Below are 112,021 nucleotides of genomic sequence, written 5' to 3'. Positions count from 1 at the left end.
CCTCGCGCTCCAGCGCGAAGCGCAGCTGGCTTTCAATCGCCAGGATTTCGCGGGCGCGGGCGTTGAGGTCGGCGGTGTAGAACTTGTAGCTGTTGCGGCCCGAGGATTTGGCGTGATACATCGCCGCGTCGGCGTTGCGCACCAGGGTCTCGTAGTCGCGGCCGTCGTCCGGGTAGACGCTGATGCCGATGGACGGCGTGATGGTGATCACATGATTGTGCAACTCTATCGACGCAGTGAAGGCGTCGCGGATGCGCTCCGCCGCCATCGCCGCCTCGCCCGGATCGGAAATCACCGGCAGCAGCACGATGAATTCGTCGCCGCCCTGGCGCGCCAGCATCTCTCCCGGCCCCAGCACGCCCTTGATCCGGTCCGCCGCCACCTGCAGCAGGGTGTCGCCGGCGGTGTGGCCCAGCGATTCGTTGACGGTCTTGAAGCGGTCCAGGTCCAGCAGCAGCAAGGCCAGCCGCTCGTTGTCGCGGCCGGCGTTGTGGATAGCCAGCTCCACCCGGTCCTGCATGTGCACGCGGTTGGGCAAGCTGGTCAGCACGTCGAAATGGGCGAGGAACTGGATGCGCTCGTCGGCCGCCTTACGCTCGGTCAGATCGCTGAAGATGGCCACGTAATGGGTGATTTCGCCCAGGCTGTTGCGCACCGCGTTGATCGCCAGCCATTCCGGGAACACCTCGCCGTTCTTGCGGCGGTTCCACAACTCGCCCTGCCAGGAGCCGTGGTCGGCGATGGACTGCCACATCTGTTCGTAGAAGGGCTGGTCGTGGCGGCCGGAGGACAGCACGCTGGTCTTCTGGCCCAGCACCTCGTGCTGGGTGTAGCCGGTGATCTCGGTGAAAGCGCGGTTGACGCTGCGGATGCGTTTGTCCGCGTCGGTGATCATGATGCCTTCCACGGTGTTCTCGAACACCTTGGCGGCCAGTTGCACCCTCTCCTCCGCCGCGCGTTTCTCGGAGATGTCGCGCACCATGCGCCATACCGCGTTGATGCGTCCGAAGGCGTCGCGCATCGCCACGGTCTTGACGCTGACCGGCACCGGATTGCCGAAACGGTTGATATAGGTGGCCTCGAACTCGTCGCAGTAGCCGAAGCGCAATACCTTGTTGTCCAGATTGAAGCGCTCCAACGCCTCGCTCTCCGGCCCCACCAGTGTCCAGAAATTCTGTAGCTTGAGCTGATCCAGGCTGTAGCACATCAGGTTGAGGAAGGCGGGGTTGGCGTCTATCACCTGGCCGTCCAGCGAGCTGATCACAATGCCGTCGAGGTTGGACCAGAACAGTTCGCGGTATTTGTTCTCGGAGCGGCGCAGCGCGTCCTCCACCTCGCGGCGGCGGGAAATGTCCGCTTCCAGCGCCAGCGTCTTGGCGCGCAACTCGTCCAGCAAGCGCTTGAGTTCCGCGCGGGTCCATTCCAGGTGTTTGCCCAGATGGCCGATCTCGTCGCGGCGCTGCCATTCGAACGGCCGGTCCAGCTTGAGTTCGGCCAGCAAGCGCGCCTGTTCGGTCAGGGCCTTCATCGGGCTGAGGAAGCGCGAGTGCAGAATGCTCATGATCAGCAGAATGGACAACACCAGCTGCGCCGCCAGAATCATCAGAATATTCTTGATCTGGTTGTTGAGCGCGATGGCGAGGTGTTCATTGTCGAATTCCAGCGTCACCTGGCCGATTTCCTCCCCGCGGTAGATCACCGGTTTTTCCACGAAGGAGACGCTGCCGATGCGGCGCTCCGCGCGCACCGAAGACAGAAAGATCTGATTGGACTGGGTGTCGGTGACGCGGATGGAAACCACCCTCGCGTCTTCCATCACCGAAGCGATCAACGGGTTGCCGGCCTGGCGGCTCAGATTCCACAAGGGCTCCTGCATGCCCAGAGCGACGATGTCCAGCAGGCGTTTTTGATCGGTTTCCAACTGGGCGGTTAACGCGTCCCGTTGAATATTGAAACTCAGATAACTGATGATGGACGCGGGAATCAGCAAGCCCAGCACCACGGCGATGAGAAAGACAGCCCTGAGGGAAAGGCCGGTACTGGCTGTGGATTTATCGTCAGCGTGGTGTGCCATGTTTGCGTTTATTATCGCTCGCCATTAGCCGCAGGCAATTGAGCCCATGCGTCAGTTGTTCATATTTTCAAAAGTATACACCGGATAATCGCGGCAAAATGCTGGAATATTCACTAGTCATCGCCTTGTCAAGCCCGGATCCGGCAAGCCTTGCGCCGGCCTGCTTCGCCGCCGCTTCCCGCGCTCCGTCATTGCCTTGCATTTAGCCTCGGCCTACAATCCACGTCACTTCAAAATCGCGCCAGGATTGCCCCATGTCCCAGTCCCGTTATGACAAAATTATCACCGCCCGCTGGATCATTACCGTCGAGGAAGACGGCGAAATCCTGGAAAACCACGCCATTGCTCTGAAGGATGGCAGGATTGCCGCGATTATTCCAGCCGACCAAGCCGGCGCGCTGGAGGCGGATCAACGCGTGGAATTGCCCAACCACGTGCTGATGCCGGGCCTGATCAATCTGCACGGCCACTCCGCGATGACGCTCTTGCGCGGCCTCGCCGACGACAAGGCGCTGATGGACTGGCTGACCAATCATATCTGGCCGGCCGAGGGCAAACACGTGCGCGACGATTTCGTGTTCGACGGCGCGCTGCTGGCGATGGGGGAGATGATCCGCGGCGGCACCACCACCATCAACGACATGTATTTCTATCACGGCGCGATGGCCCGCGCCGGCCTGGCCTCCGGCATGCGCACTTTTGTCGGCTGTTCCATCCTGGAGTTCCCCACCAATTACGCCAGCAACGCCGACGACTACATCAGCAAGTCCCTGGCCGAGCGCCGCCAGTTCCTGGGCGAAGAACTGATCACCTTCACCCTGGCCCCGCACGCGCCCTACACGGTGTCGGACGACACCTTCGCCAAGGTTGTGACGCTGGCGGAACAGGAAGACATGCTGATCCACTGCCATATCCACGAAACCGCGGACGAGGTCAGCAACAGCGTCAAGGAGCGGCACCAGCGCCCGCTGGCCCGCCTGCAACAGCTGGGCCTGCTGTCGCCGCGCCTGATCGCCGCCCACATGGTGCATCTGAACGACGAGGAAATCGAACTGGCGGCCAAGCACGGCGTGTCGGTGGCGCACAATCCCTCGTCCAATATGAAGCTGGCTTCCGGCATCGCCCCCATTCCCAAGATGCTGCAGGCCGGCATCGCGGTGGGCATAGGCACCGACGGCGCCGCCTCCAACAACAAGTTGGACATGCTGGCGGAAACCCGGCTGGCGGCGCTGCTGGCCAAAGTGGGCACGCTGGACCCCACCTCGGTGCCCGCCGCCGCCGCCATCCGCATGGCTACGCTCAACGGCGCGCGCGCGCTGGGCATCGCCGACAAAGTCGGCTCGATCAAGACCGGCAAGCAGGCCGACCTGATCGCCATCGATCTGTCCGCCATCGAAACCGCGCCGGCCTTCGACCCGATCTCCCACGTGGTCTACGCGGCCGGCCGCGAACAAGTCAGCCATGTCTGGGTCAAAGGTCAGGCTCTATTGGAACAACGCCAACTCAAAACTCTGGACGAAGCCGCGCTCAAGGCGCGCGCGGAAGATTGGCGTCATCGCATTCTGGCGAAATAATCATGATTAATGTAGACGAAACCGAAATCGACAAATTCAGCCAGCTGGCGCACAAATGGTGGGATATGAGCGGCGAATTCAAGCCGCTGCATGAAATCAATCCGCTGCGCCTGGACTTCATCGACGCGCGCGCGGCCATCGCCGGCAAGCAAGTGCTGGACGTGGGCTGCGGCGGCGGCATCCTGGCGGAAAGCATGGCCGCGCGCGGCGCCGGCGTCACCGGCATCGACCTGGCCAAGAAATCGCTGAAAGTGGCTCAGCTGCACAGCCTGGAGTCCGGCGTGGCGGTGGATTACCGCTGCGTGGCAGTGGAAGAACTGGCGGAGGAAGCGCCGGCCAGCTTCGACGTGGTCACCTGCATGGAAATGCTGGAACACGTGCCGGACCCGCAAAGCGTGGTGCGCAGCTGCGCCAGCCTGGTCAAACCCGGCGGCTGGGTGTTTTTCTCCACGCTCAACCGCAACGCCAAGTCCTATCTGCTGGCGGTGATCGGCGCCGAATACGTGCTGAACATGCTGCCGCGCGGCACCCATGAATACGCGCGCTTCCTCAAACCTTCGGAATTGTCGCGCATGGCCCGCAACGCCGGTCTGGAGCTGGATGTCGTCCGCGGCATGAGTTACAACCCGCTGACGCGCATCTACGCGCTGGGCGACGACACCGCCGTCAATTATCTGATGGCCTGCCGTCGTCCCGAATAAGCGGCAAGAAAAAAGGCCTTCGCCATGGGCGAAGGCCTGAATCACACTCCCGGTTCCACACCGGACACAACCCGCTAAAGTTCGCAAACGCCGCGCCGGCTTCGACGCCCTCGCGGGACGGCCCGCTTACGGCGGCGTTCGGCTTGCGCCGCTCGTCGCCTGCGAGGCTGCTGTTCCCGCTCGGGCCGGCCGCCGGCCGGGTCCGCAAGACGGCGGAAATGCCTCTCCGCCGCCTCTCGCCTATTTTGATAGCCCCTCTCGTGTCAGCCATTTCAAACAAGCGTTTTAATCGTATGATTGATATGATGAATGCGCAAGTAAAACCTTCGCAACGCTTGTCTAGTGCGGCAAGTTGACAACAGTCGACGCCAAAACCGCTGATAATGTTTTGATAACAACAATCTGTCGGACAAACTACTGCCAGACAAACGTTGCAGTTTGATTGCCGGCGCATATCAAACATAGGAAAATAATAATATTCTATTCCGGAGAGCAAGATGACGTTCAAAGCGAACGACTCACTGACCGAACAAATTGCCCAATACCTGGGCAAACAAATCATACAAGGCACGATGCAAGCCGGAGAGCGCATCCAGGAATTGCGCATTGCGTCGGAACTGGAAGTCAGCCGCGGGTCCGTACGCGAAGCTTTATTGATTTTGCAACGCCGCCATCTGGTGGAGATTTTCCCGCGTCGCGGCGCGGTGGTGTCCAGCATCACCGGTCAGGATGTGCGCCATTTCTTCGAACTGTGGTTCCTGCTGCTGGATCAAGCGGTCTGTAACCTCGCCACCTCCTGGCAAAACGACGACCTGGCCCACTTCTTCGAAGTCACCACCCAGTTGGCCGAATGCAACCGCAAAGACGATTTGCACGGCTTTTACGACCACGGCGTCGATTTTCTCGACACCCTGTACCGCTACGCCGGCAACCGCTATCTGGAACACACGCTGAAGGACTTACTGCCGCTGACTCAGCGCTGCCTGTTCGCCATTCTGCGCGCCGGCAAGAGCCAGATGGACCAGACCCAGCTCTTCCTGGAAAACCTGCTCAAGACCATCATCGCCCGCGACACCGCCAGATTGCGCCAGATGGTGGCCGAGTTCGGCCAGCAATACAGCCAACTGGCGCAAAGCGCCGCCGAATCGCTAGCCGGACGCCATTGAGGCCCACCGCCCGGCCAAAGCCCGGGCGGCGTCCAGCACCAGCTCCTTCCCCGCATCCCTGCGCTTGCCGGCGCGCCAGGCCATGGTGACCTCCCACTGCCAGGCCGGCAGGTCGGCAATGCTCAGCCGTCGCAAAACGCCGTCGGCCAGATCGGACTGAATCGACAGCTCCGGCATGAAACACAGAAAACCGTGACGCAAGGCCAACTCCCTGGCCGCCGACGCCGGCTGGATCGCATGGATGGGCTGGGCCACGGTGCGCGCCAGCCGCAGCCGGCGTATCAACTCATCGCACTCCACGCCCCAGTACTGGGGCGCGATCCGGTAGGACGCCACCTCCTCCAAACTCAGCGGCTGCTCCCGCTCCGCCAACGGATGCCCGGCCGCCGCCACCGCCACGATGGGAGAGCGCCACAGCGTTTCCATCTGAATGCCCGCCATCGCAGGACACCGCAACACGAAGCCGACCTGCACCAGGCCGGACAACAGGTTCTGCATGATCAGCGGCGAGTGATCGGTGTCGCAGCGGATTTCCAGCGGCGCCTCGGCCAAGTCCAGCAATAAAGGACCGAAAACCGCCGAAGTCAGCGACGGCAGACAAGACAGCCGCAGGCAGGGCAAGGCCGGCGTGCCCTGCAGGATCTCCCTCCCCTGCTCCAAGGCCGACACCGCCTGCTGCGCCGATGGCAAAAAGGCCAGGCAGGCCGCTGTGGGCTCCGCGCCACGACGGTGGCGATGAAACAGGCAAGTCCCCAGCTCCTGCTCCAGCAATTGCACTCGCTGACTGACCTGGGGCTGCGACCAGCCGCGCTTGGCGGCGGCCTGGCTGAAACTGCCCAGCTCGGCGATATCCAGCAATAGGCGCAAATCGGAGAGCGCGATAGACATAAGAAAATCCAATATTAACTATTACGGATTAGTCAGTTTCAGAATATCAGGAGCCTTCATAGAATGACATGAAAATAAGGAGATTTCATGGCGCTGCTAAAGCGGGCCCGGACCTTGGGCAAAGGCTTCATCCTGCTGGACAATCTGATCGTGGTATTTGGTTTCTTCATGGTCTTTCCGCTGATCAGCCTGCATTTCGTCGATCAACTGGGCTGGACCGCGGCCGCGGTGGGCTTTGGGCTGGGTTTGCGCCAGTTCACCCAGCAAGGGCTGGGCTTGTTCGGCGGCTCCCTGGCCGACCGTTTCGGCGCCAAACCGCTGATCGTGGCCGGCATGCTGCTGCGAGCCGCCGGCTTTGCCGCCATGGCGCTGGCGAACGCGCCGTGGCAGCTCTGGCTGTCCTGCCTGCTCTCCGGCCTGGGCGGCACGCTGTTCGATCCGCCGCGCTCCGCGCTGGTGGCCAAATTGACGCGGCCGCGCGAACGCAACCGCTTCTACTCGCTGCTGATGATGCAGGACAGCGCCGGCGCGGTGGGCGGCGCCTTGTTCGGCTCCTGGCTGCTGCAATTCGACTTCCACTGGGTATGCCTGGGCGGCGCCGTCGCGTTTTTGGCGGCGGCGGCGGCAAACGCCTGCCTGCTGCCGGACTACCGCGTCGCCGCCCGGCGGGCGCCCGCGCTGGCCTCCATCCGCATCGTGCTGAACGATCATCGTTTCCTGAAGCTGGTGCTCACGCTCAGCGGTTATTACCTGCTCAGCGTGCAGATCATGCTGTTGCTGCCCATCGCCATCAAGCAATTGACCGGCACCGCCCAGGCCGTGGGCTGGATGTACGGCCTGGAAACCGCCTTGTCGCTGAGCCTGCTCTATCCTTTGGCGCGGCTGGGCGAACGCCATTTCCGCCTGGAAACCCGAGTACTGGCCGGCATCGCGTTGATGAGCCTCAGCCTCGCCTGCATGGCCGTGGCGCGGCAACCGCTGACCGCCTTCCTCATCCTGGCCGCCTTCTTTCTCGGCACCCTCATCACCGAACCGGCGCGGGAAACCCTGGTGGCCAGCCTGGCCCGTCCGGAAGCCAGAGCCAGCTATATGGGCGCCAGCCGGCTGGGCCTGGCCCTGGGCGGCGGCGGCGGCTTTCTCGCCGGCGGCTGGCTCTACGACTTTGCCCAAAGCCGGCATCAAGCCGGCCTGCCCTGGCTGCTGCTGGCCGCCGCGGGCGCGCTCACCTTCATCGCGCTGGCGCGCCAGTTTGGTCCCGCCGCGCCGCGGACGCTCAAACAAGCGGCCTGACAACAACAAAAGCCCGCCGGATGGCGGGCTTTTCATCAATCAGCTGGGCTGTTTGCCTTGCGACAAACAGACAGTAAAACCGGTGTTACGCGTTCTGAATATTGGACGCTTGCTTGCCCTTCGGACCGGACACCACTTCAAAGCTTACACGTTGCCCTTCTTTCAGGGTTTTGAAGCCTTGCATGTTGATGGCCGAGAAGTGAGCGAACAAATCCTCGCCGCCTTCATCCGGAGTAATGAAGCCAAAGCCTTTAGCGTCATTGAACCACTTAACGGTACCTAATGCCATTCTTACTTCCTTGCAAAAAAAGGCTGGTGAAGCCGACCAACTTAGAGCTTAATAAGAGTTGTCTGGCTTGCCTAGCGCAAAAAAATGCCAAACAGTTAAGCCAAGCACCAGCTGCATTTCTACGCAACCCGCCGCTCATCGTCAAGTCGTAGAGGAAAAGTGCCAGTCCCCTTGAAAAAAACTCTCGGGGAACCCAAATTGAAGTAAGACGCAGATTCCACGAAAGCCGACATGTCTACGCAGTTCAAGGACGATGCCATACAAGAGGCGTCCCGGGTTAGGGAAAACCCACCCCCGATGTATAAGGTCTTGTTATTGAACGATGATTTTACCCCGATGGATTTTGTGATCCAGGTCCTCCAGCAGTTCTTCTACATGAACCGCGAAAAGGCCACTCACATCATGCTGCAAGTCCACACGCAAGGTCACGGCGTGTGTGGCGTTTATACCAAAGACGTGGCTGCAACAAAGGTCGAGCAGGTGTTGCAATATGCGAAAGCGCACCAGCATCCGCTCCAGTGCGTTATGGAGGAAAACTGATGATTGCCCAGGAGCTTGAAGTAAGCCTGCACATGGCGTTCATGGACGCAAGGCGCAAGCGCCACGAGTTCATCAGCGTGGAGCATCTGTTACTCGCGATGACCGACAACCCGTCGGCCGCCGAAGTACTGCGCGCATGTGGAGCCAACATCGACCAGCTGAAAAAACAGCTGGGCGATTTCATCGATGAGCACACCCCCACCGTGCCCGGGGAGGCGGAGGTGGAAACTCAACCCACTCTCGGCTTCCAGCGCGTGATACAGCGCGCGATCCTGCACGTGCAGTCTTCCGGCAAAAAAGAGGTGACCGGGGCTAACATCCTGGTGGCCATCTTCGGCGAGAAGGACTCCCACGCGGTGTACTATCTGCACCAGCAAGGCATTTCGCGGCTGGACGTGGTGAATTTCATTTCTCACGGAATCACCAAGCAGCGCTCGCAGCAGCAGCCGCAGGAGCCGCGCGACAGCAGCGGCGAAGCGGAGAGCGAGGAGCAGGCCACCGGTCCGGGCGGCGCGCTGGAAAACTACACGCTGAACCTCAACCAGCAGGCGCGCGACGGCAGGATAGATCCGCTGATCGGCCGCGAGCCCGAGTTGGAGCGCACCGTGCAGATTCTGTGCCGTCGCCGCAAGAACAACCCCTTGCTGGTGGGCGAGGCCGGCGTGGGCAAGACCGCCATCGCCGAAGGCCTGGCGCGCCGCATCGTCAACGGCGAAGTGCCGGAGATTCTGGGCAAGTCCACCGTCTACGCGCTGGACATGGGAGCGCTGCTGGCCGGCACCAAATACCGCGGCGATTTCGAACAGCGGCTGAAGGCGGTGATCAAGCAATTGACCGAGGACAGCAACGCCATTCTGTTCATCGACGAGATTCACACGCTGATCGGCGCCGGAGCGGCCTCGGGCGGCACGCTGGACGCGTCCAACCTGCTGAAGCCGGCCTTGTCCAACGGCAGCCTGCGCTGTATCGGGGCGACCACCTACAACGAATACCGCAGCATCTTCGAGAAGGACAACGCGCTGTCGCGCCGTTTCCAGAAGATCGACGTCAACGAGCCGACGGTGGAGCAGACCGTGGAAATCCTCAAGGGGCTGAAATCCCGCTTCGAGGCCCACCACGGCGTCAAGTACACCCAGTCGGCGCTGTCCACCGCGGCGGAGCTATCGGCGCGCTTCATCAACGACCGCCATCTGCCGGACAAGGCCATCGACGTGATCGACGAGGCCGGCGCCGCGCAGAAGATTCTGCCCAAGTCCAAGCAGAAGAAGGTCATCAACAAGACCGAGATCGAGGACATCGTCGCCAAGATCGCGCGCATTCCGCCCAAGACCGTGTCGTCCGACGACAAGAACGTGCTGAAGAATCTGGAGCGCGATCTGAAAAACGTGGTCTTTGGTCAGGAAAAAGCCATCGAAGGGCTGGCCAGCGCCATCAAGATGACGCGTTCCGGCCTGGGCAATCCGCAAAAGCCGATCGGTTCCTTCCTGTTCTCCGGTCCCACCGGCGTCGGCAAGACCGAAGTGGCGCGGCAACTGGCCTATATCCTGGGCGTGGAGCTGATCCGCTTCGACATGTCCGAGTACATGGAACGGCACGCGGTGTCTCGGCTGATCGGCGCGCCTCCGGGCTATGTCGGCTTCGAACAGGGCGGCCAGCTGACCGAGGCGGTCAACAAGCATCCGTACGCGGTGGTCTTGCTGGATGAGATCGAAAAAGCGCATCCGGACATCTACAACGTGCTGTTGCAGGTGATGGACCACGGCACCCTGACCGACAACAACGGCCGCAAGGCAGACTTCCGCAACGTGGTGATCATCATGACCACCAACGCGGGCGCGGAGTCCCTGTCCAAGCCGACGCTGGGCTTCACCCAGACCAAGGCGGCCGGCGACGAAATGGGCGACATCAAGAAACAGTTCAGTCCGGAATTCCGCAACCGCCTGGACGCCATCATCCCGTTCAAGATGCTGGACGAGCAGATCATCCTGCAAGTGGTGGACAAGTTCCTGATGCAGCTGGAGCAGCAGTTGGCGGAGAAGCGGGTGGACATCCACTTCACCGACGAGCTGCGGCGCTACCTGGCGAAGAACGGCTTCGATCCGCTGATGGGCGCCCGCCCGATGGCGCGTCTGATCCAGGACACGCTGCGCAAGGCGCTGGCCGACGAGTTGCTGTTCGGCCGTCTGGTCACCGGCGGCGAAGTCACCGTCACCGTGCTGGACGACAAGGTGGAGCTGCAGTTCGACCACCAGGCCTTAGCGCCCGAACCGGCCTGATCTTGATACGGCAATACGCAACGCCCGCTGACGCGGGCGTTTTTCTTTTCATCTCAACCGCGAGGATGATGTTTGGCGTGCAGCTGTTTCAAGCGCTCGCGCGCCACATAGGTATAGATCTGCGTGGTGGAAATGTCAGAATGCCCCAGCAGCAGCTGCACCACGCGCAAATCCGCGCCGTGGTTGACCAGATGAGTGGCGAAGGCATGACGCAACACGTGCGGGCTCACCGCCGGCAAGCCCTGGCGCTTGGCGTACTGCGAGATCAGATGCCAGGCCATCTGTCGCGTCATGCCCGCCTTGCGCTGGGTCACGAACACCGTGTCGCAGACCGCGCCCGCCAGCAAAACCGGCCTCGCCTCGGCCAGATAACGCTGCAGCCACTCCTGGGCCAGCTCGCCCAAGGGCACCAGTCTCTCCTTATTGCCCTTGCCCATGGTCTTGACCAGGCCGTCCAGCAAATTCACTTGTTGCAGAGTCAAGCCCACCAGCTCCGACACGCGCAAGCCGCTGGCGTAAAGCAGCTCCAGCATCGCGCGGTCGCGCAGGCCCAGCGGCGTGCCCACGTCCGGCGCTTCCAGCAAGGCTTCCACATGCCGCTCGGACAGGGATTTGGGCAAGCGCGGCCCCTGTTTGGGCGCGCGCAAGCGTGCGCATGGGTCGTCGTCGCGCAAACCCGCCTGCGCCAGATATTGATAAAAGCGCTTCATCGCCGACACCATCCGCGCCCGGGTCGCCGGCTTCTCTCGGTCCACGCCCAGCAAAAGCGCCTGCTCCAGGTGCCCAGAAGCGGCCTCCGTCAGGCTAACGCCCTCGTCTCCCAGTCTCGCTGCCAGCTTGCCCAGATCGCGCCGATACGCGGCCAGGGTGTTCTTGGACAGGCCGTCGCTCAACCATAGCTGGTCCAGAAACGCGTCGATGGCCTCCTCGGCCGCCTTCATTGCTTCGCTGCTCGCATCCATTATTGTCGTCGTCCGCCGATATGCGCGTCAGGCCGCCACCCGCGCGAAACATCCATACTGAATAATCCTCAGTCTTTGTCCGCCTCGCGGGCAAAACATTCCCCTGCTCCCCTTAAAGGCGAGCCCGGGCCTCGCGCAATGACCTCGACTCGCGCCTCAACAGAGGCAAAGCGGCGCCTTGCGCGCCCCCCTCCGCTCAACAACCGAACTCATGCGCCAGCAGCCACTGCTTGATGTCCACGGTTTCCCGGCCCAAGGAGCGATTGAAGCCGCCCAGGCTGTTGCGGGCCACCACGCGGTGGCAAGGCACGATGATGGGTACCGGATTGCGCCCGCAGGCATTGCCCACCGCCCGCGCCGACGAGCCCAGCGCCGTGGCGATATCCTGATAGCGCGCCATCTGCCCGCAGGGAATCCGTTCTATCTCGCGCCAGACGCGCTGCTGGTGCTCGCTGCCCCGCAAACGATAAGGCAGGCTGAAGCCAAAGCGCGGATCGACGAAATAAGCGCGCAGCTGTTCCGCCACCTCCTGCTCCAGACTGCGCGGCTCCGGCGGCCTGAGGGCTTGCCGCTCGGCCAGGAATTCCAGATTCACCAGCGCGCCGTCGAGACATACCATGCCCAGCTGCCCGAACGGCGCGTCGATCACCGCGCTGTATTCCATGTGTCCGCCTCCGGATAATAAAAAAGCGCAAGGCATCGCCTTGCGCTTTGAACTGTCATCAAGCCTAAGCCTGACTCGACAAGGCTTAGCCTTGCTTGCGAGCCGGCAGTTTTTCCTTGATGCGTGCGGATTTGCCGGTACGGCCGCGCAGGTAGTACAGCTTGGCGCGACGCACGTCACCACGGCGCTTCACTTCAACGGAAGCCACCAGCGGGGAGTAGGTTTGGAAAGTACGCTCTACGCCTTCGCCGGCGGACATCTTGCGCACGGTGAAAGCGCTGTTCAGGCCAGCGTTTTTCTTGGCGATAACCACGCCTTCGTAAGCCTGCAGACGTTCGCGGTTGCCTTCCTTAACCTTCACCTGAACGACGATGGTGTCGCCCGGGGCGAATTCCGGCAGGGTTTTGCCCAGGCGGGCGATTTCTTCTTGCTCGAGTTTCTGGATCAGATCCATGATTCACTCCTGGTTTTTCTGGAGATCTTGTTCCTGCTGGTACTCCGCCAGCAGCCGAGATTCCTGTTTTGTCAAAATACGGCCTTGCAGCAAATCCGGGCGACGTTGCATCGTCCTGCCCAGAGCCTGTTTCAGCCGCCATTTAGCGATCAGCGCATGATTACCGGACAACAGCACATCCGGCACCCGCATGCCCTGATAGTCTTCGGGTCGGGTATAGTGCGGACAATCAAGAAGCCCGTCCACAAATGAATCTTCGTAAGCCGATTGCGCGTCGTTCAGGACGCCGGGCAGCAAACGCACCACCGCGTCCATCAGCACCATGGCCGGCAGCTCGCCGCCGGACAGCACGTAGTCGCCGATGGAAATCTCCTCGTCGACCTCGCGCTGGATCAACCTCTCGTCCACGCCCTCGTAGCGGCCGCACAGCAGGATCAGGCCCGCTCTTTGCGACAGCTCCGCCGCCTTCGCATGCGTCAGCGGACGGCCTTGCGGCGAAAGATAAATCACATGGCTGCGCTCGGCTCCGGCTTGCGCCTGCCTCGCCCTGGCCGCCGCGATGGACTGCGCCAGGGGCTCGATCTGCATCACCATGCCGGGGCCGCCGCCATAAGGCCGGTCGTCTACCCGGCGGTAGTTGTCATGCGTGAAATCGCGAGGATTCCAGGCCTGAAAACCCCAAATGCCCAAATCAAGCGCCCGCTGGCTAACGCCAAAGCGGGCGATGGAATCGAACATCTCCGGAAACAGCGTTACCGCGTCGATCTGCATCAGTAGTCCAGACCCCAGTCCACCTGGATCTTGCCTGCGGCAAGCTGAACTTCCAGCACATACTGATCCACGAAGGGAATCATGCGCTGGCCGTCCGTGCCTTGCACCACCAACACATCGTGCGCGCCGGTTTCCATCAATTCGCTGACTTTGCCCAGCACTTCGCCTTGCTGATTGACGACTTCCAGACCGATCAGATCGGCCCAGTAGTATTCGCCTTCCTCGGCGGCCGGCAACTCTTCGCGCGGCACGGCGATTTGCATGCCGCGCAGGGCTTCGGCCGCGTCGCGGTCTTCCACGCCTTCCAGCTTGGCGGCAAGCGCCTTGGGCTGGAGAGCGCCGTTTTCAAATGTGTACGGCTTCCAGTCGTTCTCCTTGCCCAGCCACCAGACCGGGTAGTCGAACAGACCGTCAGCGTATTCGGTGTCGGCCTGGACTTTCACCCAGCCCTTGACACCAAAGGCGCCACGCACAAACCCCATCACTACGAGATCTTCGTTGCGCATGCGCCTAGTCCGTCAGTTGATGTGTCAACGAACGCTTAGGCAGCGGCCTTCTGCTCTTTCAGCAGCTTGGCAACGGCGTCGGAAACTTGAGCGCCAACGCCAACCCAGTGGTTCAGGCGGTCCATGGTGAAACGGACGCGCTCTTGCTTCTCGTTGGCAACCGGGTTGTAGAAGCCAACGCGCTCGATGAAGCGACCGTCACGACGGTTACGGGAATCGGTCACCACGATGTTGTAGAACGGACGGTTCTTGGCGCCGCCACGTGCCAGACGAATCACTACCATTGTCGATTGTCCTTGAATAAAAACGGTATGAGAAAAGCCCACGATTTTAGGTCAGTTTTCCCTTATCTTGCAAGCGCTTAATGCAAGACGCCTGTCAAGCCCGCCGTTACAAGCTCTTGGACACCATGGTCAGGGCCCGGTCTTCCGGGTGCGGCTCCACGGAAAAGCCCAGCTTGTGCATCAGTTTCAACATGCCCTTATTGCCGGCCAACACCTCGCCGCGCATCACTTTCAGGCCCTGCTCCCGCGCCGCGTCGAACAAGGCGCTCATCAGAAGATAGCCTATGCCCTTGCCTTGCCAGCGGTCGGCCACCTCCAGCGCGAACTCGCAGCCCTCATTGTCCGGATCGGTGATGAAACGCGCCACCGCCAGCATTTCCTCGCCGTCTTTTTGTTCGCGCGTCATCGCCAGCGCCATCTCGCGGTCGTAATCCAGCTGGGTGAATCGCACCAACATGCTTTGCGACAATTGCTTGATGCTGGACAGGTAGCGGTTGTAGCGGCTCTCCTCGGACAGATTGCGCACGAACTCCTGTTGCATATCCGCATCTTCCGGACGCACCGGCCGCACCATCACATTGGTGCCGTCCTTCAATTTGGCGCACACCACCATATGGCTGGGATAAGGCATGATGGCCATATGGGCGTAGCGCTTCAAATCCGGCCGCCGCGGCCGGACGATGATGCGGGCGTCCAACGCGATCACGCCCTGCTCGTCGGCCACCAGCGGATTGATATCCATCTCGCGCAGCTCGGGCAGCTCGCACACCATTTCCGACACATGCAGCAGCACATCCTCCAGCTCGTCCTGATCCACCGCCGGCAGGTTCTTGAACGCGCCCAGCAATTGGCCGATGCGGGTATGGCGGATCATGCTGGCCACCAGATAGCCGTTGAGCGGCGGCAGGGATAGCGCGCGGTCGTGCATCACCTCCACCGCGATGCCCCCGGCGCCGAAAGTGATCACTGGCCCGAAGGCTTCGTCGTGGGTGACGCCCACCATCACTTCGCGGGCGAAGCGGCGCTTGCGCATGGGCTGCACCGACACCCCGTCGATGCGCGCCTCCGGCCGCGCCTGGCGCGTGCGGCCGATGATGGCGTCGAACGCTTCGCGCAGCGTCGCCTCATTGCTGATGTTCAGCTCCACGCCGCCAACGTCCGACTTATAAATGATGTCCGGCGAATCGATCTTCAGCACCACCGGGTAGCCGATCTTGTCGGCCTGCTTGACCGCCTCGTTGGCGGTGCGCGCCAGCCGGGTGGGATTGACCGGAATCTGGAAGGCGGCCAGCACCTCCTTGGATTCGCGCTCGGACAGAATGTCGCGGCCGTCCTTCAACGCCGAGGCGATCACCTTGCGCGCCTTGGCCACGTCCGGGTCGGCGCGCTTGCCCTCCAGCGGCCCCGGCGTCTGCAACAGCAACTGCTGGTTGCGCTGATAAGCCGCCAGATTGCGGAACACTTCGATGCCGTACTCCGGCGCGCGGAAGTGAGCGCACTTGGCCTTGGAAAACAGTTCGCGGCTTTCCGACACCTTGGCGTCGCCCAGCCAGGACAGGAACAGCGGCTTGGCGGATTCGCGCTGCAAGCCGATCATCAACTGCGCCGTGGTCAGGTGGTCGGTGCCGGCCTGCGGGGTGAACACCACCATCACGCCATCCACATTAGGGTCGTCCAGACAGGCCTTCACCGCGGTGCGAAAACGCGAGGGACTGGCGTCGCCTATGATGTCCAGCGGGTTGCCGTGCGACCAATTGCGCGGCAAGACCCCATTGAGCAGTTCCACGGTGGAATCGGACAGCTTGGCCAGCTCCACCCGGTTGGAATAGGCGCTGTCGGCGGCCAGCACGCCGGGGCCGATGCCGTTGGTGACGATGGCCAGCCGCTTGCCGCCCACCCGGTAGTTGGCCGCCAGCACCTTGGCCGCCGTGAACAGCTGGGCGATGGTGTCGACCCGCAGCACGCCGGCGCGCGCCAGCGCGGCGTCGAACACATCGCCGCTCTCCACCAGATTGCTGGAATGCGTGACCCCGGTCACCGCGTCCTCATAGCGGCCGGACTTGATCACCACCACCGGCTTGGTGCGCGCCGCGGCGCGCAGCGCCGACATGAAGCGGCGCGCGTCGTGAATGTGGTGGACATGCAACAGAATGCCCTGGGTGAAGTTGTCCGCCACCAGGTAATCCAGAATTTCGCCGAAGCCGACGTCCAGCGCGTTGCCCACGGAAATCACGCTGGAAAAACCGATGCCCTTGCTGTCCGCCCAATCCAGCATCGCCGTGCACAGCGCCGACGACTGCGACACCAGCGCCAGATTGCCCGGCCTCACCTTGCTGGTGTAGTTGCTGGCGTTGAAGCCGGCCACCGGCCGCATCAGGCCCAGCACGTTCGGCCCCAGGATGCGGATGCCGAAATGGCGGCTGATGGACAGCGTCTCGTTGATGATCTCCCGCTCCAGCTGTTCGCTGTCGGCGAACTCCTTGGCCAGCAGCACCGCCTTGATGCCCTTCTTGCCGCAGTCTTTCATGATCGCAGGCAGGGTGCGGGTGGCGGTCACCACCACCGCCAGATCCACGGGCTCGCTGATCTGACGCACCGAAGCCACCGCGGGCACCCCTGCCACCACCTTGTGGTTGAGGTTGACCGGAAACAGCTTGCCCTGGAAGTTGCCCGCCAGCAGATTGGCGAACACCGCCTGCCCGATCGAGCCCGGCGTGTCGCTGGCGCCGATCACGGCGACGCTGCGCGGCGAAAACAACGGTGTCAGGTAATGCGGCCTCATTGATGCTTATCCTCGGAAATAATGGTAACCGGCACGGTTTTCCCCGCCGGCGGCGGCAATGGCCACTCCGGCTGCAAAGTCACATGATCGATGCCGTACTCGCGCGACAGCATGCGCTGGCAAGCCGCCAGAATGCGCGGCCAATCCTGCGGCGCGGCCACTTGCAAATGCGCGGACAAGGCCACGCGGTCCGCGGCCATGGTCCAAACGTGCAGATCGTGCACCGATCTCACCCCGGCGATGCCGCCCAGGGCACGGCCGATGCGGTTAAAATCCAGCTCCGCCGGCACCTCCTCCATCAACACCGCCAGCGACTTGCGCAGCAGCCGCCAGGTAGACGACAGAATCAGACAGGCCACCAGCATGGACAAGATCGGATCCGCCGGCGTCCAGCCGGTCCAGTACACGATGGCCCCGGAAGCGATCGCCGCCAGCGAGCCCAGCAAATCCCCCATCACGTGCAGCAGCGCCGCCTTGCTGTTAAGGCTGTGCGCGCCGCGGCTCAGAATCCACACGGCCAGCACATTCACCAGCAGGCCGGCCACGGCGATGCCCATCACCCCCAGGCCGTTGACCGTGTGCGGCTCCAGCAAGCGCCGCACCGCCTCCACCGCGATGAAAACGATGACGCCGAACATGAACAGGCTGTTCAGAAACGCGCCTATCACCTCCGCGCGGCCATGGCCGAAAGAATGCGACTCGTCCGCCGGGCGGCGGCCGATATGCGCCACCCACAAGGCCAGCAACAGCGAAATGGAATCGGTCAGCATATGGCCGGCGTCCGACAACAAGGCCAGCGATCCCGTCGCCCAGCCGCCCACCGCCTCCACGCAGGCGAAGCCTATCGTCAGCAGCGCCACCCAGCGCAAGGCGCGCATGCTGGCGGCGCGCGCCGCCGCGCCCGTCACCCCGCCGTGGGGATGGCGATGCGGGTGATTGTAATCGTGCTCGTCGTCATGCTCACCGCCCGCCGAGCCATCATCATGCAGACTGAACCTTGACGTCATCTTGACCTCCGGCAAGCCGAATCCATCGCGCCCCGCTTCGCCGCAAGGGCCTAACAAGAATGGACTGGCGCGGACACTACAATATTGTTAATCTTTGCTGTTTAGCAATAGCTCTTTACTGCACCGCACAAAGTCGCCACGCGCCCCTTGCTCCAACAAGGCCGGATGGCGGCGGGAGTCGATCCATCATGACGAAACGCGTCGTCACGCTTGCCCATTACTATACCCAGCCTGAAATCCAGAAAATGGCCGACAAGGTTGGCGACAGCCTGGAACTTTCTTTGTACGCCAAGGAAGCCAATGCCGACATCATCGTTTTTGCCGGCGTGCGCTTCATGGCGGAAACCGCGAAAATCCTCAATCCCCAGGCGGAAGTAATTCTGCCCGACGCCGGTTCCACCTGTTCGCTGGTGACACAGACCGACGTCGCCGCGCTGGCCAAATGGCGCAAGCAGCACCCGGACCACGTGCACGTTTCCTATATCAACTCCAGCGCCGAGCACAAAGCGCTGTCCGACTGGATCGTCACCAGCCGCAATGTGGACGACATCATTGCCCACCTGTACGCCGAAGGCAAAAAAGTGATCTTCTCGCCGGACCGCAATATGGGCGGCTACCTCAACTATCAGTACGGCTACGACATGCCGCTGTGGTCGGCAGTGTGCGAGGTGCACGACAAATTCAACGAAGCGGCGCTGGACGAGGCCTTCGCGGTCGCCGGCGCGGAGAAATACCTGATCGCCCATCCGGAAAGCCCGCTGCCGGTGCTGAAGAAGGCCGATTACGTCGGCTCCACCTCCGGCATGCTCAACTGGGTCAAGCAATTCTCCGGCAGCCCGGACGCGGTGATCTTCGTCGCCACCGAAGACGGCATCCTCTACAACATGGGACTGGCCCGTCCGGATCTGGACCTGCGTCAGGCGCCGATCTACGCCGGCTGCCAATGCAACTCCTGTCCGTACATGAAGATGAACACCATAGAAGCGGTCAAGCGCGCCCAGCAGGGCGTGGGCTTGCGCATCGACTACCTCAGCCGGGAACAGATGGACGCGGCGCGGCTGCCGATCGAGCGCATGCTGGAATTCAGCCAGCGTTACTACGCCTGAGCCGCTTTCCCCAACCCGCCCACCGGCGGGTTTTGTTTGTCCGTCTCCCACGCCGGACTTTTCCGCGTCATCGTTGGAGCGATACAATCAGCCGGGCCACCTTTGCCGGCAAGAACAATAGAAAGACAGCATGAAGTTTCTCATCAGCAACGACGACGGTTATTTCGCTCCGGGACTGGCCATGCTGGCGCAAACCCTGTCCCGCCACGGCGAAGTCGTCGTTGTCGCGCCGGAGCGGGACCGCAGCGGCGCCAGCAACTCCCTGACCCTGGATCGCCCCTTGACCGTGCGCAAGGCCGCCAACGGCTTTCACTACGTCAACGGCACCCCCACCGACTGCGTGCACCTCGCCGTGACCGGCATGCTGGACTTCAAGCCGGACATGGTGTTCAGCGGCATCAACCACGGCCCCAATATGGGCGACGACACCCTGTACTCCGGCACCGTGGCCGCTGCCACAGAAGGCTTCATGCTGGGCATTCCCTCCATCGCGGTGTCGCTGGCCGGCTATAGCGGCCAGCACTTCGCCAGCGCCGGCCTGGTCGTCGATCAACTGGTGGAACGCTGCAAGCGCAACCCCTTCCGCGAGCCGGTGCTGCTCAACGTCAACGTGCCCGATATCGCTCCGGAAGCGCTGGGCCAATTGACCGTCACCCGCCTGGGCCGCCGCCACTGCGCGCAGCCGGTGATCAAGTCTCAGAATCCTCGCGGCGAGACGATATACTGGGTAGGACCGGTCGGCAATGTGCAGGACGCCGGCGCGGGCACGGACTTCGGCGCGCTGGCCAACAACGATATTTCAGTGACGCCGCTAATGCTGGATTTAACCGCCTATGGCCAACTAGACGGAATCAAAACATGGCTACACCACAGCTGACGCCGGGCCAGCCGGCTTACGGCATGCTTTCCGACCGCACCCGACGCCGCATGGTCGAGCGCCTGCGCCAGAACGGCGTGGCCGACGAACGCGTGCTCACCGCGATGTCGGACGTGCCGCGTCACCTGTTTGTAGACCAGGCGCTGGCCACCCGCGCCTACGACGACGTGTCGCTGCCCATAGGCCACGGCCAGACCATCTCCCAGCCTTTCACCGTGGCGCGGATGACGGAAATCCTGTTGAATGGCAAGAAACCGGGCAAAGTATTGGAGATAGGCACCGGCTGCGGCTATCAGACCGCGGTGCTACTGAAGACCGGCGCCGAGGTCTACTCCATTGAACGCTTGGGCGTCATTCTTGACAAAGCCAGACGCAATTTGCGCGCCGCCAAGCTGGTGCACGCCCGCCTGGTCCACGGCGACGGCCATTTCGGCCTGGCCGAGGCCGCGCCCTTCGACGGCATCATCATGACCGCCGCCGCGCGCAACATCCCCCAGGCCCTGGTCGAACAACTCAACGACGGCGGCCGCATGATCATGCCGATAGGCGAAGAGGAACAGTACTTGTGGCTGATAGAGAAAACCGCGCAAGGCCTGCAGAAAAGCCGGCTGGACCCGGTGAAATTCGTACCCTTGCTTGCCGGACGCAGTTAAAACTGCAAAAACACAACAGTTTCTTTGTCCGACAATTTATCAAATCACTTAAACAGACTATAAAAAACAAAAGTATGCTAAAAATGCATTGCAGCTATGCATATATATTCACGGCTTCGATCGGCATCGCCCTGAGCGGATGCAGCAGCATCGCCCAGCAACCGGCCCCCGTGGAAAGCGCAACGCCGGCCGTCGCGCGCAGCGCGCCGCCTTCGGCGCCCGTCGCGACAGGCGGCAACAGTGCGGCGGTGACGACGCCGTACCAGGATAACGGAGGAGTGTCCGCCACGCCGATAGGCTCCGCCTCGGCGGCGGGCGCAACAACAAAAGAAAAGACCCATGTGGTTCAGCCGGGGGAAAACCTGTTCCGCATCTCTCTGAACAACGGCCTGAAATACAAGGACGTCGCGGCCTGGAACAACCTGCCGGACAACAACATCAAAGTAGGACAAGTACTGCGCTTGACCCCGCCCGGCGGCGATGCCCCTCCTGCGGCCAACGCCGGCCAGCCGACGGCCGGCGCCGCGCCGGTTCAGCCCAGCGCGCCGGTGGAAAGCGCAACTGTCCAAGCAGGCGGTGTCAAGGCCTACCCCAAAGCCCTGAAACTGCCATACAGCGCAGAAGCAGCAAAAACCCTGTCCGCCCAGAGCGAGGGAGGACCGGGCAACAACAAGAACGCTCAAGCCCCGATCAGCGCCGCCGGCTCGCCGGCGACGGCAAGCGCTCCGGCCAAGACCGAAGCGCCGGCGGCAACGCCGTCCAGCAAGCCCGAGGCCAGCAAGCCCGCGGCGAAAACGGACGAAGACGCGGTGCCGTGGCTGTGGCCGACCGAAGGCAAGATGATCCGGGGATATTCCGATAGCAGCAAGGGCATAGACATCAGCGGCCGCAGCGGCCAGCCGGTGTTGGCGGCGGGAGACGGCAAAGTGGTGTACAGCGGCACCGGCCTGCGTGGCTACGGCAAGCTGATCATCATCAAGCACAATAAATCCTTCCTGTCGGCCTACGCCCACAATAGCCAGTTGCTCGTAAAGGAGGGCCAGTCTGTCAAGCGAGGGCAGAAGATTGCCGAAATGGGCAATTCCGACGCCGACCAAGTGAAACTGCACTTTGAAATCCGCCGCCTCGGCAAGCCGGTGGATCCGATGCAGTACCTTGACCATAAGTCCTGACGGGCGGCCGGGGCCCCCGTCCAGGATCAGAAAGAGACGGGGGTAGAACATGAGTAGCGAACTCGACATTCTCGAAGAGCAAGAAATTCTCGACGAGGAAAGCAATGAGGAAGCCGTTGCCGAAGTGGAGGCAGAGGAAGTCGGCGAAGCGCAGCCGGTATACGAAGAAGTTGCCGACGTCACCCAAATCTACCTCAACGATATCGGCAACAACGCCCTGTTGACGCCGCAGGAAGAACTGGCTCTGGCCCGCCGCGTGGTGGCCGGAGAGTTCGAAGCGCGGCAGAAGATGATCGAACACAATCTGCGGCTGGTGGTGAACATCGCCAAGCATTACATCAACCGCGGCCTGGCGCTGTTGGATCTGATCGAGGAAGGCAATATCGGTCTGATGCACGCGCTGGAGAAGTTCGACCCCGAGCGCGGCTTCCGCTTCTCCACCTATGCCACCTGGTGGATACGCCAGAGCATAGAGCGCGCCATCATGAACCAATCTCGCACCATCCGCCTGCCGGTGCACGTGATCAAGGAGCTCAACGTTTATCTGCGCGCTTCGCGCCACTTGGAAAGCCAGATCGGCCGCGAGCCGACGCTGGACGAAATCGCCCACCTGGTGGGCAAGCCGGTGGACGATGTGCGCAAGGTGATGAACCTCAACGAGCGCATGGCCTCGCTGGACGCGCCGCTGGACATCGATCCGATGCTGTCTATCGGCGAGTCCATCCCGGACGAGCAGCACGACGAGCCGGAAATCCAGTTGCACAACAGCCAGCTGGAGCACTTCGTCCATGAATGGCTGGGCCAGTTGAACGAGAAGCAGAAACTGGTGATCGAACGCCGTTACGGTCTGAACGGCTACGAGATCTGCACGCTGGAGGAATTGGCCGCCGCGCTGAGCCTGACCCGCGAACGCGTGCGCCAGATCCAGATCGAAGGCCTGGAACAGCTGCGCCGCATCCTGCGCCGCAAGGGCATCTCCAAGGACTTCCTGCTGTAGCGCGCGCCAGCGTCGACCGCAGCCAGCAGCCCCCGGCCCCCCGGGGGCTTCGTCATTTCCGCGCCAGACGGAAACGACGGCTACGACGCAGCCAGTCCCGCTGCCGGGCGGCGTCCGCGGCGCGCGAACGATAACGCAAGGCCACGTATTCGCTCACCAGGGTTTTCAACTGCGCGTATTCCGCAGCCGCCAGGTCGGGCTTGGCGCGACGCAACAGCTCCAAGGGCCCGTCGCAAGGACCGGCCTCTATCCGCCGCCGGCGCAATTGCGCCAATAACAGCCGCCAGCCCCTCGCCATCGGCTCCTCGCGTCCGCGCCCCCTTCGCCACCACCAGGCCAGCGGCAAACCCGCCAGCAAGACGCCGACGAACAGGGCCTGCAACACGCTGCTCGCGCTCACGCTCTCGCCCAGGCCCAAGCGTTGAAACACATTGCGCTGCCGCGCGGCGTCGTAGCCCACCACCCATTGCTGCCAGGCGAAACCCGCGGCCTGCCAGTTCTGGCGCAGATTGCGCAACCAGGCCGGCGGCAAACCCGCCATCCCGCGCTCCCTCAAGGCCGGCACGCTCTGCTCCGCGCCATCCGCCAGGCGCAGCGGTGCCACCGCGCTGGTGGGATCGACGCGCAGCCATTGCCGGCTTTCCGCCAGCCAAATCTCCACCCAGGCGTGCGCGTCGGACGACTTCACCTGCCAGAAACGCCCCACCGGATTGTATTCTCCGCCCTGATAACCGACGACAATCCGCGCCGGCATGCCCGCGGCGCGCGCCAGAAACGCCAGTGCCGACGCGTAATGCTCGCAAAAGCCCTGCCGGCTGGAAAACAGGAATTGATCGACCTCGTCTTGCCGGTCCAGCAAGGGCGGATTCAGCGTATAGCGAAAGCCCTGGCTTCGAAACGCTTGCAAGGCGGCCTGCGCGAAAGCGCCCTCCCCGCGCGCCGCCAGCTCTCGCGCCCAAGCGCGCGCGCGCGGATTGCCGGGCGGCAAGCGCAGGTAAAACGCGCGCTCGGACTCGGACAAACCCGCCTGATAACGCGCGCCTAAGCGGCTGATGGCATAAAAACGCTGAGTCCTCCTGTCCTTGGCGTCCCCGCGCAACACCATGCCGTACCGCAAACGCGACGCCTCGTCCGGCAGCGGCACATCCAGCGCCGGCAAGCGCCCCTTGTCCGGCTCCAGCGTAACCGCGTACTCCACCGTCTCCCCACCGCTGACGCCCTCCGCTCCCGCGCCGCGCGCCTCCCCGTCGCCGCTCCAACGGCTGCCGTCGAAGCGGTCCAGCAACAAGACCCGCCAGTACATCTGCTCCCGCGGCGGCGCCCGCTGCGGGAACACCGCGGAAAACGCCGGTTCCCGGCTCAGAATCAGCTGGCTGACGCTGCCCGGCTCCAGGCTGTCGCCCAGGCCGCTGACCGCCTGCCTGCCCGGTTCGCTGGGCATGCTCCACAAGGGGCCGGACAGCCGCGGCATCATCACGAACAAGACCAGCATCAAGGGCAGCGCCAAGCCCAGGGCCGACGCGGCGGAGCGCAAGCTGCCGCGCCATGGCGCGCCCTCCAGCGCCGCCATCGCGCCGGTCAGCGCCAACAAACTCACGGCCAGCCAGGCCGCGGCCAACGGCGACTGGTCGAACAGCAAGGGCATGGCGGCCAGAAACACCCCCAAGGCGATCAACACCCGCCAATCCCGCAACTGAGCGCACTCCTGCGCCTTGAACCCCAGCAGCAACAGCAAAATGCCGACGCCGCCCTCGCGCCCCACCAGGGTGCCCAGCGTGCGCCAGGACAGCCAGGCGGCCAGCAGCAAGGGGGGCAACAACCACCAGAACGCCGGAGGCGCTCTGCGCCGCCAAACCAAGGCCGCCTTGCCCAGCAATAAGGCGAAGGCCAAGGCGACCAGCCAAAACGGCAGATGCAGCCATAGCGGCGCGGCGCTCAAGGCCACCGCGGCCAGCGCCGGCCACACTCTGGCGCGATCAGGAACGCTCATCGCCGCGCTCCAGATACAGGGCCAGAGCCGTCAGCGCCAATAAGCGCTGTTGCGGCTGCGGCCCCACGTTGCGCACCGGCAGCTTCAGCACATAGGGCTGGCGCTGGCGCTCGCACTGCTCCACGCGCCAGGCCAGGCGCGACAGCTTGAGCTCCACATCGCCGCCTCGACCGTAATCCTGCCAGTCCAAGGCCAGCAAGCCGGCCCGCCCTTCCCCGGCGAACTGCTTGCTGACCAGCGCACCGCGGCGCGCCAGCACTTTCCAGGCGATGCGGCGCGGCGAATCCCCGACTCGATACGTGTCCAGATGGGAGAAGTCCTCCTCCTCGCCCGGCAGCTCGCAGGGCTGATCCCCGCCGCCCTGGCTGCGGCCGCGCTGGCCGTCCTGCAAGGGCGCGGGAAACAACAGCACCTGGGCCCTCAGCCTGACCCAGGCGCTGGCGCGCACCAGGCCGAACGGCGCCTCGCTCCAGACCTGGCAAGCCGGCAGGGCCATATAGCCGCGCCGGCTGCCGCAAACGCTCAGCTCCACCTCGAACTCCGCTCCGCCGGGCAGACGGTCAATCCGGGTTTCCATCCCGTCCTCCAGCGCCAGGCTCAGTTGACGCTCGCCCTCGTCCTCATGCTTCAGCAAGACGCGGAAACGCGCGGCGTCGCCGGCGAAGACCGGCTCCGCGTCCAGCGCGCGCAGCTGCAGGCCGGCCAGCTGCCGGTAAGCCAAGAGCACGGCCACCAGCAATAAACCGGCCACCCAGAACGACAGCGCGTAAGCAAGGCTGACGTCGTAGTTCAAAGCGCCTATCCATACCGCCAGCGCCACCAGGCCCAGCGTCATGCCGAAACGGGTGGGCAGCAGATAGATGCGGTTTTGCTCCAGCCGGCAATGCTGCTGCGGCGTCGCGCGGCGCAACATCCATTGCCGCAGACGGCGACGCGGATCAAGGAATGGGAACATGGGCGAGCAGGCCGCTGGCGGCGTCGCCGCCGTTTCCCCCGAGCAGGCGATGGCCGGCCACGCTGGGAAAGACCGCTTTCACGTCCTCCGGCAGCACGTGATCGCGCCCTTCCAGCAAGGCCCAGGCGCGCGCCGCAGCCGCCAGCGCCAGACCGGCGCGCGGGCTCAGCCCCGAGGCGAAGCGGCTGTCGCGGCGCGTGGCTTCGACCAAGGCCAGCACATAGCCGGCCAAGGCGGGACTGACCGTCAGCTCCGCGGCCTGGCGCTGCAGCGCGATCAAGTCGCCGGGACGCAGGGCCGGCACCAGCTTGGCCAGCAGCTGACGGCGGTCTTCGCCTTGCAGCAAGGCCAGTTCGGCCTCGCGCGGCGGGTAGCCCAGGGAGATGCGCATCAAGAAGCGGTCCTGCTGCGACTCCGGCAACGGAAAAGTGCCGGCCTGCTCCGCCGGGTTCTGGGTGGCGATGACGAAGAAGGTCTCGGGCAAGGGATAGGTGGCGCCGTCGACCGAAACCTGGCGCTCCTCCATTGCCTCCAGCAAGGCGGACTGGACCTTGGGCGAGGCGCGATTGATCTCGTCGGCCAGCAGCACCTGGGAAAACACCGGGCCTTGATGGAAGTGGAAGGAGGCGGAATCGCGCTGATAGATATTGACACCGAGAATGTCCGAAGGCAGCAGATCGCTGGTGAACTGCACCCGGCGATATTCCAGGCCCAAGACCCCGGCCAGACCGTGGGCCAACGTGGTCTTGCCCACGCCGGGCACGTCCTCGATCAATAAATGCCCCCGGGCGATCAGACAGGTCAAGGCCAGGCGGATCGCCTGCGGCTTGCCCAGGATCAGCTGATTCAGTTGACGATACGCAATGGAGAGAGATTGCATTTGCACCTGCTAACGCGCACTATTTATCGATATCGGATATCCTGCGTTCATTGTACGCAACAAGGAATCGCACGTGTTGACCTGGCTGAAAAAACGCTTGCAGCGCTCAGGCCTCACCGCCTACATCTCCCATCCCGAATGCCTGCAACACAATATGGGCGTCGGCCACCCGGAATGCCCCGAGCGCCTGATCGCCATCCGCGATCAATTGATGGCCTCGCAGATTCTGGACGGGCTGCAAGAGATCGAAGCGCCGGAAGTCACCGAACAGCAACTGGCCCGCGTGCATCCCCCCCACTATCTCGAATACCTGGAATCCTGCTCTCCCAGCATAGGCACTTTTCGCGTGGACCCGGACACCGCGATGTCCGCCGGCACGCTGCAAGCCGCCCGGCGCGCCGCCGGCGCCGTGGTCAAGGCGGTGGAACTGGTGGCGGAGGACAAGGCGCCCAACGCCTTCTGCGCGATCCGCCCGCCCGGCCATCACGCCGAAAGCGGCAAGGCGATGGGCTTCTGCTTCTTCAACAATCTGGCGATCGGCGTCACCCATGCGCTGGCCCATTATCAGTTTGAACGGGTGGCGGTGATAGATTTCGACGTCCACCACGGCAACGGCACCGAGGAAATCCTGCGCGACGATCCGCGGGTCTTGATGGTGTCCATCTTCCAGCACCCCTTCTATCCCTATAGCGGCGACGAGCCGCTGGGCCCGAACATGCACAATGTGCCGCTCAAGGCCGGCAGCGGAGGCCGCGAGTTCCGCGAGGCGGTGGAAACGGTGTGGCTGCCGCTATTGCACGACTTCCAGCCGCAGATTCTTTTCATTTCCGCCGGCTTCGACGCTCATCGCGAAGACGATATGGGTTCGCTGGGACTGGTGGAGGCCGACTACGAGTGGGTGACCCGCCACCTGATGCAGATCGCCGACCTCTACGCCGACGGCCGCGTGGTCTCGGTGCTGGAGGGCGGCTACGATCTGTCCGCGCTGGGCCGCAGCGTGGCCGCCCATCTGCGGGTGCTGTCCGACGGCTGAAACAGACCGCGCCAAAACAAAAGGCCGTCCAAAAAACGGCCTTTTCATGGCTTAAGCAAGGCTCAGGAAGAACTCTTGTCCGTCCCCTTGTCGCCTATTTTGTCCTCTTGACCGGTCAAGAGCTTGATCAGATTGGACTTGTGGCGATGCACCACCAGGATGGCGATGATGATGCAGCTGCCGAAGTACACGCTCTGCGGCCCGACGATGAAGTAGGCGTACACCGGCGTCAGCACGCAGGCGACGATGGCGGACAGCGAGGAAATCTTCAGCACGAAGGCGACGAACAGCCAGGTGGCCAGCGCCGCCAGCGCCAGCCACGGGCTGAAGCCCAACAGCACGCCCACCGCGGTGGCCACGCCCTTGCCGCCCTTGAAGCCGAAGAACACCGGCCACATGTGGCCGATCAGCACCGCCAGCGCCGCCAGCGCGATCGCCTGCTCGCCCAGGCCGTATCGCGGCCCGAACCAGGCGGTCAGCGCCACCGCCACCCAGCCCTTGATCCCGTCGCCGAGCAGGGTCAGCGCCGCCGCCAGCTTCTTGCCGCTGCGCAGCACATTGGTGGCGCCGGGGTTGCCGGAACCGTAACTGCGCGGGTCGGCCATGCCCATGGCCTTGCTGACAATCACCGCGAACGAGAGCGAGCCGATCAGATAGGCCGCAACAACAAAGGCAAAAGCTGTCGTGGTCATGGTGTATCCATTAGAATAGAAGGCTTCGGATTTTACGGTATCGGGCGGCAAACCCCAACTCCCAGACAGACTGATGGACATCATATTCCTGCGCGAAGTGCGCGCCGACACCATTATCGGTGTCTACGAATGGGAGCGGAAAGCCCCGCAAACCATTGAAATCGACCTGGAAATCGGCATTCCCAGCGAAGCGCCCTGTCACAGCGACAATATCGGCGACACCATACACTACGGCGTGGTGGTGGAGCGGCTGCGCAAGGCGCTGTCCGAACAGCATTTCCTGCTGCTGGAAGCGCTGGCCGAATACATCGCCAAGGTGATCCGCGAAGACTTCGGCGCGCCCTGGGCGCGCGTCTCGGTCACCAAGCTGGGCATCCTGCCCGGCGTCAAGCGCGTCGGCGTCTTGATCGAACGCGGCCACCGCCCGCGCTGAAGCCGAGCCGCCGGGCATTGACGCCCGCGCCCCGGCGCTTGATGATGTTTAGATCACAGCGCCGGAGCGCCTCATGTCTCGCTTATCCGTCCCGGAATTCCAGAACCTGATCGATCAGGAACTGCCCTTGGTCCGCCTGTTCGGCATCCAAACCGAATCCATCGCCGACGGCGGCGCGGTGTTGCGCATGCGCTTCAACCCGGATTTGATCCGGCCGGGCGGCACGATCGCCGGCCCCGCCTTGATGGCGCTGGCGGACGCCACGCTGTACGCGGTGGTGCTGGGGATGATAGGGCGGGTGGAGCTGGCGGTGACCACCAGCCTCAACATCAACTTCCTGCGCAAGCCGCCGCCGGCGGACGTGATCGCGGAAGGCCGCATTCTGAAGCTGGGCAAACGTTTGGCGGTGGGGGAAGTCTTGCTGCTGTCGGCCGAGCTGGAAGAAGCGGTGGCCCATGTCACCGGCACCTACTCGATTCCGCCTCTGTCCGGAACCTGAAACGATGCCGGGACTTGGAGCGCATTCGCGGTCTTGTGGGCGAAAAGGAGGGGTGGAGCAGGCTCTCAGTCGGTGTTCACTTTCAAACGCAGGCCAAACTGCTTGGGCGTCAGACGCAAAGACAGTTGGGCTTGCTTGTTCAGGTCCAGCACCGGAGATAGCGACAAACGGTTGCTGACCGCCTCCCGCTCAAAGCGCAGACCGCCGATGAAGATGTCCTTGCCGGCGTCCCGGGGCGCGGATTTGATCTCCCCGTCGGACGGAGAGGCGCAGGCCCAGGCTTGCGGCAGACACGCCGCCGCGGCGCCCGCGCCCGCCCACAGTCCCAGCCACAACAGCAACAGCTTGCATGCCATGCGCTCCATCTCCGCCAGATGAAATGCGAGAACCTTCTCTCATCATGGACAATGGCGCGCCGGCCGCAAGTTTTTTATTGATTGCGCATGAAGTCGGCGGTGTTGTGAAAAGCTTCGATCAGTTTTTGCTTCAACCAATCTTCGGCCACCAATTCATCCACCGCGCGGCGCATGCAGGACATCCATTGATCGCGCGCCGCCTCGTCCACCGCAAACGGCATATGGCGCATGCGCAGCCGCGGGTGGCCAAAGGCCTCCATGTACAAGGACGGGCCGCCCAGCCAGCCGGACAGGAACATGAACAGCTTCTGGCGCGAACCGGCCAGATCCTGCGGATGCATGTCGCGCAGCGGCTTGACCGACGGATCGCTGTCCATGATGTCGTAAAAGCGGTCCGTCAGCCAACGCACCACGCCTTCGCCGCCCAATAATTGATAGGGCGTCATTTCCCGCACTTCATCGCTCACGCTTCATTCCCCGTCGTCGGCCGCACCAGCGCGGCCGCTGTCCTGGCCCGCTCGCGGGCCTGTTCCACCGTCTCGGCCGTGGCCAGCGCCACGCCCATGCGGCGCTTCAAATAACTTTCAGGCTTGCCGAACAAGCGCAGGTCCGCGCCCGGCACCCGCAAAGCCTGGTCCACGCCGTCAAAAACGATGCCGGCCTCGTCCAGGCCGCCGTATATCACCGCCGACGCGCCGGCGCTGGAGATCTCCGCGTCCACCGGCAGGCCCAGGATGGCGCGCGCGTGCATCTCGAACTCGGACCAGCGTTGGGTGGCCAGCGTCACCAAGCCGGTATCGTGCGGCCGCGGGCTCACCTCGGAGAACCACACTTGTTCGCCCTTGATGAACAGCTCGACGCCGAACAGACCGCGGCCGCCCAACGCGTCGGTCACCGCCTTGGCCACTTCGCGCGCGCGCAGCAAGGCCAGTTCGCTCATGGGCTGGGGCTGCCAGCTCTCCACGTAATCGCCGCTGCGCTGCAAATGGCCGACCGGCGCGCAGAAATGCGTGGCGATGCCGCCCGCGCCGTCCGCCGCGCGCACGGTCAGCTGGGTGATTTCGTAATCGAAATCAATGAAGCCCTCGACGATCACCCGGCCCTTGTCCACCCGGCCGCTGCTGGCGGCGTATTGCCAAGCCTGAGCCACGTCCTCCGGCCCGCGCAACAGCGACTGGCCCTTGCCGCTGGACGACATCACCGGCTTCACCAGGCAGGGGTAGCCGATGCCGTCGTCGATTGCGGCTTGCAATTCTTCCAAGCTGGAGGCGAAAGCGTACGGCGAGGTGGGCAGGCCCAGCTCCTCCGCCGCCAGCCGCCGTATCCCTTCGCGGTTCATCGTCAGATGGGCGGCGCGCGCGGTGGGTATCACCTCGGCCAGACCGTCCGCCTCGATGCGCAACAGCTCGTCGGTGGCGATGGCCTCGATCTCCGGCACGATCAGATGCGGGCGCACTTGCTCCACCAGCCGGCGCAAGGCCGCGGCGTCCGACATGTCGATCACGTGGCTGGCGTGGGCGACCTGCATCGCCGGCGCGCCGGCGTAGCGGTCCACGGCGATGGTTTCCACGCCCAGCCGCTGCAAGGCGATCACCACCTCCTTGCCCAGCTCCCCGCTGCCCAACAACATCACCCTGACGGCACTGCGACTTTGCGGCGTTCCGATACGCATGACGATCTTCCTTGCAAATGAATGGCTTGGCCCGCCGGCGGCGGACGATGGGAATCCGAATCGGCGCGATTTTACCATGCGTCGGGCATCGGCTCGCTTCAGTTCAACCTATCGCTCAGGCGCGGCAGAACGCGAAATCCAGCGCCGGCGTTTCGCCGCTGATGATCTCGGCCAGCGCCCGCCCGGAGCCGGCGCCCTCGGTCCAGCCCAAGGTGCCGTGGCCGGTGTTCAGATACAAGCGCCGCAAGCGGCTGGGGCCGATCAGCGGCACATTGCCCGGGGTGGCCGGCCGCAGGCCGCTCCAGAAACGCGCGCGCTCCCAGTCGCAGGCGTCGCCGAACAAGGCGCGGCCGCGCTGCAGCAGCAAGTCGCAACGCCGCGGCTCCAGATGGGTGGAATAACCGGACAATTCTGCGGTGCCGGCGATGCGCAGCTCGTCGCCCAGCCGCGACACCACCACCTTGTGGGCTTCGTCGGTAATGCTGGTCAGCGGCGCGGCGGCGGCGTCCAGAATCGGCAGGGTGGCGGAATAACCCTTGGCCGGGTACACCGGCAAGCGCAAGCCGGCCTGCGCCGCCAACAAGGGAGAATAAGAACCCAGCGCCAAGACATAGGCGTCCGCCTCTAGCCGCTCGTAAGCGCCGTCGGCCGCGGTGACGGAGACGCCGCTCACCTCCCCGTCCGCGCGCTCCAGCGCGTTGACCCGGGTCTGGAAGCGGAACTCCACGCCCCGCATAGCGCAAGCCTGGGCCAGGGCGACGGTGAAGAGATGGACATTGCCGGATTCGTCGTCCGGGCTCCAGCACGCCCCGCTCAGTTCAGGCAGAATGCGCGCCAAGGCCGGCTCCCGCTCCAGCGCCTGCAACGGCGTCAGCAGGCTTTTCTCCACGCCCAGCGCTTGCAGCCGCGCGCAGCCGGCCTGGGCCTGGGCCCGTTCCGCATCGGAGAACAGCAGGGTCAGAATGCCCCGCTGCAATTGCTGGTAATCGATGCCCAGTTCCCGGCGCAAACCGCGCAGCGTCTCGCGGCTGTACAAGCCCAGCGCCACCATCTGGCACATATTGCGCTGGCTGCGTCCCGGCAGGCATTCCCGCAGGAAATCCAGGCCCCAGCGCCATTGCTGCGCGTCCAGCCGCGGCCGGAACAGCAGCGGCGCGTCGTCCCGCAGCAGCCAGCGCAACACCCGCCACGGCGCGCGCGGATTGGCCCAAGGCTCGGACTGGCTGACTGAAATCTGGCCGCCGTTGGCAAAACTGGTTTCTCTCGCCGCGCCGCTGGCGCGGTCCACCACCACCACCTGGTGGCCCTTCTCCGCCAAAAACCAGGCGGTGGATACGCCGATGACGCCGGCGCCCAGGACAACTACTCGCATCGACTCTCCACAAAAGCCAATGGGCAAGACCCGCTTGCCCATTGGCCGTGCCAGCCGCGATCTGCCGTTACGGCTTCTTCGCGTGCTCGTAAACCGTCTTGCCGCGCAGATGGAAATAGTCCGACGCGAAATAGAAATTCTCGGAATGACCGACAAAGAGCAGGCCGTCCGGCTTCAATAGCGGCGCAAAGCGCTTGAGCACGCCGAACTGAGTGTCGCGGTCGAAATAAATCATCACGTTGCGGCAGAAAATGGCGTCGAACTGGCGCTTGACCGACCAGTTGCTCTCCACCAGGTTCAAACGCTGGAAGGTGATCATATTGCGCAGCTGGGCCTTGGCCTGGAAGCTGCCGTCCGGCTGCTTGTCGAAATACTTGGCGGCGTAGCCCGGCGGCAGGCGCGCCACCTTGTCGGCGGCGTAAATGCCCTTGCGGCCGGTTTCCAGCACGCTGGTGTCCAAGTCCGTGGCCAACACGCTGATGCGCGCGCCCGGCACCGCCTCCAGCGCGGTGATCGCCAGCGAGTACGGCTCTTCGCCGGTGGACGAGGCCGCGCACCAGATCGCCAGTTCTCCGCCGGCCGTCGCTTTTTTCTTAAGATGCTCGGCCAGCAGCGGGAAATGGTGTTCTTCGCGGAAGAAGAAAGTCAGATTGGTGGTCAGCGCGTTGACGAACTGTTCGAACTCGCGCTTGCCGCTGATCGACTCCAGGAAATCGACGTAGGCGGCGAAGCCGGGCAGCTTCAGTTCGCGGATGCGACGCACCAGGCGGCCGTAAACCATGTCTTTCTTCGACGGGTTCAACGAAATGCCCGCTTCCTTGTAGATCAGTTTGCGAATGCGCTCGAAGTCGGCGTCGCTAAACGCGAACTCACGGGTGAATTCGATCTTCGGCAAGACGACGGGTGGCGGCTTATTCATTTTGTTGTCCCCATAAAAAAGGCCCGGGCAAAAGCCCGAGCCTGTATTCTACCGCGTCCGGATCACACCGAGAACGACGAACCACAACCGCAGGTGGTGGTGGCGTTCGGATTGCGGATCACGAACTGGGAGCCCTCCAGGCTTTCCTGATAATCGATTTCGGCGCCGACCAGGTACTGGTAGCTCATCGGATCCACCAGGAAGGTCACGCCTTGTCTCTCTATAGCGGTATCGTCTTCATTTGCAATTTCGTCAAATGTGAAACCGTATTGGAAGCCGGAGCAGCCGCCGCCGGTCACGAAGACGCGCAGTTTCAGATCGGGATTGCCTTCCTCGGCGATCAGCTCCTGCACCTTGGAACAAGCGCTTGCGCTGAAGTTGATCGGGGACGGCATTTCAGTTGCAGCAGTAGTCATGTCAAACCTCGCAATTCAGTTCCGGAGCCTTGAGAAACCCGCCAACGGTCCGCTAGCGGCCTGGCTGCGTGCGCGCTGCGGTTTCTCAAACCCCTTCTAAAGCCGGCAGAGCGGCATTCACCCACTATTTTAGTCGGATATTGGGGCCGATGGCGAGTCTTCAAGCGAACTAGTTCTTTCCGCGCATGCTCCGACGCCTCAAGGCAGCAAGGGAACGATGTCCAGTCCGGCCCGCTCCGGCTGGCCGAACATCAGGTTCATGTTCTGCACCGCCTGGCCGGCCGCGCCCTTGACCAGATTGTCTATCACCGACAACACCACCACGGTATCCCCGCCCTGCGGCCTGTGCGCGGCGATGCGGCAGACATTGGCGCCGCGCACCGAACGCGTCTCCGGGTGGCTGCCGGTCGGCAGCACGTCGACGAAGTGCTCGCCCTCGTAGCGGCGCTCGAACAATGCCTGCACGTCCACGTCGGCCTTCAGCCGCGCGTAAAGCGTGGCGTGGATGCCGCGTATCATCGGCGTCAGGTGCGGCACGAAGGTCAGGCCCACCGGCTGCGCGGCCGCCCGGCCCAGGCCCTGGCGGATTTCAGGCAAATGCCGGTGACCGGACACGCCGTAAGCCTTGAAGGAATCTCCCGCCTCGGCCAGCAAGGCGCCCACCTCCGCCTTGCGCCCTGCGCCGGACACGCCCGACTTGCAATCGGCGATCAGGCTGGAAAGCTCCACCGCGCCGGCTTCGATCAAGGGCAGGAAGCCCAATTGCACCGCGGTCGGATAGCAGCCCGGATTCGCCACCAGCCGCGCGCCGCGGATGGCCTCGCGGTTGATTTCCGGCAGACCGTACACCGCTTCGGCCACCAGGTCCGGCGAGCCGTGGCTCATGCCGTACCATTTTTCCCATTCGGCGACGTCCCGGATCCGGTAATCGGCGGCCAGATCCACCACCCGCACGCCGGCGGCCAGCAATTCTCGCGCCTCGTTCATCGCAATGCCGTTGGGTGTGGCGAAAAACACCACATCGCAATCCCGCAAGCGCGCTTCGTCGGGCGTGGAGAAGGCCAGATCGATGCGGCCTCGCAAGCTGGGGAACAGGTCGGCCACTTTCATGCCGGCCTCCTTGCGCGAGGTGACCGCGGTCACGCGCGCCGACGGATGGCCCGCCAGCAAGCGCAGCAGTTCGACACCCGTGTAGCCGGTGCCCCCGACGATTCCCACCTTGATCATGCCCATTCCTTTATGTAAAAGCGCGTCGCAAAAACGACAGTGTAGGCACTGCGATGCTGCCTTGCAATATGGATGGGATGGAAGCGGAGAAACGACAGGCAAGAAAAAACCGCCTGGCAAACGCAGGCGGTTTTCTTGAAAACAGAATTCGGCGAATTAACGCTTGGAGAACTGCTTGGCGCGGCGAGCTTTGCGCAGGCCGACTTTTTTACGCTCAACTTCACGAGCGTCGCGGGTCACGTAACCAGCAGCGGACAGAGCCGGCTTCAACGCGGTGTCGAAGTCGATCAGCGCGCGGGTGATGCCGTGACGGATCGCGCCGGCTTGGCCGGTTTCGCCGCCGCCGACAACGTTCACCTTGATGTCGAAGGACTCGAGGTTTTCGGTCAGCGCCAGCGGCTGGCGGATTACCATGCGGCCGGTTTCACGAGCGAAATATTCATCAACGGGCTTGCCGTTAACGATGATCTGGCCCGAGCCCTTTTGCATGAACACGCGAGCAACGGAGCTCTTGCGACGGCCGGTGCCGTAGTAGTATTTACCGTTCATTTCTACGCCTTAAAATCAGATTTCCAGCACTTTCGGCTGTTGAGCAGTGTGCGGATGCTCGGAACCGGAGTACACCTTGAGCTTCTTGATCATGGCGTAACCCAGCGGGCCCTTCGGCAGCATGCCTTTAACGGCTTTTTCCAGAACGCGCTCAGGGAACTTGTCTTGCAGTTCGGTGAAGCTGCGCTCGTAGATACCACCCGGGTAGCCGGAGTGACGGTAGTACTTCTTGTCTTGTGCCTTGGCACCGGTAACGCGCAGCTTCTCGACGTTGACCACGACGATGAAATCGCCGGTATCTACGTGCGGGGTGTATTCCGGCTTGTGCTTGCCACGCAGGCGACGGGCGATCTCAGCGGCGAGGCGGCCCAAAACCTTGTCGTTGGCATCGACCACAAACCAGTCGCGTTTAACCTCATGCGGCTTGGCAGAAAAGGTCTTCATGGAACTCTTCCATCGTAATTCTTGAAAGTTACGGATTCTATTACAGCCCCGATCCAGCTGTCAAACCCTTGTGAGACAACAGAAATCCGGCTACTTGACGGCGGTGCTCGCGCAGAGGGGAAAATGCAGGCGGAATAAGGGGATTAGCGGCGGCGGGACAAAAAAAAAGCGCAACATCTAGCTTTGTTGCGCCAAGTTCCACCTAAAGAAGGAGGATGGAGGAGACAACACCAAAACGCACACTTTGCATGCCACGTCCTGATGCAGGTTTCATTATCTGCATAGGTTTGCTTCATTGCAAGGCTTTTTGTGCATTGCACTATAAAGCGTGGCTTTTTACGCCACATCTGGCTGGAGTCTCTGTTAAATCAAGGACAAAAGCACTGCGGCACTGCAAGGAAAAAATAAGGCGATTTCATTTTTTACCCTGATTTCCCCGCCTGGCAACGCTAAGGCGGGAGCCCTGCCCCCGCCATGCTGTCTGACAATCGGCAAAGGCTTACAGCTTGATCGCCGCCGCCAAAGCCACTTCCATCATGTCGCGGAAAGTGGTTTGACGCTCTTCGGCGCTGGTGGCCTCGCCGGTGGGGATGATGTCGGACACGGTCAGAATGCCCACCGCGCGCGCGCCGTATTGCGCGGCCACGCTGTAGATGCCGGCCAGTTCCATCTCGATCACCTTGACCTGCATCTTGTCCAGCACTTCCAGCATATTGGGCTGAACGCCGTAGAACAGGTCGGCGGAGAACACATTGCCCACCGTCACCGGTTTGCCCTGCTCCGCCGCGGTGTCCACCACGGCGCGCAGCAGGCCGTAATCGGCGATGGCGGCGTAGTCGTGGTCGTTGAAGCGCATGCGGTTGACCTTGCTGTCGGTGGACGCGCCCATGGCGACGAACAGTTCGCGCAGCTTGATGTCCGGCGTCACCGCGCCGCAGGAACCGATGCGGATGATGTTCTTGACGCCGTAGTCCTTGATCAGCTCGGTGGTGTAGATGCTGGCGGACGGAATGCCCATGCCGTGGGCCATCACCGACAGGCGCTTGCCCTGGTAAGTGCCGGTGTAGCCGAACACATTGCGCACCGTGGTCACCAGCTTGGCGTCTTCCAGGAAGGTTTCCGCGATCATCTTGGCGCGCAGCGGATCGCCGGGCATCAATACGGTTTCGGCAAAATCGCCCGGCTGGGCGTTGATATGCGGGGTCGCCATCGTCTTTAGTCTCCAGATTCAAAAGAGCCCCGGCGCACAGACGCCGGGGCGTGCGTCATTCAGCCTCGCCTCACAGGAAGGACTGGCCGTAATCCATAGGGCTCAGGCCCAGGTGGGCCGCCACGGTCTGGCCGATGTCGGCGAAGGTGGCGCGCTCGCCCAGCGAGCCCGCCGGCACCTTCTTGCCGTAGCACAGCACCGGAATATGTTCGCGGGTATGGTCCGTGCCTTCCCAGGTGGGGTCGCAACCGTGGTCGGCGGACAGGATCAGGATATCGTCGTCGCCCAGCGCCGCCATCACTTCCGGCAGCCGCGCGTCGAACTCCTCCAGCGCGCGGGCGTAGCCGGCGGTGTCGCGGCGGTGGCCGTAGCTGGAGTCGAAGTCGACGAAGTTGGCCATGATGATGGCCGGGCGTTCGCCATGATCGCGCATCGCGCCCAGGGTGGCGTCCCACAGCTGATCAAAGCCGGTGGCCTTGTGCTTGTGGGTGATGCCCACATGGGCGTAGATGTCGGCGATCTTGCCGATGGACACCACGTCGCCGCCGGCCTTGGCCAGCTTTTCCAGCACCGTGGTTGCCGGCGGTTCCACCGCCAGGTCCTTGCGGTTGCCGGTGCGCACGAACTGGCCCTTGCCCTCGCCCACGAAGGGCCGCGCGATGACGCGGCCGATATTGTAGGGCTCCAGCAGTTCGCGGGTGATCTTGCACAGCTGATACAGCCGCTCCAGCCCGAACGTCTCTTCATGACAGGCGATCTGGAACACCGAATCCGCCGAGGTGTAGAAGATGGGCTTGCCGCTCTTCATATGCTCCTCGCCCAGACGGTCCAGAATCTCGGTGCCGGAGGCGTGGCAGTTGCCCAGATAGCCGGGCAGCTCCGCCTTGGCGACGATGGCGTCCAGCAGCTCCTGCGGGAAGCTGTTGTCGTGATCGCTGAAATAGCCCCAGTCGAACAGCACCGGCACGCCGGCGATTTCCCAATGGCCGGACGGCGTGTCCTTGCCGCTGGACAGCTCGCGCGCGTAACCGTAAGCCGCCACCGGCTCGGCCGGGTCCATGCCTTCCGGGAAATAGCCGGAGGACAAGCGGCAGGCGTGGCCCAAGCCCATGCGGGACAGATTGGGCAGGGTCAGCGCGCCGTGGCGGCCGACGTTGGCGCGGCCGGCGGCCGCCTCCATGGCGATGTGGCCCAGCGTATTGCTGCCGGCGTCGCCGAACTGCGGGGCGTCGGCGGCGGCGCCGATGCCCAGCGAGTCCAGAATCAGAATGATGGCTCGTTTCATATTGCCGCTCCGGGATTACTGCTGGCGAATCTTCTGATAGACCAGCGGCAGCGCGGAAGGTGCCGCGTCTGCCAGTTGGATCGCCGCCTTGAGGCGGCGCTCCGCGTCGGCGAAGCTGTTTTCGTCGGCCGCATGAATATAAGCCAAGGGCGCGCCGGCGTCGATGCGCTGGCCCAGCTCGACGAAGCGGGACAGACCAACGCGGAAGTCCAGCTCGTCGCTGGGCAGGCGGCGTCCGCCGCCCAGCGCGCACACCGCCATGCCGATGCCGCGGGTGTCCATGCCGCCGACGAAGCCGGCGCGTTCCGCAAACACCGGGCGCACGATGGGCGCGGCCGCCATATGGGAATCATAGTTCTCCATGAAGTCGGCCGGGCCGCCCAGCGCGGCCACCATGCGGCCGAAGATCTCGGCGGCGCGGCCGGAATCCAATGCGGTCTGCAGCTTGTCGCGCGCCTCGGCCTCGTCCTTGGCCAGCTTGCCCACCACCAGCATCTCGGCGCACAGCGCCATGGTCACTTCATGCAAGCGCGGATTGCGCTCGTCGCCCTTCAGGTAACGCACCGCCTCGCGGGTTTCTATGCTGTTGCCGGCGGTCCAGGCCAGGGGCTGGCTCATCTCGGTGATCAGCGCGCTGGTGGCCACGCCGGCGCCGTTGCCCACCTTGACGATGCGCTCGGCCAGCTCCACGGATTTCTCCATCGTCGGCATGAAGGCGCCGGTGCCGGCCTTCACGTCCATCACCAGGGCGTCCAGGCCGGCGGCCAGCTTCTTGGACAGGATGGACGCGGTGATCATCGCCACCGACTCCACCGTCGCGGTCACGTCGCGCACCGCGTAAACGCGGCGGTCGGCCGGCGCCAGGTCAGAAGTCTGGCCGATGATGGCCACGCCCACGTCCTTGACCACGCGGCGAAACTCGTCCGGGCTGGGGAAGGGATTGTAGCCGGGGATCGCCGACAGCTTGTCCAGCGTGCCGCCGGTATGGCCCAGGCCGCGGCCGGAGATCATCGGCACGAAGCCGCCGCAGGCGGCCACCATCGGCCCCAACATCAGCGACACCACGTCGCCGACGCCGCCGGTGGAATGCTTGTCCACCACTGGGCCCGGCAAATTAAGGTCGCCCCAGTGCATGCGGCGGCCGGAGTCGCGCATCGCCAGCGCCATGTGCACGTTTTCTTCCAACGCCATGCCGTTGAAGTACACCGCCATGGTCAGCGCGGAGATTTGGCTGTCCGCCACGCTGCCGTCGGTGATGCCGGCGACGAACTGCTGGATGTCCTGTTGCGACAGCGCCTGGCCGTCGCGTTTCTTGCGAATGATTTCCTGAGGCAAAAACATGGCATTCTCCCTGCCTTGCGCCTGCCGCGGCGAAACCCGCCGCGAGCAATAAATAATGGCCGGGACCCACGCCACGGCCAAGAATTAAGAGCCGCTAACAAAACCGCTTAGCGCACCTGAGGCAAGGCGCACCGACGCAGGCAGTACTTGAGTACGACAAGTCGGTGCAACGCAGCATCAGGGGTTTTGTCAGCGGCGATGAAACGGCGAGCGATCAATAGCCGCTGATCGGCTTAACCTCGCCCCCTTCGATTTCCGCCTGCAAATTGCCCAGCAGGCCGGAAGCGCCGAAACGGAAGCGCTCGGCGCTCACCCAGCCGGCGCCCAGCAGATGCTCGGCCAAGTCCAGGTATTCCGCCGCCTCGGCCGCGGTGCGCACGCCGCCTGCGGCCTTGAAGCCGCAAGCGCCGCCGGTTTCGCGGATGGCGGACAGCATCACGCCGGCCGCTTCCAGCGTGGCGTTCACCGGCACCTTGCCGGTGGAGGTCTTGATGAAATCGGCGCCGGCCTGGATCGAGATCAGGCTGGCCTCGCGGATCAGCGCCTCGTCCTTCAGCTCGCCGCTTTCAATGATGACTTTCAGCGTCTTGCCTTCGCAGGCGTCCTTGCAGGCCGCCACCAGTTGCGCGCCCACCTCGCGGTTACCGGCCATCAGCGCGCGGTACGGGAACACCACGTCGACTTCGTCCGCGCCGTAGGCGATCGCGGCGCGGGTTTCCGCCACCGCGACGGCGATGTCCTCATCGCCGGCCGGGAAGTTGGTGACGGTGGCCACTTTGACCTCGGGGCAGCCGGCCTCGCGCAGGGTTTTCTTGGCGATGGGCACGAAGCGCGGATACACGCAGACCGCGGCCACGGTGCCGGCGTCGCTCTTGGCCTTGCGGCACAGCGCGGCGACCTTGTCGTTGGTGTCGTCGTCGTTCAGCGTGGTGAGATCCATCAGGGACAGGGCGCGGCGGGCCGCGGCGATCAGTTCGGACATGAGCTAACAAACCTTTCAAAATTGAACGGCTAGGCGCGCTCGCCAAGCGTTCCAAAACCTCAGCGCCGCCGGCGGGCGGCGGCGCAAAAAAACCATTATGAAAATTTCTTTAAGTCAAAGCAATGCACAGCCACAGTGAACTTGTGCCAACGCAAACTCGACCGCGCCTTAGAACGTGTTTACGATCTCGCGAGCTAAGGCGTTGCGGCTGAGAAAGCGGAATGGTCAAGCGGTACATGAGCATTTCGAAGACGGCACTCGTCGCACAATCTCTACTACCGACGCGCAGCAGACTTTGAACAGGTTCTTACAAACGCCGCGCCTCCTGCACCCCGCTCAACTCCATCATCCGCGACAGCACCCGGCTGATGTCCTGCACCTGGCGCACCTCCACGGTGAAACGCATGCGGGCGCGAGTGTCTCGCGACAGGGTGTTGACACCGATCAGGTTCAGCTTCTCGCGCGACAGCACGTCGGACAGATCGCGCAGCAGGCCGGGCCGGTCCATGGCGATGATTTCGATGTCGATGGGGAAGACGCTGCTGCGCTGGTCGCCCCATTCCGCGGCGATCAGCCGCTCCGGCGCTTCCACCGACAGTTTTTTCAGCGTCAGGCAGCTCGTGCGGTGAATGGAAATGCCGCGCCCCTTGGTGACGAAGCCCATCACCCCGTCCGGCGGCGCCGGCTTGCAGCACTTGGCCAGCACCGTCATCAGATTGTCCACGCCCTCGATCAACACGCCGCCCGCGTCGTGGCCGCCCTTGCTGGCCTTGACCAGGCTTTCCGGCGCCACGTCCGCCGGCGGCGGCGGCGCGAAGCTGACGATGGCGTTGGACACCACGCGCGTGGTCAGCTCGCCGTGGCCCAGCGCGCCGTACACTTCCTCCAGCTTGTCGTAGCCCAGCTTCTCCGCCAACGCGCCCAGATTGGGCTGCATATGGCTGTGGCGCGCCAGCTCGCGCTCGAACAACATCTTGCCGGTCTCGCGCACGGTGTCGGCGTTGAGCAGGCGGATGTGCTGGCGGATCTTGGAAATGGCGCGATGGCTCTTCACCCAGCCGTCGTGCAGCCAGTTCACCGACGGCCCGCCTTCCTTGGCGGTGATGATCTCCACCCGCTGGCCGTTTTGCAGCGGCGTGGACAAGGGCACGATCTGCCCTTCCACCTTGGCGCCGCGGCAGCGATGGCCCAGATTGGTGTGCACCGAATAGGCGAAATCGATGGGGGTGGCGCCAAACGGCAAGGCCATCACCCGGCCCTGCGGCGTCAGCACATAGATGGTGTCGGCGAACAGCTCGGTCTTGAACGCCTCGGCCAGGCCCTCGCGGTCCGACATCTCCTCGCGCCAGTCCAGCAACTGGCGCAGCCAGGAGATTTTCTCCTCATAGGCTGCGTCGCCCTTGCCGCCCTCCTTGTAGCGCCAATGCGCGGCCACGCCGAACTCGGCGTGCTCGTGCATCTCGAAGGTGCGGATCTGCACCTCCACCGCCTTGTCCTCCGGCCCAATCACCGCGGTGTGCAGGCTGCGGTAATTATTGGCCTTGGGATGGGAGATGTAGTCGTCGAACTCGCCGGGAATCGGCTGCCAGGTGCCGTGAATGATGCCCAGCGCCGTATAGCAGTCCGGCAGCCGCTCCACCAGGATGCGCACCGCGCGGATGTCGTAGAGCTCGGAGAAATCCAGCTTTTTCTTCTTCATCTTCTTCCAGATGGAGAAGATGTGCTTGGGCCGGCCGGCCACTTCCGCCTTGACCCCGGCGTTTTTCAGCTCCGCGCGCAGGGTGTCCAGCAGCCGGTCGATATAGTCGATGCGTTCCAGCCGGCGCTCGTCCAACAGCTTGGCGATGCGCTTGTAGCTGTCCGGTTCGGTATGGCGGAAGCCCAGGTCCTCCAGCTCCCACTTGATCTGCCACACCCCCAGGCGGTTGGCCAGCGGCGCGAACAGATCCAGGGTCTCGGTGGCGATGCGGCGGCGCACCGTCTCGTCCTCCACCTCGGCCAGGTAGTGCATGGTCTGGGTGCGCCAGGCCAGCTTGATCAGCACCACGCGGATGTCGGCCACCATGGCCAGCAGCATCTTGCGCATGGTTTCCGCCTGGCGCGCGCGCTCTTCCGGCGTGGACAGCTTGTCGATGCGCGCCAGCTCGGTGATGCGGCGCACGCCGTTGACCCCCTCCACCAGCACCGCCACCGTGGGATTGAAGGTTTCGCAGAGCCAGGGCTGCCAGTCCTCGCGGTAATCCGAAGCGGCGAACATCAAGGTGGCGACGATGGCGTCCGGCAACAGGTTCAGATCCGCCACGATGGCGGCGGCGGCCACCGCGTGGCTGAACAAGTCCTCGCCGGTCTGGGCCATGGTCTTGCCGCAGTACAAGGCGCGCGCCTCGTCCAAGGCGCGAGTGAGCATCGCCTGCTCTTCTCCGCTCAGCGAAGAAGACAAGCCCTCCAGCCAGCGTTGCGGATTGGCCGCGTCTGCCAGGGTGTCAGCCATCGAACGAACTACGGAAACCATATCAACCCAGTAACTCAATCAAATCGTGTTTCGACAGCGCTCGGCTACTCGGCCAAACGCAACAACAGCCGGCGCACCGGCGCCGGCACCCCGGCGTCCGGGGCCACGGACAAGGGCAGCCACTGCCCGCTGTCCTCCATCGCCGCCTCCGCGCGCAACGCGTCCAAGCGCAGCGGCACCGGCGTAATGATCAATCGGTAATGCGTAAACACATGCTCCAGTTCCGGCCAGGCCGGCAACACGTCGCCGTGGCCGTTGCGCGCCAGCCAGTCCTCGATCTGCAACGAAGTCTCAAACTCCGGCAAGGACAGCAAACCGCCCCAGATGCCGCTGGGCGGCCGCCGCAACAGCCACACCTTGTCGCCATGGGTGGCCAGCAACATCACCGTATGGCGCGTGGGCACCGTCTTCTTCGGCCGCGGCGTCGGCAGCTCGCCGGTGCGGCCCTCTCGCGCCGCCGCGCAGCCGTCCACCATGGGACAGACGGTACAGGCCGGTTTGCCGCGGCTGCACACCGTGGCGCCCAGGTCCATCAAACCTTGAGTGTAGGCGCTCATCAGCGCCGCATCCTGCGGCAGCAACGCTTCGGCCAATCGCCACAAACGCTGTTCCACCGGCTTCTCGCCGGGGAAGCCGTCGATGCCGAAGCAACGGGTCAGCACGCGCTTGACGTTGCCGTCCAGAATGGTTTCCCGCTGGCCGAAAGCGAAAGAAGCAATCGCCGCGGCGGTGGAACGCCCCACGCCGGGCAGGCGCTCCAGTTGCTGGCGCTCGGCCGGAAAGCGGCCGCCAAACTCGGCCATCACCATTTGCGCAGCCTTGTGCAGATTGCGCGCCCGGCTGTAATAGCCCAGGCCGCTCCACAAGGCCAGCACGTCTTCCTGCGGCGCGGCGGCCAGCGCCGTCACGTCCGGAAAGCGGGCGAGGAAGCGCGGGTAATATTCCAGCACGCTTTTGACCTGGGTCTGTTGCAGCATGATCTCGGACAGCCAGATCCGGTACGGGTCGCTGACCTGCCACGGCAGATCATGGCGTCCATGCGTTTTTTGCCAGGCGGTCAGGCGCGCGGCGAAGGAGCTGTGCAGCATCGTCTATCATCTTGAATCGAACCGGATATGGTAGCGGAAAGCCTCGCTGTCACCAAGCAGCCTCCGGACAAATAAGTTAAAATCAAAGAATTGCTTAAAAGTCTGCTTACTCAAGGAAGTTCCATGTCCAGTTTCCGTTCCCGCCAGCGTGCCAATATGCGCCGCGAATTCAATAGCCGCGACAATGAGGCCAGTTCGCCGGCAGGCGGAGACAGCCCGGCCGGCAAAAGCCCCGTGATCCAGAAGAAAGCGCCTTCGGCCGACGCCGCGCCGCGCGCGCCCTATTCCGGCCCGCGTCCGGGCAACGCCAAGCCCAATTGGCAAGACCGCGGCCAAGGACAGGGACAAGGCCCGCGCGACGGCGGCAAGCGCGGCCCCTATCAGGGACGCGACCAACAGGCCGGGCGCGACAAGCCGTATGGCAACGACCGCCGGCCGCAAGGCCAGCAGCGCTTTGAGCGCAACGAAGGCCAAGACAGCTTCAATAAGGACCGCTTCAATAAAGAACGCGGCAACAATTGGCAGCCGCGCAGCTTCGCCCGCGACGGCGAAGAACGCCCGCAAGGCAGCGGCCCCAAGAAGCCCTTCCATCACCGCGAAGACCCTGAACCGCGCGACTACAGCCGCGACCGCGGCCCATCCGGCCGCAAGCCGCTGAACGCCGCCGCGGACGTGGAGCCGGAACGCAAACCGTATAGCCGCGACCGCGGCCCGTCCGGCCGCAAACCGCTGCATCTGGAGCGGGACGGCGAACAAGGCGCGCCGCAGGGCAAGCCGCGCTGGCAGCAACGCGACGGCGAACGCCATGTCGATCAGCCGCGCAAGCCGTTCAATCCTTCCAGCGATCGCGAACAGCGCTTCCGCCGCGACGACGCCGAACAGGCGCCGCGCAAGCCTTGGCAGGAACGCCAGCACAGCGAGCAGCGCGAAGAGGGTCCGCGCAAACTGTTCGGCAAGCCGGCCAATCGCGACAACAACTTCCGTCGCGACGACGCCGAGCAGGCGCCGCGCAAACCGTGGCAAGAACGCCAGCACGGCGACCGCGACAACCGTTTCCGCCGCGACGACGCCGAGCAAGCGCCGCGCAAGCCCTGGCAGGAGCGCGAACACGGCGACCGCGACAACCGTTTCCGCCGCGACGACGCCGAACAAGCGCCGCGCAAGCCGTGGCAGGAGCGCGAACACGGCGACCGCGACAACCGTTTCCGCCGCGACGACGCCGGGCAAGCGCCGCGCAAGCCCTGGCAGGAACGCCAGCACGGCGACCGCGACAACCGCTTCCAGCGTGACGACGCCGAACAAGCGCCGCGCAAGCCGTGGCAGCAAAACGAGCCCGCTGAACGCGGCGAGGGCGGCCCGCGCAAACTGTTCGGCAAATCCGCCGAACGCGACAACCGCAGCCACCGCGACGACGCCGAACCAGCGCCGCGCCAGGACCGTCCGCAAGGCGAACCGGCCGAGCGTAGCGAAGGCGGCACGCGCAAGCTGTTCAGCAAGCCGTCCTATCGCGACAACGACGTCCGCCGCGACGACGCCGAACGCGCGCCGCGCCAAAGCTGGCAACAGGAAGAACGCCCGCGCCACGAGCGTCGCGAAGGCGAAGCCCGTCAATTGTTCGGCAAGCCGGGTGCCGGCAGCCTGAAACCGCTGGGCGACCAGCACCGCGTGGAAACCCGCGGCGAGCATCGCCACGCCGACGCGCCGCGTCATGCGCCGTCCGAACGCCAGGCCCCGAGCCTGACCCAGGTGCGCGACAGCGTGCTGTCCTTGTTCGCCCCCTGCCCGCGCGGCCTGGAAGCCATCCTGGCCGACGAGTTGCGCGGCCTGGGCGCGCGCGACATCGCCACCGCCGACGGCGGCGTGGCCTTCGCCGGCGACCGCGATCTGCTGATGGCGGCCAACCTGCACAGCCGCACCGCCAGCCGCGTGCTGCTGCAACTGGCCCAGGGCGGCTACCGCAATGAACAAGACATCTACCGCCTGGCGATGAATGTGGACTGGCCGCGCTGGTTCGACGTGTCCAACAGCATCAAGCTGAAGACCGACGCCATCCGCTGCCACTTCAAGAGCCTGGACTTCATCTCGCTGAAGGTGAAGGACGCGATCTGCGACCGCTTCCGCCAGGCTCAGCTGGGCCGGCCCAATGTCGACACCCGCCACCCGGACGTGCGCGTCCACGTCTTCCTGACCGAAGACAGCGCCACCATCTACCTGGACACCAGCGGCGAACCGCTGTTCAAGCGCGGCTGGCGCCAGGAAACCGGCGACGCGCCGCTGCGTGAAAACCTGGCCGCCGGCATCCTGATGCTGACCGGCTACAACGGCAGCCAGCCGCTGCTGGACCCGATGTGCGGCAGCGGCACCTTCCTGGTGGAAGCCGCCGACATCGCGCTGAACCGCGCGCCGGGCCGCCAACGCAAATTCGCCTTCCAGAAACTGCGCGGCTTCGATTCCGCCAGCTGGGAAAAACTGCTGCTGGACGCCCAGCACGCGGAAAAACCGCTGGCCAAGCTGGCGATCAACGGCTCCGACCGCGACCAGGCCATCATCAACGTCGCCAAGGACAACCTGGAACGCGCCGGCCTCTCCGGCCTGGTGGAACTGCAAGCGATGGACGTGCTGGACGCCCGCCCCAACGGCGAAAACGGCATCCTGGTGGCCAACCCGCCCTACGGCGTGCGCATGGACGAACTGGACCAGCTGGCCGAGTGGTATCCGCTGCTGGGCGACTGGCTGAAGGCCCACTTCGCCGGCTGGCACGCCAACCTGTTCAGCGGCGACCTGCGCCTGGCCAAGCTGATCCATCTGTCGCCCAAGCGCCGCACCCCGCTGTACAACGGCTCGCTGCAATGCCGGCTGTTCGTCATCAATATGGTGGAAGGCAGCGCCCGCAAGGAAAAACCGGGTGAGCAGGCCGAAACCATCGAGCAGGACGATCACGCCGCGGAGTAACACCGCGCGCGGACAGCAAAACGGCGAGCCATGGCTCGCCGTTTTTCATGGAGCACTCCCGCGGAGTGCCCCAAGATTGAACCATGCGGTGTTTAAGCCGTTTTGAGGTCCATGGCCTCCGCCCGCTCCTCGATCGCCGCCTCCACCCATTCGTTCAAGCTCTTGGACTCGGCCGACGCCGCTGCCGCCGCCATTTCATGCAAGCGCGGCGCAATGCGCACATTGAATTTTCCCGAATAGGTTTTAAGAGGCTGCAGCCCCTTCTCGCGGCATGCGTCCAGATACACGCGCAGCGATATTTCGGCTTCTCGTTTGAGGCTTGCGACATCGCCTGCATAAAAATCCGCTCCGCCGCTCAAGCCCAGAAACTCGCCGCGAAACATGTCGATTTCCGGGTCATAGCTGATCACAGCTCGGTAGCCTTCAATCTGTAGAATATTCTTCATGGTGTCACCCCGTTGGTTTCCAGCCATTTTCTAATTGCGGCCACCGCTCCCTTGTCCGTATCCGGAGAAGGATGGGGCCGATGAAACACCCTCACCACACCGAATAAGGCAACGCAGATATCCCTCCCTTCACGCTCCTCAATCTCAGACCCTATTCACGAACTGCTGCGCGTCGGCGATACGGCGTTGAAACCGGCTTCGAAATGCTCATGTACCAAATGTACATTCCGCTTTCTCAGCCACTTTCGCCTTGTCTCACTCTAGCTCGCGAGATCGTGAATAGGCTCTACACCCGGCTCCTGAAACAAAGCCTCAATATCGCTCCACCGGATATTGGCGCTGACTGGACGCCTGAAGATCAACTGCAAGGTGATCAAGTGTTTTCGTTTCACACTCAACTGGTACCATAAATCAGTACCAAAATCAATATCATCGGATAAGACCGACAACACAGCACAGCTGGACGCTGCCGCTTGACCCCACCCAGCCCATCGGCAACAATCGCCGCGTGCCGTTTCACTTAACGGCGCTGGGTGTGAGAGCCCATATAAAGGAAAAAGGGGGATGCCACTGTGTAACAGTCGCGTCCGAAACGCTATTGCCTTGCCATCCGGCGGGCCGTGGCGGGGAGGCCTTAACGGCCTACCGGTTTCCTTTTTCCCGGTCTCTCAACCTCGTCACGCGCCTGCCAGCCCGTTTGAGAGCGAGCCCGCAGGCGGACCACGAAAAAGGAGCGTTCCCCATGTTGGTTCTACCCTTGTTCAGCTATCCCCCGCCCCGCGACACGCCGGCCCGCGCCCCGCTTCCGGAGGCTCAGCCATGAATCCCGTCCCCAGCCTCATCGAACTAGACCGCCTGATCCAACAGCTGCACGCGCAGCGCCTCTGCGAACCCGAACTGGAACGGCTGGCGCAATGTAGCCGACACGTCCACGACATCTGTCATACCGCCTCGCTGGAGTTGGGCCAGATCAGCAGCGCGCTGGCCGGGCTGCTGACGCTGCTGGACCAGTCCGAGATCGAGCATCTGGCGCGCGAGCAGATGTATTGTCTGCTCGAGCCCTTCGCTCGGCGCTTGCAACAAGCTTATGAAGCCTTGCAGGAACTGAGCTGATCTCGTCAACGCCCGCCAGCCCCGCCTGGCGGGCAGCCTGAGGCGGCAAGCCAAACGAATAAAACCGTCGCAATCCGGACTAACCCATTCGGCATCGCCGTGAGATAATCCCGCCCGGACGCGCGCTTAAAAATCCAGAGCCTTACGCACAGGGCCTGCGCGCCATTGACACCACTCAACGCTGCAAGCACACACCATGCAAACCTCTTTCCTGTCCGCCACCGTCCTGCTGATCCTGATCACCGATCCGCTGGGCAATATTCCGCTGTTCATCGCCGCGCTCAAGCAGGTCAAGCCGGAACGCCGCCGCCGCGTGGTCTACCGCGAATGCCTGATCGCCTTCCTGGTGCTGTCCGCCTTCATGTTCTTTGGCCGCAACTTCCTGGACTTGATGCACCTGACCGATGATTCGATGCGGGTGGCCGGCGGCGTGATCCTGTTCCTGATCGCCATCAAAATGATCTTTCCCGGCGAGGGCAGCGTGTTCGGCGGCGACAAGATGCACGGCGAGCCCTTCATCGTGCCGATCGCCGTGCCGCTGATCGCCGGCCCGTCGGCGATGGCCACCGTGCTGCTGATGTCCACCCGCGAACCGGAGCGGATGCTGGAATGGCTGGGGGCGCTGACCATCTGCATGCTGGTGACGCTGCTGGTGTTTCTCTTCTCCGGCAAGCTGCAAAAGCTGCTGGGCGAGCAGGCGATCACCGCGCTGGAGCGGCTGATGGGCCTGGTGCTGACCGCGATCTCGATCGAGATGCTGCTGGGCGGCGTGGCGTCCTACATCAAACAATTCCACTGAGCTTCGCGCTCATATTAGGTCAGCCTAGCGATAGTGTTTGCGCAGCGCGTCCACCACGCCGTCGCGCTGCATATTGAGCAGCGTCTTGTTGAGTTTCAGCACGATGCGCTCATCCATTCCCGGGTTGCAGGCCAGATACATCTGCACCGTGTTGAAGCTGAACAGCAGTCGGATGGGCAGCCGGTTGGCGGAGGCGATGTAGGCGCCGCTGAACTCGCCGCTGGCCCAAAAGTCGATATGGCCGGCCACCAGCTTTCTGGCGTTCAAATCGTCCGCTCTCGCCAGCTCCAGCTTGAAACCCAGATCGGCCAGATACTGCGACATCCCCGAGCCCTTGTAGCTGCCTATGGTGAAGCCGCGCGCGTCGTCCAGCGCGGCCACCCCCGCCGGGCTGTGAGGGCCGGCGAACAGGCTCCAGGAGTTGCTGACCAGCGGCCCCACCCATTTGAACTGACTCTCCCGGCTGGGCGTGCGCGAAGTCGAGTAAACGCAGCTATTGTCTTCCTGCTGGGCGATGGCGTAGGCGCGCAGCCAGGGCAGCAACTCCATGCTGTACGGGATGCCCGCGCGCTGGAACATTTCGCGCAGGATGTCAGTGGACAGGCCGCCGATCTTGCCCTCCTCCAGCGCGATGTTGAACGGCGGGTAATCCTCGGTCAGCAAACGGATGCGGGGCGATGTCGACTCCGCCCGGCCGCAGACGGCGAGCGCGCCCAGCAACAGGGCGGCGTGGACAAAGGCGAGCTTCATGGCGGCATACCTCCCGCGGAATTCTGACGACGCGTCTTACCAAGCATAGAAGCTGACGGCTGGCCAACAGCGGCGATTTACTTCGTGTTGGGGTTATCCCGCATAGGGATATCGGCAATTCGTCCCCGCGCTTCCTCTTGCTAGCATCCGCAATCATGGGCCGTTAAGAGCCCGCTTTTGATTGCATAACAACTTCGGCCCGCCCCGAGCCGAAGTCAGACAACGCTACAGGGACCGCGATGCAGACCAAAACCCCCCTCTACCAGCGCCTTTATTTCCAGGTGCTGCTGGCCATTTTCCTCGGCGTGATGCTCGGCGCCTTCGTTCCCGATCTGGGCGCGAAGATGAAACCGCTGGGCGACGCCTTCATCAAACTGATCAAGATGATGATCGCCCCCATCATCTTCGCCACCGTGGTGGTGGGCATCGCCAAGATGGGCGATATGAAGGAAGTGGGCCGCGTGGGCGTGAAAGCGCTGTTCTACTTTGAAGCCGTCACCACGCTGGCGCTGGTGATCGGCCTGGTGGTGGTCAATGTGCTCAAGCCCGGCGCCGGCCTCAATGTGGACCCCAGCACGCTGGACGCGCACTCGGTGGCCAAGTACGCCGCCAACGCCAAGGAGATGAGCAGCATTGATTTCCTGATGCACATCATTCCGGATACGGTGGTGGGCGCGTTCGCCAACGGCGAAATCCTGCAAGTGCTGACCTTCTCGGTGCTGCTGGGCCTGGCGCTGACCAAGATGGGCGACAACGGCAAGACCATCGTCCACATCCTGGACGAGTTCTCCCATGCTTTGTTCGGCGTGATCAATATGCTGATGAAGCTGGCCCCCATCGGCGCCTTCGGCGCGATGGCCTTCACCATCGGCAAATACGGCGTGGGTTCGCTGAAACAGCTGGGTTTCCTGATGCTCTGCGTCTACCTGACCTGTTTCGCCTTCGTCTTCGTGGTGCTGGGCACCATCGCCAAGCTCAACGGCTTCAGCCTGTGGCGCTTCCTGATTTACATCAAGGAGGAGTTGCTGCTGGTATTGGGCACCTCTTCATCCGAGTCCGCGCTGCCGGGCATCATGAAGAAGCTGGAAAACCTGGGCTGCTCCAAACCGGTGGTGGGCATGGTGATTCCCACCGGCTACTCCTTCAATCTGGACGGCACCTCCATCTATCTGACCATGGCCGCCATCTTCATCGCCCAAGCCACCAATGTGGAGCTGACGCTGGCGGAGGAGCTGGGCCTGCTGGGCGTGCTGCTGCTCACGTCCAAGGGCGCGGCGGCGGTGACCGGCGGCGGCTTCATCACCCTGGCCGCCACGCTGGCCACGCTGGGCGGCAAGCTGCCGGTGTCCGGCCTGGCGCTGCTGATCGGCATCGACCGCTTCATGTCCGAGGCCCGCGCCATCACCAATCTGATCGGCAACGGCGTGGCCACCATCGTGGTGGCGCGCTGGGAGAAGGCGCTGGACGAAGAACGCATGCGCCGCGTGCTGGCCGGCGAGCCGGTGCTGCCGGAGGAGCCGGCCGCCGCGCCGCTGCCGGCGCAACTGGCCGCCGCGGAAGCCGCCCGGTCCTAAGCTTTTGTTTTCCCAGCCCTTACAGCCTGCGTTCGCGCAGGCTTTTTTTATGCTCTTAGCACAGCGGCGGCTTGATTTTGCCGCTGCGTGGTCCACGATAGAAGCATGGGCATTGGGAGACGAGAATGAGCGACTTCATGTTGCAATACGGCGATGAGTTGTTGCCGGTGGAGGGGGACTTTCCCGAAGTGGGCGCCTATCTGCCCAGCTTCATGCTGGTGGGCGACGGCAAGCAGGACGTGTCACTGGAAGGCCTGGGCGGCGTGCCCAAGCTGATTTTGACCCTGCTGTCGCTGGACGAATACGAGCATGGCGGCCAATACCTGCTGCAGGAGACGCGGCGTTTCCTGGAGCGCTGGCCGCAAATCAGCCTGGCGGTGATCACCGTGGATTCGCCGTCTTCGCTGGCGCGGGCCCGGCGCGAGCACGGCCTGCCCCACGTCACCCTGCTGTCCACGCTGCGCGGCCGCGATTTCCACAAACATTACGGGGTGCTGATCCGCGAATATCCGCTCAGCGGCTACACCGCGCCCGCCCTGCTGCTGGCCGACGGCAGCAACACCATTCATTACGCCGAGCGGCTGCGCAACACCCAGGATCTGTTCGACTTCGACAAGATCAACCACTTGCTGCGCGAAGCCGAGGAACAGGCGCTGGAGGCGCAGCAGGAACTGGAGCATGAGGAGCAGTTGAAGGACGAAGGGCCGTCACAGTAAGCCCCCAGTAACGACACGGGCCCGGTCTGCTTGCGCAGCGCCGGGCCCGTTCGCGTTGCAGGGGGACAACGGTTTACGGCAGCACTTCCACCAGCTTGGCGTCCACCTTGGTCGACGTCAGTTCCTTGTCCACTTCGCCGACGATGCGCAGCTTGCTGTTCTGGTCGATCTTTTGCGCCGGCAGGCGTTTCTGGCTGATCTTCACCGTCATGGTGCCGGTGGCGTCGCGGAATTCATAACGCTTGTGGTCGATCTGGCGCACGATCTTGCCTTCCAGCGTCACCGGGGTGTCGTCGGCGGCTTTTTGCGCGGCGGCCACGGTGGTGACGGCGGCCGGCACGCCGGGGCCGGTGAATTCCGCCTGGGCGGCGAAAGGCAGGGACAGCGCGGCGGCGGTGAGCAGAACGGTGATGGCTTTCATGTTTGGACTCCTAGTGTGTTGTCGATGTCTGGATTACAACACGGCAGCCTTAACCGAAACTTAAAGCCAGCTTGTCGCCCAATACGCGCCGGGAAGGCTCCAGATCCACCGCGTAGCCCTGCTTGGCCAATTGCAGCCTATCGCCGTAATGCCGGCCTTCGGCCTGAATCCGTTGTTCAATCCCTTGCAAGGATTGCTTGAGCGCCGCACCCAGGCGATCCAGCTTCCCATCCAGCTCCGCGCCTTGGCGATTATTGAATTGCCGGCTGCCCGCGACAATGGCGCCCCAGCGCTGGCAATCGGCGCGCAAAGCGCCCAGATCCGGATACACGCCTTGTTCCAACGCGCGATTGGAGCAGGCGGTCAGCACCTGAGCCAGCGCGGAGGCCTCCTTGGCCGGCCTGGCGTCCAGATAACGCGGGATGACGATGTCCAACGAGGCTTTGACGGGAGTGCTACGAAATAACTGCATGACGGGCTTCCTATTGGCGTTCATGAATCGATGCGCTCAAGCATAGCCCCGCGTCCGCGCCCGCCGCTTGCAAGAAGCGCCGGACAAAACAAAACCGCCCGGCAAGCGGGCGGTTTGAAAGCGGTGAAACAGGGATTAGCTGTTCAGTTCACGCGCCAGGTACAGCCAGGTTTCCACCACGGTGTCCGGGTTCAGGGACACGGTTTCGATGCCCTCTTCCACCAGCCACTTGGCGAAGTCCGGATGGTCCGACGGGCCTTGGCCGCAGATGCCGATGTACTTACCCTGCTTGCGGCAGGCCTGGATCGCCATGTGCAGCATGACCTTGACCGCTTCGTTGCGCTCGTCGAAGGTGGAGGCGATCGGGCCGCCGGAGTCGCGGTCCACGCCCAGCGTCAGCTGGGTCATGTCGTTGGAGCCGATGGAGAAACCGTCGAAATGCTGCAGGAACTTGTCGGCCAACACGGCATTGGTCGGCAGTTCACACATCATGATCAGGCGCAGGCCGTTTTCGCCGCGCTTGAGGCCGTTGGCGGCCAGGATCTCCACCACTTGCTCGGCTTCGGACAGGGTGCGCACAAAGGGAATCATCACTTCCACATTGGTCAGACCCATCACGTCGCGCACTTTCTTGATGGCGCGGCATTCCAGTTCAAAGCAATCGCGGAAGGATTCGGCCACGTAGCGGGCGGCGCCGCGGAAGCCGATCATCGGGTTTTCTTCGTGCGGCTCGTACAGCTGGCCGCCGATCAGGTTGGCGTACTCGTTCGACTTGAAGTCGGACATGCGCACGATGACCTTTTTCGGATAGAAAGCCGCGGCCAGGGTGGACACGCCTTCGGCGATCTTGTCCACGTAGAAGTCCACCGGGCTGGCGTAGCCGGCGATGCGGTCGCTGATGGTGGCTTTCAGATCCGCCGGCAGCTTGTCGAACTCCAACAGCGCTTTCGGGTGGATGCCGATCTGACGGTTGATCACGAACTCCATGCGCGCCAGGCCCACGCCTTCGTTCGGCAGCTGCGCGAAGTCGAAAGCCAGTTCCGGATTGCCCACGTTCATCATGATCTTGACCGGGGCCTTGGGCATCTTGTCCAGTTCCAGGTCGATCACTTCCACGTCCAGCAGGCCGTCGTAGATGTTGCCGGTGTCGCCTTCGGCGCAGGACACGGTCACCTGCATGCCTTCGGACAGCACCTGGGTGGCGTCGCCGCAGCCCACCACGGCCGGGATGCCCAGCTCGCGCGCGATGATGGCCGCGTGGCAGGTGCGGCCGCCGCGGTTGGTGACGATGGCGGCGGCGCGTTTCATTACCGGTTCCCAATCCGGGTCGGTCATGTCGGTCACCAGCACGTCGCCCGGCTTGACGCGGTCCATCTCGGACGCGTCCTTGATGGTGCGCACCACGCCCTGGCCGATCTTCTGACCAATGGCGCGGCCTTCGCACAGCACTTGCGATTTGCTGTTCAGGCGATAGCGGCGCAGCGTGTCCTTACGGTCTTCCTGCGACTTCACCGTTTCCGGACGCGCCTGCAGGATGTAGAGCTTGCCGTCGTGGCCGTCGCGGCCCCATTCGATGTCCATCGGGCGGCCATAGTGCTTCTCGATGATCAGCGCGTATTCGGCCAGTTCAGCCACTTCGGCGTCGCTGATGGAGAATTGCTGGCGCTCCGCCGGGGACACGTCCACGGTCTTGACCGAGCGGCCGGCTTGCGAGGCATCGGTGAACTCCATCTTGATCAGCTTGGAGCCCATGGTCTTGCGCAGCACCGCCGGACGGCCGGCTTTCAGCGTCGGCTTGTGCACGTAGAATTCGTCGGGGTTTACCGCGCCCTGCACCACGGTTTCGCCCAGGCCGTAGGACGCGGTGATGAACACCACGTCGTCAAAGCCGGATTCGGTGTCGATGGTGAACATCACGCCGGCCGCGCCGCAGTCGGAACGCACCATGCGCTGCACGCCGGCGGACAAAGCCACTACGTCGTGCTCAAAGCCTTTGTGCACGCGGTAGGAAATGGCGCGGTCGTTATAGAGGGAGGCGAAAACGTGTTTCATCGCATCCTTGACATTGTCAAGGCCGCGGATATTCAGGAAGGTTTCTTGCTGGCCTGCGAACGAGGCGTCGGGGAGGTCTTCTGCGGTGGCGGAGGAACGGACTGCAACGGAGATGTCGGCGCCGCCGGCATCGGCCACCATCTGATCCCAGGCCTCTTTGATATCGGCGTCAAGCTTGGCGGGGAACGGGGTATCGATGATCCATTGCCGGATTTCCTTGCCGATTCGGGCCAGTTCGCTGACATCGTCGATGTCCAGCTTGGCCAGCGCGGCGCTGATCTTTTCGGCCAGGCCGTTGTGCTGCAGAAAATCCCGGTAAGCCTGCGCCGTGGTGGCAAAGCCCCCCGGGACGCGAACCCCGGAGCCAGCCAGTTGGCTGATCATTTCACCAAGGGAGGCGTTCTTGCCGCCTACCTGCTCCACATCGGTCATGCGCAGTTTCTCGAACCAGATGACGTAGTTCTCAGCCATCACTTCACTTCCTGTGTTGGATTGGGACGATAGGGCCGCATTCTAGCCGAATTACGTGCCAGATGCGTAGCGTCTTTTGCAGCGCAACACGGGTTTTCGGCCGAACGAGGACAAGCATTGCAACAGAATCAATAAGTTGACGGACATTCCTGACGAAAATGATTGTCAAAACCGTGTAATTTACGCACTACATGATTGGCCGGCTCTCGCCGCGGGTTTCTTCGCGGCCTTTCAGAGTATAGAATCCCTTGAACCCCGGGCGCCCCAGCAATGCGCGGCAGGCGCGGTTCCGGCCTCGTTCACTCGCAATACAGGTGTTTGCATGCCCCACCATCTCCGCTCCGCCTTCTTCGTTTCCGATCGCACCGGCATCACCGCCGAATCGCTGGGGCACACGCTGCTGACCCAGTTCGACACCGTGGAATTCAAGCGCGAGACCATTCCCTTCGTCGACACCGTGGAAAAGGCGCAGGCGCTGGCCGAGGTCATCCGCCAGGTGTCGGAAACCGATCACCTGAAGCCGCTGGTGTTCACCAGCATCATCAACCCGGACGTGCGCAGCGCGCTGCAGGTTGAGAACGCGGTGATGATAGATTTCTTCGATACCTTCATCGGCCAGTTGGAGCAGGAAATCGGTCAGCGCGCCTCGCTGAGCGTGGGCAAGGCCCACGGCATGGTCAACGAGGAGAAGTACGATCACCGCATCGAAGCGGTCAACTTCTCGCTGAACCACGACGACGGCGTCAAATTGAAGGACTTGCACGAGGCGGACGTGATCCTGGTGGGCGTGTCCCGTTCCGGCAAGACGCCGACCTGCCTGTATCTGGCGCTGCAATACGGCATCCGCGCCGCCAACTACCCGCTGACGCCGGAAGACCTGGGCAGCCCGACCTTGCCCAAGCTGCTGCTGCCGTTCAAGGACAAGATCTTCGGCCTGACCATCGATCCGGCGCGCTTGCATCACATCCGCTCCGAGCGCCGGCCGGACTCCAAATACGCCAGCATGGACAATTGCCGCCGCGAGGTGAACGAGGCCGAATCCATGTTCCGCCACCACGGCGTGCCCTTCATCAGCACCACCCACAAGTCCATCGAGGAAATCGCCTCCACCATCATGCATAAGGCGGCGCTGGGCCGACGCTTCTAAGCACCTGTTCACTGCCTGCCGCGCTTCGTGAGACGCGGCGCGGTGGGCGCCGCTTCGAAATGCTCACGTAGCACCCATACATTCCGCTTCCTCAGCGGTTTTCCCTTGTCTCGCTCTTGCTCGCGGGACTTTGAACCGACGCTAAGCCCAGCCTTCAAGCCCCGCAAACAGCCGGCATCGCCCGGCTTTTTTCATGCCGTCGCGCTACGTCGCCCACAACCAATATCCATATAGCACTTTGTTTATTATCACTTTTTTACAATTCAGACCGGAACATATAGCAAGCAGGCGCTCTCCAACAGGCATTTTGAATCCACTGCCGGACTATTCCGATGCATATCATCGCCATCGCCGCCCCGCCCAGATCCGCCGTCTCGCCGTTGAAGGAAGTGGGCGCCGTCGCCGCCAAGACCGACAGCCGCGCCGCCGCCAGCGACCCGCGCAAGGAGATGGCGGAGTTTCTCACCCCTCATCCGCAATCTCCCGCGCTCAACGGGGACGCCCCGCCCCGCGGCGAGTCTTTCGAGCGGCTGCTGCGCCAGGCCCAGAGCGCGGTCGGACGCAAGGACGCTTCCCCTTATTCCGAAGACCTGATGCCGCCGGCCGGCAGCCTGCTGCACGTGGTGGCGTGAACGCGGCACTTGACGCTGCTTTGCCCGCCGTGCTCTGATAAAGCCCATGAACTACGCAACCGCATCCGCAACCTTCTTTTGGTGGTGGCGCCTGAACTAAGGCGGCGCCGGCGTTTGCATACCCAAAACCCGGAAGCTGCCGATACGGCGGCATAGGGTTTCCAGCAGTACTCCTCCCCCGGATCGGCAGTTTCCAACAAGCTCAAGCTTACTGGAGACCACTGTTATGAATCTGGACAGCATCACAGCCAAAGACATCATCCTGACCGGCGACCGCACCACCGGACAATTGCATCTGGGCCACTACGTCGGCTCGCTGCGCAACCGCGTGATCCTGCAAGACCGTTGCCGCCAGTTCCTGCTGCTCGCCGATGCCCAGGCGCTGACCGACAATATGGGCAACTATCTGAAGGTCCGCGACAATGTGCTGCAAGTGGCGCTGGACTATCTGGCGGTGGGCATAGACCCGGAAAAAAGCACCGTCTTCATCCAGAGCCTGGTGCCGGAGCTGACCGAACTGTCTTCCTACTATCTCAATCTGGTCACCGTGGCGCGTCTGGAGCGCAATCCCACCATCAAGGACGAGATCAAGCAGCGCGGCTACGAGCGCGACATCCCCGCCGGCTTCCTCACCTACCCCGCCGCCCAGGCCGCCGACATCACCGCCTTCAAGGCCAGCATCGTGCCGGTGGGCGAAGACCAGATTCCGATGATTGAGCAGACCAACGAGATCGTGCGCCGCTTCAACGGCAGCGTGGATCGGGCGGTGCTGGTGGAAGCGCGGGCGGTGGTGCCGGAGCAAGGCTCGCGTCTGCCCGGCATCGACGGCAAGGCCAAGATGTCCAAATCGCTGGGCAACACCATCACTTTGTCGGCCACGCCGGACGAGATCCGCCAGGCGGTGAAGATGATGTACACCGACCCCAATCACCTGCGCGTGGCCGATCCGGGCCAGGTGGAAGGCAATGTGGTGTTCACCTATCTGGACGTGTTCCATTCCGACACGGAGCAGGTGGCGGAATGGAAGGAGCATTATCGCCGCGGCGGCCTGGGCGACACCGTGATCAAGAAGCAGTTGGAAGAATGCCTGCAAACCCTGCTGGAGCCGATCCGCGCCCGCCGCGAGCAGTACGCGCGCGATCCGGCGGCGGTGATGGCGATGCTGAAGACCGGCACCCAGCGCGCGCGCGAAGTGGCGGCCGCCACGCTGGCCGAGGTGAAGACGGCGATGGGCTTGAACTACTACTAAGAGCCTTTTTACGATCTGCTGCGCGTCGGCGAGACCGCGTTGAAAACACACTCTTTAAGAGGAGAGCACCGCATGGAACAAGTCTACCAATGCCAAAACCTGGAAGAGGTGCGCGGCCAGATCGACCGCATTGACCGCGCGCTGGTGGCGCTGATCGCCGAGCGCGGCCTTTACGTGCGCCAGGCGGCGGCGTTCAAGCACAGCCGGGAAGAAGTGGAAGGCGGCAAACGCGTCGATCAGGTGATGCGCCGCGTCGAGCGTCTGGCCGGCGAACTGGGCGCCGACGCGGCGCTGACCGCGGCGGTCTACCGCACGATGATAGAGTACTTCATCGCCGATGAAATGGCGGCCTTCCGCGCCAAAGCGGCTGCCGATTGAGGCGGAGGCCGGCTTTCCCTACAATCGCTTCCATCCGCTGACCGCCGGCCGCCCTCCGCGGCCGGCGTTTTTCCCGCGGCCGGAGAACCTGAATGAACAAGATTGCCCTGTTGCTGCTCGCCTGCCTGACCGCGCCCGCGATGGCCGAGGAAGTGGGCGAGGTGTCCACCACCTTCAAGCTGCTCAGCCCCAACGACAAGGTGGTGGTGGAAGCTTTCGACGACCCGGCGGTGCAAGGCGTGGCCTGCTATATCTCGCGCGCCAAGACCGGCGGCTACAAGGGCGCGCTGGGCCTGGCCAAGGACCCGTCCCGCTTCTCGGTGGCCTGCCGCCAGGTGGGCGCGATCAAGTTCTCGCGGCCGCTGCCCAAGCAGGAGCAGGTGTTCAAGGAAGGCGCGTCCTTCATCTTCAAGCATGTGCGGGTGGTGCGCATCGTCGACGCCAAACGCAATACCCTGACCTACCTCAGCTATTCCGACAAGCTGCTGGACGGCAGCCCGGACAATGCGCTGACCGCGGTGGCGGTGCTGGATCAAAAGATCCCGCTGCAACCCTGAAATAAAAGCGATTGATTATTAACGATTTCTTGGCATGACGGGCATCAGCTAAACGGCAGCTCAACGCGCAAGCCGTCATAGCCGACCTCCACGCCAGGCGGACATTCGGCGCTGAGCGCGCCGAATTCCAGCCTGTGGGTCATGTGGATCAGCACCGTGCGTTCGGCGCCGATGCGCTCGGCCCAGGCAAAGGATTGCCGCACGCCGAGGTGGGACGGATAGGGGTCGTGGTTCAGGCAGTCCAGGAACAAGAGCTTCAGCCCCTGCAACAAGGGCAGGCTGCTGTCAGGGATGTCCGACACGTCGGTCAGCCAGGCCATGTCGCCGACGCGCCAGCCGAGGCAAGGCCAGGAACCATGTTGCATGGGCACGGGCGTCAGCGTGACGCCGCCGCAGTCCACCGGCCCGTCCACCTGCTGCGGCAGCAGCACCGGCTTGTCCCACATCTTGGACGGCGGCAGCAGCGCGTAGTCGAAACGGCTCTTGATATTGTCCAGAGTGAAGGCGTTGCCGTAGAGCGTGATCGGCCCCTTCTTCACGTAGCAGAAGGCGCGCAGGTCGTCGATCCCGTTCAGGTGGTCGGCGTGCGGATGGGTGTACAGCACCGCATCCACCTGGCTCAGCCCTTCGCGCAGCGCCTGCTGCCGCAGGTCCGGCCCGGTGTCGATCAACAGCCCCTGGCCGGCCGCCTTGATATAGGCGCTGGCGCGGGTGCGGCGATTGCGCGGATCCGGCGAACGGCAGGTGACGCAGTCGCAGCCTATGGCCGGCGTGCCGGAACTGGAGCCGCAGCCCAGGATGGTGACTTCAAGCGAACCCAATGGCGTTTCCCAAGTAATAAGGCATCAGCGGCAGCGCTCGGGGCGCTCCGCCTTCTCGCGCACCCAGCCGCCGTCGCAGCGGACATTGCCGTCGGCGTCTTGCTGGCAGCCGCCGCGCGGCTGCTTGGCGCAATACGGATTGCCGTCGCGCGACAGCAGGCAGGCGCCGGGGCCGGCGTAAGTGACGCCGTTGGCGCGCACCACGCCGCCGCCCGGATAAGGCGAGCACAGCACGTTGCCGAATTCATCGATCGCGCATTCGCCCTTGCCGCACATCGCCTGTCCGCGCTGCACCAGGGCGATGCCGCCGTCTTCGGAACAATAACTGCGTCCGTTCAGATTGACGCAATTGGCCCAGGCCTGGGCCGAGAACAATATGGCCAGCAAGGCCAGCCCGGACAGCAAGATTCGCTTCATGCGCTTTCTCCGCTTCAACGGCTGGCCTTGGAGAACAGCCGGAAAAAGTTATCGCTGGTGACGCGCGCCACCTCTTCCACCGCCATGCCGCGCAGCTCGGCGATGTGCGCGGCCACATGGCGGACATAGGCCGGCTCATTGACCTTGCCGCGATACGGCACCGGGGCCAGATATGGGGAATCGGTTTCGATCAGCATCCGATCCAGCGGCACTTTCTGCGCCACTTCCTTGACCTGGGCCGCGTTCTTGAAGGTCACCACGCCGGAGAAGGAAATGTAGAAGCCCAGCTCCAGCGCGGCTTGCGCCACCTCCCAGGTTTCGGTGAAGCAATGCATCACGCCGCCGCACACCTCGGCGTTTTCTTCCCGCATCAGCCGGATGGTGTCCTCGGCGGACTCGCGGGTGTGGATCACCAGCGGCAGGCCGACGCGCTTGGCGGCGCGGATATGGGTGCGGAAGCGCTGATGCTGCCATTCCAGATCGCCCTTGCACCAGTGGTAGTCGAGTCCGGTTTCGCCTATGCCCACCACCCGCGGGTGCGCGGCCAGCGCCACCAGTTCGTCCTCGCTGTACTCTTCCGCTTCCGGGTCGTCCGGATGCACGCCCACGGTGGCGTATAGATTGCCGTGGCTCTCCGCGAGTTCCAGCACTTGCGGATATTTGGGACGGCTGACGCCGATCACCAGCGCGTGGCTGACCTGGTTGGCCTGCATATTGGCCAGCACTTCCGGCATGCGCGCGGCGAGGTCGGGAAAATTGATATGGCAGTGGGAGTCGATAAACATATTTGCGTCAATCTGGCTGCGGCGCGCGGACGCGCGCCGCTAAAACAATCACATGGTATGAGTGGGCCGGCTGGAATTGAGCACGCCGCTGAGCAGGGCCTCGATCTTGTCCTTGGCCTGCTTGCCGGCGTCGCCGGCGACGAACTCGACGCCGACGCCCTGCACCCGGCTGTTGTTGGCGCCGGCCGGCGTCAGCCACACCACCTTGGCTTGCACCGCGATGCGCTGCGGGTCGTCCATCAGGGTCAGCAGCAGGAACACCTCCTCGCCCAGCTTCATTTCCTTATTGGTGGGAATGAAGATGCCGCCGTGGCGCACAAAGGGCATGTAGGCGGCGAACAGCGCGCTGCGCTCCTTGATGTGCAGGGACAGCACCCCGGGACGGTTGGGATTCAGGTCCGGGCGAGTGGCGGAATTGTCCATACTTGGCTAACCCTCTGTGTCAGGCGGCCTTGCCGCTGGCGAATATCTTCAGATAGTCCATCAGCACCGCTTCCAATTGCAAGCGCGTGTTCAAGGTATGCTGGCCGAACGGCGCCAGTTGGTTGAGCGTCTGCTGACACGCCATCAATTGCGCGATGTCGGCGCGCGCCGCCAGTTGCTGCAAGGCGCGCTCCTGATCTGGATAATAGCGGACCAAACCGGCCAGTCTCAAACTCGCCAGATCATGCAGCCACTTCATCAGCCAGCCTATGGGCAGCAAGAGCGGCAGTTTCTGCTTGTCCACCGCCTCCGCCAGCTGCAGCACATTGGCGAAGCTGGGCTGGCCCAGGCCCTGGACGAACTGGCCGCGCAGCTTGGCCAAAGCCGGATCGTGGTCGAACAGCGGCGCGCCGCCGTTATGGGCCAGTTCCAGTTCCGCGTCCGCCACGCCCTGCTCGCGCAGCCAGGCCAGCGCCTGGGCCTGGTGCGGCCGCGTCAGCGGAAACTGGCGGCAACGGCTGCGTATGGTGGGCAGCAAGCGCTGCGGCGCATGCGCCACCAGCAGGAACAGCACCTCGGCCGGCGGCTCTTCCAGGATTTTGAGCAAGGCGTTGGCGGCGGCCGGATTCAGGCTTTCCGCCGGTTCCACCAGCACAACGCGCCGGCCGGCGCGATGCGCGCTCAGGTGGGCGAAATCGATCACATCGCGCACCGCCTCGATCTTGATCACCGGCAGCTTGCGGCTGACTTTCTTGCCCTCGGCGCCTTCCTTGCCTTCCTCGTCCTCGTCGCCCAGCGGCGACAAGCGGCGGAAGTCCGGGTGGGTGCCGTGCCGATACCAGCGGCAGGCCTCGCATTCGCCGCAAGGCTGGTGGCCGGCCTGCGGGCGTTCGCACAGCAGCGACTGGGCCAGGTGTTCGGCGAACTCCAGCTTGCCGATGCCGGCGGCGCCGGTGAACAGCCAGGCATTGGGCAGGCGTTCGCGCTCAGCGTTCAGCCGGGTCCAATCGCCTTCTTGCCAGGGCAGCAGCATCACGCGGCCTCCAGCAGTTTTTGTAGGCAGGCTGCGATGTCGACCTGGATCTCGGCGATGGAGCGGCTGGCGTCCAGCACCGCGAAACGCGGCTGGCCGGCGGCGCGGCGCAAATAGGCTTCGCGCACGCGCACGTGGAAATCGGCCTTCTCCTGCTCGAAGCGGTCCAGCTGCCGGGTCTTGGACATACGCTCGGCCGCCACTTCCAGCGGCAGGTCGAACAGCAGGGTCAGGTCCGGCTGCAAACCGTGCTGCACCCATTGTTCCAGTTCGGCGATGCGCTCGAACGGCACGCCGCGGCCGCCGCCCTGGAAGGCGAAGGTGGAATCGGTGAAGCGGTCGGACACCAGCCACTGGCCGGCGGCGAGCGCGGGCTCGATCACGCTGTGCAGCAATTGCTGGCGCGAAGCGAACACCAGCAGGGTTTCCGCGTCCAGCGAGGCCTCGGTGTCCACCGCCAGCAGCAGCTCGCGGATTTTCTCGCCCAAAGGGGTGCCGCCCGGTTCGCGGGTGAATACGGCGTCGACGCCGTGTTGCGCCAGCCAATCGCGGATGAAGGCCAGATGGGTGCTTTTGCCGGCGCCGTCTATGCCTTCCAGGCTGATGAAGCGGCCGCGTTGCTGCTCTAGCGCCATTACTGTCCTTTCTTCAAGATATATTTGCGCACCGCCTGATTGTGTTCGTCCAGCGTTGCGGAGAAATGCGAAGTGCCGTCGCCGCGAGCGACGAAATACAAGGCCTTGGTTTCGGCCGGATTGGCCGCCGCGTCCAGCGCCGCCTTGCCCGGCAAGGCGATGGGCGTGGGCGTCAGGCCGGCGCGGGTATAAGTGTTGTAAGGCGTGTCGCGGCGCAGATCAGCCTTGCCTATCTTGCCCTGGTACAGGCTGCCCATGCCGTAGATCACCGAGGGATCGGTCTGCAAGCGCATGCCCTGCTTCAAGCGGTTGACGAACACCCCCGCCACCATTGGACGGTCGGCGTCTTCGCCGGTTTCCTTCTCAATCAGGCTGGCCATGATCAGCAGCTCGTAAGGCGTGCGGTAAGGCAGCTCCGGCTTGCGCGCCGCCCAGGCCGCTTCCAGCCGCTGCTGCATCGCGCCGAAGGCCTGGCGGTAGAGCTCCGCGTCCTCGGTGTCCGGCGAGAACAGATAGGTGCTGGGGAAGAACAGGCCTTCCGGCTTGGCGTCGCCGAAGCCCAGCCGCCGCATGATCTCCTCGTCGCTCCAGTCCTTGGCCGTATGCTTGATGTCGGGGTTGCGGTCTATCGCCTGGCGGAATTGGCGGAAGGTCCAGCCCTCGATCACCGTCAGGCTGGCCTCGTCCGGATGGCCGTCGGCCAGGCGGTTCAGGATGTCCAGCATCGATGCCTGGCCGTCGAAACGATACAGGCCGGCCTTGATCTTGCGGTCCACGCCTTGCAGGCGGGCCAGGGCCACCATCACCTGGCGGCTGCGAACCACGCCCTCCTGCTCCAGTCCCCGCGCCACTTGGCTCAGGGTGCGGTTGGGCCCCACGGTCAGCTTGTAACCGGCTTCCGGCAGGCCAACCGGAATCAGGACCACCCAAACCAGCCAGGCACAGCCCAGCGCAAGGCACAGCAAGAACAGGCGAAACAGAGTTTTCATCATTTGACGGGAAGCATGAGACAGCGCAGCGGGACGATCGCGCATGATACCAGACAAGCCGGCCTGACCGACATGTCAGGCCCGCCCCCCGCAATCAAGCAAAGTTTGCGCCAAATCAACTGTCCACCTTTCCATTTTGCATAGTTTTGCTCGCGTTCTATACCTGATTAAATGGACTGCTTAAATGATGCGAGTCTTTTCATGAAGCCATTCTTCAATCTGGGATGCGCATTGGTGGCCTGGACGGCGCTGGCCAGATTGGCGGCAGTCCGGCAGACCGACAGGGATTTATGGCGCCTGCCGATGGACGCTTTCCGACAAGGAGGGCATCCGCAGCAATTGACTTACCAGCAATCCCCCGCTGCGCTGAGCGGCTACCACGCGCTGATCGTGGAGCCTTTGCTGCTGTTGAACCGCCAGCAGGACGGCGGCTGGCAGCTGCTGCAAACCGCGGAACAGGAAAACGCCAACCAGATCATGCGCCGCCAGGTGGCCGCGCTGCTGCAGGCCTGGCCTATCGCGCTGACCGACGTGGCCACCGCCGGCGTGCTGCGCTTGCGCATCGCGGTGGCCGCGCGTCAGTCTCGGATTGCCCAGGACAGCCAGCCGCTGAACAGCAGCCACGTGGCGCTGCAACTGCCTTGCATGGCTTCCAATATAGAACCCTATCTGCAACTGGTGTCCTCGGTGTCCCAATTGGAAGACGCGCTGGGACGGGGCGTGGTCGCCGGCGGCGTCACCATGCAGTCGCAAGCCGAAGCCGCCTCCGGCGACGAAGGCGACGGCTGGCGGCAGCTGCTGACCCAGGACTGGTCCCCGCTGCTGCGCCAACAACTGGCGCCGGCGACGCGGCGCGGCGCGGCCTCGACGACGCGATAAGCCGCATGAAGACAGTCCGCCCCGTCACAAAGTCGCAACAATATAGAGGGAACGCCGCTTGGCGGCCGCAGTCCATCTCCCACGCAATCTCCACTGAGCCCGCACGATGAAACCATTCTTTAAACTCGCCTGCGCGCTGATGGCTTCCGCCTTGCTGGCCAATATCGGCCACGCCGGGGAGCCGCCGGAGAATCTGGTCCTGCTGCCCAGCGAAGCCTTCCATCCCAACCCTGAGCATGCCGGCCAGGTGCTGTACCTGCAGCCCGGCGTCGATCTGAAACGCTATCACGGCATCCTGATCGAGCCGCTGATTTTCCTGGGCCGCCAAGCGGACGGCCAATGGCTGGCGACGGCGGCGGACGAGCACAACCGCCTAGACGCCTGCTACCGCAACAGCCTGGCCCGGGCGCTCTGCCGCGAGGGATTGCCGGTGGCCGCCGCGCCCGGTCCGGGCATCGCCCGGCTGCGCGTGGCGGTGGGCGACATGCTCAGAGAGCTGGCCGGCCCCAAGGAACGGCGCCCCGTGAAGACCGCCCTCAATCTGGCGCGCTTCGCCGACGACATCGATCCCTATCTGGCCCAGGTGTCCACCGTGGGCCAGCTGGAAGACTCCGAATCCGGGCTGCTGCTGGCCGGCGGCGTCAATCTGCTGGGCAAGGACATGGACCTCGCCAACGCGCAACCGTCCAATGCGGAATGGCTGCAACAGCGCGTTGACCTTTGGAGCAGCCACCACGCGCGGCAGATGGCCCAGCATCTGGCTGCGGCTACGTCGTTTGGGGAGTAGGCTAGCATCCAGACTGGCGGCATAATGGTCGCCTCATCTCTTGTCAGAAAGCCGACCATGCCGCGCAAACTACTGAGTTTCTTGCTGTTGTTGTCCCCGCTGTTCGCCGCCGCCGACACCGTCACCGTGGCGGTCGCCAGCAATTTCCAGCAGACGCTGGACAAGATCGCGGTGGAATTCAAGGCCGCCAGCGGCCACGACATCAAGGCCAGCGGCGGCGCTTCCGGCAAGCTCACCGCGCAGATCCGCCAGGGCGCGCCCTTCGACGTGTTCCTGTCCGCCGACGACGAACGCCCGGCCGAACTGCTGCGCGACAAGATAGGCAAACCCGACAGCCGCTTCACCTACGCCATCGGCAAGCTGGCGCTGTGGAGCAAACAGCGCGACGACGCCGGCGAAGCCGCGCTGCGCGGCGGCAACTTCAACAAGCTGGCCATCGCCAACCCGGCGGCCGCGCCCTATGGCCGCGCGGCGATGGAAACCCTGACCGCGCTCAAGCTCGTCGACGCGCTCAAACCCAAGTTCGTCACCGGCGACAATATCAGCCAGACCATGCAGTTCGCCCAGGTTGGCGGCGCCGACTTCGCCTTCGTCGCTTACGCGCAGCTGCTGGAACAAGGCATCTCCGACCGCTACTGGCTGGTGCCGGCCAAGCTGCATCAGCCGATACGCCAGGACGCGCTGCTGGTGCGCGACACGCCGGCGGCCAGGGCCTTCCTCGCCTTCCTCAAGGGCGACAAGGCGCGCGCGCTGATCAAGAAAGCGGGCTACGACTTCGCGCAATGATGGCTTCCGAATGGGCGGCCATCGCGCTGACGCTGCGGCTGGCCGCCATCAGCACCCTGATCCTGCTCCTGCTGTGCGTGCCGCTGGGCTGGTGGCTGTCGCGCACGCGTTCGCGCCTCAAGCCGGTGATAGAGGCCGGCGCGACGCTGCCGCTGGTGCTGCCGCCCACGGTGCTGGGCTTCTATCTGCTGGTCGCCTTCGGCCCGCACGGCCCCATCGGCCAGCTGACCGCCTGGTTGGGCTGGCCCGGCCTCGCCTTCACTTTTCAAGGGCTGATCATCGCCTCGGTGCTGTACTCCTTGCCCTTTGTGCTGCAACCGCTGATCGTCAGCTTCAACGCGGTGCGGCGCGAGGAAATCGAAACCGCGATGGTCTTGGGCGCCAACCGCTGGCAGCGGCTGACCCGCGTCATCCTGCCCAGCTGCCGCTCCGGCGTGCTGGCCGCCGCCAGCATGGGCTTCGCCCACACCGTGGGCGAATTCGGCGTGGTGCTGATGATAGGCGGCAATATCGAAGGGGAAACCCGGGTCATTTCCATCGCGCTGTACAACCACGTGGAACAGGCCGACTACGCCAGCGCCCACCGTCTGGGCCTGCTGCTGGTGCTGTTCGCCTTCTCCACCCTCGCCCTGGTCTACCGCCTCAACGCGCGCCAGCGCCGCTACGACTAAGACCCGCTCGCAAAACTCCGGATCCTGCCTTGCGCCCGACGGGCGCTGCCTGCGTCGGCGCGCCTTGGCTCAGCTTCCCCAAGAGGCTCTCTTAGCGGTTCTTAAGAGGCCGCGAATCCGGCCGCGTTTACTGACAATGCTGACATCTATCGATGCAAACCGTTACATGACGTCAACAAAACGCAGTGTTCATACGCTATAACTTGGAGTATCGTTTTTCTCGCCCGTCATGGGCCCGACAACCTGTGCTACCAAGGATGAATCATGCGCAAATACCTGATGATCGCTGTTCTGGCCCTGACTTCCGCCAACCTGGCGCTGGCTGACGCCGCCTGCGACGCCAAAGCCGCCGAGAAGAAACTGGCCGGCGCCGCCAAAAGCAGCTTCCTGAAGAAATGCGAGAAAGACAGCGCCGCGGCCAACGCCCAGAAAGCCTGCGACGTCAAAGCCGCCGACAAGAAACTCGCCGGCGCGGCCAAGGCCAGCTTCGTGAAGAAATGCGTGAAGGACGCGGCTCCGGCCAAGTAAGCCCCCTCCCCGGCGGCCTGTCCGCCGGGACAGCCCGCTCGCCGGCAAGTCCCTGATTTTTCGCCTACACTGAGATGTGGCAACAGGGATTCTGCGGGTGAGCCATGGCAAACAATATCCTCGGAAATTACAATCCGCTGTTATCGCTTTTCGGCAATAACAACCAACTCTTGAGCGGTTTATTGGGCTCCTCGCCCATTGTGCCGCTGATCCGGAGCAGCAACAGCTCGCCAAGCGCCGGCACCGATCCCAATGTGGTGCTGATTTCCGGGCTGGGCCAATTGCTGTCCAGCCTGAACATCTTCCAAGACAGCCTGCAACAGATCTATTCCCCGTACGCGGTCAACAACTCCATCAGCGGCAGCAGCAGCAATCCGTCGGTGGCCAGCGTCTCCACCGCCGCCGGCGCGCAAAACGGCAATTACAGCGTATCCGTCTCGCAACTGGCCCAGGCTCACAGCGCGGTCACCGCCTTCACGCTGCCGGACACCAGCAGCACCGCGGTGGGCAGCGGCAGCCTGACCATCAAGACCGGCAGCTACGCCTACACATCGTCCACCTCGGCCAGCAGCTTCACGCCCAGCGGCAGCTCGGCCACGCTCTCCATCAGCAACGGCACGCTGTCCAGCATCGCCACCGCCATCAACGGCTCCGGCGTCGGCATGGTGGCCAATATCGTGCAGAACGCCTCCGGCAATTATCAATTGCAGATCAGCGCCGCCCAGACCGGCGCCAGCAACAATTTCCAGATCCTGGTCAGCGACAACGACGGCAACAACACGGATCAGAACGGCTTGTCGCGCTTGGCTTTCGACCAGACCCAGGCGGTGGGCAGCGGGCAGAATCTGACCCAGACCCAGGCCGCGCAAAACGCCAACTACCTGATCAACGGCGCCTCCGGCTCCAACGCCGGCAATAGCGGCATCTCGCTGGGCGCCTCGGTGTCCATGGACTTGCTGTCCACCGGCAGCACCAATATCTCGGTCAAGCTGGATCTGAACGGCCTCAACGGGCAGGCGCAATCGCTGGCCGACGCCTTCAACACCCTGCAAGGCAGCCTGAACGCGCTGCTGGTCAGCGGCGGCCTGCTCAGCCGCGACCCCATCGCCAAGCAATTGGCCAACAGCATGAACCAGCAGGCCGGCGCCAGTTACAGCAACGGCAGCTCGCTGCTGGTCAAGCTGAACCAGATCGGCCTCAATTTTCAATATCCGCAGCAGTTCGGCCAGATGGGCAGCCTCAGCCTGAGCAACAACAGCCTGCAAAGCGCTTACAGCGGCGACTCCCAGGGCGTGGCCAATCTGCTCTACACCGCCGCCCGGGCGCTGAACTGGCTGGCCAACAGCTACGCCTCCTATGGCAACGGCACCATTCCGCAAACCCTGACCGCCTTGCAGAAAATGCAATTCAGTCTGCAGCTGCGGCAGTCGGCCACCCCGACGTCCAACACCGTCCCCGCCAACCTCGCCTCCTTGACCGGCAACCAGTCCGGCACCATCCAGCTGAGCGCGCAGCAGATCAGCGCGCTATCGCTGTACGCGATGGTTTACTCTCTGGGCGCGCCCTATGCGGTCAATTCCCAGATTCTGAACAACGGCCTGGGCCTGTCCGGCAACGGCAACAGCGGCAACGGCATCTCCACTTATGCATGATTGATATTTGCTATTTGTTTTTCATCTAGCATTGCCTGCGCCGTATTGTCTCGTTAAAATTCATCGGATGATTGGATGAATAAGGAGGCCGCATGCTGGCGCTGCCCTATAAACGCTCGCTGGTCGACATCGCCGTGGAAAACATCGCCAAACGTCTGGCGGACGGCGACTGGCCGATAGGCGCTCGCATTCCCACCGAACCGGAACTGGCGGAGCAGCTGGGCGTCAGCCGCAACACGGTGCGCGAGGCGGTGCGGGTGCTGCTCTACGCCGGCCTGCTGGAGGTGCGCCAGGGCGACGGCAGCTATGTGCGCGCCACCGTCAACCCCGGCGAGGCGATGCGCGCCATCAGCCGCGCCAGCCTGCGCGAGCACCTGGAAGTGCGCTGCATGCTGGAGGAAAGCGCGGCGCGGCTGGCGGCCGGCCGCTGCCCGGAAGCGGATCTCAGCGCGATAGCGGACGCGCTGGCGCGGCGCGGCGAACGCCTGCCGCAGGAGCCGCTGGAGGACTTCATCGAGCGGGATCTGGAATTTCATCTCGCCATCGCCAACGCCAGCGGCAACCAGGCTTTGGCCGAGCTCTACGCCTATTTTTCGCGCGCGGTGCGCCAGCACGTGCAGCAATCCATCCTGGACGAGGCCTTGCCGGACCCGGACCTCGCCGCCCACCAGGCCATTTACGAAGCCATACGCCAGCGCCGGCCGGACGAGGCGGCGCGCGCCGCCGCCGCCATCTCCCGCCCCTTGCTGGAGGCGCTGGACCGCTTGCTGAATCGCTCCACCACGGATTAAGCCCGATTTGAGCCGGCCCCCAGGCGCGGGGAGCCCGCTCCGACAACAACAAAAGCGCAGAAGGAAAACCCATGTCCACACCTAAATCCATGCCGGATCATCTGCCGGTTGAAGACACGCTGATCGACGCCGAGATCGACGACGCCGGCGTGCAAAGCCAGCGCCCCGCGCTGCACCGTCCCTGGCTCTTGCTGCTGGGCCTGATCCTAGTCGGCGTCAATCTGCGGCCGGCGCTGTCCAGCCTGTCCCCGGTGCTGCACGACGTCGCCGCCAGCCGCGGGCTCAGCGGCCTGATGGCCGGCCTGCTCACCACGCTGCCGGTCGCTTGCCTAGGCGTGTTCGGTCCGCTGGCGCCGCGGCTGGCCCGCCTCTGGGGCAGTGAAAAGACCATCGCGCTGATTCTGGTGACCCTGGCGCTGGGCATTTTGCTGCGCACCCAGTTCGGCCAATTCGGCCTGTTCGCCGGCTCGGCGCTGGCCGGCGCCAGCATAGGCATCATCGGCGTGCTGCTGCCCGGCATCGTCAAGCGCGACTTCCCCGCCCAGGTCAGCCTGATGACCGGGGTCTACACCATGGCGCTGTGCCTGGGCGCGGCGCTAGCCGCCGGCCTGACCGTGCCGGCGATGCGCTGGATGGGGAACAGCTGGCAGGGCGCGCTGGCGATCTGGGCGAGCCCGGCGCTGCTGGCGCTGCTGGTGTGGTGGCCGCAGACGAGGAGCCGGCAGGCGTCCCACCACGGCCAATGGCTGGTGCGCGGCCTGCTGCGCGACCCTCTGGCCTGGCAGGTGACCTTGTTCATGGGCCTGCAGTCCTCGATGGCCTACATCGTGTTCGGCTGGCTGCCGTCCATTCTGATTGACCGCGGCGAGACCGCGCTGCACGCCGGCCTGCTGCTGTCCATCTCCATCATGGTGCAGGTACTGTCCTCGCTGCTGGTGCCGGCCCTGGGACAGCGCTGCCGCGACCAGCGGCCGCCGATCGCCGCCACCGTGGCGCTGGTGATCAGCGGTCTGCTGGGCATGCTGTTCGCGCCGACCGACAGCCTGCTGTTCTGGGCGGTGCTGCTGGGCCTGGGCCAGGGCGGCCTGTTCAGCATGGCGCTAAGCCTGCTGGCGCTGCGCTCGCCGGACCCCCATGTCGCCGCCCATTTGTCCGGCATGGCTCAGGGCGTCGGCTACGCGCTGGCCTCGCTCGGCCCGCTCAGCGTGGGCCTGATCCGCGACCAGACCCACGCGCTGTGGCCGCTGGGCCTGTTGTTCTCGCTGATCTCCGCCGCCACCTTCGCCATGGGCATGCTGGCCGGGCGCAAGCGTCTGGTGCAGGTGGAGTCGCGTCCGCTCTAAGAACCTGTTTACGATCTGCTACGCGTCGTGGAGCGTTACACGGTGAGTACGGCTTCAAAATGCTCATGTACCGTGTCCGCTTTTTCAGCCGTTTTCGCCTTGTCTCGCCATTGCTCGCGAGATCGTAAACCGGTTCTAAGCCATCCGCGGACCAAACAAAACCCCGGGCTTGCCCGGGGTTTTGTTTGGAGATGAAACGGCTCAGCCCTTGGGCCGGCCGACGATGCCGTAACGCCGCCACAAGTCCGGCAGGCTCTCCTTGCCCAGCGGAATGGCGCTCTTGCCCAAGGCCAGCCGGTCCGGCAGCAAGTCCATATCGCCGTCCCAGCCCGGCGTCCCTTCTTCCAGCACCGCGGCCAGGTCGCGGTCGTCCACCGCCGCCAGCTCGCCGCCGATCTCGATCAGCAACATGCCCTCCGGCGTCAGCCAGGCGGAGCGCGCCGGCACGTCGTCATCGTAGGGCAGCGTGCGCCAGCCCGACGGAGTGCGCCGCGCCACCAGCGGCGCGGCGTCCAGCGTCACATAGACTTTCTGCGGCCCGTTCTGCACATAACAGCGCCCCAGCCCGTCGCGGCTGTAATTGCGGCCGAAAAACTCCACCATCGCCTCGTGCTGCAGACGTTCGTCCTTGATCCACCACTGGCCGCGCGCATCCAGCCGCAGCCAGCCGAACACGGCGGGCACGTTCGGCCACTTGGCCATTGCCGCCTGTACTATCGCATCCATCATGCGTCTCCTTGCGGGCTTGCTCCCGCTTGATTCTCAGCTTTGACCACTACACTCAGATCGCTCTCAACACCGCCATCGGCGACGTTCTGGTCACCCGCCCCACGAGCGGCCAACCGGCCACCACCACCACCAGCGCGCCGCTGGCGACGCCGGCGGGCAACAGCCACGGATTGAACACCAAGGGCAGATTGAACAATTTGACCGAAGCCAAAGCGCCGATGCCCATGGCGCCCAAGGCCGCCAATAAACCGGAAAACGCGCCCAACCAGGCCAGCTCCGCCAGCACCACGCTGCGCACCTGCCGCCGCGACGCCCCCAGCGCCCGCATCAGGCCGACATCGAACAGCCTCTCGTCGCGAGTGGCCGCCAGCGACGCCCACAACACCAGCACGCCGGCGGCCAGGGCCAGGCCGAACATGGCTTCGATGCCGCGCGACAGCTTGTCCATCATCGCCCTCACCTCGCTCAGGATCGCCCCGACGTCGATCACGGTCAGATTGGGAAACTCGCCCACCAGGCGGTTGACGAAGTCCTCGTCCGCCGCCTCCAGCCGGAAGCTGGTGATCCAGCTGGCCGGCTGCTGGCTGAACTGGCCCGGCGTGCCGATCACGAAGAAATTGACGCGGAAGCTGTCCCACGGCACCTCCCGCAAACTGCTCACCTTGGCGCGGTAAGCGGTGCCGGCCAGATCGAAGACCAGCGTGTCCCCCAGCTTGATGCCCAAGGTGGCGGCCAGCTCGCGCTCCACCGAGAACTGCGGCGGAATCCGTTTCTGAGGCTGCCACCACTGGCCCGCCGTCAGCTTGTTGCCCGGCGGCAACTCGTCGCGCCAGGACAGGTTGAACTCCCGCTCGGCCAGCCGACGCGCGCGTTCGTCCTCGTAAGCCGACGGCCGCACCGGATGCTCGTTGATCGCGATCAGCCGCGCCCGCACCATGGGCGCCAGCTCCGGCGCCGCGCGTCCCTCCACCGCGAAGGCGTTGCGCACGCCGTCGAGCTGGTGGCGCTGGATATTGATGACGAATTTATTCGGCGCGTCCGCCGGCACGCTGCGCTGCCAGGCGCCGATCAGGTCGTCGCGCACAATGGTCAGCGTCAGCAAGGCCATCAGGCCCACCGACAAGGACACGATCTGGATCACCGCCAGCCAGTGGCGGCGCGCGATATTGGCGATGCCGAAGCGCCAGCCCACCCGGCGTCCGCGCGGCAGCCGCCGCATTAGATAGACCACGCCCAGCGCCAGCGCGCCCACGGCGGCGAAAAAGCCCAGCATGCCGGCCAGCAGCCAGCCGGCCACCGCCAGATCGCCCACCTGCCAGGCGGCCAGGCCCAGCAAGGCCACCAGGGCCAGCAAGGGCGCCAGCACGCCCTGGCGGGTCGGCGTCAATTCATCGCGCAGCACCGCGGCCGGCGGCACGTCGCGTATGCCCATCAAGGGCGGCAGAGCCAGGCCGGCCAGCAACACCAGCGAGGCCAGCGGCCCCACCAGCCAGGTCAGCCAGCCCGGGTCCGGCAGTATTTCGCCGACATAGCCGCTGGCCAAGCGCATCAAGGCCAGCTGCACGCCGAAGCCGCCGGCGGTGCCCAAGGCGCCGGCCAGCAGGCCCAGCAAGAGGAATAGGCTGACGAACAGCCCCCACACCTCGCCCGCCGTCAGGCCCAGGCAGCGCAGCACCGCCACCTGCTGCCAATGGCGCGCCAGATAGCGGCGGACCACCAGCGCCACCGCCGACGCCGCCAGCGCCACGGTCAACATCGCGGTCAGGCCCAGGAAACGCCGCGCGCGCTCCAGCGCGGTGCGCACTTCCGGCCTCGCCTCCTCGACGTTTTCCAGCCGCGCGTCCTTGGGCTTGGCCTTGTCCAGCCACTGGCGGAAGTCGGCGATGCCGCGGTCGTCGCCGGCGAACATCAGCCGCCAGCGCGCACGGCTGCCTTCCTGGATCAGGCCGGTGGCGGCCAGGTCGGCGCGGTTGAACATCAGCCGCGGCACGAAGTTGTACAAGTCCATCGCCCCGTCCGGCTCGCGGACGATTTCGCCGGCCAGCCGCAGTTGCGCGCCGCCGACGCCCAGGGTGTCGCCCAGTTTCAGCTTCAAGCGCCGCATCAGGCGGGCGTCGGCCCAGGCGGTGCCCGCGGCCGGCCGCAGGCTGCCGGTTTCCACGCGGCCGTCGGCCAGGCGCACGCTGACTTCGCCGCGCAAGGGGTAGTTGTCGCTGACCGATTTATACGTGGCCAAAGCCGCCTGGCCGCCGGAAAACACCATGGAGGGAAAGCTGATGTTGTCGGCCAGCCGCAGACCGCGCTTTTCCGCCTCGCGGCGGATGGGGTCCGGCGCCGGCTGATTGCCGTTGAGCACCAGGTCGGCGGCCAGCAACTGCGTGGCCTGGGTGGTCAGCGCGCGTTCCACGCGATCGGAGAAAAAGGCCACGCTGCTCATCGCCATCACCGCCACCACCAGGGCCAGGGCCAGGATGGTCAGTTCGCCGGACACCAGTTCGCGGCGGATGAAGCGCAACACCAGGGTCAAGCGGCCGGCCAGAGTCATGAGCGCGCCCCGTTGAGCTTGCCTTCCACCAGCCGGTAGATGGCGTCGCAGCGGCTGGCCAGCTCGGTGTCGTGGGTGACCAGCACCAGGGCGGTGCCCTGTTCGGCGTTGAGCTGGAACAGCAGATCGATGATCTGGCGGCCGCTGTGCGGGTCCAGATTGCCGGTGGGCTCGTCGGCGAACAAGAGGCCGGGATGAATGACGAAGGCGCGCGCCAAGGCCACCCGCTGCTGTTCGCCGCCGGACAGATGGCGCGGATAATGGCCCAGCCTATGGCTGAGGCCGACGCGGTCCAGCATCTGCCGCGCCGCTTCGCGCGCGTCGGCGCGGCCGGCCAGCTCCAGCGGCAGCATCACGTTTTCCAGCGCGGTCAGTTGCGGCATCAGCTGGAAATTCTGGAACACGAACCCCACCTTGTCTCTGCGCAGCAGCGCGCGCGCGTCTTCGCTCAAGCCGGACAGCGCCTGGCCGAACAAGGACACCTCGCCGCCGGACGGATGATCCAGCCCCGCCAACAGGGACAACAAGGTAGACTTGCCGGAGCCGGAAGCGCCGACAATGGCCACGCTCTCGCCCGGATACAGGGTCAGCGTGGCGCTGCGCAGGATATTCAGCGGCTCGCCGTGGAAATGCACCTGCTTGGCCAGCTCGCTGGCCGCCAACACCGCCTGGGTTTCAATTGGATTCATTTATGCGCTCGATACTAAGCAAAGTTCTACTTTCCGCCGGCCTGTGCCTGCTGATGCTGCCGGCGTCCGCCGCGACGATACTGGTCTTCGGCGACAGCCTGTCAGCCGGTTACGGCCTCTCTCCCGGCCAGGGCTGGGTCAGCCTGCTCGCCAAGGAGATGGGGGCGAAGCACCGCATCGTCAATGCCAGCATTTCCGGCGAAACCACCGCCGGCGGCCTGGCCCGCCTGCCGGACGCGCTGGCGCGCCATCGCCCGGACATCGTGGTGCTGGAATTGGGCGCCAACGACGGCCTGCGCGGCCTGCCGCTGGAGCAAATGCGCGGCAACCTGTCCAAGATGATCGCCTTGGCCAAACAAAGCAAGGCCAAGGTGGTGCTGGTGGGCATGGCCCTGCCCCCGAACTATGGCCCGCAATACGGCGCCGAGTTCCGCAAAGCCTACGCCGACCTGGCCAGGCGCGAGCGCCTGTCCTTCGTTCCGCTGCTGGTGGCCGGATTCGAGGCCGATCTATCCAAGTTCCAGCCGGATGGCTTGCACCCGGTCGCCGCCGCCCAGCCCGCGATGATGCGCACGGTCAAGGCCAAGCTGCCGCTGAGCTGAAAAGCCGCGGCGTCCCGGGCGGACGGATATTCATGGTGTTGACTTTCTTCGTTGCAACGCAGCAAGATAAGTCAAAAGCATAATCATATCCTGGATTCTTATGAGCCGCCCGCCCCCCTCCCCCTGGCTGAAACGCCTGCTGTCCCCCTATCGCGGCCTGCCCGCCACGGTCTACATCCAGGTGCTGTGCAGCCTGATCAACAATATCGGCGGCATTTCCAAACTATTCCTGCCGCTCTATCTGCGCGAGAGCTACCAGCTGGGCTATGCGCAGATCGGCCTGACCATGGCGGCCTACGGCGCCGGCGCGCTGCTCGGTTCCCTCAACGGCGGCTCGCTGTCCGACCGCTTCGACGGCCGCAAGCTGGCCACGCTGTTCCTGTCCGTTTCCGGCCTGTGCCTGCTGTTGCTGGCGCTGGCCATCCCGTTATGGCTGTTCGCGCCGGTCTTGCTGGTCTCCGGTTTCGCCGACGGCGCTTTCCGGCCGGTCAATCTGCGCCTGGCGCTGGAGCCCTGTCTGCCGCGGCAGCGCGCGGTGGCCCAGGGCATGTTGCGGGTGGCCTTCAACCTGGGTGTCGCCGGCGCCGGTTTGCTCAGCGGCTCGCTGGCCGCCATCGGCTATGGCTGGGTTTACGCCGCCAACGCCGCCGCCACGCTGAGCGCGGCGCTATGGCTGGCCTGGGCCTACCGCCGCGCCGGCGCGGCCCACGCAGAGCCGCCGCGGGCCGGCGAAGACGCCGACGGCCGCCAAGGCCCCTGGCGCGACGCGCCCTTTCTGCGCATGTTGCTGGGCATGGTGCTGATGACCGCGGTATTCGACCAGATCTATGTGACGCTGGGACTGTTCCTGCGCGAGCATTACCAGCTGGGGCCGCAATGGGTGGGTTATCTGTTCACGCTGAACGGCCTGATGGTGGTGGCGCTGCAGATCGCCATCAGCCGCCGCATTCTGGATTGGGGCCTGCTGGCCAGCACTCAAGCCGGGGTGCTGCTGACCGGTTTCGCCTTCCTGTGGCTGATCCTGGGCCAGGGTCCGCTGTGGGCGGTGCTGATGATGGCGACGCTGACGCTGGGCGAACTGCTGGTGTCGCCCTGCTACGCCATGCTGGTGATGCACCGCTCGGAAGGCCGGCTTCGCGGCCGCTATCTGGGGCTGTACAACGCGGTGTGGCAGGGCCGCACCCTGTTCGCCCCGGCGCTGGGCACCTGGCTGTACGGCGCCGTGGGCGGCATTGCGCTCTGGTGGCTGTGCGCCGCCGCCGTCTGTCTGTCGGCGCTGATCCAGCAGCCGGCGCTGCGCGCCATGCTCGCTAATGAGCCCGAGCCGGCGCCCCCAAACCCGTACAAGGCCTCGCAAGCCCACGCGAGACAAGGCGAAAACAGCTGAAGAAACGGCATGCACAGGCGGCGCGCAAGCCGGCCGGAGCGGCGCTCACGAAACGCGGCGGGCCTTGATCAGCGGCTCAGCCGGCCTGGCCCCGCTCCGGCTCCGCGTTCCACAGGCATACCCGGTTGCGGCCGGACGCCTTGGCGCGGTACAAGGCGGCGTCCGCCTGCAACAAGGCCTGCTGGCTGCCGTTCAGCGGCGGCTGGCCCGCCACGCCGATGGACACCGTCTGCGCATAGCCCTCCGGCAAACCGTCCAACTGGGCCTGCGCCAGGCGCAGCCTGACCGCCTCCATTCTTTCCGCCAAGCCCTCCGGCGCCAAGCCCGGCGCCAGCACCACGAACTCCTCGCCGCCATAGCGCGCCAGCGTCATCCAGGCCTCCAGACAGGAGGCGATGTGCTTGGCCGCCTGCTGCAGCACCTGGTCGCCCACCAAGTGGCCGAAACGGTCGTTCACCTGCTTGAACTCGTCCAGATCCAGCATCGCCAGGCTCCAGGGGCCCGCGTCGGACTGATCCAGCTCCGCCATGCGGCAGCGCAAGGCCCGCTGGTTCAAACAGCCGGTCAGCACGTCGGAGTCCGCCAGCAGATGCATCTGCTCCGCCGCCTGCTGCAGCATCTGCCTGCGCTGTTCCAGCAGTTCCCGCTTGGCCGCGCTTTCCGCGTACAGATCTTGCAGCCGGCGCAGCACCACCGCATTGCGCTCGCGCAGCCTCACGGTGTCGCGCAGCAGGGGGTTGAAGCTGGACAGGAACTCCCATTGCACCAGGATGAAGATCACCGCGCCCACCAGCAAGGCGCTGTACAGCAAGGTGCCCTCGCAATGGAAGCGGTAGAGCGGATACACCCAGTAGCCGACGAAGAAAGTCAGGTGCAGATCGCGGCACGGCGCCAGCAGCAGGCATACCGCGGCGAAGCCGCCGGCCAGCCACAGCACGACCACGATGCGGTAGGGCCCTTCCTCCTGCGGAAACATGAACCACATCATCATGCTCCACACCAAGGCGCTGAACAGCATCAGTTGCCGCAGCGCCTGGTAATGCCGGAACACCTGGTCCTGGGTATGCGCGTAACGGCGAAAACGGTAGACCAGGCGCGCGAACAGCAGCTGCATCAGCAGGAACATGCCCACCCAGCACAGGATGCGCCAGCCGGGCGCGTGCCCGTACATCAGCACGCCAAACAGGGGAATGGCGATGAAGGACTGCAGGATAGAGAGCTGAAGCATGGAGACGAACTGGCGCACCAGCTCCGCCTCCAGCTGCGGGTGCGCGGCCTGCCAGGGAAACGGCATCAGAATGCCCAGTCTTCGCCTCACGCCCCGGCCTCTCTCGCCAGGCAGACGCGGTCCCGCCCCTGCGCCTTGGCCTGGTACAAGGCCTTGTCCGCCTGTTGCAGCAAGCCCAGCGGGTCCACGCCCGGCCGCCAGGCGGCCACGCCGCAGGACAAGGTCACCGGCAAATCGCCGGTCCAGCGCCGCCAGTCCCAGCCGCCCACCTTGTCGCGCAGCGTCTCCATGCGCCGGCTCAATTCGGCGCCGCTGCAGGCCGGCGCCAGCAGCAGGAATTCCTCGCCGCCGTAACGGCCGAACAGCTCGCCGTCCGCCAGGGCCTGCTGCGCCAGCTCGCACAACTGCTGCAACACTTCGTCGCCGCGCGCATGGCCGCAGCTGTCGTTGATGCGCTTGAAATGGTCCAGGTCGATGATGGCGATGGCGAAAGGCGCGCCCTGGGTTTCCGAAAGCTCCAACAGGCGCTCCATTTCCCGCATCAGGGTTCGCATGTTCAGCACCCCGGTCAAGGGATCGCGCGAGGCCAGTTCGCTGATGCGCTCCACGGCGCCGTCCAGTTCTATGTTTTGCCGCTCCAGTATCGCGTTGTAGCTGTCCAGCTGCGTCTGTTCCAGCGTCAACTCGCGCATCAGGCTGGCGTTTTCGGCGCGCTGCCCCATGGATTCCAGCGCGAAGCGATGCAATAAGGCGGTGAACAGCGTCAGCGACAGGCAATAGATGATGCCGGAAGCGCCCACCCAGCGCAGCACCGCTTCCGGCGAGAGAAACATGCGCAGCAGCAGCAAGCCCCAGAGCGGGCCGACGAAGCCGTAAAACAGCTCCCGGCGCGCGGACAGCATCGCGCCTTGCACCGCGCTGACCGCGATGCCCCACAGCACCACGATCAGGCTGTAAGTCAGATCGTCGCCGGGCATTAGAATCCAGGCGGCCAGGCCCCAGCCCGCGCCCGCGGCGACGATCTGCGCCGAAAAACGCCTATGCAAGGCGGCGATCTGCCAGGCGTCGTGCTCGGGGCAGCGGCAGGCGCGCCACGTGGTGCCCCACAGGCTTAGCAGCAGCAGGCTGAAAAGCAATAGCCACAGCAAGGCGGCCACCAGCGGCGCCCGCCCCCATTCCAGACCGGTCAGCAGGGCCGCGCCCAATAAGGCGTGCGGCACGGACAGGTGGGTGGAGCGCATCGCATGCAGCATGGTGAAGCTGTCCAGCTGGCTGATCGGCAAAGACATGGCTTGGGCCTGTCCTATTTTGGAAACTTATTGTTAGTTATAGCGAGCAATGCGCCAAACCGGCCAAGGCCGCGCAAGAAAAAGCCCCGCGGGCCAAGGCGTGCGGGGCAGGGTCGGACGCAATCCGTTAAAGACGGATTACAGGTCCTTGGCGTTTTCGGCCAGGTAGGAAGCCACGCCTTCGGCGCTCGGCTTCATGCCTTTCTTGCCCTTGTTCCAACCGGCCGGGCACACTTCGCCGTGCTCTTCGGTGAATTGCAGCGCGTCAACCATGCGCAGCATTTCGTCGACGTTGCGGCCCAGCGGCAGGTTGTTCACCACTTGGTGCTGCACCACGCCGGAACGGTCGATCAGGAAGGAGCCGCGGAAAGCGACGCCGCCGTCGGCTTCAACGTCGAAGGCCTTGCACAGTTCGTGCTGGATGTCGCCCACCAGGGTGTAGCCAACTTGGCCGATGCCGCCTTTTTCCACCGGGGTGTTGCGCCATGCGGCGTGGGAGAACTGGCTGTCGATGGACACGCCGATCACTTCCACGTTCTTGGCTTTGAAGTCCGCCAGGCGGTGATCGAAAGCGATCAGCTCGGACGGGCACACGAAGGTGAAGTCCAGCGGGTAGAAGAACACTACCGCGTACTTGCCGGCGGTAGCTTGCTTGAAGGAGTAGTTGTCAACGATCTGACCATCGCCCAGCACGGCGGAGAAGGTTTTCGCGCCATCGAAGAAGGGGGCTTGTTTGCCAACGAGTACGGCCATTGCGGATCTCCTTAAAGGTCTTGGTATGACTGCGCTTCCCTGTTCGGGCATCGGGAAACGCGGCGGAATGCGAGGCTTTATAAAACAGGGCCGCCGACATCGGCAAATTGTAAATCCATATCGTTGCGATAAAGTTTTGCAATGTCGGCCCGGCAGGCGCTCGCTTACAAGTATGAGGCCGCTATTAGATTGGGCCAAAAGCGCAAGGTTCAAGCCGACGTCTCCGGCCGGCCCGGAATAAAAAACGGCCGCTGCATGGCAGCGGCCGTCGGCATCGCGTCAAACCGGCATCAAGCGGACGGCTCGGCCTTCTGACGCAGACGCAGGTTCAGTTCGCGCAGTTGCTTGTCGTCCACCGCGTTGGGCGCGTTGGTCAGCAGGCACTGGGCGCGCTGGGTTTTCGGGAAGGCGATCACGTCGCGGATGGACTCCGCGCCGCACATCAGCGTCACCAGGCGATCCAGGCCGAAGGCCAGGCCGCCGTGCGGCGGCGCGCCGAACTTCAGGTTGTCCAGCAGGAAGCCGAACTTGTTCTGCTGCTCTTCCGGGCTGATCTTCAGCGCGCCGAACACTTTTTCCTGGATCTCGGCGCGGTGGATACGGATGGAGCCGCCGCCGATTTCCCAGCCGTTCAGCACCATATCGTAGGCGCGCGCCAGGCAGGCACCCGGATTGGTGGCCATCAGGTCCTCGTGGCCCTGCTTGGGGCTGGTGAACGGATGGTGGCAGGCGGTCCAGCGGTCGTCGTCCTCGTCGTGCTCGAACATCGGGAAGTCCACCACCCACAGCGGGCGCCATTCCTTGACGAAGTAGCCGTTGGCCAGGCCGTGTTCGTGGCCGATCTTGATGCGCAGCGCGCCGATGGCCTCGTTCACCACCTTGGCCTTGTCCGCGCCGAAGAAGATGATGTCGCCGTTTTGCGCGCCGGTGCGCTCGATGATGGCTTTCAGGCCGTCAGCGGACAGGAACTTGACGATGGGCGACTGCAGGCCTTCTTCGGTGGGCTTGCTGGCGTCGTTGACCTTGATGTAGGCCAGACCCTTGGCGCCGTAGATGCCGACGAACTGGGTGTAGTCGTCGATTTCCTTGCGGCTGAGGCCGGAACCGCCCGGCACGCGCAGGGCCACCACGCGGCCGCCCGCCATGTCGGCCGCGCCGCGGAACACCTTGAACTCTTCCGACTTCATCACATCGGTCAGTTCGGTGAATTTCAGGTCCACGCGCATGTCCGGCTTGTCGGAGCCGTAGAAGAACATCGCGTCGGCGTAAGTCATGCGCGGGAACTGCGGCAGCTCCACGCCCAGCACGTCGCGGAAGATCTCCTTGGTCATGCCCTCGGTGATGTCCATGATCTGGTCCTCGTTCAGGAACGAGGTCTCGATATCGATCTGGGTGAATTCAGGCTGACGGTCGGCGCGCAGGTCTTCGTCGCGGAAGCACTTGGTGATCTGGTAGTAGCGGTCGAAGCCGGCCACCATCAGCAATTGCTTGAACAGCTGCGGCGATTGCGGCAGCGCGAAGAATTCGCCCGGGTGCACGCGGGACGGCACCAGGTAGTCGCGCGCGCCTTCCGGCGTGGAGCGGGTCAGCATCGGGGTTTCGATGTCGATGAAGCCCTGCTTGTCCAGATGGTTGCGCACGCCCATCGCCACCTTGTAGCGCAGACGCAGGTTTTTCTGCATCGCCGGACGGCGCAGATCGATCACGCGGTTGGTCAGGCGCACGTTCTCGGACAGGTTCTCGTCGTCGATCTGGAACGGCGGCGTGGCGGCGGCGTTGAGGATCTCGATGTCCTTGGCCAGGATTTCGATCTCGCCGGAAATCATCTTGCTGTTGGCGGTGCCGGCCGGACGCTCGCGCACGATGCCGGTGATGGACAGCACGTATTCGCCGCGGCTGCTGTCGGCCAGCTGGAACGCTTCCGGGGTGTCCGGATCGATCACCACCTGCACCAGGCCTTCGCGGTCGCGCAGGTCGATGAAGATCACGCCGCCATGGTCGCGGCGGCGGTGAGCCCAGCCCTTCACGGTAACGGTCTGGCCGAGGTATTTCTTGTCAATAAGTCCGCAATAGTCGGTACGCATTTGGGTAAACCCTTTTATTCAAATTCGGTGAGGCTTCCCCGCCCGGGGGAAAGAAAGGCGTTAAGGGCTAGACAGGGTGTCGGTCTAGCCCTGCCGATTATGTTCGTCGTTCAGACGCGGACGCTGGGCGGCCGGCGGCGGGTTCGGCGCCACCATGCCCATGGAGATCGCGTATTTCAACGCTTCGTCCACGCTCATGTTCAAGGCGCGGGTGTCCTTCTTGGCCACCATCACGAAATAACCCGAGGTCGGGTTGGGGATGGTGGGCACGTAGACCCCGATGAACTCGTCGTCGGACAGCGATTCGGACACGACTTCAGGCAGCGGGCCGGTTTGAAACGCCACCGTCCACATGCCGGAATGAGGGAACTGCACCAGCAGCGCCTTTTTGAAGGCCTGGCCGGAGTCGGACAACAGCGTGTCGCTGACTTGCTTGACGCTGTTGTAAATGCTTTTCACCACCGGGATGCGGGACAGCAGCGCGTCCCACATGTCCAGCACGCGCTGACCCAGCACATTGGCGGCCAGCATGCCGGTGCCCAACAGAATCAGCACCGACAGCACCACGCCCAGGCCCGGCAGATGGAAGCCGAGCAAGGCCTCCGGCTGCCATTCCTGCGGCAACAGGTTCAGCGTCTGGTCCAGCGAAGTGACGATCAGGTTCAACACCCACAGCGTCACGGCCAAGGGCAGCCACACCAGCAAGCCGGTGACGAGATAGCCCTTAAGCGTCATTTTGATTTGCGGCGTCATCGAGGTTTACGCGCACCCACAGCCGGTGCCGCAACTATGACCGCCGCCGCTGTCCGAAGACGCGGAGGAGGAAGAGCCGGACGCGGACGCGCCGCCCTTGAAGTCCGTGGCGTACCAGCCGGAACCCTTCAGCTGGAAGCCGGCCGCGGACAGCTGCTTGCGGTACTCCGCGCTGCCGCAGGCCGGGCATTGCGCGACAGGCTCGTCGCTGAGTTTTTGCAGATGCTCTTTGGCGACGCCGCAGGCGCCGCAACGGTATTCGTAGATTGGCATAGCTTTGCTTCCCCACCAGTAATCATGATGGCATAATAAACCGAACTCATGCTGCACTGCACTATCCGAGCGTGAACTTACGCTCGGCATGCCTAGTCGGACAGATGCGGACGAACGCCCCCAAGATCAAGCCTTCGTTCCCGCCAAATCGTCGATTATATCCGACTGAATCGTCAATACAAAAATCCCTTTGCTTCATTAGCCCGCAATACTGCCCTGCAACCCTACAAATCCCGGAGGTCACATGGTTTACCAAGAGGGTCAGATGGAAAGCATTCGCAACATTCTTGCCGGCAAGAAAGGCCTGATCGTAGGCATCGCCAACGAGAACAGCATCGCCTACGGCTGCGCCAGCGTGCTGCGCGACCTGGGCGCGGAGTTCGCCGTCACCTACCTGAACCAGAAAGCGGAAAAATACGTGCGCCCGCTGGCCGACCAGCTGGGTTCGCCGCTGGTGCTGCCGCTGGACGTGGAGCAGCCGGGGCAGATGGAAGCGGTGTTCGAGGCCATTCGTCAGCAATGGGGCAAACTGGATTTCGTCATTCACTCCATCGCCTATTGTCCGATGGACGATCTGCACGGCCGCGTCACCGACTGCTCGCTGGAAGGCTTCCAGCAGGCGATGCGCGTGTCCTGCTACTCCTTCATCGAAATGGCGCGTCTGGCCGAACCCTTGATGAGCCAGGGCGGCAGCCTGATCACCATGAGTTATTACGGCGCCGACAAGGTGGTGGAGAACTACAACATCATGGGTCCGGTCAAGGCGGCGCTGGAAAGCGTGTCGCGCTACCTGGCCAGCGAGCTGGGCGCCAAGAATATCCGCGTGCACGCGGTGTCCCCCGGCCCCTTGCGCACCCGCGCCGCCTCCGGCATCGCCCACTTCGACCAGTTGATCGAGGACGCCATCGCCCGCGCGCCGCAAAACCGCCTGGTGGAAATCGAGGACGTGGGCACCACCTGCGCCTTCCTGATCTCCGAAGCCGCCCGCGGCCTGACCGGCCAGACCATCTATGTCGATGGCGGCCATCACATCAAGGCCTGAGGGAACACGCCATGACACGCGACGAACACGCTTTTTCCGACATCCTGCAACAGGCCGTCGGCCTGGGGCCGCTGCCGATGGCGGTGACCCACCCCTGCAGCCGCGAGGCGCTGTTGGGCGCGGTGGAAGCCGCCGACCACGGCATCGCCACCCCCATCCTGGTGGCCCCCGCCGCCAGGCTGGCCAAGCTGGCCGACGAACTGGAAGTGGACCTGAGCCGCTTCGAGCTGGTCGACGTGCCGCACAGCCACGCCGCCGCCGAACAGGCGGTGAGCCTGGTCCGCGACGGCTACGCCGACATCCTGATGAAGGGCAGCCTGCACACCGACGAATTCATGGGCGAAGCGCTGGCGCGCGGCACCGGCATCCGTACCGACCGCCGCATCAGCCACGTCTGGATCATGAAGGTGGAGACCTATCCGCGCTATCTCTTCATCACCGACGCCGCGATCAATATCGAACCGGACCTGCTGACCAAGCGCGACATCTGTCAGAACGCCATCGATCTGACCCAGGCGCTGGGCATTTCCCAGCCCAAGGTGGCCATCCTGGCCGCGGTGGAAACCATCAATCCGGCGATGCGCTCCACGCTGGACGCCGCCGCGCTGTGCAAGATGGCGGACCGCGGCCAGATCACCGGCGCCATCCTCGACGGCCCGCTGGCTTTCGACAACGCCATCTCGCGCGAAGCCGCCGACAGCAAGGGCATCGTCTCGCCGGTGGCCGGCGATCCCGACATCCTGCTGGTGCCGGATCTTGAGGCCGGCAATATGCTGGGCAAGCAGCTGACCTATCTGGCCGCCGCGGCCTCCGCCGGCATCGTGATGGGGGCGCGCGCGCCCATCGTGCTGACCAGCCGCGCCGACGACGCCAACGGCCGCCTCGCCTCCGCCGCCGTGGCCAATTTGCTGGCGCACAAACGCCGGCAAAGCGGACAGCGGACATGAGCCGGGTGCTGCTCGCCGTCAACGCCGGCTCCTCCACGCTGAAATTCCGCGCCTTCGCGCCGGACGGCCGCCAATTGCTGGCGCGCGGCATGGTGGACCGCTTCGGCCAGGCCAAGCCGGAGCTGCAATTGCTGGACGGCAAGGGCCAGACGCTGAGCCGCCACACGCTGGACGACGGCAGCCGCGGCAGCGCCATCGCCGCGGTGATCAACAGCCTGGCCGATCAGCAGCTGGAACCGCTGGCCGTGGTGCACCGCGTGGTGCACGGCGGCGGCCGTTTCACCGCCGCCATGCGGCTGGACGCCGACATCCGCGCCCAGCTGGAGGACTACGTGGCGCTGGCGCCGCTGCATCAGCCGGTCAGCCTGTCGGTGATCGCCGCCTTCGAGGAATACGACGCCCGTTTGCCGCAGTTCGCCTGCTTCGACACCGCCTTCCACGCTCAACAGCCGGAAGTGGCCACCCGCTTCGGCATCGCCCGCCATTGGCATGACGAGGGCGTCCGCCGCTACGGCTTCCACGGCCTGTCCTACGCCGCCATTGCCAGGCGGCTGCCGGAACTGGGCCTGGAGCGCGCCAAGGTGGTGGTCTGCCACCTGGGCAGCGGCGCCAGCGCCTGCGCGCTGGACGCCGGCCGCAGCATGGCGTCCAGCATGGGTTTCTCCGCGGTGGACGGCTTGATGATGGGCAGCCGCCCCGGCTATATCGACCCGGAAGTCATTCTCTACTGGCAGGAACAGGCCGGCATGAGCGTGGCCGAGGTGAGGCGCGAGCTGTACAAGAACTCCGGCCTGCTCGGCGTCTCCGGCCTGTCCTCAGACATGCGCGAACTGCTGGCCAGCGATTTGCCAGCGGCGCGCGAGGCCATCGAGCTGTTCTGTTACCGGGTGGCGCGGGAAGTGGCCAGCCTGGCGGCGGCGATGAAGGGGCTGGACGCGGTGGTGTTCACCGCCGGCGTGGGCGAGCACTCGCCGGAAGTGCGCGGCCGGGTGCTGCAACAGCTGGCCTGGCTGGGCTTTGAAGCCGACCAGGCCGCCAATCTGGCCCAGGCGCGGCGGCTGACCACCGCCGCCAGCCCGCGCGCGGCCTATGTGCTGCCTACCGACGAGGAAGGCGAAATGGCGCGCCAGGCGGCCGCGCTGCTGCAATAAGCGCAGGGCCCGCCCATGGGCGGGCCTGCTACCTGTTCACAATCTTTTCAACAGCCGCGCAGCGAACTCCAAAGCTGGCGAGACTCACTCCAGCCAGTCGCTCATCGTCAGCCCCACGCCCAGCGCGCGGGTGCGCACGTTGTAATCGATCAGGCTTTCGCCGTAACCGTCGAAAGCCTGCACATAACCGCGCAGCTTGCCCTTAACCGGGAAACTCCAGTCCAGTTGCAGTCCATGTTTGCCGCTGTCGAAATTGGGCCGCCACATGGCGCTGAAAGTCTGGCCGCGGTACTGGTAGATCGCCTGCAGATCCCCGTGCCCCATGTATTTGACGATGTCGGGATTGTCGTCCTTGTCGCCGGATTCCGGCAGCCTGGCCCACCAGCGGCCTTGCAGCGTGAACGGACCGTTGTCCAGCGCCGCCATCGCGTACACCCGGTTCCAGCTGCGCGACAAGGGATTGGCGCGGCCGTTGGATTGATGCAACAAACCCAGGCCGCCCATGCGCAGCCGGGTGTCGCCCCAGGCCCAGGCGGACGGCAAGGGGAAGGTAAGAATCAGTTCCGGCTCGTAGTCGGTGCCGCGGAACGGCGCGGAATGCGCCTGGTTGTAGATTTGCCAATGCGATTGCTGGGTGTAGGCGAACCACAGGTTCAGCGGGGTATCGAAAATGTCTTCCCACACCTTGGTCTTGAACGACAGCTGGAATTTGGCCTCGGTCTTGTCCAGTTCCCCGCCCGGCGTCTGGCTGGGCGGCCGGGTCGGCGACTGCGGCTCGTTATTGGGCTTGGCCATCTGCCAGACCGGCAGATAGTAATTGGGGCTGTATAAGCGAAACCCGAAGGTGTCGCCGCGCGAGCGCCCGTCCAGATCCCAGGCTTCGGCCAGCCGGCTGGGAGCCGGCGCGGCATCCGGCTCTACGCCGGCGGCCGGAAGCGGGCGCTCCGGAGGCGCGGCGGCCGCGGAAGACGGCGCTGCGGCGGGCACAGCGGCCGCCAGCCCGTCGTAGCAGGCCAGGCGCAGCCTGGCGTCCGCCAGGCGGCCGCAATCGGCCAGTTGCTGCGGCAGTTCCGCCGCCAGGGTCTGCGCCGCGCACAAAGCCAGCGCCCAAGCCGTCCATCCCGACATAGCCATGCCTCCAGCGAGGGAAATCGATGCGCCAGACACACAAAAGGCTCCGCGATGCGGAGCCTTTGCGTATTCTTCAGCGCTGGGCTGTGATCAGGCCATGGCCTTGATCTGAGCCGACAGACGGCTCTTGTGACGAGCGGCCTTGTTCTTGTGGAACACGCCCTTGTCAGCAATGCGGTCAATCACTTTTTCGGAAGTCTGGAACACTACCTTGGCAGCGGCTTTATCGCCTGCTTCAACTGCCTTGAGCACTTTCTTAACTGCGGTACGGAACGCAGTACGCAGGCTGGCGTTGTGCGCGCGCTGCTTAAGGGCTGTGCGTGCACGCTTGCGAGCTTGTGCGCTGTTAGCCATGAATCTTTCTCCTGATGAGCGGAATCTGAAACCCGCGATTCTAAGCCCTAAACTCAGGTTTTGCAACAATAAACCTGGCGGCGTACACTAGCGGGCTTGCTCAACGCTAGATAAACCACCCGCAACATGAATCTGCTCAAGGCTCTGGCTGCTGTCAGCAGCATGACCATGGTGTCCCGCATCCTGGGTCTGGTCCGCGATACCATCATCGCCCGCGTTTTCGGGGCCGGCATGGCCGCCGACGCCTTCAACGCCGCCTTCAAGATTCCCAATATGCTGCGCCGCCTGTTCGCCGAAGGCGCGTTTTCGCAGGCTTTCGTGCCCATTCTCGGCGAATACAAGAACCAGCGCAGCGAAGAGGAAACCCGGGAATTCATCGCCAAAATCACCGGCGTGCTGGGCTCGGTGCTGCTGCTGGTTACCGCCGTGGGCATGCTGGCCGCGCCGCTGATCATGTGGATTTCCGCGCCCGGCTTTTACCGCGAGCCGGCCAAGGCCGCCTTGTTCGCCGACATCCTGCGCGTGTCCTTTCCTTATATCTTCTTCATTTCGCTGTCCTCCATGACCGGCAGCGTGCTCAACAGCTGGGGCAAGTTCTCGATTCCGGCTTTCACGCCCACCTTCCTCAACCTGAGCTTCATCGTGTTCGCGCTGTTCTTCAGCAGCCGCTTCGATCCGCCCATCATGGCGCTGGCCTGGTCGGTCTTCGTAGGCGGCCTGGTGCAACTGGTGTGGCAGCTGCCCTTCCTGAAGCAGATAGGCATGCTGGCGCGCCCTGTGTTCGCCTTCCGCGACCCGGCGGTCTGGCGCGTGATCCGGCAAATGGGACCGGCCATCTTCGGCGTGTCGGTGGCGCAGATCTCCTTGCTGATCAACTCCACCTTCGCCTCCTTCCTGCCCACCGGCAGCGTGTCCTGGATGTATTACGCCGACCGGCTGATGGAGTTCCCCTCCGGCGTGCTGGGCGTGGCGCTGGGCACCATCCTGCTGCCCTCGCTGTCCAAACACGCCGCCACCCGCTCCGACAGGGAGTTCAGCGTGCTCTTGGACTGGGGCATCCGCCTGTCCCTGCTGCTGGCGGTGCCGGCCACGGTGGGCCTGGGCCTGTTGTCCGGCCCGCTGCTGGCCACCCTGTTCACCTACGGCAAATTCACCGCCCACGACGCGCTGATGTCGCAACAGGCGGTGATCGCCTACTCCTTCGGCCTGCTCGGCCTGATCCTGGTCAAGGTGCTGGCGCCCGGCTTCTACGCGCGCCAGGACATCAAGACCCCGGTGCGCATCGCGCTGATCACCCTGTTCCTGACCCAGCTGATGAACCTGGCCTTCGTGTTTCCGCTCAAGCACGCCGGCCTGGCGCTGTCCATCGGCCTCGCCTCCTGCCTCAACGCCGGCCTGCTGCTGCGCGCGCTGCTCAAGCGCGGCATCTACCAGCCCTCGGCCGGCTGGGGCGGCTTCCTCAGCAAGATGGCCGTGGCCATCGCGGCCATGGCCGCCGCGCTGCTGGCGCTGCAATGGCTGCTGCCCGTCCACTGGCACGGCCCGGCCTGGCAACGCGTGGCCTGGCTGAGCCTGCTGGTGTCGACCGGCGCGGCCGTCTATTTCGCCGCGCTGTTCGCGCTCGGCTTCCGCCCGCGCGACTTCATGCGCCGCGAGCGCTGAGATGCCGGCCGGCCCGCGCGCTCCTCTTCTGACGCCGGCCGACCGTCAGACCGCCGGCGTGCTGCTGGTCAGCTGCCTGTGCCTGACCTTGCTGTACTACCCCGCCAACCGTTACTGGATGATGGACTGGCTGCTGCAATGGTGGCCGGCGCTGGGCTTGTCCTTCCGCCAGCAGGTGGTGCACAACCCGGACACCGATCTCTACCGCGCCGCCTACTGGGCGCTGGCCAGCATCGCCAGCTACTGCCTGCTGCCGCTGCTGGCCATCCGGCTGCTGGATCGCCGCCCGCTGGCCGACTTCGGCCTGGCCTGGCCGGACCGCGCCACGCTAAAGACGGACCTGAAGCTGTTCCCGCTGTTCTACGCCCTGATGCTGCCCCTGGTGTGGTGGGCGTCCGGCCAGCCGGGTTTTTTGAAGATCTACCCCTTCTTCCGGCTCAGTCCCGGCGAGAGCTTATGGCCGCACTGGCTGCTGTGGGAGCTCTTGTATTTCGCCCAGTTCGCCGCGCTGGAATTCTTCTTCCGCGGCTATATGGTGCACGGCCTCAAACCGCGGCTGGGCGTCAGCGCCGTCTTCGTGATGGTGCTGCCCTACTGCATGATCCATTTTGAGAAACCGCTGCTGGAGAGCCTGGCCGCCATCGTAGCCGGCGTCGCGCTGGGCGCGCTCAGCTACCGCTACCGTTCCATCTGGCTGGGCATCGCGCTGCATTGCAGCGTGGCGCTGACCATGGATTTGATGGCGCTGTGGCGCAAGGGCCTGCTTTAAAAAGCGGCTCACGATCTGCCGCCTCTTTGAAAATCGATATAATTCAAGCCATGAACACTCAAGCCATGTCCCCGGAGCAATCCCCTCTGGGCAAAACCGTCAGCTACCAGGATCATTACGATCCCCATCTGCTGTTTCCGATCCCGCGCCAGGCCAAGCGCGACGAAATCGGCGTGGACGCCGCCGCGCTGCCCTTTGCCGGCGTGGACATCTGGACCGGTTTCGAACTGTCCTGGCTCAACGCCCGCGGCAAGCCTCAGGTGGGCATTGCCGCCTTCCGCATCCCGGCCGACAGCCCGAACCTGATCGAATCCAAATCCTTCAAGCTCTATCTGAACAGCTATAACCAGACCCGGATGGCCGGCCTGGACGCGCTGCGCCGCCAGCTGGCCGCGGACCTGTCCGCCGCCGCCGGCAAGCCGATAGGCGTCGACATCATGCTGCCGCAGCAGTTCGGCGGCGAAACCGTGGCCGAACTGGCCGGCGACTGCATCGACGATCTGGACATCGAAGTGGACAACTACGCGCCCTGCCCGCAGATTCTGCGCGCCGACGCCGGCGACATTGTCAGCGAGACCCTGTGCAGCCATCTGCTGAAATCCAACTGCCTGGTCACCGGCCAGCCGGACTGGGGCAGCGTGCAGATCCGCTACACCGGCCCGCGGCTGGACCGCGAGGCGCTGCTACGCTACCTGATAGGCTTCCGCCAGCACAATGAATTCCACGAGCAATGCGTGGAGCACATCTTCACCGATCTGCTCCGCGCCTGCGCGCCGAGCCGCCTCACCGTCTACGCGCGCTACACCCGCCGCGGCGGACTGGACATCAATCCCTTCCGCAGCAATTGCGGCGAGATGCCGGTGGGCAACACCCGTACCGCGCGGCAATAAGACCCTTTCTAAGCGGGAAAAGCAAAAAGGCCGGCGAATGCCGGCCTTTTTGTCGTTCTGGAAACGATGATCCATGGATCTTAGAACCTGTTTACGATCTCGCGAGCTAGGGCGAGACAAGGCGAAAACGGTTGAAGAAGCGGAATGTACAGGTGGTACATGAGCATTCTGAAAGCGTTTTTAACGCCCTTGTCTAACTATTCCGCCGACGCGTAGCAGATCGTAAACAGGCTCTTAAGGATAGAACCAATAAAGGCTATACCCCATCGCATGCACCTTGCCGGCGTCCAGCCGCATGGTGACCTTGACCTCGCTATTGGAATTGAAATGGCCGAGCTTGAAATCGTCCGGCTTCAAATACTCCTTGGGCGCGAACACCTTGCGGATCAGCACCTGGTCGTCCGAGTCCTTCAGCGTCACTTCCAGCATCGGATAGGCCTGGGAGTAAGTGGCGTGGTTCTTCAGCGTGGCGGACAGCTGGATCAGATTGGGGAAATCCGGGACGAAGGCCAGTTCCGACCACTCCGTGCGCACGCGGGCGATATCGGTGGGCCAGGGCACGGCGCAGCCTACGGCGCCGCAGAGGTTTTCCAGCGTCGGGCGCAATTCCGGCACTTCCGCGGCGATGCGGGTGCGGTTGAAATACACCAATTGGCCGGCCAACACCAGCACGCCTATCGCCGAGGCGACGACGGCCAGGAAGGTCAGCGCCGGATGGCGTCTTCGCGGCGATTCGTCCGGCTCGTCTTCGCCGTGGCTGGACGGCGGCTCGACGCGCGCCTCCGGCGCCGGCTTGGCGGGCGGCTCTTCGAACTTGGGTTCCGGAACCGCTGCCGGCGCAGGCTCCGCCACCGGCTCCGGCGCGGGGCGGCGGCGGTTGCCGAACACCTCCGGCGCGGGTTCCGCCGCGGCAGGCGGCTCGGCGTCAAAGGGGTTGCCCAGCGGCGCGCTGACATGGCGATTCTGCATCGCCTCCGCCAGTGCGCGCTGGAACTCCTCGACATCGGCGCGCGCGGCCGGGGCTTCCTCCGCCTCCGCCATCGGCGGCGGCATCAGCAGTTCGTCCGGTGGCGCTTCCGTCGCGCTGGAGCCCGGATCGAAATCCGGCACTTCCAGCTCGAAATCGTCCAGCGCCTCGCTCTGCCGAGCCTGAGTCTGGACGGGCGGCGGCGCCGCGGCGCGCGGAGGTTCCGCCGGCGGCGCTTCCGCCGCGACGAAATGCTCGGTGGCGTTGAACACATGCGAACAGCGCCCGCAGCGCACCAAGCCATTGGCGGCCGCTAATTGGGCATCATTGACCTTGAAGCGTGTCTGGCAATTGGGGCACTGTGTCGTATATGTCATACCGTGGGGCGTCGGGTTCCTGTCAGTCTGGTCCATCCTTCGTCGAACACCGGAGCGTCCATCTGGAACCACTGTTCATAGATGGCCGACAGTTCTTCGGCTTGTTCGGCGAGAATGCCTGAAAGCACGATTCTACCACCGGTTTTGACGTGGCTCGCCAGCAACTGGCCCAACATGCGCAGCGGATTGGCCAGAATATTGGCCAGTACCACGTCGTAGACCGCTTCCGGGTTCTGGTCAGGCAGACAGAAGTCCGCCTTGACCTGGTTCTGTTCCGCGTTGTCCTGGCTGGCCCGCACCGCCTGCGCGTCGATGTCCACGCCCAAGGCGGAGGCCGCGCCCAGCTTGAGCGCGGCGATGGCGAGAATGCCGGAACCGCAGCCGTAGTCCAGCACGCTTTCGCCGCCTTGCAGCTGGGCGTCCAGCCATTGCAGGCACAAGCGCGTGGTCGGATGGCTGCCGGTGCCGAAGGCCAGGCCCGGATCCAGTTGCAGATTGACCGCGTTCGGCGCCGGCGGCTCGTGCCAGGTCGGCGTGATCCACAGGCGGTCGGAAATCCGGATCGGGTCGAACTGCGACTGGGTCAGACGCACCCAGTCCTGCTCTTCCACCCGCTCCACATTGTAGCTGGGCAGGGCCAGACCGCAGGCGTTGGCGGCGGCGGCGATCAGCAGGGCCACGTCGGCCGCTTCATCAAACAGCGTGATGATGCGGCTGCGGCTCCACAGCTTGTCCACCGGCTCGCCGGGTTCGCCGAAAATCGGCTCTTCGCGCTCGGTGCCGGCAAAAGCGTCTTCGATCGCGGTGGACAGCGCGCCGGCGTCCATCAGCGCGTCGGCCAGACGCTCGGCGACGGTTGACTCGGCGTCAATGGTGGCTTGCAGCCAGGCCATCACGCGCCCCCTTTTTTCTGCTGCGACAAACGCTGCTCCAGATAGTGAATGCACGTGCCGCCGCGCTGGAAGGCCGCGTCCATGAACAGTTCCTGATGCAGCGGGATATTGGTCTTGATGCCGGAAATGGAGATTTCCGACAGCGCCACCCGCATCCGCGCCATCGCCTGCTCGCGGGTATCGCCAAAGGCGATCAGCTTGCCCACCATGGAATCGTAATGCGAAGGCACGGTGTAGCCCTGGTAAATATGCGAATCGATGCGGATGCCCGGGCCGCCGGCCGGGTGATAGCTTTCGATCTTGCCCGGGGACGGCACGAAGGTGAACGGGTCCTCGGCGTTGATCCGGCACTCCATCGCATGGCCGCGCAACACCACGTCCTTCTGTTTGTAGCGCAGTTTCTCGCCGGCGGCGATGCGGATCTGTTCCTGCACGATGTCGATGCCGGTGATCATCTCGGTCACCGGGTGCTCAACCTGCACGCGGGTGTTCATCTCGATGAAGTAGAACTCGCCGCGCTCGAACAGGAACTCAAAAGTGCCGGCGCCGCGGTAGCCGATGCGGCGGCAGGCTTCGGCGCAAGCTTCGCCAATCTTCTGGCGCTGCTTGTCGGTGATGCCCGGCGCAGGCGCTTCCTCGATGATCTTCTGGTGGCGGCGCTGCATGGAGCAGTCGCGCTCGCCCAGATAGATGGCGTTGCCGTATTCGTCGGCCAGAATCTGGATTTCGATGTGGCGCGGCTCTTCCAGGAATTTTTCCATGTAGACGGTGGGATTGCCGAAAGCCGCGCCGGCTTCGGTGCGGGTCATCTGCACCGAATTGATCAGCGCGCCCTCGGTATGCACCACGCGCATGCCGCGACCGCCGCCGCCGCCGGCGGCCTTGATGATCACCGGGAAACCGATCTTCTTGGCGATCTTGACGATCTCGGCCGGATCGTCCGGCAAAGCGCCTTCGGAGCCCGGCACGCAGGGCACGCCCGCTTCTATCATCGCGTTCTTGGCCGACACCTTGTCGCCCATCTGACGGATGGTGTCCGGACGCGGACCGATGAACACGAAGCCGGACTGCTCGACGCGCTCGGCGAAGTCGGCGTTTTCCGACAGGAAGCCGTAACCCGGGTGGATGGCCTGGGAATCGGTCACCTCGGCGGCGGCGATCAGGGCCGGCACGTTCAGATAGCTCTTGCCGCTGGGCGCCGGGCCGATGCAGACCGATTCGTCGGCCAGCTTCACGTACTTGGCTTCGCGATCGGCCTCGGAATGCACCACCACGGTCTTAATGCCCATCTCGCGGCAGGCGCGCTGGATGCGCAGGGCGATTTCACCCCGGTTGGCAATCAGAATTTTTTCAAACATGGAATTCTCCGCTGGCGGATTCCGCGGCCGGCGTCGTCGCCGGCGGGGGCCGCCAATGCTGTCGTGGCAAACGACAAGGGCACAGACGCTGCGCCGTGCCCCCTTGCCGTCTGCCTGTCGTCTGGCTTACTCGATGATGAACAACGGCTCGCCGAATTCCACCGGCTGGCCGTCTTCGACCAGAACGGCCTTGACCACGCCGGAGCGGTCGGCTTCGATCTCGTTCATCAGCTTCATCGCTTCGATGATGCACAGGGTGTCGCCGGCGTTGACGCTCTGGCCCACTTCGATGAAGCTCTTGGCGCCCGGGCTCGGCGAGCGATAGAAGGTGCCCACCATCGGCGACTTCATCGCGTTCTTGTCGTTGTTGGCCGGCGCGGCGGCTTCGGCTGCCGGCGCGGCCACGGCGGCGGCTTGGGCGTTGGGCACTTGCAGCGCGGTCATCGGCTGAGCGTAGGCCATCTGCGGCGCGGCGGATACGCGGGTAATGCGGACTTTTTCTTCCCCCTCGGTCACTTCGAGTTCGGCGATGCCGGATTCCTCGACGAGATCGATCAGCTTCTTGAGTTTACGGAGATCCATTGATAATCCTTCGAGTGGGATATTCGGTAGAGTGAGTTAGGCCTGCGCGGCAAGATGCCGGATGGCGTGCGCAAGCGCCAGTTCATAGCCGTGGGCGCCGAGTCCGCAGATCACGCCGACCGCGAGGTCGGAGAAATAGGAATGCTTGCGGAACGGTTCGCGGGCATGAACGTTGGAAAGGTGGACTTCGATAAACGGCACTTGCACCGCCGCCAGCGCGTCGCGCAAGGCGACGCTGGTATGGGTGAAAGCGGCCGGATTGACCAGAATGAAGGCAGTACCGTCATGCAGGCACTGCTGCACGCGATCAATCAACACATGTTCCGCATTGCTCTGCAATGCCGACAATTCAAACCCCGCGGCGCTAGCCTGCTGTTCCAGCCGCTGGTTGATATCGTCAAGCGTTTCCCGGCCGTAGTGCTGCGGCTCCCGCTGTCCCAGCAGATTGAGGTTGGGGCCGTGCAACACGAGGATTTTTCCGGTCAAAGCCTGCTCCTGTTTATCATCTTGGGCGCGAGTTTGCCGCAATTCGCTGCAAGATGTCTAGCTTTTGCATCATTTCAAACATTTGTTTGGATGGCGAACACGGCGGATCTTCGAGTCAAAGCACTAGTATCCACGGGCGTTTTTCCGCCTGGCAAGTTTTTACCGCCTGGCCGAAAATCGATGTTGATTCAGCGCAAATCCCGCCACTTCGCTCACTAAGCTGATGCCGGCCGGCGGCGGCGCGGGTATAATTTGCCGATTCTGAATCTTTTACGCCTTATGCAGCTTTCCGACTTCGACTACCACCTGCCCGAGCGCCTGATCGCCCAGCACCCTCCGGCAGAGCGCGGCGCCAGCCGCCTGCTGCGCGTGGCCGGCCATGACCGCGCCAATCTGCGCTTCAGCGACTTCATCGACCACATCAGCCCCGGCGACGTGATGGTGTTCAACGACACCCGCGTGATCAAGGCGCGGCTGTTCGGCGAAAAAGCCAGCGGCGGCAAGATCGAGGCGCTGATAGAACGCGTGCTGGACGCGCATACCGCGCTGGCCCACGTCCGCGCGTCCAAATCGCCCAAACCCGGCACCCGGCTGATCTTCGCCGATCGCTGGGAGGCGGAAATGGTAGAGCGCCACGGCGAACTGTTCAAGCTGCGCTTCCTGGCCGAGGACAATCTCTTCGACATCCTGGAAGCTTCCGGCAAGCTGCCGCTGCCGCCTTATATAGAACGCGGCGCCGGCCACGAGGATGACGAGCGCTACCAAACCGTCTACGCCCGCGAGCGCGGCGCGGTGGCCGCGCCCACCGCCGGCCTGCACTTCACCGAAGACATGCTGGAACAGCTGCGCGCCAAGGGCGTGCAACTGGCCTACGTCACCCTGCACGTCGGCGCCGGCACCTTCCAGCCGGTGCGGGTGGACAATATCGCCGAGCACAAGATGCACAGCGAAATCTACGAAGTGCCGGAAACCACTCGCGCGCTGATCGCAGAAGCCCACGCCGCCGGCCGCAAAGTGCTGTCGGTGGGCACCACCAGCATGCGCGCGCTGGAATCCGCCGCGCGCGACGGCGAACTGGCCGCCGGCTGCGGCGAAACCGACATCTTCATCACCCCGGGCTACCGCTTCCGGGTGGTGGACCGCCTGCTGACCAATTTCCACCTGCCCAAGTCCACGCTGCTGATGTTGGTGTCCGCCTTCGCCGGCTACGAGGAAATCCGCGCCGCCTACCAGCACGCGGTGGAGCAGGAATACCGTTTCTTCAGCTACGGCGACGCCATGCTGCTGGAACGCAAAGACTGATGCGCGGCTTAATCGGCCGCCTTTGAGGATCAGACCATGTCCGGACTCTCTCCCGACGCGCCCGCGCCGCAGGAAATCCAGCTGCACGCGGTGTCGCGCGTGCTGGAAATCAGCTTCGACGACGGCGCCCGCTTCGAGCTGCCCTGCGAATACCTGCGCGTCTACTCGCCCTCGGCGGAAGTGCGCGGCCACGGCGCCGGCCAGGAAGTGCTGCAAGTGGGCAAGCGCCATGTCGCCGTCACCGCGCTGGAGCCGGTGGGCCATTACGCGCTGAAGATCACCTTCGACGACGGCCACGACAGCGGACTGTACAGCTGGAGCTATCTATACGAGCTGGGCGCCAAGCGCGACCAGTACTGGCAGGATTATCTCAATCGCCTCGCCGCCGCAGGCGCGAGCAGGGAGTGACCATGGACAAGACGACCCACTTCGGCTTCAAGACCGTTGCCGAAAGCGAAAAAGCCGCCAAGGTGGCCGATGTGTTCCACTCGGTGGCCAAGAAATACGATGTGATGAACGACCTGATGTCCGGCGGGCTGCACCGGGTGTGGAAACACTTCACCCTGACCACTTCCGGCGTCAAGGCCGGCGACAAGGTGCTGGACATCGCCGGCGGCACCGGCGACCTGTCGCGCGGCTGGGCCAAGCGCGTGGGCAAGAGCGGCGAAGTGTGGCTGACCGACATCAACAGCTCCATGCTGACCGTGGGCCGCGACCGGCTGCTGGACGACGGCCTGGTGCTGCCGGTGTCCTTGGCCGACGCCGAGAAGCTGCCCTTCCCCGACAATTACTTCGACGCGGTGTCGGTGGCTTTCGGCCTGCGCAATATGACCCACAAGGACGCGGCGCTGAAGGAAATGTGCCGGGTGCTGAAGCCGGGCGGCAAGCTGATGGTGCTGGAGTTCTCCAAAGTCTGGAAACCGCTGTCGCCGTTCTACGATTTCTACTCCTTCAAGGCGCTGCCGGTGATGGGCAAGTTGGTGGCTAACGACCCCGACAGCTACCAGTACCTGGCCGAATCCATCCGCATGCATCCCGATCAGGAAACGCTGAAGCAGATGATGCTGGACGCCGGCTTCGGCAAGGTGGATTACCACAATATGAGCGGCGGCGTGGTGGCCCTGCACAAGGGCTACAAGTTCTAAGACCCTGCTCAAAGTCTGCTGCGCGTCAGCGATACGGCGTTGAAACCAAGCTCAAAATGCTCATGTGCCAGGTGTACATTCCGCTTTTTCGCTCGTTTTCGCCTTGTCTCGCTCTGGCTCGCAAGACTTTGAACAGCTTCTAAGAGCCTGATTACGATCCGCGGCGCTCCAGCAATGCGGCCTTAGACCCTTTCACCTTCCAATCACGGCGGAGACAGCGCATGGGCATCCAGATCGCGGCATTCAACCACCTGTTGAACCAACACCCGGCGGTGCGGGCGGAACTGGCCGCGCACGCCGGCCGGCGCGTCGCCGTGGCGCTGCCGCCCTTCCACGTGGCCGGCGTGTTCACCGACGACGGCTGGCTGGCCGCCTGCGAGGGCGAGCCGGAAGCCACGGTGCGGCTCAAACACGCCGTCGCGCTGGCGGCGGCGGCCGGGCGCGACCCGGCGCTGAGCGACATCCAGCTGGAAGGCGACGCCGAACTGGCCGCCGCCCTCGGCCGCCTGCTGGGCCGCCTGCAATGGAACGCCGCCGAGGACCTGTCCCGGCTGGTGGGCGACGCCGCCGCCCAGCGCGCGGAAACCCTGGCGCGCGGCCTGCTCGGCTTCAAGGGCCAGGTGGCCTGGCGGCTGGCCGCCAACTGGGTGGAGCATCTGCGCGAGGAAACGCCGGTGCTGGCCGGCCGCCGCCAGGTACAAGGCTTCGTCGCCGCGGTGGACACCTTGCGCGACGACGCCGGCCGCCTGGAAAAACGCCTGGCGCGGCTGCAGGCCGCGCTGCAACAAGAACAGACAAAGGCCTGACGGCACATGCGGACTTCGCGCTTCATCAAGATCGTTTCCACCTTCTACCGCTTCGGCCTGGACGACTTCCTGGAAGGTCATTCCAAGCTCGGCTTCGTCCACAAGCTGTTCGGCCTGCTGCCGCTGCGCCGCGACACCAGCGCGCCGCTGCCGCAGCGGGTACGGCTAGCGCTGGAAAGCCTGGGACCCATCTTCGTCAAATTCGGCCAGGTGCTGTCCACCCGCCGCGATCTGCTGCCGCCGGACTACGCGGACGAACTGGCCCGGCTGCAAGACCGGGTGCCGCCCTACGACGGCCTGCAGGCGCGCGAGATGATAGAACGCAGCCTGGGCCGCAAGGTGGACGAACTCTACGTCGATTTCGACAACACCCCGGTGGCCAGCGCTTCCGTAGCCCAGGTGCACAAGGCCTGGCTGCGCCGGCCCGACGGCGGCCGCGGCCGCGAAGTGGCGGTCAAGGTGCTGCGCCCCGGCATCCAGCCGGTGATCGAGCAAGACCTGGCGCTGATGGGCACGCTGGCCGGCTGGGTGGAGAAGCTGTTCACCGACGGCAAGCGGCTGAAGCCGCGCGAAGTGGTGGCCGAGTTCGACAAATACCTGCACGACGAACTGGACATGATGCACGAGGCCGCCAACGCCTCGCAGCTGCGCCGCAACTTCAAGAACTCGGACATGCTGATCGTGCCCGAGGTGTTCTACGACTACACCAGCCGCGACGTGCTGACGCTGGAATGGATGCACGGCATCCCGGTGGGCCAGGTGGACCGGCTGCGCGAAGCCGGCGTGGACCTGTCCAAGCTCAGCCGCTTCGGCGTGGAAATCTTCTTCACCCAGGTGTTCCGCCACGGCTTCTTCCACGCCGACATGCACCCGGGCAATATCTTCGTCGCCGCCGACGGCCGCTACATCGCGCTGGACTTCGGCATCGTCGGCACCCTGACCGACACCGACAAGCACTATCTGGCGGTCAACTTCCTCGCCTTCTTCAACCGCGACTACCACCGCGTGGCCACCGCCCACATCGAATCCGGCTGGGTGCCGAAAGACACCCGCGCCGAGGAGCTGGAAGCGGCGGTGCGCACCGTGTGCGAACCCATCTTCGAGAAGCCGCTGTCGGAAATCTCCTTCGGCATGGTGCTGCTGCGCCTGTTCGAGACCAGCCGCCGCTTCAATGTGGAAATCCAGCCGCAACTGGTGCTGCTGCAAAAGACCCTGCTCAATATCGAAGGCCTGGGCCGCCAGCTGGATCCCAATCTGGATCTGTGGGACACCGCCAAGCCCTTCCTGACCAAGTGGATGAACGAGCAGATAGGCTGGCGCGGCCTGCTGCGCACGCTGAAGCACGAAGCGCCGCAATGGGCCACCACCCTGCCCACGCTGCCGCGCAAACTGAATGACGCGCTGTCCTCCGCCAACAGCGAGCTGCTGATCAGCGGCTACATCCAGCTGATGCGGGAACAGAAGCGCCAGAACTGGCTGCTGGCGCTGATCGCCGTCCTGCTGGCGGCCTTGCTGCTGAAGAACTGGCTCTGAGGCCCTCGTAAAGCATGATTTCATTCATGCCCTGCTTCATCAGGCCTTCAAGCAGGCATGGCGGGATCAAGGCGTCCAAGCTTCAGCCGCCCGCCATCCTGCAAACAGGAGCGCCCGTTTCAATTACGACGCTCCATGAGTCTGCAAGCCCCCTTGCCAAGCCAAGCGGGGCTTTTATCTTTATTGGGTGCGGCTGACGGGACGGACCGCTCTTCCATTCTTCACAGGGAAAACTCGAAACGCCGGTTTGAGGGCGACAATATGTCTTCCTCGGCAATCGCCACGCCCATTTCACCCATCCGGATGCCAATCCGATCACGCAAGGCCTGCAAGTCTTCCCATGCCTGCGGGTGAAGCGCCTCGGCCACCATCAGCACGGTGTCCGTGGTCGGGGAAATCACCGACTGAGCGCCTTGCCGGAAAACCCAGCGGCGGGAATGCGCCTGATGATCTTCATCGGCAAAAATGATTTCACCCACGGCCGGCCGCTCAATCTCGCCGGAAAATGCCTGATACGCCTCCAGACCGTTCGCCGGTCTGACCACCACGCCTCCTCTAAGGCATGCGCAATCGAATGCCGCAATCGGAATGGCCGCATGCATGGACTCCGCGTTAAGCGCGTCGATCAGCGGCAAGACATGAGGTAGGCATCCCTCCTTCCGGAAACGACGCAGCAGCGCCTCTGCCGCGCAGCGATACTGTGTGGGCTTCAAACCCATCTCAGCATAGGTTTGGCGCCATGCCTGCAGCGACGGGACCTCGCTCTCGGCCCTCTCCGCCTGCAGAGCGGCAACCTCTGCATAAGTGGAGTCAAGCGCTCCCGCATTCAGTCCGGCGTTTCCAGCCTGTCGCAGAACCAGAACCAGGGCTCTCAGTTCCGGGAATCGCCCCCACACTTCGTCAGAATGATGAAAGTACATCTTTCCTAGCCCCCTTTGTCGTCATGCCTGGGTTTTCCATCACGGGATGAACGAATGCCGCTCACACTTGCGGCACCGTCTTCAAACGCGCCGGAATCGTCAGCACCAGAATGGCGAGCATCACCGCCGCGACGCCAACGGCTTGGCTCATTTCAATTTGTTCGCCCAGAACCAGCGCGGCAAGCAGCACCGCAGTCAAGGGCGCAACGGCGGTGAATGTGGCGGCCTCGCTTCCGCTTACCCGCGCGGCCCCGCCATACCACAACAGAAAACCGCCGACGGTCGGCACCAGCGCATACCAGATCACCGCCGCAATCGCCTCTGAACCCGGCATGGCAAACGGCAGCTCGAGGAAGGCAACGGGCAGCGACACCAACAGACCCAGAACCGTCATCGCCGTGGTCTGCAACAATGGCCGCAAAGGCACTCGCATGCGCTTGTTGAGCAGAATGAAAGCGCTTTCGCAGACGACGGCCCCCAAGATGCAGGCCATGCCGATGAGAGACAGCGGCCCGGAGCCTTTCCACGCCACCGCCATCACGCCAATGGTGGCGAGCCCTACCGCAATGAGCAGCCGCGCGCTTGGCCGCTCCCCCAAAACCATGACAGAAAAAAGCGCGGAGACCGCGGGGAGCGTTCCAATGATTACGCCCGCATCGGCGGCCGGAAGATAGGACAGGCCGGAAATCAACAAGGTCGTGTAACCGACGCTCCCCGCCCCCGCCTGGAGCAGAAGCAAAAACCCGTCGCTGCGCGTCAGTTTTGGCCACCTCTCCCTCTGCAGGAGAAGCAAGGGAATCAACACAGGCAGTGCGAGAGCAAACCGCAGCGCCGTCGCAAAAAAAGGAGGCATGCTCCCAGCGATGAATTTTGAAGCGATCACGGTAGAACCAACAGTCATCATCGCCAACGTCAACATCAGATATCCGAGAGTGCGGTTTGACAATTCCACCTCCGTTCATGGCTAAGCTCACAAACGGATTTACTTCACGCGCTATTTAAAATCAAGCCTTTAAAAATATCGTCAATAGCTATTGATTTTCGTAGCTTCCAAGAAAGTTCGCTTCGCAAGCATCCATCCATGGCGATGGCGTTCAGCGAATTCCTGGGCAAGTTATGCCATACAGCACTTATTCACATCGATACATTTCAAATAAGGCGGCCAAGATGCTTTTGACTTTCTGAAGGGGAATGCGGGCCCTGGGTTTTCGCAAGGGCGGGCACCATGAATCTCTCCCGAGACCCAGGCGTTCATACCGCTTACGCCAACAAGCCGGCTGCCTATGCACAGGCTGAGCAGGAGTTTAATGAACGGACAAAACAAGGCATCTCATGTCCGCCCCGCCGTTGACCACGCTTGCCCGGCGGCGGCATCAAGCCTTTTATAAGCATGACATGCAAAGGACGGACAGAGGCGGTGTAATGAAAAAGGGAAACGCCCGCCTCCGCGCATCGCCTTAAGGTTCCGGCGGCGGCCCGGCACGGTTTGAGCTGTGCCCGCATGATTATCCAAGCCCGAGACGGGCATGAATGCAACAGCACATCCATTCACAGCTCGCGCAGCGCCGTGCCCTCCGCCGGCTTGCGCAGCCAGCCTTCCAGCAGCTTGTAGCTGTCCAGATCGAAGGACGGCGCGCCCTCCAGCGGGCCGCCGTCGCCCTGGCGCGAGCCCAGATAGCACCAGCGGTCGAACACATGCTCGGCGCGCTCGCCGGTCACTTCGTCGGTTTCCACCACCGCGATGGCGCCGGCGAACGGCCAAGCCTTCACCTTCAACTTGGCCAAGGCGCCCAGCAGCCGGATATTGTGCACCTCCGCCGGCTCGCGGCCGATGCAGGCGCCGCGGCAGCGTCCCAGCTTCAAAGCCGCGCACGGCGCGCCCTTGCGGCTGGTCACCGCCTCCACGCCCAATACCGACTGGCACAGCGCGTTGCCCAGCGCGATTTCCGCCAGGATCTTGCGCGCCTCCCGCGCATGGCGGAACAAGCCGTACAAATCCGCGGTGCGGCTGAAATCCAGCTCGCGCGCGTACACCACCTTGGGGCGGGTGAAGCCGTCCTCCGTCTCCAGCTGGATGGAACACAGCTCCGGGCTCAGCTTGCCGCGGTGGTTATGCTGCGGCTTCAAGGCGTGAATCAAGCGCAGTTCCAGCAAATGCGCGCCGAACTCGCCCAGGGTCTCCTGCCACTCCACCCGGCCGATGGGCTCGCCGATATGCACTTCGCGGCTCTTGCCGCCGCCCTTGACCGCGGCGAAATGCGCCAGCACCCGCGTGCGCAGATTGCCGCCCTTGCCCACGTACAAGGGTTTGCCCTCCTCCCCGTACAGCGCGTACACCCCCGGCACGTCCGGCAGCAGCTCCAGTTGCTCTTGCAGCGCCGCCGGCAGGCCGGCCAGTTCCGGCGGCGCGGCCAATACCGCCGCCATCGCCGCGCCCACGGCCGCTTCGCCCAGTTCCTGGCTGGCGATGCCGAGGAAGCGATGCACCGCTTCCGCGTCCGCCAAGGCCCGGTGCCGCTCCGGCAGGCGGATGTCGTAACGCTCTATCAGGCTGTCCAGGCTGTGCTTGAAAAACTGCGGGTAGAGCCGGCGCGACAGCTTGACCGTGCACAGCGACTGGCTCTGAAAGCGCAGTCCGGCGCGGCGGAATTCGTTTTTCAGGAAGCCGTAATCGAAGCGCGCGTTGTGCGCCAGGAACAGGCGGCCGGACAGCATGGTCAGCAAGCGCTCGGCCAGATCGGCGAAGCTCGGCGCCGCCGCCACCATGGCGTCGGAGATGCCGGTCATGTTCTCGATGAAGGGAGGGATGGGCTGGCCGGGGTTGATCAGAGAGCTGAAGCGCTCCACCCGGTCGCCGTCGATCAGGATGACGCCCACCTCGGTAATGCGGTCGCGGCTGATGTGGCCGCCGGTGGTTTCCAAGTCGACGATGGCGCAAGGCTGGGCAAACAGAGGGTTCAATGTCTGGCTTTCAAGTGCGGCGCGCGGCGGCTTGATTGCACTATAGCCGCCGCCCTGGCCCCGCAGGTTGCAAATCAAGAGCGGCATTTTACTCCAAGAGCCGGGGCCCCATCCGCTTTCCGCCGCATCCGGCCGCGCCTACTTCGCCTTCGCCACCGGGATGTCCTCCCAGCGCGTGGTGTAGGCCGGCGACAACATGTCCTGCTTCATCTTCCACGGCTGCTCCAGCCCTTCCGCCAACAGCTTGACCGTGCCGCGGCCCATGCGATGGTTGATCGCGTCCAGCGCCGCCATCAGGCGCCGCGCCTTTTCCGGATCCGGTCCCTCCGTGAACAAATCCGGCTGCGCCCGTTCCGCGTCCACCAGCTGCCAGGCCATCACCCCGCATTTCTGATAGCCGGCGCCGGGCCGCCACAAACGCTCCACCGCCCGCCCGGCCGCGGCCGCCAGCACCCGGCTGTCCGCGCTGGCCGGCAACAAGGGCACCACCTCGCTGTCCCGCTGCACCGTGCCTTGCTGATACACGCCGCGCTGCAAACTCACCTGCAGAAAGGAAGCCAGCGAGCCCTGGCGCCGCAAGCGCTCCGCCACCTGCGCCGCGTGCATCGCCACCGCCTCGCGCGCCTCTTCCAAACGCGTCACCTTGTGGCCGAAGGAGCGCGTGGACATCAAGGATTGCCGCGGCGGCAGCGCCTCCTCCAGACTCAGGCAGGACAGGCCGTCCAGTTCGTCGGCGATGCGCGCCACGGTGACGCCGAAACGGCGGATCAACCAATCCCGGTCCGCCGCCGCCAGCGCCGCGGCGTGGCCGATGCGCTCCAGACGCAGCTTGGCCGACAGCTTGCGGCCCACGCCCCAGATCTCCTCCACCGCCACCTCGGCCAGCAGCGTTCGCCGCTCCGCCGCGTCCAGCGCTTGCAGATTCATCACCCCGTCGCGGGACGGGTCCAGCTTGGCCAGGTGGTTGGCCAGCTTGGCCAAGGTCTTGCTGGGGCCGATGCCGACGCATACCGGCAGGCCCAGGCCGCGCGACATGGCGTCGCGCATCCGCTGCGCCAGCCGCTCCGGTTCCGGTTCGCCGCCGATGTCCAGAAAGCATTCGTCTATCGAATACACCTCCTGCGCGCGCGCGAAGCCGGCCAATAGCCGCATCGCGCGGCCGGACAAATCGCCGTACAGCGTGTAATTGGACGAGAACACCGCCACACCCAGCTGCTCCAGCCGCGCCTTGTGCAGGAAGTAAGGCGCGCCCATCGGCACGCCCAGCGCCTTGGCCTCGGCCGAGCGCGACACGATGCAGCCGTCGTTGTTGGACAACACGACAATGGGCGCGCCGGCCAGGCGCGGGTTGAACACCCGCTCGCAGGAAGCGTAGAAGGAATTGCAATCGACTTGGGCGTAGCAGGTGGACATGGCTGGGCTAAGGGGCGCGAATCCGGCGCGGCGGCGATGCTTGCAGTGTAGCGCCCGCGGCCCGGCGGAGGCGAGCGCGCGGCAAAAAACGGCGCGCCGTCATCGGAGGGCGCGCCGTCTTCAACAGGCTCCAGCGTCGGAAAGCCGTTCAGAGGCCCAGGCTGTCCAGCAAGGGCGAGGAGAACAGGCGGTAGGGGTCATACGTCGCCAGCGCCGCCTTGGCCGCGTCCCAATTGGCCGCCGCCGGCTGGCCGGCGCGGAAGGCGTTGGGAATGGTCGTTTGCAGCATGGCGGAATCCGCCCACGCCGCCTGGTCGGTATAGCCCCAGCCCTTGGACCATTCCGGACGCACCGCCGCGTAGGAGCCGTTGAAATTGGCCTCGATCCACTGCTCTATCTCGCGATAGAACTGGTTGGCGTAAGGCGTGCCCGGCAGCGTCAGGATGTCCAGCCACACCGCGGCGTTCCATTCCGGATGGTCCGGCCGCGGGCGGATGGCGGACAAGGCCGGCGCCACGCTGCCGTTCAAGGCCGTCTCGCTAGGATCGTCCAGCCCGGTCACGCGGATTTCCACCGGCCCGTTCATCGGATAGCGGCCCTGTTGCTGATAGGCCTGCACCCGCGCCTGATAGAAGGTGACGAACTCGTTGAGCACGCGCTGCACGTTTTCGCGGCGGGTCAGCACCGCGTAGCCGTTGGCGGTGACGCGCAAGGTGGTGGGCTTGACGTAGAGCAGCAGGTTTTTGGACCAGCCCCACAGGTCCCAGCTGGCCGTCGCCACCAGGCCGGCGCTGGCCGCGGCGAACTGCGCCTTGCCGAAGGCCGGCGTCAGCTTGCCGTCGCCCAGCGACAGAATCTTGTTGGCCAGATCGGTCACTTCGTCGGGCAGATTATCCGAGAAGGGGTAGTTGAACGGCTTGTCGGTCTGACGGGAGAACAGCGGCTTGTTCGGCGTCACCGTCCACACCTTGAGCCAGGGATTGCTGGTGAAGGGGAACCAGATCGCCTCCACCCGGCCGGCGCTGTCCAGATAGCTGGCGAAGGTGCGCCCGCCGCTGCCCGCCGCGGCGAACATTTCGCCGTAGGGAATATTGAACCAGCTCTGACAGCGCAAGCGCTGGTTGGGCGCCGCCTGCAAAGTGGCCTCCACGATCAGCGAACGGCCCACGTGCGCCAGCAGCGGCGCGATCTGCGGATCGTTGCGGGCAAACTTGCGCAAGGCGTAGCTGCCGCTGGCCTTGTCGTAGACCACGGCGGTGAGGCTGAGCACCAGATTGCTGATCGAGCCGTAGCTGGCGCCGGCCAGGCGGCGTTCGCCCTTGGCCGGAATCGCGGTGCCGTGGCCGTTGATGGCCAGCACCCCGCCCAGGGTCAGATCCCCGGGCGCCGGCGCGGCGGTCACGCCCAGACCGGCCTTTTCCATTCCGGTGAGCAAGGCTTCCATGGTGATGCCGGCCTGGGCGGTGACCTTGGCCACCGGGCCCGAGGCGTCGACGGACATCGCGGTCAGATAGCGCGTGGTGTCCAGCAAGACCACCGCCGGGCAGCTGACGCCGGCGGCCAGCGTCAACGGCGACCAGTTGTGCATCATGCCGCGCGCGCGCACCTTGTAGCCGTTGTCCTTGGCCCAGTTGGCCACCTTCACCACTTCGTCCGCGGAACGCGGCGCGCAAGTCCAGACATCGTCCACCTTGATGTCGCCGGCCCAGTTTTTGAAGCTTTGCTTATATAGGGGAATGTCCGCCGGGAAGTTATTGGGCTGGCTGCAAGTCAGCCTCGCCGCCATGATCCGCTCGGCCGGCAACCAGCCCGCCAAAGCCCCGGCGGAAGTCAATTTCAAGGCCCCGGTCAAAAAGTCGCGACGGCTGGCGGCCAAGGGTTTTTCCGCATCATTCGAACTCATTTCAAAACTCCTCGCAAATGCAAAAGTAAAGATAAAAACAATACGAGTTAAACAAGCAGCATTTAAACCGTATTCAGCAAGAATATTTGAAAATCAATAATGCGAATCGCTGCATCAGCTATCCCATTATCTTAATAGAATGACGCTATCATGTACCGCAAGTATTAAAAACCTGACTTATTTACCAGTTAAATTGCTTCACTAATTTAATTCACATCGGTGTAGATTTACGCGACACACAAGGCAGTACAAAAGCATATTTCGGCATAATACTTTCTAAATAAGATTGGAATAACTCAAATGAAAACCTTCCCGCTTACACGCCGGCAGCTGGAAATCTATTTTCATCAATCGTTATTCTCCGCGCCCGAACTGTTCAATATCGGCGGTTTCATCAAAATCCAGGGCGCTCTCGATATCGAAACCCTGCGAACCGCGCTCGTCTCCCTGATGGAACACACGCCGGCGCTGCGCATCGCCATAGACGAAGCCGGCGGTCAGCCGCGCCAAGTGCTCTGCCCGCGCCACCCTTGCCCGCTGACGGTGATAGACACCCGCGGCGAGGCGGACCCGGAGGCCGCGGCCAAGCAATGGACCGAGCGCGATTTCGCCCGCGCCTTCCCCTTCGACGGTCAAACGCCGCTGGCCGCCTACACCCTGCTGCGGCACGGGGAAGAGGATTTCATCCTGTACGGCCGTTTCCACCACATCGCCTTCGACGGTTGGGCCATCGCCCGGCTCTACGGCGAGAAATGCCGCTACTACAACAGCCTGCGCCAAGGCCTGTCGCCGGAACCGGCGTCGACGATGACGCCGGCCGAACAGGTGGAGGAAGAGGACGGCTACTACGCGTCGCGCCATTACGAGAAAGACCGGCAATACTGGCAAGACAAGCTCGCCGGCTACTCAACCCGGCTGTTCGCCGACGCCGGCGGACAACTGGCCTGCGGCCAGCGCAGTTTCCAGCTATCGGCGGAAAGCTATAGCCGCATCGGCGAACTGGCCGCCGCGCACCAGGCCACCGTCTTCCACTTTTTCATCGGCCTGATCTACACCCACGCACTGCGGGAATTCGGCGCCGACGATCTGCTGCTGGCGCTGCCCATCCTCAACCGCCGCAGCGCCTTGGCCAAGAACACCCCCGGCCTGTTCGCCAGCCTGTGCCCGCTGCGTCTGAAGCTGCGGCCGCACTGGAGCTTCGCCGAGCTGCTCAGCCTGATCCAGCGCGAGCTGAGAGCCGACTTCCGCCATCACCGCTTCCCGATAGGCGAAACCGAAGGCCTCAGCCGAGACCGGCTGCCCTACGAAATCAGCCTGTCGTTTGAGAAGCACGATTACGACGCCATGTTCGACGGCACCGTCAGCAATATGACCGCGATGCGCGCCTTGTCGCAGCACTATCCGCTGAAGGTCTTCGTGCGCGAGGCGGACTCCCGCCAGCCGGTGAAAGTGGACCTCGATTACAATCTGGCCGGCTTCGCCGAGCTGGACGCCGCCGCCTTCATCGACGGCGTGGAACCCTTGCTGCACAGCCTCTTGCGCGATCCGCAGCAAACGCTGGCCAAGCCGCCGCGCGCCGCCGCCTTGCCCGCTTCCGTCACGCCGCCGCATCCCGATCTGTGCAGCTGGTTCGAGCACGCCGCTCAGGCCTTCCCTGAACGTATCGCCGTCCAGGGCGACAGCGCCGTGCTGCGCTATCGCGAGCTGGACGCCCGCGCCAATCAATTGGCCCGGCAATTGCTCCAGCTCGGCGTCAGCCCGGAACAGCGCGTCGGCCTCTGCTGCCAGCGCCAGCCGGATCTGCTGGTCGCCATCCTCGCCATCCTTAAAGCCGGCGCCGCCTATGTGCCGCTGGACCCCGGCTATCCCGCCGAGCGCCTGGAGTTCCTGGTTCGCGACAGCGCCATCCACGTTGTCGTCGGCGACGCCGAATCCGCCGA

At 64.1% G+C, this 112,021-nt stretch carries 109 protein-coding genes (1 of these 109 cut by a window edge); 46 read left to right on the top strand and 63 right to left on the bottom strand.

The window, feature by feature from the left end; genetic code table 11:
• Positions 1-2,074, bottom strand: the 5' portion of a protein-coding gene (locus DB032_RS02795) for a bifunctional diguanylate cyclase/phosphodiesterase (protein ID WP_107798158.1). Its footprint begins 737 nt before the window's first position; only the first 2,074 of its 2,811 coding nucleotides appear in the window; its start codon is at positions 2,072-2,074; its stop codon lies off the left edge, out of view.
• 254 nt (positions 2,075-2,328) lie between these two features.
• Between DB032_RS02795 and DB032_RS02790 the strand changes: the two genes are divergently transcribed.
• The 3 genes from DB032_RS02790 (at position 2,329) to DB032_RS02780 (ending at position 5,515) form a co-directional block, all read left to right on the top strand.
• Positions 2,329-3,648 carry a TRZ/ATZ family hydrolase gene (locus DB032_RS02790; protein WP_107798157.1) on the top strand — a complete coding sequence of 440 codons (1,320 nt, stop codon included), beginning with the start codon at positions 2,329-2,331 and terminating at the stop codon, positions 3,646-3,648.
• Positions 3,649-3,650: 2 nt separating this feature from the next.
• Entirely contained in the window at positions 3,651-4,349 is a 699-nt protein-coding gene (ubiG, locus tag DB032_RS02785) for a bifunctional 2-polyprenyl-6-hydroxyphenol methylase/3-demethylubiquinol 3-O-methyltransferase UbiG (RefSeq protein WP_107798156.1), read from the top strand.
• Positions 4,350-4,846: 497 nt separating this feature from the next.
• Positions 4,847-5,515 (top strand): GntR family transcriptional regulator, encoded by a 669-nt coding sequence (locus tag DB032_RS02780; RefSeq protein WP_107798155.1) that lies wholly within the window; start codon positions 4,847-4,849, stop codon positions 5,513-5,515.
• Here DB032_RS02780 and DB032_RS02775 read toward each other — a convergent pair.
• Positions 5,498-6,403, bottom strand: coding sequence for a LysR family transcriptional regulator (locus DB032_RS02775; protein WP_107798154.1), 906 nt, complete (start codon positions 6,401-6,403; stop codon positions 5,498-5,500). The two genes, DB032_RS02780 and DB032_RS02775, sit on opposite strands and share 18 nt — an antisense overlap.
• 87 nt (positions 6,404-6,490) lie before the next feature.
• Here DB032_RS02775 and mdtH point away from each other — a divergent pair, with 87 nt between their 5' ends.
• The gene (mdtH, locus tag DB032_RS02770) at positions 6,491-7,693 is read left to right on the top strand and encodes a multidrug efflux MFS transporter MdtH (RefSeq protein ID WP_107798153.1); all 1,203 of its coding nucleotides are present in this window, start codon (positions 6,491-6,493) and stop codon (positions 7,691-7,693) included.
• A gap of 85 nt (positions 7,694-7,778) precedes the next feature.
• Here mdtH and DB032_RS02765 read toward each other — a convergent pair whose 3' ends face one another.
• The gene (locus tag DB032_RS02765; RefSeq protein WP_019101271.1) at positions 7,779-7,982 is read right to left on the bottom strand and encodes a cold-shock protein; all 204 of its coding nucleotides are present in this window, start codon (positions 7,980-7,982) and stop codon (positions 7,779-7,781) included.
• A 231-nt stretch (positions 7,983-8,213) separates the two neighbouring features.
• Here DB032_RS02765 and clpS point away from each other — a divergent pair, with 231 nt between their 5' ends.
• Together clpS and clpA are read left to right on the top strand one after the other, a co-directional pair.
• Positions 8,214-8,522 carry an ATP-dependent Clp protease adapter ClpS gene (gene clpS, locus DB032_RS02760; protein WP_019101854.1) on the top strand — a complete coding sequence of 103 codons (309 nt, stop codon included), beginning with the start codon at positions 8,214-8,216 and terminating at the stop codon, positions 8,520-8,522.
• Entirely contained in the window at positions 8,522-10,798 is a 2,277-nt protein-coding gene (gene clpA, locus DB032_RS02755; protein ID WP_107798152.1) for an ATP-dependent Clp protease ATP-binding subunit ClpA, read from the top strand. Before clpS ends, clpA begins: the two co-directional genes overlap by 1 nt.
• A gap of 53 nt (positions 10,799-10,851) precedes the next feature.
• Here clpA and xerD read toward each other — a convergent pair whose 3' ends face one another.
• From xerD to DB032_RS02715, 8 genes are all read right to left on the bottom strand, one after another.
• Positions 10,852-11,760: a site-specific tyrosine recombinase XerD gene (gene xerD / locus DB032_RS02750; protein WP_370445184.1), complete on the bottom strand. Its 909-nt coding sequence runs from the start codon at positions 11,758-11,760 to the stop codon at positions 10,852-10,854.
• A 196-nt stretch (positions 11,761-11,956) separates the two neighbouring features.
• Positions 11,957-12,424, bottom strand: coding sequence for a methylated-DNA--[protein]-cysteine S-methyltransferase (locus DB032_RS02745; protein WP_107798150.1), 468 nt, complete (start codon positions 12,422-12,424; stop codon positions 11,957-11,959).
• An 85-nt stretch (positions 12,425-12,509) separates the two neighbouring features.
• Complete coding sequence (gene rplS, locus DB032_RS02740; RefSeq protein ID WP_019102875.1) at positions 12,510-12,878, bottom strand: 50S ribosomal protein L19; 369 nt, start codon at positions 12,876-12,878, stop codon at positions 12,510-12,512.
• A 3-nt stretch (positions 12,879-12,881) separates the two neighbouring features.
• Positions 12,882-13,649 carry a tRNA (guanosine(37)-N1)-methyltransferase TrmD gene (gene trmD, locus DB032_RS02735; RefSeq protein ID WP_048415670.1) on the bottom strand — a complete coding sequence of 256 codons (768 nt, stop codon included), beginning with the start codon at positions 13,647-13,649 and terminating at the stop codon, positions 12,882-12,884.
• A complete protein-coding gene (gene rimM / locus DB032_RS02730) occupies positions 13,649-14,155 on the bottom strand; it encodes a ribosome maturation factor RimM (RefSeq protein WP_107798149.1) in 507 nt (168 codons plus the stop codon). The genes trmD and rimM overlap by 1 nt, the downstream gene beginning before the upstream one ends.
• Positions 14,156-14,190: 35 nt before the next feature.
• Entirely contained in the window at positions 14,191-14,439 is a 249-nt protein-coding gene (gene rpsP, locus DB032_RS02725; protein ID WP_019102878.1) for a 30S ribosomal protein S16, read from the bottom strand.
• 106 nt (positions 14,440-14,545) lie between these two features.
• Positions 14,546-17,221 carry a bifunctional acetate--CoA ligase family protein/GNAT family N-acetyltransferase gene (locus DB032_RS02720; protein WP_107798148.1) on the bottom strand — a complete coding sequence of 892 codons (2,676 nt, stop codon included), beginning with the start codon at positions 17,219-17,221 and terminating at the stop codon, positions 14,546-14,548.
• Complete coding sequence (locus DB032_RS02715) at positions 17,218-18,228, bottom strand: cation diffusion facilitator family transporter (RefSeq protein ID WP_107801638.1); 1,011 nt, start codon at positions 18,226-18,228, stop codon at positions 17,218-17,220. Before DB032_RS02715 ends, DB032_RS02720 begins: the two co-directional genes overlap by 4 nt.
• Positions 18,229-18,416: 188 nt before the next feature.
• Between DB032_RS02715 and nadA the strand changes: the two genes are divergently transcribed.
• The 5 genes from nadA (at position 18,417) to rpoS (ending at position 23,033) form a co-directional block, all read left to right on the top strand.
• Positions 18,417-19,334 (top strand): quinolinate synthase NadA, encoded by a 918-nt coding sequence (gene nadA / locus DB032_RS02710; RefSeq protein WP_107798147.1) that lies wholly within the window; start codon positions 18,417-18,419, stop codon positions 19,332-19,334.
• Positions 19,335-19,464: 130 nt separating this feature from the next.
• Positions 19,465-20,211 carry a 5'/3'-nucleotidase SurE gene (gene surE / locus DB032_RS02705; protein WP_048415674.1) on the top strand — a complete coding sequence of 249 codons (747 nt, stop codon included), beginning with the start codon at positions 19,465-19,467 and terminating at the stop codon, positions 20,209-20,211.
• Entirely contained in the window at positions 20,193-20,864 is a 672-nt protein-coding gene (locus DB032_RS02700; RefSeq protein WP_019102883.1) for a protein-L-isoaspartate(D-aspartate) O-methyltransferase, read from the top strand. Before surE ends, DB032_RS02700 begins: the two co-directional genes overlap by 19 nt.
• Entirely contained in the window at positions 20,777-22,036 is a 1,260-nt protein-coding gene (locus DB032_RS02695) for a peptidoglycan DD-metalloendopeptidase family protein (RefSeq protein WP_233246640.1), read from the top strand. Before DB032_RS02700 ends, DB032_RS02695 begins: the two co-directional genes overlap by 88 nt.
• Before the next feature lie 49 nt (positions 22,037-22,085).
• Positions 22,086-23,033 (top strand): RNA polymerase sigma factor RpoS, encoded by a 948-nt coding sequence (gene rpoS / locus DB032_RS02690; protein WP_019102885.1) that lies wholly within the window; start codon positions 22,086-22,088, stop codon positions 23,031-23,033.
• Positions 23,034-23,085: 52 nt separating this feature from the next.
• On the opposite strand, the gene DB032_RS02685 is transcribed toward rpoS, so the two are convergent.
• From DB032_RS02685 to DB032_RS02675, 3 genes are read right to left on the bottom strand one after another with little or no spacing between them, the layout of a single operon-like run.
• Complete coding sequence (locus DB032_RS02685; protein WP_107798145.1) at positions 23,086-25,023, bottom strand: DUF3488 and transglutaminase-like domain-containing protein; 1,938 nt, start codon at positions 25,021-25,023, stop codon at positions 23,086-23,088.
• Complete coding sequence (locus DB032_RS02680; RefSeq protein WP_107798144.1) at positions 25,010-25,978, bottom strand: DUF58 domain-containing protein; 969 nt, start codon at positions 25,976-25,978, stop codon at positions 25,010-25,012. The genes DB032_RS02685 and DB032_RS02680 overlap by 14 nt, the downstream gene beginning before the upstream one ends.
• Positions 25,962-26,858 carry a MoxR family ATPase gene (locus DB032_RS02675; protein ID WP_107798143.1) on the bottom strand — a complete coding sequence of 299 codons (897 nt, stop codon included), beginning with the start codon at positions 26,856-26,858 and terminating at the stop codon, positions 25,962-25,964. Before DB032_RS02675 ends, DB032_RS02680 begins: the two co-directional genes overlap by 17 nt.
• Before the next feature lie 73 nt (positions 26,859-26,931).
• Between DB032_RS02675 and DB032_RS02670 the strand changes: the two genes are divergently transcribed.
• Positions 26,932-27,891, top strand: a complete 960-nt coding sequence (locus tag DB032_RS02670) for a histone deacetylase family protein (RefSeq protein ID WP_107798142.1) — start codon at positions 26,932-26,934, stop codon at positions 27,889-27,891.
• A 62-nt stretch (positions 27,892-27,953) separates the two neighbouring features.
• Here the strand turns inward: DB032_RS02670 and plsY are convergent, their stop codons facing one another.
• Positions 27,954-28,583, bottom strand: coding sequence for a glycerol-3-phosphate 1-O-acyltransferase PlsY (gene plsY, locus DB032_RS02665; protein WP_107798141.1), 630 nt, complete (start codon positions 28,581-28,583; stop codon positions 27,954-27,956).
• Between the two features lie 73 nt (positions 28,584-28,656).
• Here plsY and DB032_RS02660 point away from each other — a divergent pair, with 73 nt between their 5' ends.
• Both DB032_RS02660 and DB032_RS02655 read left to right on the top strand, forming a co-directional pair.
• Positions 28,657-29,016, top strand: coding sequence for a dihydroneopterin aldolase (locus tag DB032_RS02660; RefSeq protein ID WP_048415680.1), 360 nt, complete (start codon positions 28,657-28,659; stop codon positions 29,014-29,016).
• A 73-nt stretch (positions 29,017-29,089) separates the two neighbouring features.
• Positions 29,090-29,515: a PaaI family thioesterase gene (locus tag DB032_RS02655; RefSeq protein WP_107798140.1), complete on the top strand. Its 426-nt coding sequence runs from the start codon at positions 29,090-29,092 to the stop codon at positions 29,513-29,515.
• A gap of 65 nt (positions 29,516-29,580) precedes the next feature.
• Here the strand turns inward: DB032_RS02655 and DB032_RS02650 are convergent, their stop codons facing one another.
• The 15 genes from DB032_RS02650 to mutY form a co-directional block, all read right to left on the bottom strand.
• On the bottom strand, positions 29,581-29,871 hold the full coding sequence (locus tag DB032_RS02650; protein WP_146176564.1) for a hypothetical protein: 291 nt from the start codon (positions 29,869-29,871) through the stop codon (positions 29,581-29,583).
• Positions 29,872-29,945: 74 nt separating this feature from the next.
• Positions 29,946-30,338: a group II truncated hemoglobin gene (locus DB032_RS02645; RefSeq protein WP_227106904.1), complete on the bottom strand. Its 393-nt coding sequence runs from the start codon at positions 30,336-30,338 to the stop codon at positions 29,946-29,948.
• Positions 30,335-31,543 (bottom strand): formate-dependent phosphoribosylglycinamide formyltransferase, encoded by a 1,209-nt coding sequence (gene purT / locus DB032_RS02640; protein WP_107798138.1) that lies wholly within the window; start codon positions 31,541-31,543, stop codon positions 30,335-30,337. Before purT ends, DB032_RS02645 begins: the two co-directional genes overlap by 4 nt.
• A 115-nt stretch (positions 31,544-31,658) precedes the next feature.
• Entirely contained in the window at positions 31,659-32,915 is a 1,257-nt protein-coding gene (locus DB032_RS02635; RefSeq protein ID WP_107798137.1) for a D-amino acid dehydrogenase, read from the bottom strand.
• Between the two features lie 67 nt (positions 32,916-32,982).
• Entirely contained in the window at positions 32,983-33,834 is an 852-nt protein-coding gene (locus tag DB032_RS02630; protein ID WP_107798136.1) for a CheR family methyltransferase, read from the bottom strand.
• Between the two features lie 62 nt (positions 33,835-33,896).
• Entirely contained in the window at positions 33,897-34,229 is a 333-nt protein-coding gene (erpA, locus tag DB032_RS02625; RefSeq protein WP_197083112.1) for an iron-sulfur cluster insertion protein ErpA, read from the bottom strand.
• A 219-nt stretch (positions 34,230-34,448) separates the two neighbouring features.
• Positions 34,449-35,477 carry an N-acetyl-gamma-glutamyl-phosphate reductase gene (gene argC, locus DB032_RS02620; protein WP_107798135.1) on the bottom strand — a complete coding sequence of 343 codons (1,029 nt, stop codon included), beginning with the start codon at positions 35,475-35,477 and terminating at the stop codon, positions 34,449-34,451.
• A gap of 156 nt (positions 35,478-35,633) precedes the next feature.
• Positions 35,634-36,026, bottom strand: coding sequence for a 30S ribosomal protein S9 (gene rpsI / locus DB032_RS02615; RefSeq protein WP_019102900.1), 393 nt, complete (start codon positions 36,024-36,026; stop codon positions 35,634-35,636).
• A gap of 15 nt (positions 36,027-36,041) precedes the next feature.
• A complete protein-coding gene (gene rplM, locus DB032_RS02610) occupies positions 36,042-36,470 on the bottom strand; it encodes a 50S ribosomal protein L13 (RefSeq protein ID WP_019102901.1) in 429 nt (142 codons plus the stop codon).
• Positions 36,471-36,969: 499 nt separating this feature from the next.
• Positions 36,970-37,680: a purine-nucleoside phosphorylase gene (gene deoD / locus DB032_RS02605; protein ID WP_043632219.1), complete on the bottom strand. Its 711-nt coding sequence runs from the start codon at positions 37,678-37,680 to the stop codon at positions 36,970-36,972.
• Positions 37,681-37,750: 70 nt separating this feature from the next.
• Positions 37,751-38,965 carry a phosphopentomutase gene (locus DB032_RS02600; RefSeq protein ID WP_107798134.1) on the bottom strand — a complete coding sequence of 405 codons (1,215 nt, stop codon included), beginning with the start codon at positions 38,963-38,965 and terminating at the stop codon, positions 37,751-37,753.
• Positions 38,966-38,980: 15 nt separating this feature from the next.
• Complete coding sequence (deoA, locus tag DB032_RS02595) at positions 38,981-40,306, bottom strand: thymidine phosphorylase (RefSeq protein ID WP_107798133.1); 1,326 nt, start codon at positions 40,304-40,306, stop codon at positions 38,981-38,983.
• A 214-nt stretch (positions 40,307-40,520) separates the two neighbouring features.
• Positions 40,521-41,288: a deoxyribose-phosphate aldolase gene (deoC, locus tag DB032_RS02590; protein ID WP_107798132.1), complete on the bottom strand. Its 768-nt coding sequence runs from the start codon at positions 41,286-41,288 to the stop codon at positions 40,521-40,523.
• Positions 41,289-41,595: 307 nt separating this feature from the next.
• The gene (locus tag DB032_RS02585; RefSeq protein WP_107798131.1) at positions 41,596-43,800 is read right to left on the bottom strand and encodes a bifunctional (p)ppGpp synthetase/guanosine-3',5'-bis(diphosphate) 3'-pyrophosphohydrolase; all 2,205 of its coding nucleotides are present in this window, start codon (positions 43,798-43,800) and stop codon (positions 41,596-41,598) included.
• 44 nt (positions 43,801-43,844) lie between these two features.
• On the bottom strand, positions 43,845-44,885 hold the full coding sequence (mutY, locus tag DB032_RS02580; protein WP_107801634.1) for an A/G-specific adenine glycosylase: 1,041 nt from the start codon (positions 44,883-44,885) through the stop codon (positions 43,845-43,847).
• Positions 44,886-45,011: 126 nt separating this feature from the next.
• On the opposite strand from mutY, the gene DB032_RS24855 reads away from it, so the two are divergent.
• Positions 45,012-47,840 carry a THUMP domain-containing protein gene (locus DB032_RS24855; protein ID WP_370445183.1) on the top strand — a complete coding sequence of 943 codons (2,829 nt, stop codon included), beginning with the start codon at positions 45,012-45,014 and terminating at the stop codon, positions 47,838-47,840.
• Positions 47,841-47,932: 92 nt separating this feature from the next.
• Here the strand turns inward: DB032_RS24855 and DB032_RS02570 are convergent, their stop codons facing one another.
• A complete protein-coding gene (locus DB032_RS02570; protein WP_081544270.1) occupies positions 47,933-48,286 on the bottom strand; it encodes a type II toxin-antitoxin system HicB family antitoxin in 354 nt (117 codons plus the stop codon).
• 819 nt (positions 48,287-49,105) lie between these two features.
• Here DB032_RS02570 and DB032_RS24045 point away from each other — a divergent pair.
• Both DB032_RS24045 and DB032_RS02550 read left to right on the top strand, forming a co-directional pair.
• Positions 49,106-49,399 carry a DUF1484 family protein gene (locus DB032_RS24045; protein ID WP_158274225.1) on the top strand — a complete coding sequence of 98 codons (294 nt, stop codon included), beginning with the start codon at positions 49,106-49,108 and terminating at the stop codon, positions 49,397-49,399.
• 196 nt (positions 49,400-49,595) lie between these two features.
• Positions 49,596-50,198, top strand: coding sequence for a MarC family protein (locus tag DB032_RS02550; protein ID WP_019100349.1), 603 nt, complete (start codon positions 49,596-49,598; stop codon positions 50,196-50,198).
• A gap of 24 nt (positions 50,199-50,222) precedes the next feature.
• Here the strand turns inward: DB032_RS02550 and DB032_RS02545 are convergent, their stop codons facing one another.
• Positions 50,223-50,948: an ABC transporter substrate-binding protein gene (locus DB032_RS02545; RefSeq protein ID WP_107798129.1), complete on the bottom strand. Its 726-nt coding sequence runs from the start codon at positions 50,946-50,948 to the stop codon at positions 50,223-50,225.
• 239 nt (positions 50,949-51,187) lie between these two features.
• On the opposite strand from DB032_RS02545, the gene DB032_RS02540 reads away from it, so the two are divergent.
• The gene (locus tag DB032_RS02540) at positions 51,188-52,522 is read left to right on the top strand and encodes a dicarboxylate/amino acid:cation symporter (protein WP_107798128.1); all 1,335 of its coding nucleotides are present in this window, start codon (positions 51,188-51,190) and stop codon (positions 52,520-52,522) included.
• A 125-nt stretch (positions 52,523-52,647) separates the two neighbouring features.
• A complete protein-coding gene (locus DB032_RS02535; RefSeq protein ID WP_199225794.1) occupies positions 52,648-53,238 on the top strand; it encodes a thiol peroxidase in 591 nt (196 codons plus the stop codon).
• A 73-nt stretch (positions 53,239-53,311) separates the two neighbouring features.
• Here DB032_RS02535 and DB032_RS02530 read toward each other — a convergent pair whose 3' ends face one another.
• From DB032_RS02530 to ppsA, 3 genes are all read right to left on the bottom strand, one after another.
• A complete protein-coding gene (locus tag DB032_RS02530) occupies positions 53,312-53,659 on the bottom strand; it encodes a NirD/YgiW/YdeI family stress tolerance protein (protein ID WP_107798127.1) in 348 nt (115 codons plus the stop codon).
• 49 nt (positions 53,660-53,708) lie between these two features.
• Complete coding sequence (locus DB032_RS02525; protein WP_146176563.1) at positions 53,709-54,131, bottom strand: hypothetical protein; 423 nt, start codon at positions 54,129-54,131, stop codon at positions 53,709-53,711.
• 135 nt (positions 54,132-54,266) lie between these two features.
• Complete coding sequence (gene ppsA / locus DB032_RS02520; protein WP_107798125.1) at positions 54,267-56,654, bottom strand: phosphoenolpyruvate synthase; 2,388 nt, start codon at positions 56,652-56,654, stop codon at positions 54,267-54,269.
• Between the two features lie 322 nt (positions 56,655-56,976).
• Between ppsA and DB032_RS02515 the strand changes: the two genes are divergently transcribed.
• From DB032_RS02515 to DB032_RS02495, 5 genes are all read left to right on the top strand, one after another.
• Positions 56,977-57,801 carry a pyruvate, water dikinase regulatory protein gene (locus tag DB032_RS02515; RefSeq protein ID WP_048415701.1) on the top strand — a complete coding sequence of 275 codons (825 nt, stop codon included), beginning with the start codon at positions 56,977-56,979 and terminating at the stop codon, positions 57,799-57,801.
• Between the two features lie 332 nt (positions 57,802-58,133).
• On the top strand, positions 58,134-58,433 hold the full coding sequence (locus DB032_RS02510) for a hypothetical protein (RefSeq protein ID WP_107798124.1): 300 nt from the start codon (positions 58,134-58,136) through the stop codon (positions 58,431-58,433).
• Positions 58,434-58,659: 226 nt separating this feature from the next.
• Positions 58,660-59,682, top strand: coding sequence for a tryptophan--tRNA ligase (gene trpS / locus DB032_RS02505; protein WP_107798123.1), 1,023 nt, complete (start codon positions 58,660-58,662; stop codon positions 59,680-59,682).
• A gap of 72 nt (positions 59,683-59,754) precedes the next feature.
• Entirely contained in the window at positions 59,755-60,060 is a 306-nt protein-coding gene (locus DB032_RS02500) for a chorismate mutase (RefSeq protein WP_107798122.1), read from the top strand.
• Positions 60,061-60,152: 92 nt separating this feature from the next.
• On the top strand, positions 60,153-60,617 hold the full coding sequence (locus DB032_RS02495) for a CreA family protein (protein WP_107798121.1): 465 nt from the start codon (positions 60,153-60,155) through the stop codon (positions 60,615-60,617).
• Between the two features lie 44 nt (positions 60,618-60,661).
• Here DB032_RS02495 and DB032_RS02490 read toward each other — a convergent pair whose 3' ends face one another.
• The 7 genes from DB032_RS02490 to mltG are packed head-to-tail and all read right to left on the bottom strand — an operon-like array spanning position 60,662 to position 65,723.
• Positions 60,662-61,438 (bottom strand): MBL fold metallo-hydrolase, encoded by a 777-nt coding sequence (locus DB032_RS02490; protein ID WP_107798120.1) that lies wholly within the window; start codon positions 61,436-61,438, stop codon positions 60,662-60,664.
• 24 nt (positions 61,439-61,462) lie between these two features.
• Positions 61,463-61,855 carry a hypothetical protein gene (locus DB032_RS02485; RefSeq protein WP_107798119.1) on the bottom strand — a complete coding sequence of 131 codons (393 nt, stop codon included), beginning with the start codon at positions 61,853-61,855 and terminating at the stop codon, positions 61,463-61,465.
• 14 nt (positions 61,856-61,869) lie between these two features.
• On the bottom strand, positions 61,870-62,640 hold the full coding sequence (locus tag DB032_RS02480; RefSeq protein WP_107798118.1) for a TatD family hydrolase: 771 nt from the start codon (positions 62,638-62,640) through the stop codon (positions 61,870-61,872).
• A gap of 48 nt (positions 62,641-62,688) precedes the next feature.
• Complete coding sequence (locus DB032_RS02475; protein ID WP_048416050.1) at positions 62,689-63,063, bottom strand: PilZ domain-containing protein; 375 nt, start codon at positions 63,061-63,063, stop codon at positions 62,689-62,691.
• A 19-nt stretch (positions 63,064-63,082) separates the two neighbouring features.
• Complete coding sequence (locus tag DB032_RS02470; protein WP_107798117.1) at positions 63,083-64,096, bottom strand: DNA polymerase III subunit delta'; 1,014 nt, start codon at positions 64,094-64,096, stop codon at positions 63,083-63,085.
• Positions 64,096-64,731 carry a dTMP kinase gene (gene tmk / locus DB032_RS02465; RefSeq protein WP_081544255.1) on the bottom strand — a complete coding sequence of 212 codons (636 nt, stop codon included), beginning with the start codon at positions 64,729-64,731 and terminating at the stop codon, positions 64,096-64,098. The genes DB032_RS02470 and tmk overlap by 1 nt, the downstream gene beginning before the upstream one ends.
• Complete coding sequence (gene mltG, locus DB032_RS02460; protein ID WP_107798116.1) at positions 64,731-65,723, bottom strand: endolytic transglycosylase MltG; 993 nt, start codon at positions 65,721-65,723, stop codon at positions 64,731-64,733. Before mltG ends, tmk begins: the two co-directional genes overlap by 1 nt.
• Before the next feature lie 198 nt (positions 65,724-65,921).
• Between mltG and DB032_RS02455 the strand changes: the two genes are divergently transcribed.
• From DB032_RS02455 to DB032_RS02420, 8 genes are all read left to right on the top strand, one after another.
• Complete coding sequence (locus DB032_RS02455; protein ID WP_158274224.1) at positions 65,922-66,599, top strand: DUF3313 family protein; 678 nt, start codon at positions 65,922-65,924, stop codon at positions 66,597-66,599.
• Between the two features lie 106 nt (positions 66,600-66,705).
• Positions 66,706-67,386 (top strand): DUF3313 family protein, encoded by a 681-nt coding sequence (locus DB032_RS02450; protein ID WP_107798114.1) that lies wholly within the window; start codon positions 66,706-66,708, stop codon positions 67,384-67,386.
• Between the two features lie 57 nt (positions 67,387-67,443).
• A complete protein-coding gene (modA, locus tag DB032_RS02445; RefSeq protein ID WP_107798113.1) occupies positions 67,444-68,172 on the top strand; it encodes a molybdate ABC transporter substrate-binding protein in 729 nt (242 codons plus the stop codon).
• Entirely contained in the window at positions 68,169-68,843 is a 675-nt protein-coding gene (gene modB, locus DB032_RS02440) for a molybdate ABC transporter permease subunit (protein ID WP_107798112.1), read from the top strand. Before modA ends, modB begins: the two co-directional genes overlap by 4 nt.
• A 264-nt stretch (positions 68,844-69,107) precedes the next feature.
• A complete protein-coding gene (locus tag DB032_RS02435; protein ID WP_107798111.1) occupies positions 69,108-69,371 on the top strand; it encodes a hypothetical protein in 264 nt (87 codons plus the stop codon).
• A gap of 170 nt (positions 69,372-69,541) precedes the next feature.
• A complete protein-coding gene (locus DB032_RS02430; protein WP_158274223.1) occupies positions 69,542-71,023 on the top strand; it encodes a flagellar filament capping protein FliD in 1,482 nt (493 codons plus the stop codon).
• A gap of 92 nt (positions 71,024-71,115) precedes the next feature.
• A complete protein-coding gene (locus DB032_RS02425; protein WP_107798109.1) occupies positions 71,116-71,814 on the top strand; it encodes a FadR/GntR family transcriptional regulator in 699 nt (232 codons plus the stop codon).
• 71 nt (positions 71,815-71,885) lie between these two features.
• Entirely contained in the window at positions 71,886-73,157 is a 1,272-nt protein-coding gene (locus DB032_RS02420) for an MFS transporter (protein WP_107798108.1), read from the top strand.
• 201 nt (positions 73,158-73,358) lie between these two features.
• Here the strand turns inward: DB032_RS02420 and DB032_RS02415 are convergent, their stop codons facing one another.
• Genes DB032_RS02415 through DB032_RS02405 form a run of 3 tightly spaced genes read right to left on the bottom strand, consistent with a single transcriptional unit; the run spans position 73,359 to position 77,120 of the window.
• Positions 73,359-73,883 carry a DUF2946 family protein gene (locus DB032_RS02415; RefSeq protein ID WP_107801630.1) on the bottom strand — a complete coding sequence of 175 codons (525 nt, stop codon included), beginning with the start codon at positions 73,881-73,883 and terminating at the stop codon, positions 73,359-73,361.
• A gap of 55 nt (positions 73,884-73,938) precedes the next feature.
• Positions 73,939-76,431, bottom strand: a complete 2,493-nt coding sequence (locus DB032_RS02410; protein WP_107798107.1) for an ABC transporter permease — start codon at positions 76,429-76,431, stop codon at positions 73,939-73,941.
• Positions 76,428-77,120: an ABC transporter ATP-binding protein gene (locus tag DB032_RS02405; RefSeq protein ID WP_048414370.1), complete on the bottom strand. Its 693-nt coding sequence runs from the start codon at positions 77,118-77,120 to the stop codon at positions 76,428-76,430. The genes DB032_RS02410 and DB032_RS02405 overlap by 4 nt, the downstream gene beginning before the upstream one ends.
• 2 nt (positions 77,121-77,122) lie before the next feature.
• On the opposite strand from DB032_RS02405, the gene DB032_RS02400 reads away from it, so the two are divergent.
• Positions 77,123-77,722, top strand: coding sequence for an arylesterase (locus DB032_RS02400; protein ID WP_107798106.1), 600 nt, complete (start codon positions 77,123-77,125; stop codon positions 77,720-77,722).
• Positions 77,723-77,822: 100 nt separating this feature from the next.
• Positions 77,823-79,109: an MFS transporter gene (locus tag DB032_RS02395; RefSeq protein ID WP_107798105.1), complete on the top strand. Its 1,287-nt coding sequence runs from the start codon at positions 77,823-77,825 to the stop codon at positions 79,107-79,109.
• Between the two features lie 76 nt (positions 79,110-79,185).
• Here DB032_RS02395 and DB032_RS02390 read toward each other — a convergent pair whose 3' ends face one another.
• The 6 genes from DB032_RS02390 to DB032_RS02365 all read right to left on the bottom strand — a co-directional run bounded on the left by DB032_RS02390 (position 79,186) and on the right by DB032_RS02365 (position 85,489).
• Complete coding sequence (locus DB032_RS02390; RefSeq protein WP_146176562.1) at positions 79,186-80,427, bottom strand: GGDEF domain-containing protein; 1,242 nt, start codon at positions 80,425-80,427, stop codon at positions 79,186-79,188.
• Positions 80,424-81,626 (bottom strand): GGDEF domain-containing protein, encoded by a 1,203-nt coding sequence (locus tag DB032_RS02385; RefSeq protein ID WP_107798103.1) that lies wholly within the window; start codon positions 81,624-81,626, stop codon positions 80,424-80,426. The genes DB032_RS02390 and DB032_RS02385 overlap by 4 nt, the downstream gene beginning before the upstream one ends.
• Positions 81,627-81,764: 138 nt before the next feature.
• Positions 81,765-82,379 (bottom strand): peroxiredoxin, encoded by a 615-nt coding sequence (locus DB032_RS02380; protein WP_107798102.1) that lies wholly within the window; start codon positions 82,377-82,379, stop codon positions 81,765-81,767.
• A 290-nt stretch (positions 82,380-82,669) separates the two neighbouring features.
• Positions 82,670-84,463 (bottom strand): aspartate--tRNA ligase, encoded by a 1,794-nt coding sequence (gene aspS / locus DB032_RS02375; protein WP_107798101.1) that lies wholly within the window; start codon positions 84,461-84,463, stop codon positions 82,670-82,672.
• An 84-nt stretch (positions 84,464-84,547) separates the two neighbouring features.
• Complete coding sequence (locus DB032_RS02370) at positions 84,548-85,216, bottom strand: DUF502 domain-containing protein (RefSeq protein WP_081550658.1); 669 nt, start codon at positions 85,214-85,216, stop codon at positions 84,548-84,550.
• Positions 85,217-85,222: 6 nt separating this feature from the next.
• Positions 85,223-85,489, bottom strand: coding sequence for an FmdB family zinc ribbon protein (locus tag DB032_RS02365; protein ID WP_107798100.1), 267 nt, complete (start codon positions 85,487-85,489; stop codon positions 85,223-85,225).
• Between the two features lie 265 nt (positions 85,490-85,754).
• On the opposite strand from DB032_RS02365, the gene fabI reads away from it, so the two are divergent.
• The 3 genes from fabI to DB032_RS02350 are packed head-to-tail and all read left to right on the top strand — an operon-like array spanning position 85,755 to position 88,629.
• Positions 85,755-86,531: an enoyl-ACP reductase FabI gene (fabI, locus tag DB032_RS02360; protein WP_107801628.1), complete on the top strand. Its 777-nt coding sequence runs from the start codon at positions 85,755-85,757 to the stop codon at positions 86,529-86,531.
• Positions 86,532-86,542: 11 nt separating this feature from the next.
• Positions 86,543-87,478 carry a phosphate acetyltransferase gene (locus DB032_RS02355; protein ID WP_107798099.1) on the top strand — a complete coding sequence of 312 codons (936 nt, stop codon included), beginning with the start codon at positions 86,543-86,545 and terminating at the stop codon, positions 87,476-87,478.
• Positions 87,475-88,629: an acetate/propionate family kinase gene (locus DB032_RS02350; protein ID WP_107798098.1), complete on the top strand. Its 1,155-nt coding sequence runs from the start codon at positions 87,475-87,477 to the stop codon at positions 88,627-88,629. The genes DB032_RS02355 and DB032_RS02350 overlap by 4 nt, the downstream gene beginning before the upstream one ends.
• An 84-nt stretch (positions 88,630-88,713) precedes the next feature.
• On the opposite strand, the gene DB032_RS02345 is transcribed toward DB032_RS02350, so the two are convergent.
• Together DB032_RS02345 and rpsT are read right to left on the bottom strand one after the other, a co-directional pair.
• The gene (locus DB032_RS02345) at positions 88,714-89,757 is read right to left on the bottom strand and encodes a phospholipase A (RefSeq protein WP_158274222.1); all 1,044 of its coding nucleotides are present in this window, start codon (positions 89,755-89,757) and stop codon (positions 88,714-88,716) included.
• A 93-nt stretch (positions 89,758-89,850) separates the two neighbouring features.
• Positions 89,851-90,114: a 30S ribosomal protein S20 gene (rpsT, locus tag DB032_RS02340; RefSeq protein ID WP_048409254.1), complete on the bottom strand. Its 264-nt coding sequence runs from the start codon at positions 90,112-90,114 to the stop codon at positions 89,851-89,853.
• Positions 90,115-90,240: 126 nt separating this feature from the next.
• On the opposite strand from rpsT, the gene murJ reads away from it, so the two are divergent.
• The 3 genes from murJ to queF are packed head-to-tail and all read left to right on the top strand — an operon-like array spanning position 90,241 to position 93,435.
• Positions 90,241-91,776: a murein biosynthesis integral membrane protein MurJ gene (gene murJ, locus DB032_RS02335; RefSeq protein WP_107798096.1), complete on the top strand. Its 1,536-nt coding sequence runs from the start codon at positions 90,241-90,243 to the stop codon at positions 91,774-91,776.
• Between the two features lies 1 nt (position 91,777).
• Complete coding sequence (locus tag DB032_RS02330; RefSeq protein WP_053077365.1) at positions 91,778-92,545, top strand: CPBP family intramembrane glutamic endopeptidase; 768 nt, start codon at positions 91,778-91,780, stop codon at positions 92,543-92,545.
• A 50-nt stretch (positions 92,546-92,595) separates the two neighbouring features.
• Complete coding sequence (queF, locus tag DB032_RS02325) at positions 92,596-93,435, top strand: NADPH-dependent 7-cyano-7-deazaguanine reductase QueF (RefSeq protein WP_107798095.1); 840 nt, start codon at positions 92,596-92,598, stop codon at positions 93,433-93,435.
• A gap of 234 nt (positions 93,436-93,669) precedes the next feature.
• Here queF and DB032_RS02320 read toward each other — a convergent pair whose 3' ends face one another.
• The 5 genes from DB032_RS02320 to aroQ all read right to left on the bottom strand — a co-directional run bounded on the left by DB032_RS02320 (position 93,670) and on the right by aroQ (position 98,098).
• Positions 93,670-94,779 (bottom strand): DUF3426 domain-containing protein, encoded by a 1,110-nt coding sequence (locus DB032_RS02320; RefSeq protein ID WP_107798094.1) that lies wholly within the window; start codon positions 94,777-94,779, stop codon positions 93,670-93,672.
• On the bottom strand, positions 94,776-95,672 hold the full coding sequence (gene prmA, locus DB032_RS02315) for a 50S ribosomal protein L11 methyltransferase (RefSeq protein WP_107798093.1): 897 nt from the start codon (positions 95,670-95,672) through the stop codon (positions 94,776-94,778). The genes DB032_RS02320 and prmA overlap by 4 nt, the downstream gene beginning before the upstream one ends.
• A complete protein-coding gene (gene accC, locus DB032_RS02310) occupies positions 95,672-97,030 on the bottom strand; it encodes an acetyl-CoA carboxylase biotin carboxylase subunit (protein WP_107798092.1) in 1,359 nt (452 codons plus the stop codon). Before accC ends, prmA begins: the two co-directional genes overlap by 1 nt.
• 126 nt (positions 97,031-97,156) lie before the next feature.
• Entirely contained in the window at positions 97,157-97,612 is a 456-nt protein-coding gene (accB, locus tag DB032_RS02305) for an acetyl-CoA carboxylase biotin carboxyl carrier protein (RefSeq protein ID WP_107798091.1), read from the bottom strand.
• Between the two features lie 36 nt (positions 97,613-97,648).
• On the bottom strand, positions 97,649-98,098 hold the full coding sequence (gene aroQ / locus DB032_RS02300; protein ID WP_107801626.1) for a type II 3-dehydroquinate dehydratase: 450 nt from the start codon (positions 98,096-98,098) through the stop codon (positions 97,649-97,651).
• Between the two features lie 279 nt (positions 98,099-98,377).
• Here aroQ and queA point away from each other — a divergent pair, with 279 nt between their 5' ends.
• The 5 genes from queA (at position 98,378) to ubiB (ending at position 102,884) form a co-directional block, all read left to right on the top strand.
• On the top strand, positions 98,378-99,400 hold the full coding sequence (gene queA / locus DB032_RS02295; RefSeq protein WP_107798090.1) for a tRNA preQ1(34) S-adenosylmethionine ribosyltransferase-isomerase QueA: 1,023 nt from the start codon (positions 98,378-98,380) through the stop codon (positions 99,398-99,400).
• 36 nt (positions 99,401-99,436) lie between these two features.
• Complete coding sequence (locus DB032_RS02290; RefSeq protein ID WP_107798089.1) at positions 99,437-99,808, top strand: gamma-butyrobetaine hydroxylase-like domain-containing protein; 372 nt, start codon at positions 99,437-99,439, stop codon at positions 99,806-99,808.
• A gap of 2 nt (positions 99,809-99,810) precedes the next feature.
• Positions 99,811-100,545, top strand: coding sequence for a bifunctional demethylmenaquinone methyltransferase/2-methoxy-6-polyprenyl-1,4-benzoquinol methylase UbiE (gene ubiE / locus DB032_RS02285; protein WP_048409245.1), 735 nt, complete (start codon positions 99,811-99,813; stop codon positions 100,543-100,545).
• Positions 100,546-100,766: 221 nt separating this feature from the next.
• Positions 100,767-101,351, top strand: a complete 585-nt coding sequence (locus DB032_RS02280; protein ID WP_107798088.1) for an SCP2 domain-containing protein — start codon at positions 100,767-100,769, stop codon at positions 101,349-101,351.
• A 6-nt stretch (positions 101,352-101,357) separates the two neighbouring features.
• Entirely contained in the window at positions 101,358-102,884 is a 1,527-nt protein-coding gene (ubiB, locus tag DB032_RS02275) for a ubiquinone biosynthesis regulatory protein kinase UbiB (RefSeq protein ID WP_107798087.1), read from the top strand.
• A gap of 221 nt (positions 102,885-103,105) precedes the next feature.
• Here the strand turns inward: ubiB and DB032_RS02270 are convergent, their stop codons facing one another.
• From DB032_RS02270 to DB032_RS02250, 5 genes are all read right to left on the bottom strand, one after another.
• Entirely contained in the window at positions 103,106-103,804 is a 699-nt protein-coding gene (locus DB032_RS02270) for a B3/4 domain-containing protein (RefSeq protein ID WP_107798086.1), read from the bottom strand.
• 61 nt (positions 103,805-103,865) lie between these two features.
• A complete protein-coding gene (locus DB032_RS02265) occupies positions 103,866-104,723 on the bottom strand; it encodes a DMT family transporter (RefSeq protein ID WP_199225792.1) in 858 nt (285 codons plus the stop codon).
• Between the two features lie 629 nt (positions 104,724-105,352).
• The gene (locus DB032_RS02260; RefSeq protein WP_107798085.1) at positions 105,353-106,852 is read right to left on the bottom strand and encodes an exonuclease domain-containing protein; all 1,500 of its coding nucleotides are present in this window, start codon (positions 106,850-106,852) and stop codon (positions 105,353-105,355) included.
• Between the two features lie 51 nt (positions 106,853-106,903).
• Positions 106,904-108,178, bottom strand: coding sequence for a Y-family DNA polymerase (locus DB032_RS02255; RefSeq protein ID WP_107798084.1), 1,275 nt, complete (start codon positions 108,176-108,178; stop codon positions 106,904-106,906).
• Between the two features lie 148 nt (positions 108,179-108,326).
• Entirely contained in the window at positions 108,327-110,081 is a 1,755-nt protein-coding gene (locus DB032_RS02250; protein ID WP_107798083.1) for a cholesterol oxidase substrate-binding domain-containing protein, read from the bottom strand.
• 300 nt (positions 110,082-110,381) lie between these two features.
• Between DB032_RS02250 and DB032_RS24040 the strand changes: the two genes are divergently transcribed.
• A partial coding sequence (locus tag DB032_RS24040) for a condensation domain-containing protein (protein WP_158274221.1) occupies positions 110,382-112,021 on the top strand: 1,640 nt, incomplete at its 3' end.

The organism is Chromobacterium sp. Panama, from assembly GCF_003052555.1.
Lineage (GTDB): Bacteria > Pseudomonadota > Gammaproteobacteria > Burkholderiales > Chromobacteriaceae > Chromobacterium.
This window is presented reverse-complemented; position numbering and strand designations above follow the sequence as displayed.

What these genes read in the sequence shown, in the direction of transcription:
- DB032_RS02345 (WP_158274222.1), bottom strand. Translation starts at nt 89,757, where the DNA reads ATGTCGGGATGGACGGCTTGGGCGCTGGCTTTGTGCGCGGCGCAGACC.
- clpS (WP_019101854.1), top strand. Translation starts at nt 8,214, where the DNA reads ATGTCTACGCAGTTCAAGGACGATGCCATACAAGAGGCGTCCCGGGTT.
- DB032_RS02470 (WP_107798117.1), bottom strand. Translation starts at nt 64,096, where the DNA reads ATGCTGCTGCCCTGGCAAGAAGGCGATTGGACCCGGCTGAACGCTGAG.
- DB032_RS02630 (WP_107798136.1), bottom strand. Translation starts at nt 33,834, where the DNA reads ATGAATAAGCCGCCACCCGTCGTCTTGCCGAAGATCGAATTCACCCGT.
- DB032_RS02540 (WP_107798128.1), top strand. Translation starts at nt 51,188, where the DNA reads ATGCAGACCAAAACCCCCCTCTACCAGCGCCTTTATTTCCAGGTGCTG.
- DB032_RS02600 (WP_107798134.1), bottom strand. Translation starts at nt 38,965, where the DNA reads ATGAAACGAGCCATCATTCTGATTCTGGACTCGCTGGGCATCGGCGCC.
- DB032_RS02260 (WP_107798085.1), bottom strand. Translation starts at nt 106,852, where the DNA reads ATGCCGCTCTTGATTTGCAACCTGCGGGGCCAGGGCGGCGGCTATAGT.
- DB032_RS02585 (WP_107798131.1), bottom strand. Translation starts at nt 43,800, where the DNA reads ATGGTTTCCGTAGTTCGTTCGATGGCTGACACCCTGGCAGACGCGGCC.
- purT (WP_107798138.1), bottom strand. Translation starts at nt 31,543, where the DNA reads ATGCGTATCGGAACGCCGCAAAGTCGCAGTGCCGTCAGGGTGATGTTG.
- rimM (WP_107798149.1), bottom strand. Translation starts at nt 14,155, where the DNA reads ATGCGCAACGAAGATCTCGTAGTGATGGGGTTTGTGCGTGGCGCCTTT.
- DB032_RS02635 (WP_107798137.1), bottom strand. Translation starts at nt 32,915, where the DNA reads ATGCGAGTAGTTGTCCTGGGCGCCGGCGTCATCGGCGTATCCACCGCC.
- rplS (WP_019102875.1), bottom strand. Translation starts at nt 12,878, where the DNA reads ATGGATCTGATCCAGAAACTCGAGCAAGAAGAAATCGCCCGCCTGGGC.
- deoD (WP_043632219.1), bottom strand. Translation starts at nt 37,680, where the DNA reads ATGGCGACCCCGCATATCAACGCCCAGCCGGGCGATTTTGCCGAAACC.
- mltG (WP_107798116.1), bottom strand. Translation starts at nt 65,723, where the DNA reads ATGATGAAAACTCTGTTTCGCCTGTTCTTGCTGTGCCTTGCGCTGGGC.
- DB032_RS02515 (WP_048415701.1), top strand. Translation starts at nt 56,977, where the DNA reads ATGCCCCACCATCTCCGCTCCGCCTTCTTCGTTTCCGATCGCACCGGC.
- DB032_RS02480 (WP_107798118.1), bottom strand. Translation starts at nt 62,640, where the DNA reads ATGTTTATCGACTCCCACTGCCATATCAATTTTCCCGACCTCGCCGCG.
- prmA (WP_107798093.1), bottom strand. Translation starts at nt 95,672, where the DNA reads ATGGCCTGGCTGCAAGCCACCATTGACGCCGAGTCAACCGTCGCCGAG.
- DB032_RS02410 (WP_107798107.1), bottom strand. Translation starts at nt 76,431, where the DNA reads ATGACTCTGGCCGGCCGCTTGACCCTGGTGTTGCGCTTCATCCGCCGC.
- DB032_RS02450 (WP_107798114.1), top strand. Translation starts at nt 66,706, where the DNA reads ATGAAACCATTCTTTAAACTCGCCTGCGCGCTGATGGCTTCCGCCTTG.
- DB032_RS02475 (WP_048416050.1), bottom strand. Translation starts at nt 63,063, where the DNA reads ATGGACAATTCCGCCACTCGCCCGGACCTGAATCCCAACCGTCCCGGG.
- DB032_RS02485 (WP_107798119.1), bottom strand. Translation starts at nt 61,855, where the DNA reads ATGAAGCGAATCTTGCTGTCCGGGCTGGCCTTGCTGGCCATATTGTTC.
- aspS (WP_107798101.1), bottom strand. Translation starts at nt 84,463, where the DNA reads ATGCGTACCGACTATTGCGGACTTATTGACAAGAAATACCTCGGCCAG.
- DB032_RS02330 (WP_053077365.1), top strand. Translation starts at nt 91,778, where the DNA reads ATGCCGGCCGGCCCGCGCGCTCCTCTTCTGACGCCGGCCGACCGTCAG.
- DB032_RS02320 (WP_107798094.1), bottom strand. Translation starts at nt 94,779, where the DNA reads ATGACATATACGACACAGTGCCCCAATTGCCAGACACGCTTCAAGGTC.
- DB032_RS02355 (WP_107798099.1), top strand. Translation starts at nt 86,543, where the DNA reads ATGACACGCGACGAACACGCTTTTTCCGACATCCTGCAACAGGCCGTC.
- DB032_RS02270 (WP_107798086.1), bottom strand. Translation starts at nt 103,804, where the DNA reads ATGTACTTTCATCATTCTGACGAAGTGTGGGGGCGATTCCCGGAACTG.
- DB032_RS02405 (WP_048414370.1), bottom strand. Translation starts at nt 77,120, where the DNA reads ATGAATCCAATTGAAACCCAGGCGGTGTTGGCGGCCAGCGAGCTGGCC.
- DB032_RS02425 (WP_107798109.1), top strand. Translation starts at nt 71,116, where the DNA reads ATGCTGGCGCTGCCCTATAAACGCTCGCTGGTCGACATCGCCGTGGAA.
- DB032_RS02535 (WP_199225794.1), top strand. Translation starts at nt 52,648, where the DNA reads ATGAGCGACTTCATGTTGCAATACGGCGATGAGTTGTTGCCGGTGGAG.
- DB032_RS02435 (WP_107798111.1), top strand. Translation starts at nt 69,108, where the DNA reads ATGCGCAAATACCTGATGATCGCTGTTCTGGCCCTGACTTCCGCCAAC.
- DB032_RS02280 (WP_107798088.1), top strand. Translation starts at nt 100,767, where the DNA reads ATGGGCATCCAGATCGCGGCATTCAACCACCTGTTGAACCAACACCCG.
- ubiB (WP_107798087.1), top strand. Translation starts at nt 101,358, where the DNA reads ATGCGGACTTCGCGCTTCATCAAGATCGTTTCCACCTTCTACCGCTTC.
- DB032_RS02660 (WP_048415680.1), top strand. Translation starts at nt 28,657, where the DNA reads ATGGACATCATATTCCTGCGCGAAGTGCGCGCCGACACCATTATCGGT.
- DB032_RS02650 (WP_146176564.1), bottom strand. Translation starts at nt 29,871, where the DNA reads ATGGCATGCAAGCTGTTGCTGTTGTGGCTGGGACTGTGGGCGGGCGCG.
- DB032_RS02250 (WP_107798083.1), bottom strand. Translation starts at nt 110,081, where the DNA reads ATGAGTTCGAATGATGCGGAAAAACCCTTGGCCGCCAGCCGTCGCGAC.
- DB032_RS02745 (WP_107798150.1), bottom strand. Translation starts at nt 12,424, where the DNA reads ATGGAATACAGCGCGGTGATCGACGCGCCGTTCGGGCAGCTGGGCATG.
- DB032_RS02455 (WP_158274224.1), top strand. Translation starts at nt 65,922, where the DNA reads ATGAAGCCATTCTTCAATCTGGGATGCGCATTGGTGGCCTGGACGGCG.
- DB032_RS02420 (WP_107798108.1), top strand. Translation starts at nt 71,886, where the DNA reads ATGTCCACACCTAAATCCATGCCGGATCATCTGCCGGTTGAAGACACG.
- murJ (WP_107798096.1), top strand. Translation starts at nt 90,241, where the DNA reads ATGAATCTGCTCAAGGCTCTGGCTGCTGTCAGCAGCATGACCATGGTG.
- DB032_RS02365 (WP_107798100.1), bottom strand. Translation starts at nt 85,489, where the DNA reads ATGCCAATCTACGAATACCGTTGCGGCGCCTGCGGCGTCGCCAAAGAG.
- rpoS (WP_019102885.1), top strand. Translation starts at nt 22,086, where the DNA reads ATGAGTAGCGAACTCGACATTCTCGAAGAGCAAGAAATTCTCGACGAG.
- DB032_RS02395 (WP_107798105.1), top strand. Translation starts at nt 77,823, where the DNA reads ATGAGCCGCCCGCCCCCCTCCCCCTGGCTGAAACGCCTGCTGTCCCCC.
- DB032_RS02550 (WP_019100349.1), top strand. Translation starts at nt 49,596, where the DNA reads ATGCAAACCTCTTTCCTGTCCGCCACCGTCCTGCTGATCCTGATCACC.
- rpsT (WP_048409254.1), bottom strand. Translation starts at nt 90,114, where the DNA reads ATGGCTAACAGCGCACAAGCTCGCAAGCGTGCACGCACAGCCCTTAAG.
- modA (WP_107798113.1), top strand. Translation starts at nt 67,444, where the DNA reads ATGCCGCGCAAACTACTGAGTTTCTTGCTGTTGTTGTCCCCGCTGTTC.
- ubiE (WP_048409245.1), top strand. Translation starts at nt 99,811, where the DNA reads ATGGACAAGACGACCCACTTCGGCTTCAAGACCGTTGCCGAAAGCGAA.
- DB032_RS02715 (WP_107801638.1), bottom strand. Translation starts at nt 18,228, where the DNA reads ATGACGTCAAGGTTCAGTCTGCATGATGATGGCTCGGCGGGCGGTGAG.
- DB032_RS02290 (WP_107798089.1), top strand. Translation starts at nt 99,437, where the DNA reads ATGTCCGGACTCTCTCCCGACGCGCCCGCGCCGCAGGAAATCCAGCTG.
- clpA (WP_107798152.1), top strand. Translation starts at nt 8,522, where the DNA reads ATGATTGCCCAGGAGCTTGAAGTAAGCCTGCACATGGCGTTCATGGAC.
- DB032_RS02385 (WP_107798103.1), bottom strand. Translation starts at nt 81,626, where the DNA reads ATGTCTTTGCCGATCAGCCAGCTGGACAGCTTCACCATGCTGCATGCG.
- queF (WP_107798095.1), top strand. Translation starts at nt 92,596, where the DNA reads ATGAACACTCAAGCCATGTCCCCGGAGCAATCCCCTCTGGGCAAAACC.
- modB (WP_107798112.1), top strand. Translation starts at nt 68,169, where the DNA reads ATGATGGCTTCCGAATGGGCGGCCATCGCGCTGACGCTGCGGCTGGCC.
- DB032_RS02790 (WP_107798157.1), top strand. Translation starts at nt 2,329, where the DNA reads ATGTCCCAGTCCCGTTATGACAAAATTATCACCGCCCGCTGGATCATT.
- ppsA (WP_107798125.1), bottom strand. Translation starts at nt 56,654, where the DNA reads ATGGCTGAGAACTACGTCATCTGGTTCGAGAAACTGCGCATGACCGAT.
- DB032_RS02380 (WP_107798102.1), bottom strand. Translation starts at nt 82,379, where the DNA reads ATGGCCGTACTCGTTGGCAAACAAGCCCCCTTCTTCGATGGCGCGAAA.
- ubiG (WP_107798156.1), top strand. Translation starts at nt 3,651, where the DNA reads ATGATTAATGTAGACGAAACCGAAATCGACAAATTCAGCCAGCTGGCG.
- deoC (WP_107798132.1), bottom strand. Translation starts at nt 41,288, where the DNA reads ATGTCCGAACTGATCGCCGCGGCCCGCCGCGCCCTGTCCCTGATGGAT.
- DB032_RS02765 (WP_019101271.1), bottom strand. Translation starts at nt 7,982, where the DNA reads ATGGCATTAGGTACCGTTAAGTGGTTCAATGACGCTAAAGGCTTTGGC.
- trmD (WP_048415670.1), bottom strand. Translation starts at nt 13,649, where the DNA reads ATGCAGATCGACGCGGTAACGCTGTTTCCGGAGATGTTCGATTCCATC.
- DB032_RS02780 (WP_107798155.1), top strand. Translation starts at nt 4,847, where the DNA reads ATGACGTTCAAAGCGAACGACTCACTGACCGAACAAATTGCCCAATAC.
- DB032_RS02255 (WP_107798084.1), bottom strand. Translation starts at nt 108,178, where the DNA reads ATGTCCACCTGCTACGCCCAAGTCGATTGCAATTCCTTCTACGCTTCC.
- DB032_RS02655 (WP_107798140.1), top strand. Translation starts at nt 29,090, where the DNA reads ATGTCTCGCTTATCCGTCCCGGAATTCCAGAACCTGATCGATCAGGAA.
- DB032_RS02370 (WP_081550658.1), bottom strand. Translation starts at nt 85,216, where the DNA reads ATGACGCCGCAAATCAAAATGACGCTTAAGGGCTATCTCGTCACCGGC.
- DB032_RS02570 (WP_081544270.1), bottom strand. Translation starts at nt 48,286, where the DNA reads ATGAAGAATATTCTACAGATTGAAGGCTACCGAGCTGTGATCAGCTAT.
- DB032_RS02525 (WP_146176563.1), bottom strand. Translation starts at nt 54,131, where the DNA reads ATGCAGTTATTTCGTAGCACTCCCGTCAAAGCCTCGTTGGACATCGTC.
- DB032_RS02400 (WP_107798106.1), top strand. Translation starts at nt 77,123, where the DNA reads ATGCGCTCGATACTAAGCAAAGTTCTACTTTCCGCCGGCCTGTGCCTG.
- DB032_RS02685 (WP_107798145.1), bottom strand. Translation starts at nt 25,023, where the DNA reads ATGAGCGTTCCTGATCGCGCCAGAGTGTGGCCGGCGCTGGCCGCGGTG.
- fabI (WP_107801628.1), top strand. Translation starts at nt 85,755, where the DNA reads ATGGAAAGCATTCGCAACATTCTTGCCGGCAAGAAAGGCCTGATCGTA.
- mdtH (WP_107798153.1), top strand. Translation starts at nt 6,491, where the DNA reads ATGGCGCTGCTAAAGCGGGCCCGGACCTTGGGCAAAGGCTTCATCCTG.
- DB032_RS02350 (WP_107798098.1), top strand. Translation starts at nt 87,475, where the DNA reads ATGAGCCGGGTGCTGCTCGCCGTCAACGCCGGCTCCTCCACGCTGAAA.
- xerD (WP_370445184.1), bottom strand. Translation starts at nt 11,760, where the DNA reads ATGGATGCGAGCAGCGAAGCAATGAAGGCGGCCGAGGAGGCCATCGAC.
- DB032_RS02500 (WP_107798122.1), top strand. Translation starts at nt 59,755, where the DNA reads ATGGAACAAGTCTACCAATGCCAAAACCTGGAAGAGGTGCGCGGCCAG.
- rplM (WP_019102901.1), bottom strand. Translation starts at nt 36,470, where the DNA reads ATGAAGACCTTTTCTGCCAAGCCGCATGAGGTTAAACGCGACTGGTTT.
- DB032_RS02495 (WP_107798121.1), top strand. Translation starts at nt 60,153, where the DNA reads ATGAACAAGATTGCCCTGTTGCTGCTCGCCTGCCTGACCGCGCCCGCG.
- accC (WP_107798092.1), bottom strand. Translation starts at nt 97,030, where the DNA reads ATGTTTGAAAAAATTCTGATTGCCAACCGGGGTGAAATCGCCCTGCGC.
- rpsP (WP_019102878.1), bottom strand. Translation starts at nt 14,439, where the DNA reads ATGGTAGTGATTCGTCTGGCACGTGGCGGCGCCAAGAACCGTCCGTTC.
- rpsI (WP_019102900.1), bottom strand. Translation starts at nt 36,026, where the DNA reads ATGAACGGTAAATACTACTACGGCACCGGCCGTCGCAAGAGCTCCGTT.
- DB032_RS02700 (WP_019102883.1), top strand. Translation starts at nt 20,193, where the DNA reads ATGGCTACACCACAGCTGACGCCGGGCCAGCCGGCTTACGGCATGCTT.
- DB032_RS02265 (WP_199225792.1), bottom strand. Translation starts at nt 104,723, where the DNA reads ATGTTGACGTTGGCGATGATGACTGTTGGTTCTACCGTGATCGCTTCA.
- deoA (WP_107798133.1), bottom strand. Translation starts at nt 40,306, where the DNA reads ATGTTTTTGCCTCAGGAAATCATTCGCAAGAAACGCGACGGCCAGGCG.
- queA (WP_107798090.1), top strand. Translation starts at nt 98,378, where the DNA reads ATGCAGCTTTCCGACTTCGACTACCACCTGCCCGAGCGCCTGATCGCC.
- surE (WP_048415674.1), top strand. Translation starts at nt 19,465, where the DNA reads ATGAAGTTTCTCATCAGCAACGACGACGGTTATTTCGCTCCGGGACTG.
- DB032_RS02510 (WP_107798124.1), top strand. Translation starts at nt 58,134, where the DNA reads ATGCATATCATCGCCATCGCCGCCCCGCCCAGATCCGCCGTCTCGCCG.
- accB (WP_107798091.1), bottom strand. Translation starts at nt 97,612, where the DNA reads ATGGATCTCCGTAAACTCAAGAAGCTGATCGATCTCGTCGAGGAATCC.
- DB032_RS02720 (WP_107798148.1), bottom strand. Translation starts at nt 17,221, where the DNA reads ATGAGGCCGCATTACCTGACACCGTTGTTTTCGCCGCGCAGCGTCGCC.
- DB032_RS02530 (WP_107798127.1), bottom strand. Translation starts at nt 53,659, where the DNA reads ATGAAAGCCATCACCGTTCTGCTCACCGCCGCCGCGCTGTCCCTGCCT.
- DB032_RS02680 (WP_107798144.1), bottom strand. Translation starts at nt 25,978, where the DNA reads ATGTTCCCATTCCTTGATCCGCGTCGCCGTCTGCGGCAATGGATGTTG.
- tmk (WP_081544255.1), bottom strand. Translation starts at nt 64,731, where the DNA reads ATGGCGCTAGAGCAGCAACGCGGCCGCTTCATCAGCCTGGAAGGCATA.
- DB032_RS24855 (WP_370445183.1), top strand. Translation starts at nt 45,012, where the DNA reads ATGTCCAGTTTCCGTTCCCGCCAGCGTGCCAATATGCGCCGCGAATTC.
- DB032_RS02415 (WP_107801630.1), bottom strand. Translation starts at nt 73,883, where the DNA reads ATGGATGCGATAGTACAGGCGGCAATGGCCAAGTGGCCGAACGTGCCC.
- argC (WP_107798135.1), bottom strand. Translation starts at nt 35,477, where the DNA reads ATGATCAAGGTGGGAATCGTCGGGGGCACCGGCTACACGGGTGTCGAA.
- nadA (WP_107798147.1), top strand. Translation starts at nt 18,417, where the DNA reads ATGACGAAACGCGTCGTCACGCTTGCCCATTACTATACCCAGCCTGAA.
- DB032_RS02775 (WP_107798154.1), bottom strand. Translation starts at nt 6,403, where the DNA reads ATGTCTATCGCGCTCTCCGATTTGCGCCTATTGCTGGATATCGCCGAG.
- DB032_RS24045 (WP_158274225.1), top strand. Translation starts at nt 49,106, where the DNA reads ATGAATCCCGTCCCCAGCCTCATCGAACTAGACCGCCTGATCCAACAG.
- DB032_RS02545 (WP_107798129.1), bottom strand. Translation starts at nt 50,948, where the DNA reads ATGAAGCTCGCCTTTGTCCACGCCGCCCTGTTGCTGGGCGCGCTCGCC.
- erpA (WP_197083112.1), bottom strand. Translation starts at nt 34,229, where the DNA reads ATGCCGTCCCCGATCAACTTCAGCGCAAGCGCTTGTTCCAAGGTGCAG.
- DB032_RS02675 (WP_107798143.1), bottom strand. Translation starts at nt 26,858, where the DNA reads ATGCAATCTCTCTCCATTGCGTATCGTCAACTGAATCAGCTGATCCTG.
- trpS (WP_107798123.1), top strand. Translation starts at nt 58,660, where the DNA reads ATGAATCTGGACAGCATCACAGCCAAAGACATCATCCTGACCGGCGAC.
- plsY (WP_107798141.1), bottom strand. Translation starts at nt 28,583, where the DNA reads ATGACCACGACAGCTTTTGCCTTTGTTGTTGCGGCCTATCTGATCGGC.